Genomic DNA, 91787 nt, shown 5'->3' with positions numbered 1-91787 from the left:
CAGTCTGACGACAGGCGCGAACGGCCACGGGTCTTGCCCTCCCCCCTCTGCGGGGGAGGGAGATGCCCTTGTGTCCAGCCGTTGCGCGCGGCCGGATGGGGTGTGTGAATGCGCTAGCCCGTCATGGAGGGGGGACCCGCGCTTCCTTCTGCGGCCGCCGCCCTTCCCCCCAGAGGGGGGGGGGCGCGCGCCGCCCGTGCAGGACAGCGTAAGGTCTCGTCATGTCCCGGTGCCACCGGACCGGCAGGGTAGTCCTGTCCCCCGGCCCGGTCCTGGGCGAGTCTCCCGCTTCACGCTTCCCCGTCTGACCCCAGGCGCGAACGGCCTCGGGTCTTGCCCTCCCCCGCAGAGGGGGGAGGGAGATGCGCTTGTGTCCGGCCGTTGCCCGCGGCCGGATGCGATGTGTGCATCCGGTAGCCCGTACGGGAGAGGGGACCCGCGCTTCCTTCTGCGGCCGCAGCCCTTCCCCCCAGAGGGGGGAGGGAGAGCGCCGCTCATTCATATCAGCGTAAGATCCCGCCATGTCCCTGTTCGATCTGACCGGCAAGGTCGCCCTCGTCACCGGCTCGTCCCGGGGCATCGGGCGGGCGATCGCCCTGCGGATGGCCGAGCACGGCGCCCGGGTGGTGATCTCCTCGCGCAAGCGCGAGGCCTGCGACGCGGTGGTGGCCGAGATCGAGGCCACCCACGGCCCGGGCCGGGCGGTGGCGATCCCGGCCAGCATCTCGGTGAAGGACGAGCTGGAAGCCCTGGTCGAGGAGACCGGGAACCGTCTCGGGCCGGTCGACGTGCTGGTGTGCAATGCCGCCAGCAACCCCTATTACGGGCCGCTCGCCGACATCTCCGACGCGCAGTTCCGCAAGATCCTGGACAACAACGTCCTGTCGAACCACTGGCTGATCCAGAAGGTCGCCCCCGGCATGGTCGCGCGGCGGGACGGGGCGATCATCCTCGTCTCCTCGATCGGGGCGCTCAAAGGTTCGCCCGTGATCGGCGCCTACAACGTCTCGAAGGCCGCCGACCTCCAGCTCGCCCGCAACTATGCGGTGGAATACGGCCCGGCCAACGTCCGGGTGAACTGCCTCTGCCCGGGCCTGATCCGCACCGACTTCGCCCGGGCCTTGTGGGAGGATCCCGAGATGCTGGCGTCTACGACCTCCGCCGCGCCGCTGCGCCGGATCGGCGAGCCCGACGAGATCGCGGGCGCGGCGGTGTTCCTGGCGTCGGCGGCGGGCCGGTTCGTCACCGGTCAGGCGCTGGTGATCGACGGCGGGGTGACGATCGCCCGATGAGCGCCGATCCCCGCCTCCCCGCCGGCTGGCCGGCCCTGCCCTTCCGGGAGGCCGAGGCGCGGCTCACCGCCCCGGGCGCGCCCTTCGCGATCGCGACGATCGACATCCGCGGCGTGCCGACCCGGATCTGGGAGAAGGCCCCGCCGACGCTCCGCGACCTGTTCCGGATCGCTCAAGGCCATGGGGAGAAGACCTTCGTGGTCTACCGCGACGAGCGCGTGACCTTCACGGGCTTTTCCCGCGCCGCGACCAATCTGGCGCGGGCCCTCGCGGAGGCCGGCGTGCGCAAGGGCGACCGGGTCGCCCTCGCCCTGCGCAACCTGCCCGAATGGCCGGTCTGCTACTACGCCGCCCTGCTGGCCGGCGCCATCGCCACGCCGCTCAACGCGTGGTGGACCGGGCCCGAGCTCGCCTACGGGCTCCGGCATTCCGGGGCGCGGGTGCTCATCGCCGACGGCGAGCGCTTCGCCCGGATCGCCCCGCATCTGGCCGAATGCCCGGCCCTGGAGCGCGTCTACACCACCCGAATGGAGCCCGACCCCCGGGCGACGCCGCTGACCGACGTGATCGGCCCGGTGGCGGGTTGGGCCGCCCTCCCCGACGTCGCCGTGCCCGACGTCGCCCTCGACCCGGAGGACGATGCGACCCTGTTCTACACGTCGGGTACCACCGGCAAGCCGAAGGGGGCGGTCGGCACCCACCGGGCGGCCGCCACCACGGTGATGGCCTATCCCTACTCGGCGGCGCGCAGCTGCCTGCGCCGGGGCGAGACGCCCGTGAGGCCCGACCCAGCCGCGCCGCAGCGGGTGGCGCTGCTGGTGATCCCGCTGTTCCACGTCACCGGCTGCCACGCGAGCCTCGGGGCGGCCCTCTACGGTGGCCACCGCCTCGTGATGATGCACCGCTGGGACGCCAACGAGGCCCTCGACCTGATCGAGGCGGAGGGCTGCACCAGCGCGGGCGGGGTCCCGACCATCGCGTGGCAGCTCGCCACGGCGGCCCGGGAGGCGGGCCGGACGCTGCCGAGCCTCGACGCCGTGACCTATGGCGGCGCCCCTGCGGCCGGCGACCTCGTGCGGACCCTGGGCGAGGCCCTGCCGCAGGCCGTCCCCGGCACAGGCTGGGGCATGACCGAGACCTCGGCGACCTTCACCCACCATCAGGCCGAGGATTATCGGGCGCACCCCGATTCCTGCGGCCCGCCCCTGCCGGTCTGCGCGGTGCGGATCGTCGATCCCCTCGGGCGGGACCTGCCGCCGGGGAGCGTCGGCGAGCTCTGCGTGCAGGGGCCGAACGTCGTCCGCGGCTACTGGGACGATCCGAAGGCCACCGCCGAGACGTTCTCCGAAGGCTGGCTGCGCACGGGCGACCTCGCCCGCGCCGACGCTGAGGGTTTTCTGACGATCGTCGACCGGATCAAGGACATGCTGATCCGCGGCGGCGAGAACATCTACTGCTGCGAGGTCGAGAACGTCCTCTACGAACACCCGGACGTGGTCGACGCCGTGGTGCTGCCCGTGCCCCACCCGACGCTGGGCGAGGAGCCCGGCGCCATCGTGGCGCTGGCGGAAGGGGCGAGCGCCGGCCCGGAGGAGATCCGCGCCTTCGCGGCCACCCGGCTCGCGGCCTTCAAGGTGCCGGTGCGGGTGGTGGTCTGGGACGGGCTCCTCCCCCGCAACCCCGCCGGGAAGGTGCTGCGGGCGCCGCTGCGGAAGGTCTTCGCCGCGCCGTCGGATCAGAACGGCTCGCCCTCGTCGTCGGGGTGGTAGACGCGCAGCGACCGCCCGTCCGGGAACTGCACGGTCCGGCGGCGCACCACGAGGTAGCCGGCGGCCTCCGCGCTCCGCAGGCGCTCCAGGCGATCGTCCGCGTAGCCCGGGCCGTAAGCGGAGCCCGGCGCATATCCGTAGGACCGGTAGCGGGCGTAGCCCTCCGCGGGCGGCGGGGGCGGCGCCACGGCGACGAAGCGCGGATCGCGGGCCATCCGGGTCTGGGGCGCGGCGATCCGGACGCGGCGTGGCGCGGCGGCGACCCGCTTGGGCGAGGGAACGGCGGCGTGCGCGACCTTGCGCTCCGGCGCCCGGCGGGCCGCGACCGCCCTTCGCGCGGCCGGAGCCGATCGGGCCTCCTGCGAGGCAGCCGGGGTCGCGGCGGTTGGGGCTGCGGTAACCGGCGCCGCGGCCTTCCGATCCGCGGCCGGCCGCGTCTCGGTGCCCGACTTATGGGCCGGCGGGTCGGTCCAGGTCGAGCCCGCGGCCGGTTCGGCGGACGCGCCTCCGAGGCCGGCGAGCAGGAACAGGGCGACGAGGCTGGTTCGCGCACCGTGCGGCATGGTGCCCTCCTGGGATCGCGGCGCGCCGGACAGGCCCGCGGGGCGGCGCGACAATAGATCGAACCGCGATCCGGGGAAATCACGCCGATCCATTTCTGCGGGGATTGGCGAGACTCTGTCTCTATCGGTAACCCGTGGTCTCCGGAGACAGGCCCGCGCGCGAAAAGCCTGCGGCCGCGCGGTCGCGCCGGGGGGCGGAACCCCGGGCTCCGCGCGCGGTTGCCCCGCCATGTCCGCCTCCGCCGATGCGCCACCCGGCTCCCCACCCGGCCTGCGGGTGAGCGTCGATCTCAACCTCTGCCAGGCCTATGCCCAGTGCTGCTACGCGGCGCCGCGGCATTTCCGCATCGAGGGGCACGAGGCCCTCTATTACGATCCCGCCCCCGCCGCGCAGGACCGGGACGATATCGAGCGGGCGCGCGTCGCCTGCCCGGTCCAGGCCATCCGGGTCGAAGATCCGGAGCGGCGCGGCTGATGGCACGCACCTCCGAGCGGGCGGTGATCGTCGGCGCCGGCCTCGCGGCCCTGCGCGGCGCCGAGGCGATGCGGGCAGCCGGGTTTTCGGGTCCGCTGGCGGTGATCGGCGCCGAGCCGCATTATCCCTACGACCGGCCGCCGCTTTCCAAGCACGTCCTCGCCGGCGCGATCCCGGCGGACGCCACGACCCTGCCGGGCATCCACGGCCTGGACGCCGACTGGCATCTCGGCAACCCCGCAATCGGCCTCGACCGCGGGCGCCGGGCCGTGCTGCTCGCCGACGGGCGTGACCTCCCCTACGACCGCCTGCTGATCGCCACCGGCACCCGCGCCCGCCCGTGGCCGAACCCCCACGAGGGGCGCCTGGCGGGGGTCTTCACCCTCCGCGGCCGCGACGATGCCGCGGCCCTGCGCCGGGCCCTTGCGGCGGGGCCGCGCCGGGTGCTGGTGATCGGCGGCGGCTTCATCGGCTGCGAGGTCGCCAGCCTGTGCCGGAAGCTCGGCCTGCCGGTGACCCTGGTCGAGCCCGGCCCGACGCCGCTCGCCCGCGTTCTCGGCAGCACCGTCGGGGCGTTCATCGGGGCGATCCACGCGGGTCACGGCGTCGAGATCCGGTGCGGCGCCGAGGTCGAGTGGCTGGAGGATGCCGAGGGACGCCTGGTGCGCGCCCATCTCGTCGACGGCAGTCGCATCGACGCGGATGTCGCCGTCATCGCGCTGGGTGCCGTCCGCAACACCGAGTGGCTCGACGGGTCCGGGCTGTCGGCCGATCCCGGCGGGGTCGATTGCGACGCCTCCGGGCACGTCCACGACACGGACGGGCAGACCGACCCGCGCATCGCCGCCGCCGGCGACGTGGCGCGCTTCTCCCACCCGCTCTACGAGGGGCGGCGCGTCGCCCTGGAGCATTGGAGCCACGCGGCCGCCCAGGCCGTCCATGCCGGCCGGCTGCTCGCGGGCACGCCCCCCGGGGAGCCCTACGGCGCCCTGCCGACCTTCTGGTCGACGCAAGGGGACCTCGTGGTCAAGTCCGCTGGCCTGACCGAGGGCGCCGACGCGGTGGCGATCACCCAGGGCGACCCCGCCGCGGGCCGATTCATCGCCCTTTACGGCCGCGCCGGGCGCTGCATCGCGGCCCTGTCGGTGGATTCGGCCCGGTGGCTGCCGGCCCATGCCGAGATGGTGGCGGCCGGTGCGCCGTTCCCGCCCCACGGGGCCGCGGCCGACCGACCGAAGGCGATCAAGATCCTCGAGCCGGGCTTTTCCTGAGAGACCGCATGCCCGACGCCAGCCTCCTCGGTCAGGTCAAGGATTTCGCCAATCGGGCGAACCCCTACCCCGTCTACGCGAAGCTGCGGGAGACCCCCGTCTCGCGCCAGGACGACGGCACCGGGGACGGGACCTGGGTGGCAGCGACCCACGACACCATCGCGCGCCTGCTCCAGGATCCGCGGGTCAGCTCCGACACCCAGCCCCCGGCCGACCGGCCGCGCACCGGCAACCCGCTCACCGACCTGATCGTCAAGCCGCTCAAGGACTGGATGATGGACCGGCACCGGGTCTTCATCTTCCGGGATCCGCCGGACCACGATGCCCTGCGCGCGGCGGTGATGCACCAGTTCTCCCGGGAGCGCGTCCAGGCGATGCGCGCCCGCTCCGACCGGCTGGTGGCCGACCTGCTCGACGCGAAAAGCGGCGCCCGGGAGATAGACGCCGTCGACGACCTCGCCTACCCGCTGCCGGTTACGGTGATCTGCGAATTGTTCGGCGTGCCCCGGGAGGACGAGCCGAAGTTCCACGGATGGGCGACGCAGCTCGCCACCGCGCTGGAGCCCGACAGCCTGTCCGATACCGAGATCCGTGCCAAGAACAGCCGGACCTTCGACGCTATCGGCGGCTACATGGCCGACCTGATCAAGGACAAGCGCAAGCACCCGCGGGACGACATGCTCTCGGGCCTGGCCAACCACGCCACCCCCGAGGGCGCGAAGATGGGCGATTACGATCTGGTCGCCACCTCGATCCTGATGCTGGTGGCCGGCCACGAGACCACCGTGAACCTCATCACCAACGGCCTGCTCACCCTGCTGCGGCATCCGGACGAGCTGGAGCGCCTGCGGCAGGATCCGCTGCGCGCCCCGCGGGTGATCGAGGAGCTGATGCGCTACGAGCCGCCGGTGCAGTTCCGGACCCGCCGAACGCTGTCGGCCATCGACATCGCGGGGGTCACGATCCCCAAGGCCGCCGACCTCGTGCTGCTGCTCGCCTCCGGCAACCGCGACGCGGCCGTGTTCCCGGATCCCGACCGGTTCGATCCGGACCGCACTGGCACCCGCCATCTCGGCTTCGGCGGCAGCCTGCATTACTGCGTCGGCGCGCCGCTCGCCCGGTTCGAGGCCGAGGCGGCGCTCACCGCCCTCGCCGCCCGGCTGAAGGCGCCGCGCCTCATCGAGGACCCGCCGCCCTACCGGCCGGGCGCCGCCCTGCGCGGGCCGGAGCATCTGCGGGTGGCGATCGACGGGATCGCGTGAGCGGCGTCGCGCCGGCGCCGAGGCCGCGTCTCCGCCTGCTCAGGCGTCCCGCTTGCGGGGCCATCATCACGCCGTCCGCGTCTGAGGAGCGGGGGGACGCGCCTGTGGATCGCTGCCCTCAGACCGTGATCTCCACCGGCGTCCCGTCCGGCATGGCGACGATCGCCTCGTAGAAGCCGTCCCCGGTCCAGCGGGGTGGCGACACGAGGCATCCCCCGTCCGCACACCGTTCGGCCAACGCGTCCACCGCCGCGATGCAGCCCAGCGAGATGGCCACGTGCGCCCAGCCGACGTGGTCCGGACCCGGCCCGTCCTCGACCCAGGGTCCGGTCATCAGCTCGATATGCGCGCCCGGCCCGGGGAGCGTCACGAACCGCGACACGAATCCCGGCCGGCGCCGGCTGTGGTACGGCGCGCCGACCTCGGCACCGAAATACGCCCTCCAGAACGCGGCGGCCGCGTCGAGGTCCTGCGTCCACAGGGCCACGTGGGCGAAGCGCATCGATCGGTTCCTGGATGAGGCGGTGCCGAACCGGCCGGCTCCGCGGCCGGGTTGCTGGATTCGAACCGTGTCCGTTCGGGTCGACGCTGTCCACCACTCCAGGGTTGCGGTGCCGACCCGCCAGTTCGCGGAAACGCCGTCAGGCAGCCTTGACCGCGTCGAGGAAGGTCGACACCTCCTGCCCGAGCCGCGCGGAGTAGCGCGCCAGCTCCTGCGCGGCGCTCAGGACCTGGCCCGAGGCCCTCCCCGTCTCGCCCGCCGCCTTCCGCACGTCGTCGATATCTGCGCTCACCGCCTGCGTGCCCTGGGCCGCCTGCGAGACGTTCCGGACGATCTCGCTGGTCGCCGCCCCCTGCTCCTCCATGGCGGCGGCCACCCCGAGCGCCACCGTGCGCATCGCGTCGATCGTGCCGCCGATCGTCCGCATCGACTCGACCGCGTGCCGGGCCTCCCCCTGGATCGCCGCGATCTGGCCGGCGATGGTCTCGGTGGCCTTGGCGGTCTGCGCGGCCAGCGCCTTCACCTCGCCCGCCACCACGGCGAAGCCCTTGCCGGCCTCCCCGGCCCGGGCGGCCTCGATGGTCGCGTTGAGGGCCAGAAGGTTGGTCTGCCCGGCGATCCCGGCGATCAGCCCCATCACCTCGTTGATCTGTTCCGTCCCCCGGGACAGGACCTGCATCAGCGCGTTCGTGCGGGCCACATCCGTGCTGGCGCGGTCGGCCATCGTGGAGGATTGGGCGACGCGGGCGGCGATCTCCTGGATCGAGGCGGACATCTCCTCGCTGGCGGCCGCCACCGTCTGGACGTTGCTCGAGGTCTGCTCGGAGGCCGCGCTCACGCGCACGGATTGCTCGGTGGTGCGCGCGGCGGTGCGGGTCATCTCCCGGGCGGTGGCCTCCATCTCCACGGCGGCCGTGGCCAGCCCCTGCGTCAGGGCGCTCACCTGCGCGTCGAACCGGACGGTGACCTCGTCCAGCACCTGCGCCCGGCGCATCTTCGCGGCGTTCTCCACCACGGTCGCCGCGTCGGCGGCGCGCTTGGCGATCATCGCGTCCTTGAACACCTGCACGGCCCGGGCCATCGCGCCGACCTCGTCGCCGCGCTGCTGATCCCCGACCGCGACCGCGAGATCCCCGTCCGCGAGGCCGCGCATCGCCGCGGTCAGCCGGCCGATTGGGCGCGACAGGCTGTTGCCGATGAGCAGGAGCAGCGCCAGGACCGGAATCGCGAGGCCCGCCGACCAGAGCGCGATCGTGATCGCGCGGCCGCGGACGGCCTCCTGCACGTCGTCGCGATAAAGACCGGTGGCGACGATCCAGCCCCAGGGCTTGAACATCTGCACGCTCGCGACCTTCTCGACCGGCACCGTCCCGCCCGCCCGCGGCTTCAGGTAGTCCACGAAACCCGACCCGTCGCGCCGGGCGGTCTCGACCATCTCGGCGAAGTAGCGCTTGCCGCCGGGGATGTCGGTCTGATCCAGCACCTGCTTGCCGACATTCTTGGCGTTGAAGGCGTTGGCGATCAGCCGTCCGTCGGAGGCGAGGACGAAGAAATAGTCGTCGTTGCCGAAACGCAGGGCGCTGATCGCCCCCAGGGCCGCCTGCTGCGCGGCGTCGAGGGGCATCCGGCCCGAGGTGGCCAACCCCTCGTAATGGGCGAGCAGGCTCTGCGCCACATCGGTGAGCCGGCGCGTCATGAGCGCCCGATCCTCCAGGGCCGATGTCCGCGTGTCGACGAAGCTCAGGGCGCTCAGGGCGCCCATGGCCAGGACCATGAGGGCCATCACCGCCGCCAGCTTGTGGCGCAGCTTGAGCGTCGCGAGGCTCCGCCGCGGCGCGACGCGGTCGGCGGGGGGGCTGTCTGTCTGCGTGGAGGTCATCCGAGCACCGAACGGGACGGCAAGGGCCGCCGGAACGCCTGTCGCGCGCCGGTCCCGGGGGACGACGCACTGCACCATCGTAGGGTCGTCCGATAAGGTTAGTAAATGGCAAACAACGCCGGGCAACCTCAGCGATTGTTGCCTGAAGATCGTCCTATTGGCCTATCGCACAGATCGTACGGAAGCTTTTCGAAGATCCGCGCGCATGGCAGCGTTTGAATATTGAGCCCCTATCCCGGCGCGGCGACCGCCCCGCGGGACGCCGCTATCGACCGGTTTCAGACCTCGACCCGGTAATGGATCGGCTTGAAGCTGCCGTTGTTCGATTGCAGGGCCGAGCAGGCGGTCAAGCCGATGATCAGGTCGGTCTCGGCGACGAACACGATCCTGTCTCCGGCCCGACTCAAGGGCGGCGCGACGGTGAGCGCTCCGGTCGCCCCGTCGATCGGCACGTTCATGAAGCAGTTGAACGCGACCGGGATCGCGTCCGGCGCGATGCCGTAGGGGGCGAGCGCCGCCGCCAGATTGCCGAAGCAGCCGCGATGGGGGTCGGTGTCGCCGTAGATGATCCGGAACGTGTCGGCCGAACACGGAGTCAGCAGGAAATCGTGGCGCCCGACCGTGTCCTCGACGATGCGCAGGAGCACGTTCGAGCGGTTGGAATAGAGTGGGTCGCCGGTGGTGAGGTAGATCCGGCTGGCGTAATCGAGGGTCCGCCCGGAGGAGATCACCTCGCCCGTGTCGTGGCGGTTGTAGGCGACGAGGTCGGCCACCTGCTCGCCGCGGGGGTCGATCACCGTCAGGCGCTGCCCCCGGTCGAGGGTGAAGGCGACGCCGGAGCGCGGCTCGATCTGCTGAACGTCCGCCCGGTCCATGATGTCTCCGCTCCCGCCGCCCGTCTGCCGGCAACGCCGCTGGCGCTGCCGCGATCCGATGCATCAGCCGCCATTCGCCGGGAAGAGGCCGTCGAGCGACAGGGCCGGGGGATGCCACGCGTCCGTGGCTGCAGCGTCGGGCGCCGCGGGGCGGCCCTGCATCGGGCAGCGCCAATCGGCCCCGACCACGCGGCCGCTATACTGGCGGGCCTCCGAGGTTTCGCCGTGGCGCGCCAGCATCGGGTTGAGGCTGCCGGCCAGGGCCTCGTCGCGCTCCAGGATCGAGGCGCGCAGCTTCTCGTAGCGGCCCTCGGCGCGCAGCCGCTCGAATTGCGCGTGCAGATTGAAGACCAGCACGGGCGAGGAGAAGCACCGCGCCGGGCGGCTCGCGTTGGGGTGAAGGCCGACCACGAAAAACGCTTCGCCGCCGAAGCTCAGGGAGAAATGCGAGTTATCCGGATCGTCCGCCACCCGGGAATCGTGCGGCTGGCCGAGCCAGGCATCCTTGTCGGTGAGGGATTGCGCGCGCGCCCAGAGGTTGCGCTCGAAGCCCTCCTCCGAGAGGTCGCCCGGGCCCTCGAAGACGACGGCGAAGCTCTGGAACAGGTCCGGCTGCAGGCGGTAGCGCGCCACGAAGGCGAGCAGCGCCGGGTAGATCCGCATATCGTCCCAACCGGAGGTGATGTCCCGGGCTACCACGATCGTCATCCGGCCGCGCGACAGCGCCGACTTGGCGCCGACGCAGGGAAAGGGCGGGTTGCGGATGAACTCGCGGAAGGCCTCGGCACGGGGGTGCTCTCGGTCGTCGCGGGGAAACTGCATGCGGTCGGTGCTCATGTTCTGCGCAAGGCTGCCGCGGGAGAAGGCAGCCCATGTGCGGGACTCCGGCAACCCGACACCCGTGCAGTCGTTCCGGCCTGCGACAGGTCGTCCGTGGATAAGGTGAATCCATCCGCGGGGCGGAAAGGATTTTCCCGGGCGAGACAAGATCACCGATAGATCTGCGCCGCGCGATAAACATAGATCAAGTTGTGGAAGACTCGGTCATCCGGCTGCGAGGCGGAATTTTGCTGCCGCGTGCCGGGTCGAGATCGGGATCCCCCGAGACGGATTCGGGTCAGCGCCGTCCCGCCGCGCACGCGCCGCGATGCGCCGCCGCCGCAGCCCCGAACGCCTCGAACAGCGCCCGGTTGATCGGGTTCGTCGCCGGATCGTGCTCGGCATGCCACTGCACCCCGAGGGCGAACCCCGCCGCATCGCGGATCCGGATCGCCTCCACGGTCTCGTCCTCGGCGACGCCCTCGATCACCACCCGCGCCCCCGGCTCCAGGATGCCCTGGCCGTGTAGGGAATTCACCCGGATCGTCTCCCGCCCGATCAGCCGCGCGAAGGTGCCGCCGGGCGTCAGGCGGACCGCGTGGCGGTCGGCGAAGATCAACTCCAGATCCGGGTGGATCTCGCCATTCTCCAGGCGCGGCATCCGGTGGTTGAGCCGGCCGGGGAGCTCGCGGATCTCCGGATGCAGGCTGCCGCCGAAGGCCACGTTCATCTCCTGGAAGCCGCGGCAGATGCCGAACAGCGGCACGCCGCGGGCCACGCAGGCCTCGATCAGCGGCAGCGCCACGGCGTCGCGGGCCTCGTCGTAGGGTTCGTGCGCCGCGCAGGGCTCGGCCCCGAACCGGGTCGGGTGGACATTGGCGCGGCCGCCGGTCAGCAGGACGCCGTCCACCGTGTCGAGGAGGTCGCCGAGATCGGTGATCGCCGGGGCGGCGGCGAACATCAGCGGCAGGACGCCGGCCACCGTGGCCAGCGCCCGCATGTTGTTCTCGCCGACGATCTGCGCCGGGAACCGGTTGTCGAGCAGGCGCGCGTTGCCGATGACGCCGATCACGGGTCTCGCCATCGTTCCGGCTGCTCCTTCCCGGCCTGGCCGCGGGTCCTGTCCCGTGCGGCTGGCTCTACGACCCTGGCAAGGCCGGCGCCAGTCCCCGCGTTCAGAGCAGGCCGATGGCCTTCGCCTCCGCCCGCAGCGCCTCGGCGACCTGCGCGGGTGCCTCCTCGTGCGCCAGGTGACCCAGGCCCCGGATCAGCGCCACGCGGGCGTCGGGCAGGCGGTCGCGCACCGCGAAGGCGGTGTCCGGCAGGATCGCCCGGTCGTCGCCGCCGACGATCAGCAGGGTGCGGGTCGCGAGCCCCGGCAGCGCCCGGTGCAGGCCCGCGAGGTCCCAGTTCGCCATCATGCCCAACGCCCCCCGGACATGGCCGGCCCGGGCGAAGAGCCGCCGGTACAGCTCGACGCCCTGCGGGTCGAGGCGCGAGCCGGTCCCCTCGATCAGCCGCTTGGCCGCCGACCGGTCCGCCGTCCAGGCGAAGATCTTCGGGGTGAACGGGTTGAGGAACAGGAGCCGCGCCATGCTGGGGAACAGCAGGCTGGCCGCCCCGGGCAGCGGCGCCAGGGCACCGTTGAAGGCGGCCAGCAGCCGGGGCGCGATGGCGCCGTCGAGGCACATCCGCGCCAGCACCGCCGCACCGGCCGAGTGGCCCGCCGCCACCACCGGCGGTCGCCCGAGCGCCGCCACGAGGCCCGCCACCGCCCGGGCCATGCCGGGCAGCGACAGGTCGGCATCCGGCAGCGGATCGGTGAACCCGTGGCCCGGCAGGTCCGGGGCGGTCACGAAGAAATCCTCGGCCAGGAGCGGCGCGAGCCCGCGCCAGGAATGGGTCGCCGCCCCGGTTCCGTGCAGCAGCAGCAGGGCCGGCGCCTCGGGGCGGCCGAATTCCTGGACGTGCCAGCGCAGGCCCGCCGCCTCGACGAAGCGGCTCGCCGCCCGGTGCGGCCAGTCCCGGCCATCCACCGCCCAGTCCGGACGGTCCGCATCGCGGAGATTCAGCACCGGCCGCCATCCTGCATTGCACCAAAGCCAGCCCAGGTTCGGAGGCCTGCGCTATCGTGCTGTGTTGGAAGTATTTCGTAACATACTGTAAAAGCATGCAGAAACCGCATGCCACCGCTGCCGGAAACCGGATTGCTGCGTCGCAGCAAAAACGGCATCACGGATGCGAGAGCTGACCCTGCACAGCGCGCACCACTGGAACCGGCCATGATCGTCTTCACCTCCTCCACCGAGCACTTCGCCGCCTCGACCCCGGGCCGCTGGACGTTCCGCGGCCTGTTCCGCGAGATGCTGAACGCCTGGATGTCCCACAACCAGCGCGTGGCCGATATCGGCGCCGGCATCCATCTCTGACCAGAGTTCGACGGCGTTCGTTGAACCGGGCCATCGCGATGCTCAGAGTGCGGCCCGCACGGCCGCGCTGAGCCGCCCGGCATCGGCGCGCGGCAGGATCAGATAGCGGGCGGCCATGGCCTCGGCGACCGCGCGCGCGCCTTCGCCACGGGCGCCGGTATCGATCACCAGGGCCGGCAGCCCGGCCGCACGGAGCGCGCGGGCCGCCTGCAGGGCCTCGGCCCCGGCGCGGGCCCGTCCGCCCTCCCCCGATCGCGCGACGTTGGCGCGCCCATCCGTCAGCAGCACGATCACCGGGCGGCTGCCGGTCCGGCGCACCCCCAGTGCCACGCCGAGCGCCGCGTCGATCCCCGCCGCGAGCGGCGTCCCGCCCCCGCCCGGCAGCCCCGAGAGCCCGCGCTTCGCCCGGGTCAGGGAGCGGGTCGGCGGCAGGACCAGCTCCGCGCCGGTCCCGCGGAAGGCCACCAAAGCCACCCGGTCGCGCCGGACATAGGCCTCGGCCAGCAGCAGCTCGACCGCACCCTTGGCCTCGGCCAACCGCTCCAGGGCGGCCGAGCCGGAGGCGTCGACGCAGAACACCGTCGTGGTCTCGGTCCGCTGCCGCAGGATCCGGATCCGCAGGTCGTCCCGCCGCACCACGAGGCGGCGGGTCTCCTCCCCCCCGCGCCGCAGGGCCTGCCAGGGCGCAGCCGCCCGCAGGGTCGCGAGCAGATCGAGGCGCCCGCGCCGCGGGTCGCCCCGGCGGCTGCCGATCGGGCGGCCGGTCCGCGCCGCCGCGAATTGACCCGCCCGCCCGGCCTTCGCGGCCGAGAGACGCGCCCCCCCCGCCATCAGCTGATCGAGCAGCCCCGCCGGGATCGCGGCGCGCACCGCCTCGAGCACGCACGCGTCGGCCGGTTCGGCCTCGGCCGGCTCGGCCGCGTCCGGCGCGTCCCGGTCCTCCGCGGGGGGCGGGGGCGGCGCCTCCGCCTCCTCCGTCCGCGGCTCCTCGGGCGTGGGCAGGCGCGTGGCGCGCGGGGCCAGGACCAGGCGGGCCGCCGCGGTGATCTCCGCCGTGCCGACCGGGCGATCCGCCGCGAGCCATCGCGCCACGCGGGCTGCCAGGATCGGCCCGCGCAGGGAGTCGACACCGAGCGCCTCCGCCAGCCGGCACAGGGTGCCGAGCGGGTCGGGCTCCGCGGCCGCGTCGGGCTCGGCGTCGGCGGGGGCGGCGTCGCAATCGCCGATCCCGACGCCGCCGAGATCGATCCGGAAGGCGAGACGGTCGGCCAGGGCCTCGGCGACGGTCTCGTCCGCCTCGCCCTCGTCGAGGAGGATCAGGCCGAACCGTGCCGGCCGGTCCGACGCGGTGCCGGTGTCGAGGGCGGCGGCGAGCCGGGAGGCGGTGCCGGGCGGCAGGCGCTCGGCCATGGGCACGACGACGATCCCGCCATCGGCCTGCGCCAGCAGGCCGGCCCGGGTGATCGCGCGGCCGGCCGCCAGGGTCGCGGCGAGGTCGAGGCCGCCGAGCAGGCTGTCATCGCCGATCGCGGGCGGCAGGCGCCGCCAGGGTGTCCCGGGCGGGAGCGCGGCGCGCAGGGTTTCGAGCCAGCGCTCGCGGACCGGACCGGGCGGCGCTCGGACGACCGCACCGCCGAAGGCGGCCGGATCGGCGGCGAGCAGCAAGGCGGCACAATGAGCGTCGGTCCAAACGCCCGGCGCGCTCCCTCCCCCCTCTGTAGGGGAGGGTGCCCCCCGAAGGGGGTCGGGAGAGGGGAACCCGGCATCCGAAGGTGGCGCGGCCTTCAAGGAGGCCGCAGCCCTCTTCTGCACCGTTGCTCCCCTCTCCCGACCCTCGCTGACGCGAGGACCACCCTCCCCCGCAGAGGGGGGAGCCAGAGGCGGCGCGTGCCTCACGCAAACACCTCCGCCAGCGCCCGCTCCACCCGGGCGGTGGAGCCGGACTCTTCGAGCGGATTGCGGCGCAGGCGGTGGCGCAGGGCGGCCGGGGCGATGCGGCGGAGGTGGTCGTCGGTGACCGTCTCGGCGCCGTCGAGGGCGGCGAGCGCCCGGGCGGTGCGCATCAGGGTCAGCTCGCCGCGCAACCCGTCGGTGCCCAGCGCCAGGCAGAGCCGCGCCGCGCGCTCCAGGGCGGCATCCGGGACGCTCAGGGACGGCAGCCGCTCCCGCGCCAGCAGGATCTGTTTTTGGATTTTCCGCTCGTCGCCGGATCGTGCGGCGCAGAACCCCTCGGGGTCGCGCTCGTAGGCGTCGCGGGCACGCACCACGGCGATCCGGGTGGCGATGTCCTTCGGGGTCGCGACCTCGCAGGCCAGCCCGAACCTGTCGAGGAGCTGCGGGCGCAACTCCCCCTCCTCCGGGTTGCCGGAGCCCACCAGCACGAACCGCGCCGGGTGGCGCAGCGATAACCCCTCGCGCTCGACGGTGTTGACGCCGGAGGCCGCCACGTCAAGCAGCAGGTCCACGAGGTGGTCCTCCAGGAGATTCACTTCGTCAATATACAAAAAACCGCGGTTGGCCCGGGCGAGCAGCCCCGGCTCGAACGCCTTCACCCCGGCGCCGAGCGCCCGCTCCAGGTCGAGGGTGCCGACCACCCGGTCCTCGGTAGCCCCCAGCGGCAGGTCCACCACCGGCACCGGTTTCTTTTCGGACTTTTTCCGCGCGCCCGGCAGGCTCGCGCAGTGGGGGCAGCTCTCCGCTGGGCTGTCGGGATCGCAATTGTACGGGCAGCCGACCACCGCCCGCATCGGCGGCAGCAGGGCGGCGAGCGCCCGGATCGCCGTGGACTTGCCGGTGCCGCGGTCGCCGAAGACCAGCACGCCGCCGACCGCCGGGTCCACCGCGGCGATCAGCAGCGCCTGGCGCATCTCGTCCTGGGCGACGATGGCCGAGAAGGGGAAGGTGGGCACGCAGAACTCACACTGTGCCCCCTCTCCTCCCCCTTGCGGGGAGGAGCCGGAGGTGGGGGTGGCGCAGGATAGGTCGAAGCGGTGCCATCTGCACCACCCCCACCCCTACCCCTCCCCGCAAGGGGGAGGGAAGAGCGCCCTACTCCGCCGCCTTCTGCCGGAGCCCGATCCGCCCCCAGATCGTGGCGAGCGCCTCGACGAGATGCCCGATATCGGCATCCGTGTGCAGCGGCGACGGGGTGATCCGCAGGCGCTCGGTGCCCCGGGCGACGGTGGGGTAGTTGATCGGCTGCACGTAGATGCCGAACTCGTCGAGCAGGGTGTCGGAGATCCCCTTGCAGAGCACGGGATCGCAGACCATCACCGGCACGATGTGGCTGTCGTTGGGCATGGTCGGGATGTCGGCGGCCTCGAGCGCCTGCCGGACCTTCGCCACGCGCTCCTGATGCCGGGCGCGCTCGGCGCCGCTCGCCTTCAGGTGGCGGATCGAGGCCGCCGCGCCCGCCGCCACCGCGGGCGGCAGGGATGTCGTGAAGATGAAGCCCGAGGCGAAGCTGCGCACGAAATCGCAGAGCTTCTCCGAGGCCGTGATGTAGCCGCCATGCACCGCGAACGCCTTGCCCAGGGTGCCCTCGATCACGTCGAGCCGATGGGCGACGCCGTCGCGCTCCGAGATGCCGCCGCCCCGGGCCCCGTACAGGCCGACCGCGTGGACCTCGTCCAGGTAGGTCAGCGCCCCGTGGGCCTCGGCCACGTCGCAAATCTCGGCGATGGGGGCGATGTCGCCGTCCATCGAGTAGACCGACTCGAACGCCACCAGCTTCGGCCGTGCCGGGTCGATGAGCGCGAGCTTCCGGTTCAGGTCCTCCGGGTCGTTGTGGCGGAAGATGTGGCGCTCGGCCCGGGAGAAGCGGATGCCCTCGATCATCGAGGCGTGGTTCTCAGAATCTGAGAAGACCGCGCAGTTCGGCAGCCGCGAGGCCAGGGTCCCGAGTGCTGCCCAGTTCGACACGTAGCCGGAGGTGAACAGGAGCGCCGCCTCCTTGCCGTGGAGGTCGGCGAGCTCCTGCTCCAGGAGCACGTGGTAGTGGTTGGTCCCCGAGATGTTGCGGGTGCCGCCGGCGCCGGCGCCGCAGCGGTCGATCGCCTCGTGCATCGCCCCGGTGACGGTTGGGTGCTGGCCCATGCCGAGATAATCGTTGGAGCACCAGACCGTCACGGGCCGCGTGCCGCCGCCATGGTGGTGGGTGGCGTGGGGAAAGTTGCCGGCGTGCCGCTCGAGGTCGGTGAAGACCCGGTAGCGCCCCTCCCGGTGGAGACCGGCGATCTCGCCTTCGAAGAAGGTCTCGTAATCCATGTCGCCTCTCCCCGAATAAACCCTGCGGGTTGATCCCGCCTGTGACACCGGATTTCGCACGAGACCAATTCCAGATTGGTGGACATGCGTCGTCCGGCTGCGATCCCTCGACCTAAACGTGATCCGGCGGTCTCGCCGCTTCCCCGGACGCCCGGGCCGGCAGGCTCCAGCGCCACAGCTCCGCCGAGGGCAGCGGCAGCATCAGGAACCAGTGCTCCAGGGTGGCGAGCGCCGTCAGCGTCGCCAGGACCGTGAAGCCGATCAATTCGTGCTCCAGCAGGTCGGCGCCCAGGGCCGCGCGGCCCAGCAGCGCCGCCGCGAGGGTCCCGAGGCTGACCGAGACCGGGAACAGCAGGTTCATCGGCTTCCGGGACAGATAGCAGGCCAGGTAGCCGAGATGGTCCGGCAGGAACTCGGCGTGGAGGTTGCGCACGCCCAGGAACAGGTTGAGCCGCGCCGAGAGGTTCATCACCACCAGGGCGCCGTAAGTCCACAGGGCGAAGCGGTTGGGGCTGCCCCAGACCAGCGCCAGGATCGCCACGCCCCCGATCACGATGGCGAATTCGTGCCACAGGCTGGTGGCCAGCGCCGCCAGGAACCGGTCGAACCCCCGCAGACCCGGCGCGCAGGCGGCGGGTCGCGGGCCCGACAGGAAGCCCATGTAGTAGCTCATCTCCTGCCAGCCCCAGACGACCAGGGCCGCCGTGAAGGCCGTGTAGGCCCCCGTCCCGCTCGTGTCCCCGGCGCTGGCGCGGATCGCCACCAGGGCGGCGGCGAGCAGCAGGGTCGCCCCGGCCATGCTCCACGGATGCGTCCGCCGCGGGGCGTGATCGAGCAGCAGGATCAGCCCGGTGGAGAACCACCAGAGCAGCACCGCGTAGAGCATCGGGGTTGCGAAGGTCGCCATCCTACCAGACCGGCTGGAGGCGGATGTCGGCCGGCAGGGCGTTGGCCTTGACCGGCAGCAGGTAGAGCCGGACGAAGGTCGCGGCCGCCCGGAGGATCTGGATGCCGTGCAGGACCTTGCCCACGGGACCGCCCCGGGCCTTCGCCTCGGCGATCGCCCGGGAGCAGGCGAGCAGCCGGTCGAGCCCCGACTTGAACTTCGGGTTGTCGAGGTCGAGTTCCAGCGGGAACGTCTGCTTCGAGATCTCCGAGGTGATCCGGAACACCTTGAAATCGTAGTCGCTGGGATCGACCCCCAGCGCCTTGTGGAAGGCCGGGCGGTGATGGTCGCGCACGTACATCGTGGCGAAGACCGCGAGCAGGAAGAACCGGATCCAGAAGCGGTTCACGCCGCTCGTGAGCTTCGGGTTCGCCCGCATCAGCAGGGCGAAGGCCTCGCCGTGGCGGAACTCGTCGTTGCACCACAGCTCGAACCACTTGAAGATCGGGTGGATTCGCCGCTCCGGATGCCGCTCCAGCTCGCGGAAGATGGTGATGTAGCGGGCGTAGCCGATCTTCTCCGAGAGGTAGGTCGCGTAGAAGATGAATTTCGGCCGGAAGAACGTGTATTTTTTGGACTTGGTCAGGAATCCCAGGTCCACGCCGATGCCGAAATCCTTGAGCGTGTCGTTGATGAAGCCGGCGTGGCGCGCCTCGTCCCGGCTCATGAAGCCGAACAACTCTTTGATGTCTTTGTTCTTGGCGCGTTTTCTCATCTCGGCATAGAGCACGCAGCCCGAAAATTCCGCGGTGATCGAAGACACCAGAAAATCCAAAAACTCCTTCCGCAGCTCGGGCTCCATCTGCGACAGGTCGCAGTCGAACTCGGCGTTGCGGGTGAAGTGGCGCTTGTTCGGGTCGGCGCGCAGCTCGGCGATGAGCAGATCCCAGTCGCGCCGCACCGGCTCGACGTTCGTCCGGTCGAGCTCGACGAAATCCGTGGTGTAGAAGCGCGGGCTGAGGAACGTCGTCTCCTGCGCAGCCTTGGTCGATTCGTTGACCGGGGCCTTCGGGACGGGCTGGCCTGAGAGCGGTGCGACGGGTGCGTTCACAGCTTCCTCCGCTCGGAAAAGCTGACCTCGTAGAGTTCGGTCAGTTCGAGATGGGCGATGAGCTTGGTCCAGGCCCGCTCCAGCGGGCCGGCCCGGGTGACGGTGGCGGTGCGGCGCACGGTCAGCCGTTCGCCGTAGGGCACCGCGGTCGGCGCGTCGTGGACCTGGACTTCGTCGCCGGGCTCGATCTCGAATCCGGCATCCAGGGTGACGTGGGCGTGCAGGCTCTCGGGAGTCTGCTCGATCTCCACGGTGCAGGGCACGGTGACGGTGCGGCTGCCGAACAGGGCCATCAGCGCAGCTCCGTGACGGGGCCGGCCTGCCCGGGCAGCAGCCGCGCGAAGGCCCCGGCATTGGTCGGCCCGAAGGCCTCCAGCGGAACTTGACGGCCGGTGGCCTCGTCGGCCAGCGACAGGCGGCCATCATCGTAGCGGGTCAGGCTGAAGGGCTGGTCCGGGCCGAGGCCGCCGCGCTGGCGGGCCTGGGCGAGGCCGCGCAGCGTCCCGCGCAAAAAGCCGTCCTCGCCCGGGCGGATCCAGGCGACGATCTGCCGGTCGGCGACGTTGCGCAGGGCGATGGAGCCATCGACCTGATCCTCGGCGCGGAATTCGAGCCGCGCCACCGGCTTGGCGGGCGGCAGGGCGACGAGGCCGACCCCCTCGCTCCGGCCGATCAGGACCGCGAGCATGCTGAAGCCCATCAGCGCCCCGGCACCAATCATCAGCAGGGCCGGCGCCGGACCCGCCACGGGGCGTCCGGTGACGGCCCGTGCCGTGGCTCGGCCGGCGTTCTTCGCCTGCTCGCCCATTGCCCCCTCCCTACTCGGCCGCGACGAGGCGGCCGGGATTCTCGTCCACTCGGCCCATACGGGCGACCCGAACCGGAGGCGCGGTGCCGTCGGCATGGGCTTCGAGCGCCCGCGCCAGCAACGCCGCCACCGCCTCCGCACCCGGGACGGAGCGCAGCATGGGCTCCGTTCGGGTGAGATGCCAGGGCCGGGCATGCGGCCAGAGCTGAAGGTAGGCTATACGCGTACCCGGCCGCAACCGTAGAGGCAGATCGCCGCTGCCATCCGTGAAGGCGCGCAGGGCCGCGCCGTCGACCTGGGCGAAGGGCAGGTTGTGGGTCACCGGCAGGGCGATGCCGGTCTGCAGCACGATGCGGCGGTTGGTCACCGTGTAGAGCGTCGCCCGGTGGGTGAGCCACGCGAGCACCCAGAGCAGCACGACGGCGGCGCCGCCGGTCAGGAGGGTCGGTCCCAGCACCCTCAGCGCGGCCCCGGGCGAGCCGGCGGCGAGGCCGAAGGCCAGGGCGCAGGCGGTGAACCACGCGATCACCAGGCGGGCGTGGAACACCCGTACCAGCAGACCCGTGGTGGTGGGCGCCCCCTGCCACAGGATGCGCTCGCCCGCCGGGAGCGGGCCGGGCAGCCCCCGCAGGGTGCCCTCGGGGAGGAAATCGCCGCTCATATCAGGGGCTCCGCGCGGGCCGGGGTGGCGTAGAGCGTGCCGGCGCCGAAATACGAGACGATCCGCTCCTCCTCCAGGAAGGTGACGCTGTCGGGATCGCGGGTCGCGGGGATGTCGGCGAACTGGCTGGCCAGCAGCGCCTCGGTCTTCACCGTCTTGGTGAAGCCACCCGCCCGGCAGAAGGTGGTCGGCATCAGCCGGCGGCCGCCGGTCGTGAGTTCCACCTCGTAGTAGCGGATCAGCGATTCGCCGCGGTCCACCCAGACGTCGCTGACGACGCCCGCCACGCCGTTGTCGGTGCCGAACACGGTCATGCCGATCGGGTTCGGGCCGTCCTCGTGCACGACGAAGTTCGTCGCCACCCGCAGGGGTACGATCCGGATCTCGTTGTCCCAGGTCCTGTCGTGCACATCGTGCCGCAGCACCCAGGAACCGGGGCCGACGCCGGCCTGGAGGGAGGACTCCGTCCGCTCGTAGGGGGCGCCCGGCCAGGGCTCGACCTTGCGGGCGGGGATGCCGGTCTCGATGTCGTCGCGGCCATGCACCGCCTGGGGCGCGTAGGTGGTCTCCCCGCCCGGCAGGTGGAAGGCCTTGGAGCGCGGGATCAGGAACGGGTCCGTGGTCTTGCGCAGCCCGACCGCCTCGTTCTCCAGCGGGTAACCCTCCCGGCGGTCCTCGCGGCGCAACCAGAAGACCAGTCCCGCGAAGAACAGGAAAAAGGCGTAGAGCACGACCTGGGCGACGTCGACGTAACCCGTAAGTGCGCCGGTTGGCATGGCTGACCTCCCCGTCTCTCAGGCCGCTCGGCCGGCAAGCTCGCCGGCGATGCGGTCTCGAACCTCTGCACGCGCGTCCTCACGCACCAGCGGCCCGAGCGCGAGGAGCGCGGCGAACAGCAGGGCGATCTCGATGTGGTAGACGATCAGATAGCCGATGGCCGGCTCGTTCATGCCCTCGCCGAGCACCCCCGACTGGGCGATGGCGCCACCGACGTCGCGCACGAGGCCGCTCGCCGCGATCGAGAGCCCGGCGGCGGTCGCCTGGACGGCGCCCCAGGCGCCGAGCGCGAGCCCGGTATCCTCCGGGCCGGCGCGGTTCATCGAGGCGGTGAGCGTGCCGTGGGCGAACAGGCCGCCCCCGAGCCCGATCAGGCTGACGCCGGCCGCGAACAGGTCGGCCGAGGCCAGCGGCGCGGCGAAGACCACCGCCGAGAAGGCCAGGATGCCGATCCCGACGCCCACCGCCGAGACCCGGAACGGATCGCCGCCGCGCCCGAGCCAGCGGGCCGCGACCAGCAGACCGAGGCCGCCGCCGGCGGCGAGCAGCGCGGTCAGCGCCGTGGTGGCGCCCACCGACAGATGCAGGATCTGGCCGCCATAGGGCTCCAGCAGGATGTCCTGCATGGAGAAGCCTGCCGTGCCGAGCCCGATCGCCACGAGGCGCCGCCGGGCGGTGCCCTGCCCGGCATAGGCCTGCCAGGAGGCGCGGAAGTCGCGCTGCGGCGCCTCCCGGGTGCGGTGGGGATCGCGGGGCTCCTGCTTCCACAGGGCAAGCCCGTTGAGGATGATGGTGACCAGGGCCGCGCCCTGGATCACCTGGATCAGCCGCACCGGCGAGAAGTGGGCGAGGAACAGACCGAACAGCACGGCGCTCGCCATCATGCCGAACAGGAGCGCCGCGCAGAGCAGAGCGACCACCTTCGGCCGTGCATGCGCCGGGGCGAGGTCTGTGGCGAGCGCGAGGCCCACGGTCTGGGTGGTGTGCAGCCCGGCGCCGACCAGCAGGAAGGCCAGAGCCGCCGCCACGTCCCCGACCCAGAGCGGCCCGGTGGTGTCGCCCGACAGGATGAGCAGGGCGAAGGGCATGATCGCCAGCCCGCCGAACTGGAGCAGCGTGCCGAACCAGATGTAGGGCACCCGCCGCCAGCCCAGCACCGAGCGGTGCGTGTCCGACCGGAAGCCGACGAGCGCCCGCAACGGGGCGAAGATCAGCGGCAGCGCCAGCATCATGGCGACGATCCAGGCCGGCACGCCGAGCTCGACGATCATCACCCGGTTGAGCGTTCCGATCAGCAGCACCGCCGCCATGCCGACGGTGACCTGGAACAGGGCGAGCCGGAGCAGGCGCCCCAGCGGCAGCTCGACCGTGGCGGCATCCGCGAAGGGCAGGATCGCCGGGCCGAGGCGCATGAGGGCGCGGGTCAGCTTTTTCGAGGCGGCGGTCATGATCGCACCCCGGTCGCCGCCGCACCCCCTCCCCCCTCAGCGGGGGAGGGTGGCCCCTGCGTCAGCAGGGGTCGGGAGAGGGGAGCGACGGTTCCGAAAAGATCACGCTCGGAGCCCAAACCCGCAACGTCGCGCTGCCCCTCTCCCCCCCTGCTGCGCAGGGTCCCCTCCCCCGCAGAGGGGGGAGGGGAAGAGCGCGTCAGCGCGATCGCGTTCGACAGGTAGAAGCCGCTGTTGATCCGGTGACTCCCCGCCCAGGCGAAGCCGTCGAGCGCCCGTTCGGACGACATCCGCCGCCGCAATCCGCCTTCGGTCACCGGCACGATCGCGGGCGAGCGGTCGCCGCGGGGAAAGAACTTGCCGGCGGCGTGCATCACGGTCAGCAGGGCGGTGCGCGGCGCCACGGTGAACAGCACCGAGCCGTCCGTGCGCGCGCCCAGCACCGCCAGCGCCCGGGCGATGTCGGCGGCGCGGTAATGGATCAGTGAATCCATCGCCACCACGTGGTCGAAGCGGCCGAGCCCCGGGTCGAGCATGTCGCCGACGCGGAAGTCGATGCCGCCGGGGCCCGGGATCGCCGGCAGGCGCTCCCGGGCGAGGTCGACCAGGGTCGGCGAGACGTCGATGGCCACCACCTCGGCCCCGCGCCGCGCCGCCTCGACGCTCAGCGCCCCGGTGCCGCAGCCGGCGTCCAACAGGCGCAGGCCGGTCATGTCGGTCGGGAGCCACGAGAGCAGCGTCGCCCGCATGGCGTCCCGCCCGGCCCGCACCGTGGCGCGGATCCGGCTCACCGGCGCGTCGGAGGTCAGGCGCGACCACGCCTCGACCGCGGTGCGGTCGAAGTAGGTGGTCAGTTCACCCCGGCGGGATTCGTAGCTGGCGCTGGCCATCGGTCGGATCCCAACCTCAATCGAACCCGAGGAACTCGAACAGGTCGCGGTCCTTCATGGGGATCGCCTCGCAGGGCTCGCCCCCGGCCCAGAGCGTCTCGGCGAGCCGCATGTACTCGGCGGTCACGGCATCGAGTTCCGGGGAGGAATCCATCTCGAACAGGGTCGATTTCTTGAGCCGCGAGCGGCGAACCACGTCGAGATCGGGGAAGTGGGCGAGGCGCTTCAGGCCGACGGCGTCGTTGAACCGGTCGATCTCGTCGGTCTTGGCCGAGCGGTTGGCGATGACGCCGCCGAGCCGCACCGGGTAGTTCTTCGATTTGGCGTGGATCGCCGCCACGATCCGGTTCATCGCGAAGATCGAGTCGAAGTCGTTGGCGGTGACGATCAGCGCCCGGTCGGCGTGCTGGAGCGGCGAGGCGAAGCCACCGCAGACCACGTCGCCCAGGACGTCGAACACCACGACGTCGGTATCCTCCAGGAGGTGGTGCTCCTTGAGGAGCTTCACGGTCTGGCCGACCACGTAGCCGCCGCAGCCGGTCCCGGCGGGCGGCCCGCCGGCCTCGACGCACATGACGCCGTTATAGCCCTCGACCACGAAATCCTCGACGCGCAGCTCCTCCGAATGGAAGTTCACGGCCTCCAGGGCATCGATCACGGTCGGGGCGAGGCGCTTGGTCAGGGTGAAGGTCGAATCGTGCTTGGGGTCGCAGCCGATCTGCAGCACCCGCTTGCCGAGCTTGGAGAACGCCACCGACAGGTTCGACGAGGTGGTCGACTTGCCGATGCCGCCCTTGCCGTAGACCGCGAAGACCTTGGCGGTCTCGATTTTCAGGTCCGGATCGAGGGCGACCTGGAGGCTGCCTTCTTCCTTCCGGGCGATGACCGGATTGCGAATGGCGATGTTCATGCGGCGACTCCTATGGTGACGCCTTCGAGACGGTCTTCCAGCTCCTCTTCGGCCCGGTCGAGGGCGTCACGCGTCGCCGCGTCGGGAGTCCAGAAGCCGCGCTTGTGTGCCTCGATCAGCCGTTGGGCGACCTTGGCGGAGGCGGTGGGGTTGAGGGCCGCCATGCGTTCGCGCATGGCGGGGTCGAGCACGTAGGTCTCGGTGATCCGCTCGTAGATCCAGGGCTGGACCGCGTTGGCGGTGGCCGACCAGCCGACCGTGTTGGTCAGGTGGGTCTCGATCTGGCGCACGCCCTCGTAGCCGTGGCCGAGCAGGCCCTCGTACCATTTCGGGTTGAGCATGCGGGTGCGCGTCTCCAGCGCCACCTGCTCCTCCAGGGAGCGGACGCGCCCCTCCCCGCGGGTCTGGTCGCTGATGTAGATCGGCACCGCTTCGCCGCGGGCCTTCGCCACCGCCCGGCCCATGCCGCCGAGCCCGTCGAAGTAATGGTCGACCGAGGTGACGCCGACCTCGACCGAATCGAGGTTCTGGTAGGCCATATCGACGGAGGCCAGCACCGCCTGCATCAGGGCCCGCTGCGGCGCCGGCTTGCCCGAGCGGCCATAGGCGAAGCTCTTGCGGCGCGAGAAGGTCTCGCACAGCTCGGCATCGTCGTCCCAGCTGCCCGAATCGACCAAGTGGTTGACGTTGGCCCCGTAGGCGCCCTCGGCGTTGGAGAAGACCCGCAGAGCCGCCGTCTCCAGGTCGCAGCCCTGCTCGGCCTGGATCGCCAGGGCGTGCTTCCGGACGAAGTTTTTCTCGAGGGGCTCATCCGCGCTCGCCGCGAGGAAGGACGCCTCCGCGAGAAGCTTCGTCTGGAGCGGCAGCAGATCGCGAAAAATGCCCGAGAGGGTGACCACGGCGTCGATTCGCGGGCGACCGAGGGTTTCGAGCGGGATCAGCTCGGCGCCGCTGAGCCGGCCGTAGCCGTCGAAGCGCGGGGCGGCGCCGATCAGCGCGAGGGCCTGGGCGATCGGGCCACCCTCGCTCTTGAGGTTGTCGGTGCCCCACAGGACCAGGGCGACGCTCTCCGGGCAGGGTTTCCCGTCCGCCGCGAAGCGTTCGAGGATGCGGGCCACCTGCCGGGCGCCGTCCGCCACCGCGTAGGCGGAGGGCAGGCGGTAGGGATCGAAACCGTGGATGTTGCGCCCGGTCGGCAGGATCGCGGGGTTGCGCAGCAGGTCGCCGCCGGCCACGGGTGGGATGAAGCGGCCGTCGAGCGCCCGGATCAGCGCCGGAAGTTCGTGGTCCTGCGCGAGGAGGCGGTCGGTCTCGGCCAGCGCCGTGAAGGCCGCGCGGGTCTCGGGGTCGCCGGGCAGCCCGGAGGCCGCGAAGGCCGCCTCGACGCCCTCGCCCGCGACCAGCGCGGCGATGCCGGCCGGGTCCGGCCGCAGCCCGTGCGAGGCCTCGGCCAGGGCGAGCAGCAGGTCGCCCCGCTCCTCCGCCGGTACGCCTTGCCCAACCACGTGCAGGCCGTGCGGGATCAGGGTCTGCTCCAGCTCCTGCACGGCGGACCAGAGATCCGCGACCCGGGCGCCGAGATCGCCGGTCCAGGCCGGCTCTGCCGCTACGAGATCGACGGCCGCGCCCTGCTCCTGGATCAGCCGGGCGAGGCCCTCGCGCTCGACGGCTGCCTCGAGATCGAGCCCGCGCCAGCGCTCCATGGAGCTCTTCAGGTCGAGGAGCCCGCGATAGAGGCCGGCGGTGGCCAGGCTCGGGGTCAGGTAGCTCACCAGCGTCGCGGCCGAGCGGCGCTTAGCCAGCGTCCCCTCGGACGGGTTGTTGGCGGCGTAGAGGTAGACGTTGGGCAGGGCCCCGATCATCCGCTCCGGCCAGCAGGCCTCGGACAGGCCGGTCTGCTTGCCGGGCATGAATTCGAGCGCCCCGTGGGTGCCGAAATGCAGCACGGCGTCCGCGGAGAAATCCTCGCGCAGGTAGCGGTAGAAGGCCGAGAACGCGTGGGTCGGCGCGAAGCCGCGCTCGAACAGCAGCCGCATCGGGTCGCCCTCGTAGCCGAAGGCCGGCTGCACTCCGACGAAGACGTTGCCGAACTGGGCGCCGAGCACGAACAGGTCGGCGCCGTTGGTCTGGTGGCGGCCCGGGGCGGGGCCCCACTGGGCCTCGATCTCGGCGAGATATGTCTCGCGGCGGACATGGTCCTCGGCCCGGATGCGGGCGTGGACGTTGGCCTGGGTCCCGTAGCGCTTGGCGTTGCCCTCCAGGATCGCTTCGCGCAGGGCGTCGACGCTCTCCGGGACATCCACGGCATAGCCGTCCGCCGCCAGGCCCTTCAGGGTGTTGAGCAGCGAGGCGTAGACCGAGAGGAATGCCGCCGTGCCGGTCGCGCCGGCATTGGGCGGAAAGTTGAACAGCACCACGGCGACCCGGCGTTCGGCCTTCGGGGTCCGGCGCAGGGACACCAGCCGCGCCACGCGCTCGGCCAGCCGCGCGGCCCGCTCCGGGTGAACCCGCATATCCCGGGCATTGTCGCTGCCGGAGGCGGAGGAGCGGCCGCCGAACACCATCGGCGCGGTGGCGCCGTCGAGTTCGGGGATCGCCACCATCATGGTCGCCTCGACCGGCGACAGGCCGCGCTCGCCCGTCTCCCACTGTTCGAGGGTCTGGAATTCCAGCGCCTGGGCGGCGAGGTAGGGTACGTCGAGCCGGGCCAGCATCGCCTCGGCCGCCGCCGCGTCGTTGTAGGCGGGGCCGCCGACCAGCGAGAACCCGGTGAGGGACACGAGGGCGTCGATGCTGGCGCGCCCGTCCCGCATGAAGAAGGACTCCACCGCCGGGCGGTTGTCGAGGCCGCTGGCGAAGGCCGGCACCACGTCGAGGCCCTGCGCCTCCAGGGCCGCGATGACGCCGTCGTAATGGGCGGTGTTGCCGGCGAGCACGTAGCTGCGCATCACCAGCAGCCCGACGCGGCCCCGCGCGGCCGCCGAGCGCGGCAGGCGGGACGGATTCTGGCCGATCCGGCCGGGCAAGCGCGGGTGGTAGAGGCCGGTCTCGGGATAATCGAGCGGCGCGGGCGCGGCCGGCCCCTCGCGCCAGACGGCCCGCTCGCCGGCCGCGTAGCGGTGCACGAGGAAGCGCACCAGGGCGGCGACGTTCTCGTCGGAGCCGGCCAGCCAGTATTGCAGGGTCAGGAAATAGGCGCGCACGTCCTGGGCCGAGCCCGGGATGAAGCGCAGGATTTTCGGCAGCTTGCGCACGAGCGCCATCTGACGGCCGGCATTGCCCTGCTGGCCGGGCTTGCCGCGCAGCTTCTTGAGGAAGTCGAGGGCGCTGCGCTTGGTGCCGCTCATGTCGAAGCGGCCTAGCTTGGTCGTCTTCACCACCTCGCTCGCCGACATGCAGCCGACCATCGCGTCGCAGGCGTCGCGCCGGGCGGCGAGCGCCGGCAAGATCGCCCGGACATGCTCGTCCATGAACAGCATGGCCGAGAGCACGATGTCGGCCTGCGCGATGTCGCTGCGGCAGGCGTCGAGGGACGCGGGATCGGTGTCCCACTCGGCCGCGGCGTGGAAATCGAGCACCAGCCCCGGCATCTCGGCGCGCAGGCGCAGGCGCGCCCGCTCGACCGCGCTGGCCAGGTGGTTGTCGAGGGTGACGATGACGACGCGGATCGGCGGTCGACGCGTCGCGCCGGCCTCGCGTCCGGGGGGGAGCGCTCTAGCGGCCATAATGCGCCTTGGCGTCGTAGAGGGTTTCGAGGGTGATGAGCGGCAGCCGCCGCTCACGGGCGAACTTCTCCGTGTTGCTGCGCGCTTTGCCGCGCACGAAGAACGGGATTTTCCTCAGCTCTTTCTCGGCTTCGGGCGCCCAGGGAGCGGTCGTGATCACGACAGGCTCGTCCAGGAGGATCGGGGCGGGCGCCGACGGAGCGGCCGGTTCCGCGACCTCGGCGGCCGCCTCGGACGAGGCCGCCCGCGCGGTTCCGCCGAGATGCGAGGGCCCGACGCCGTCGTGGAATTCCGGGTCCTCCCGGAACATGCCGAGCAGGTGCTCCTCCAGGCCCATCATCAGCGGATGGACCAGGGTGTCGAACAGGACGTTGGCGCCCTCGAAACCCATCTGCGGGGCGTAGCGAGCCGGGAAATCCTGGACGTGGACCGGGGCGGAGATCACCGCGCAGGGGATGCCCAGCCGCTTGGCGACGTGGCGCTCCATCTGGGTGCCGAGGACGAGTTCCGGGGCGGCCGCGCGGATCGCGGCCTCGACGTCGAGGTAGTCGTCGGTGATCAGCGCCTCGATCCCGTGCTCGGCCGCCTCGGCGCGGATCTCCCGGGCGAATTCGCGGCTGTAGGTGCCGAGGCCGACCACCGTGAAGCCGAGTTCCTGGGCCGCCACCCGGGCGATGCCGAGGGCGTGGGTCGCATCCCCGAACACGAAGACGCGCTTGGCCGTGAGGTAGGTCGAGTCGACCGAGCGGCTGTACCAGGGCAGGCGTGAGCCGGGGCCGTCGAGGACAGGCGCCGGATCGACGCCGGCGAGGCCCGCCACCTCGGTGACGAAGCGGCGCGTTCCGCCGACGCCGAGCGGGATCGCCTGCGTGAACGGCTGCCCGAAGGCCTTCTTGAGGTATTCGGCGGCGGCCCGGGCGGTCTCCGGGTAGAGCACGACGTTGAAGTCGGCGTCCTTGAGCCGTCCGAGATCGGCGGGGGATGCGCCGAGCGGGGCCACGACGTTGACGTCGATGCCCAGCGCGTCGAGCAGCCGGCGGATCTCGATCAGGTCGTCCCGGTGGCGGAAGCCGAGGGCTGTCGGCCCGAGGAGGTTGCAGAGCGGGCGCCGGCCCGGCTCCCGCGGCTGGCGCGGGGCGGGTGCCCCGGCGAGCGCCCGCACCAGGCGGTAGAAGGTCTCGGAGGCGCCCCAGTTCTCCTTCTTCTGGTAGGCGGGCAGCTCCAGCGGGATCACCGGGATCGGCAGGTCGAGGGCCTTGGCCAGGCCGCCCGGATCGTCCTGGATCAATTCGGCGGTGCAGGAGGCGCCGACGATCATCGCCTGGGGCCGGAAGCGCGCGTAGGCGGCCGCCACCGAGGTCTTGAACAGCTCGGCCGTGTCGCGGCCGAGATCCTGGGCGCGGAAGGTCGTGTAGGTGACGGGCGGGCGGGCATCGCGCCGCTCGATCATCGTGAACAGCAGGTCCGCGTAGGTGTCGCCCTGCGGCGCATGCAGCACGTAGTGCAGCCCGGTCATCGCGGTGGCGACCCGCATGGCGCCGATATGGGGCGGACCCTCGTAGGTCCAGAGGGTGAGCTGCATGGCCCTACACCTCCAGCAGCGCGCGGCGCCGGAGCGGGCGCGCGAACAATTCGGCGAGGTCGCCGGCCTGCTCGTAGCCCTGCACGGGCGTGAACAGCAGCTCGATCGACCACTTCGTCGAGAGGCCCTCGGCCTCCAGCGGGTTGGCGAGGCCGAGGCCGCAGACCGTGAGGTCGGGACGGGCCGCCCGGCAGCGGTCCATCTGGTCGTCGAGGCTCTGGCCCTCGGTCACCCGGGTGCCGGCGGGGAGCCACGCGATCTCGGCGGCGAGATGGCCTTGGTGCAGGTAGGGGGTCCCGACCTCCACGAGCGCGGCGCCGAGTTCCCGGGCGAGGAACCGGGCGAGCGGCACTTCGAGCTGCGAATCGGGGAAGAAGAACACCCGCTTGCCGGCGAGTTTTTCGCGATGGGGCGCGAGCGCGGTCTCGGCCCGGGCGCGGCCGGCGGCGGTCGCCGCCGCGAATGTCTCGTCGGCGACTCCGAACGCGTCGGCTGCCGCCCGCAGCCAGCCGGTGGTGCCCTCGGCGCCGAGCGGGAACGGGGCGGCGAGCCGGTGCGCGCCGCGCTCGTCGAGGGCACGGGCGGTGTCGGCCAGGAACGGCTGGGCCAGCAGGTAGCGGGTGCCGCGCCCCACCGCCGGCATCGCACCGGCACGACGGGCCGGGAGGAAGCGGACATCCGCGATTCCCATCGCGGAGAAGATGCGGAGGAACTGGTCCTCGACCACGTCGGCGAGCGCGCCCACGATCAGCAGCGACGGCGCGGCCTCGGCCGGCGCCCGGGGCAGTTCCGGCACCAGGGCGGCGAGGCAGGCATCCTCGCCCTGCGTGAACGTCGTCTCGATGCCGGAGCCCGAGTAGTTCAGCACCCGCACCGGCGCGAGTCGCCCCGAGAGCCGCTGCGCCGCCCGGGACAGGTCGAGCTTGATCACCTCGGACGGGCAGGAGCCCACCAGGAACAGGAGCTTGATGTCCGGCCGGCGCTCGATGAGGCGGGTGACGACCCGGTCGAGCTCCTCGTTGGCGTCGGCGATTCCCGCGAGGTCGCGCTCGTCGATGATCGCGGTGGCGAATCGCGGCTCGGCGAAGATCATCACGCCGGCGGCCGACTGGATCAGGTGCGCGCAGGTCCGTGAGCCGACCACCAGGAAGAACGCGTCCTGGATCTTCCGGTGCAGCCAGACGATGCCGGTGAGCCCGCAGAACACCGCGCGCTGCCCGTGCTCCTGGTGCAGGTCGATGCCACCGCAGGCCTCGGCGTCCCGGGCGGTCTGGCGCGGCAGGGGCGCGTTCATGACAGCGCCTCCGCGAGGCGCGGCGCCCCGGTGCCCGTGCCCTGCAGGCGGGCGGCCCGCAGCTTCAGCACGAACTGGCCGGCATTCACCACGTAGGTGGCGTAGGCCGTGAGCGCGAGCATGAGCAGGGCCCGCTCACCGAGGGCGCCGGTGGCCAGCGCCGCGAGGTAGGCCGTGTGGAGCGCCAGCACCAGCATGCTGACCACGTCCTCCCAGAAGAAGGCCGGCGCGAACAGCCAGCGGTCGAACACCGCCTTCTCCCAGATCGAGCCGGTGATCATGATCGCGTAGAGCGCCAGGGTCTTGACCACGACGGAGATCTCGGCGGCGAGCGGGCTCTCGCCGGTGGCCAGGGTGCGCAGCACCAGGACGAGGCTCACCAGGAAGACCGCGAATTGCAGCGGGGCCAGCACGCCCTGAACCAGGGTCCAGGGCGTGGCGTCGCGCCGGCGCCGTTCGGCAGGCGTGTAGAGCGGTCGTGCCGGCCGGTCCTCGGGACCCATGCATCCGCCCCCTGTTTCTCGGCGGCGCCTGAGGCCCCGTCCCTGGCAGAGGCTAGGGCGTCGGGTCCGGAAGTGTCAAGTGCGCTTGACGCTCGCGGTGTATGACAGTGGGGCGAAAATTTTTCTTGGTCTAAGATGATTGCCAAGATCGCCAGGAAGCGTATCGTCTGGCTCGAGAGCAGACAGTCCGGTGACTTGGCACATCAGATCCGGGACTGAGGAAGTCGAAGACTAGACGGGCCCGCAGTCCCGCATCCGATGTGTGAGCGCAGCTGCCGGTTTTTCGAGCCGCGGCCGTTTCAAGGAGGGATGCCGATGGGGGACTGGAGGCATTTCGGAGCGCGCCTAGAACACGCGACATCCGGGCCGGGGTGCGGGTCCGTTGGCGATGTCGTCCCGGCATTCCGCGGCGTTTCCCGCGCCTGGTCCGCCCCCAAGCGAACCCTCAACCCCCTGCCGGACTCCCTCGCCCGGGTCGTGGAAGCCGAGATCCTGCCGCGGCTGATGCTGGCCCACCGCCCGGGCGCCGGGCGCCGGTCCCCAGTCGAGCGGACGCTGACACCGCAGGAGATCGCCGCGTTCAGCGCCCTCCTCCTGGCCCCCGGACCGGTGGATCTCGACGCCGAGGTCGACGCCCTGCTGGATGCCGGCCTGCCGCTGGCGCGGCTGCTCCTCGATCTGCTCGCCCCGGCGGCCCGGCATCTCGGGGCCCTGTGGGAGGAAGATGCCTGCGATTTCCTGGCCGTAACCGAGGCGCTCGGCCGGCTCCAGGCGATGTGCCGGCATCTCTGTTTGGAACTGGAGGACGAGGCGGTCTCCGTCTGCGGGCGCAGCGTGCTGCTGCTGCCCTGTCCCAGCGAGACCCATCGGTTCGGCCTCTCGATCGTCGCGAGCTTCTTCCGGGAGGCCGGCTGGGACGTGACCACGGCGGTGCCGGAGCCCGGACTCGATCCCCTCGACCTGCTCGCCACCGATTGGTTCGACGTGGTCGGCCTGTCGCTCTCGAGCGACGTGCTCCTGCCGGTCCTGGTCGCGACGGTGGCGGATGTGCGACGCGCCTCCCGCAACCCGGCGGTTCGTGTGCTGGTCGGCGGTCCCTATTTCGTGCGCCACGGCGGCGATGCGAGTATTGTCGGCGCCGATGCCTGCGCACTGGACGCGTGCCTCGCACCCGCCGCGGCGGAAGCTTTGCTGGACAGACAGGCCCTGGCCTGCTGAAAGGGCCCCAATCCACCTCATCACATCACGGTGATCGTGACGCTCCAGCCCCACCCCACCCCCCCAGGGCCGCTCGCGGCCCTGGACCAGGTGGCCGGCCACCTCGGCGGCGAGGCGGTCGGGCGCATCGTCGCGGCGTCTTCAGATCTGTCGCTTGTGATCGACGCCGAGGGCGTGATCCGCGACGCCTCGATCGGCGCCGATCTCGAAGCGGAGAACATCCCCGGCTGGCTGGGCCGGCGCTGGGTCGATATCGTGACCGCCGAGAGCCGGCCGAAGGTCGACGCCCTGCTGCGCGATGCCCGGCCCGAGGGCATCACCCGCTGGCGCCAGGTCAACCACCCCTCCCCCAGCGGCATCGATCTGCCGATCCGCTACGCCTCGATCCGCGCGTCGGAGGGTGGCCCGATCCTGGTGCTCGGGCGCGACATGCGGGCGGTGGCCGCGCTCCAGCGCCGCCTGATGGAGAGCCAGCAGGCTCTGGAGCGTGATTACGAGCGCCTGCGGTCCGTCGAGACCCGCTACCGGCTCCTGTTCCAGATCTCCGGCGAGCCGGTGCTGGTGGTCGATGCCGGCAACCGGCGGGTGGCGGAGGCCAACCCGGCGGCCGCGCGCCTGCTGGGTCGACCCGCCAAGCGCGTCGCCGGCCAGGACGTGATCGACCTGTTCGACGCCGTCAGCACGCGGGCGCTGGAGGCGCAGTTCGCCGCCCTGCGGGCGACCGGGCAGGCCGGGGAGGTCCGGGCCGCCCTGCCGCACGGGCGCGGCGAGGTCTCGGTCTCGGTCTCGCTGTTCCGGGGTGAGGGCGGCGCCAGCGCCCTGATGCGGCTCGTGGCCGATCCGGCCACCGTCGAGGCCGGCCCCGGCCAGGAGGCGCCCACCCGGGCGGTGATCGAGGCGATGCCCGAGGGCTTCGTGGTCACCGACTCGGCCCGCCGGATCCTCACCGCGAACGCCGCCTTCCTGGAGCTGATCCAGCTCGCCAGCGAGGGGCAGGTTCGCGGGCGCACCCTCGACCAATGGCTCGGCCGCGAGGAGACGGAGGCACAGGCCCTGTTCGCGACCCTGGTCGATCACGGCTCCGTGCGGCGCTTCGCGACCGTGATCCGCGGCGCCTACGGCGGCGTCGAGGACGTGGAGGTCGCGGCCGTCTCGGTGGCGGGCGCCCGCCCCTGCATGGGCTTCGCGATTCGGACGACCCCCCGCCGGATCCCCGAGGGGCGATTCTCCGGCGGGCGGGACGTGCCGCGCTCGGTGGAGCAGATGACCGAACTGGTCGGCCGGGTCTCGATGAAGACCCTGGTTCGCGAGACCACCGACCTGATCGAGAAGCTGTGCATCGAGGCGGCTCTGCGCATCACCCGGGACAACCGGGCCTCGGCGGCGGAGATGCTCGGGCTGAGCCGGCAGGGCCTCTACGCCAAGATGCGCCGCTACGGCGTCGGTGATCTCGATGGTCCGGTCGAGGCGGACTGATCGCCGGATACGGCCCTTCCGATTATCCCATCCCGAAGACGGGCATCCGGTGGTGCGGGGACGGATTGCCCCGATTCGCCGCCCGCGACACCACGCAGCCCGCATTCGGCCGTGGCCCCGGGATCGATCCGGATGCGCCGGCAGCGGCCCCCCACGGGCGGGGATCTCGGCGCGTCGCGGGCGCTCGGTACACCGGAACCGCGCGGGCTCTGCATATTGTATTTTGGCCCGGCGATGTATTCGACAGACAAACCAATCCGGCGATCCCGCGGTCTGTGTAAATCCAACTTGACACATGGTGGAGGGTCGCTAGCCTGACGCCATGGCCGCTACGCCCGCCCCGAGCGCAGTCATCGAGCTGCTGAAGCCGATCACGTGGTTCGCGCCGATGTGGGCGTTCGCCTGCGGGGTGATCTCGTCGGGGCAATCCACCCATGGGCAATGGCCGGTGATCGCCGCCGGGGTCCTCCTCGCCGGGCCGCTGGTCTGCGCCACCAGCCAGGCCGCCAACGACTGGTTCGACCGGCACGTCGACGCGATCAACGAGCCCGGGCGGCCGATTCCCTCCGGGCGGATCCCGGGGCGCTGGGGTCTCTATCTCGCCCTCGGTTGGACGCTGCTGTCCATGGCGGTGGCGGCCGCCCTGGGCCCCTGGATCCTCGGGGCGGCCCTGTTCGGGCTGGTCCTCGCCTGGATCTACTCCGCGCCGCCCCTGCGCCTGAAGAAGAACGGCTGGTGGGGCAACGCCGCGGTCGGGCTCTGCTACGAGGGGCTGCCCTGGTTCACCGGCGCCGCCGTGATGGCCGCCGCCCTGCCCGACCGGCGGGTGCTCGTCATCGCCCTGCTCTATTCGGCGGGCGCCCACGGCATCATGACGCTCAACGACTTCAAGTCGGTGGAGGGCGACCGGCGCATGGGCCTGCTCTCGCTGCCGGTTCAGATGGGTTCGGAGCGCGCCGCGCGCTTCGCCTGCCTGGTGATGGCCGTGCCGCAGGTCGTGGTGATCGCGCTGCTCGTCGGCTGGGCGCGGTATGGGCATGCCGGACTCGTGGCGGCGCTGCTCGTCGGCCAGCTCGCCCTGATGGTCCGGTTCCTGAAGGCCCCCCGGGAGCGGGCGGCCTGGTACAACGGCACCGGCACGACCCTCTACGTCCTCGGCATGCTGGTCGCGGCCTTCGCGCTGCGGCCGCTAGTGGGAGGGGCGTGATGGGTGAGCCCGGTTCGAGCGCGGGCCAGCGGACGCTGGGCTGGCCCCAGATCGTCCGCCTCGGTCTCGTCCAGACCGCTCTGGGCAGCGTCGTCGTGCTGATGACCGCCACCCTCAACCGGGTGATGGTGGTGGAACTCGCGCTCCCGGCCTTCGTCCCGGGCCTGCTCGTCGCCCTCCATTACGCCGTGCAGGTGCTGCGCCCGCGCTGGGGCTATGGCTCCGACCGGAGCGGCCGGCGCACTCCGTGGATCGTCGGCGGCATGGCGGCGCTCTGCCTCGGCGGGTTCGGCGCGGCCTGCGGTACCGCCCTCGCCGCTGAAAACCTCGCCCTCGGGCTGGCGCTCGCCGCCCTGTCCTTCCTGGCGGTCGGGATCGGGGTCGGGGCGGCGGGGACCTCGCTGCTCGTGCTGCTCGCGGGCGGCGTCGCGCCGGCGCGGCGCGGCGCGGCCGCCACCATCGTCTGGGTGATGATGATCGTCGGCTTCGCCGTCACGGCCCCGCTGGCGGGCCATTTCCTGGATCCGTTCTCCGGCCTGCGCCTGGTCGCGGTCTCCGGCACGGTCTCGCTCATCGCCTTCACGGTCGCCCTCCTGGCGGTGGCGGGCATCGAGCGGCGCCTGCCCGCCCGGGCGGCCGAGTCCGAGACGGCGCGACCGCCGTTTCGCGCGGTCCTGGCCCAGGTGCTCGCCGATCCCCTGGCCCGGACCTTCACGATCTTCGTGTTCGTCTCGATGCTGGCCTACAGCGGCCAGGAACTGATCCTGGAGCCCTATGCCGGCCTCGTCTTCGCCATGAGCCCCGGCGCCACCACCAAGCTCGCCGGGCTCCAGCACGGCGGGGTGCTGGCCGGGATGCTGCTGGTGGCCGGCGTGACCCTCGCGGCCCGGGGCACCCCCCTCGCCTCCCTGCGGCTCTGGATCGCCCTCGGCTGCGCCGGCTCGGCCGCCGCCCTGTTCGCGCTGGCGGCGGGTGGCGATGTGCTGCCGCTGCGGCCTTCGGTGTTCGCGTTGGGGGTCGCCAACGGCGCCTACGCGGTCGCCGCCATCGGCTCGATGATGGCTCTGGCCGGGCGCGGCGGCGAGCGCGAGCGCGGGACCCGAATGGGTGTCTGGGGCGCGGCGCAGGGCGTCGCCTTCGGGGCCGGCGGTTTTCTGGGGGCGGCCGCGGTGGATCTGGTGCGGCTGGTCACGGCCGAGCCGGTCCAGGCCTACGCCGCCGTCTTCGCCGCGGAGGGGGCGCTGTTCCTCGTCGCGGTGCTGCTGGCCCTGCGGCTCACGCCCGCCCGGACCCCGGGCCGGCGCACGATTCCACTCAATCCCCTCCTCGGCGTGAGGTGACGCGATGGCACGGTTGGATGATGGCGGTGAAGGCCGCGACGCCCTCCCTCCCCCCACTGCGGGCGGGGGTACCCTGCGAAGCAGGGGGGGAGAGGGGCGGCACGACGGAGTGGGTTTCGGCTCCCGGCTCGCCGTTTCCGGCACCGTCGCTCCCCTCCCCCGACCCGGCCTGACGGCCGGCCCACCCTCCCCCGCAGAGGGGGGAGGGAAAGCGCGTCGTGCCGATGCGTCCTACGACGTCGTCGTGGTCGGCGGCGGTCCCGCAGGCGCCACCGCGGCCACCGACCTCGCCCGGGCCGGCCACGCGGTCCTGCTCCTCGACAAGCCCGGCCGGATCAAGCCCTGCGGCGGCGCGATCCCGCCCCGGCTGATCCGCGACTTCGCGATCCCCGATTCGCTCCTCGTGGCGAAGATCCGGTCCGCCCGGATGGTGGCGCCGAGCGGCAAGGCCGTCGACATGCCGGTGGGCGAGGGTTTTGTCGGCATGGTCGACCGCGAGCAATTCGACCCCTGGTTGCGCACCCGCGCCGAGGAGGCCGGCGCCGACCTGCGTGCGGCCGCCTACGAAAAGATCAGCCGGCCGGATGACGGACCGGCGCTGGTCCATTTCAGCACCGGCGCCGGAGAAGCCCTCGTCCGCCACGCCGTCCGGGCGCGCCTGGTCATCGGCGCCGACGGCGCCTGTTCCCCCGTCGGCCGGGCCGAGGTGCCGGGCCACGCCAAGATGCGGCAGGTCTTCGCCTATCACGAGATTCTGCGGGTGCCGGAGGCCGGCGCCCCCGGGGCCGAATCGGTCGAGGCGACCCGCTGCGACGTCTATTACCAGGGCCGGCACTCGCCCGACTTCTACAGCTGGATCTTTCCGCACGGGGAGACGCTGAGCATCGGCACCGGCAGCGCGAAGAAGGGCTTCTCGCTGCGCTCCTCGATCCGGGCCCTGCGCGCCGCGACCGGGCTCGAGCACGCCGAAACCCTGCGCCGCGAGGGTGCGCCGCTGCCCCTCAAGCCCCTGAAGTGCTGGGACAACGGCCGCGACGTGCTGCTGGCGGGCGATGCCGCCGGCGTCGTGGCGCCGGCCTCCGGCGAGGGCATCTACTACGCGATGCTGGGCGGCCGCCTCTCCGCCGAGGCCGCCGCCGTCTTCCTGAAGACCGGTGACGTCAAGGCCCTCGCGCGGGCGCGGAAAAGCTTCATGAAGCTGCACGGGCGCGTGTTCTGGATCCTCGGGATGATGCAGTGGGTCTGGTACCGCAGCGATGGCCTGCGCGAGCGCTTCGTCTCGATCTGCCGGGACAAGGACGTGCAGCAGCTCACCTGGGACAGCTACATGAACAAGGAGCTGGTCCGGTCCAAGCCCGCCGCCCACGCGCGGATCTTCTTCAAGGACCTCGCCCACCTGTTCCGTTGGGTCTCCCCGTGAGCCTCATCGGGATCGGTTGGGGCCCGCCCGTCGTGGCGGCGCTCGCGGCTGTGCTGGTGGCGCTGGCCGGTGCCCTCGCGACCACCACGGACAGCTGGTACCGGCACCTGCGGTTCCCGGCCTGGAAGCCGCCGGACTGGGCGTTCGGGCCGGTCTGGACCGTGATCTTTCTGCTCACCGCCACGGCCGGGGTGATCGCCTGGAACGGCGATCCCGACTCGACGGACCGGCTCCTGCTGCTCGCCGCCTACGCGGTGAACGGGGCGCTCAACATCGCCTGGAGCGTGCTGTTCTTCAGGTTCCGCCGCCCGGACTGGGCGCTCGCCGAGGTCGCGGCCCTGTGGCTGTCGATCGCCGTGCTGGTGCTGGTCACCGGCCGCGTGAGCGTCGCAGCGGGGCTCATGAACCTGCCCTACCTCGCCTGGGTCAGCGTCGCCGCCTGCCTGAACCTGCGGATCGTGCGCCTGAATGCGCCGTTCCGGGGGGCCTGATGGAGGCCCTGTTCGCCTCCGGCCGGATAATCGACGGGATCCTGCTGCTCGTCGCCGGGGAGGCGATCCTCCTCGCGTGGCTGCGCCGCCGGGGCGGGCCGCCGCTGCCGGCGCTGCTCGCCAACCTCGCCTCCGGGGCCGCGCTGATGCTGGCCCTGCGGTCCGCCCTGGTGGCAGCGGGCTGGATCAACGTCGCCGGCTGGCTGCTCGCCGGGCTCGTCGCGCATCTCGCCGACCTCGGTCTGCGGTTCCGGGCGGCCACGGCACAACGCCGCAGGGCTCCGTCGTCCGGAACTCCCGCTTGAAGGGCCGCGTTCACGCGCGGCACACATTGAAATTCTTCCACGCTAGGGACGGAGACGCGGCATGCAGCGCACGAAAGCCCTCTCCTCCGGCCGGGTCTCGGCCCCGATCCTGGCGAGCCTGCTCCTGGCCGCTCCGGCCCTGGCGCAGGACGGCTCCGACCCGGTCGAGCGGGGAAAATACCTCGTCACCATGGGTGATTGCGCCGCCTGCCACACGGCGCCGGGCGGCAAGTTCCTCGCGGGCAATTACGCCCTGAACATGCCCTTCGGCGTGATCATGACCCCCAATCTCACCCCCGATAAGGAGACCGGCCTCGGCAACTGGAGCTACGAGGATTTCGACAAGGCGTTCCGGCACGGCTACAGCAAGAACGTCGGCTACCTATACCCGGCCTTCCCGTTCGGCTGGTTCACCAAGGTCACCGACGAGGATACCAAGGCGATCTGGGCCTATCTGCAATCGGTCCCGGCGGTGAACGAGAAGCGGCAGGAGAGCCAGATCCCGTTCCCGTTCAGCGTGCGTACTGCGCTGGTGACGTGGCGGACCGCCTTCTTCACCGAGGAGCGCTTCAAGCCGGATCCCAATGCCAGCGCCGAGGTGAACCGCGGCGCCTACCTGGTCGAGGGCCTCGGCCACTGCGCCATGTGTCACAACGAGAACAAGCTCGTGGGCAATACGAGCTTCGCGGGCCGCTTCGGCGGCGGCGTCATCGATGGTTGGTACGCCCCCAACATCACCCCGGACGGCCACCAGGGTATCGGTGCCTGGACCGACGAGCAGGTCGTGACCTACCTCAAGACCGGCACCGCCCCGGGCGACCGGCCCGGGGTCGCCGCCGGCCCGATGCGCCAGACCATCATGGAATCCCTCTCCAAGGTGAAGGAGGAGGACCTGAAGGCCATGGTGGCCTACCTGCGCACGGTTCCCGCCAAGCAGACCTACAAGCCGAAGGATCTCGCGGCGTTCGATACCGCCGGCGCTCCGGGCGCTTCGACCTACCTGACCTACTGCTCCTCCTGCCACCAGCCGGACGGCAAGGGCATCGAGGGCGCGGTTCCGGCGCTCGCCGGCAATACCTCGGTGATGTCCGAGGGGCCCGAGACGGTCCTGCGGGTGATCTATGGCGGCCTCGCCGCCCAGAGCGGGCTTGCACCGATGGTGGCGATCGGCCAGCAGATGACCGACGTCGAGGTGAAGAACGTCACCGACTACATCCGCAATTCCTGGGGCAACAAGGCGCCGCCGGTGACCGGGGACAAGGCCTCCGAAGCGCGGGCCGCCACCAAGACCATGCTGGCCGGCACCGCCCCCTGCGCGGAGATCGAGCAGGACACGCTCAAGACCGCCTTCGATCAGGTGGGCGTCCAGGACACCCTCAAGGGCGTGAAGCAGCAGGACTTCGTGCCGACGCTGGTCCGGCTGGTGCCGCAGATCAAGGCGGCCGCCGCCGGTGCCACGGACGACGACGTGGTCAACGCGCTGACCACGGCCTTCTGCAAGGTCGCCCACGACGACCCGCAATACGGCAAGCCCAGCTGGCCGGCCGTGATCGGTACCTTCTCCAACGTCGCCTACAGCCAGGTGAAGCACCCGGAGAAGCAGGCGGTGAACGTCCCGTCCGCGACGACGCCGCCGACCCGGAAGGATTGAGGCCGGGGCTCACGCCCGGCCTGCCCGGCGGCACTCGTTGGCAAAGGGCGGCAGGCCTCGGTGCGGCGCTCCAAGCGCGAGGCCCGGATCAACGGGTCGCGTGTTGTGACCGGCGCGGGGCGCCCGGGACGGAGCCCTGGCCGTTTTCCTCTCGGACCGCCGCCCGCTGGAACAGCACCTGCGTCGAACCTCGGAGATTCACCGGGGGGGGCAGTCCGGCGCATCGGTCGGGACCGCAACGATGCTCGATGATGGCCGGTCCGGGTTCCGGCGGCCCTCAGGGAAGCGTGCGCTCTGCCCAGTGCATGACAGGCACGGATGTGCCCCCCGTCGCAACCCTAGTCCATCCCAACCTGAGATATTTCTGGGATGATTTAGGGTGCATTGTCTTGTGTGATGCACGCCGCGTCGAAACAGCAGAGTGCAGCCAGAAATCTGTCCAGATCGATTGTGTTATTGCAAGACTACGATCTGAATTCAGGTCCCTGACGGTGACGACAAGGGTGGGAGACGCTTGACGACGGAAGGATATCTGCGCACTTAATCATGCCTCTGTGGTTCAAGATTCGGATAATTTATAAGAAAAAGATTTACAGCTGTACAGGTTACTTATCTAGGACCTGTAATGACGTATTTATATCAGGACGCGATTTGAGATACGGAGATTGGTTGTGCCTGAACGCAAGATTACCCTTGCGCTTCTGCGAACGATCGCCGAGGCGAATGGGACCGACATCGATTTCTTCGTGTTGCCGCCGCACATGACCGAATCGGCGGGCGGTTCTCCGTTGCGGCGGGGATATCGGCGCGCCGCGATGCTGCCGCGCTTGTTCAGGGCCTACTTCGCCCTGCCCGGCATGGAGAACCGGCTGCGGGCACTCCGGATGATCGAGGCGATGGCGGCACGCGCGCAGCGAAGGGGCGGCGACACGGGTCCGTGATCATGCGCTCCGGCGTGACGCTCGATGCGCAGTTCGAGGCCGGCCGCGCGGTCTGCGGGTCCCGCGGGAACGGACATCGCCGCGCGTCGTTTGAGCGTGGATCCCCCGAGACGTCCGATCCGGAGCGCCCGTGTCCAGCCTCGTCCGCATCCTGCTCGCGATCTTCATTCCGCCGATCGCGGTCCTCGTCACCACCGGCTTCGGCATCCAGTTCCTGCTGAACATCCTGCTCTGGATCCTCGGCTGGCTGCCCGGCACCGTCCACGCCCTCTGGCTGATGAACCGCGACCGGCCGTTGCTCTGAATTGCCAGCGGAGCGCCGTCCCGACCTGGCCGCCCGCAGCGGGGCGGCCATCGCGCCGGTTCGCGCGGATCAGGGCTTGGTCTTCTCCACCTTCGCCTTGTCGTCCTTCGGCTTGCCCTCCGGCTGAGTCTTGGCGAGGGCGATCTTCCCCTGACCCTTGGCGGGCGTCGCGTGCGCCTTCACGACGTGCTTGGGCGACACCGCGTCGGCCACCTTCGCCAGCTTGACCGGCTCGGGGACGAGCGTGGCGTCGACCGCCGGGGTCGGCGGGGTGGTCGGGGCCGCGCTGTTCTTGGCGAAGAGCGTGCCGAACAGTTTCTGGTAGCTGCTCGGATCACCGTCCGCGTCCGCCACGGCGATCCGCGCGGGCTTCTCGGGCAGGGCCGCGGTGGTGTCGACCTTGATCTCAGGCTCGGCTCGGTTCGCCATAAGGGTCGCGGCAACCGGCTTCGCCGGCCCCCTGCCGACCGCCCGGCCTGCTTTGGCCGCCTTGGCCGGTTCGGCGGCCGCCACCAGGGTCGGCTGCCCCTTGGGTTCGAACTCGATCTCCTGGGGGCCCGCCGCCAGGGTCTCCGGGCGGCTGACATCGCCGAGATTGTGCCGGCCGTATTCCTTGGCGTCGTAGGGCAGCACCGTCTCGGTGCCGCCGAGACTCGCGAAGGCGCTGGTGTTGGCCGGCGGGCGGAAGACCGGGTTCTGTCCACCGTCCTGGTAGACCACCCGCACCGCCGGCGTGCCCTTGGCGACCAATTCGGCGACCGTGCGCTCGTCGCGCTCGCTCTTCTCGGCAACCTGGGGTTCGACCTTCGGCTTGCACGAACCGGCCGCGGCATCCGCGCCGCCGAACACGTATTTGGTCCCGCACTGGCCGATCTTCGGCTCCTCGCGCAGGGCCTCGAAATAATCCGACCCCTCCTTGAGGTTGCGCCAGAACCCGATATTCGGGTCGTTGCGGAACTTGGCCATGTTCTCGGCCGTCATCCGGAACGGGTAGGACTGGAACTGGAAGCTGCGCTGGCCGCCGATGAACGCGTCGCGGGCGATGGCGTAGATCTCCGCGATGGTGGCGTCGGTCATGGCGAAGCAGCCCGCCGACGAGCAGGTGCCGTGCACCATCAGATACCGGCCGGAGCGGCCGTTGGCCCGGTCGACCGCATTCGGGAAGCCGGTATCGAACGAGAGGTAATACGCGGAATTCGGGTTCATCAGGCCCGGGGTGATCGTGTAGAAGCCCTCCGGCGCCTGCCGGTCGCCCTCGCGGACCTTCGGGCCGAGCTGGCCGGACCAGCGGCAGATCGGGTAGGTCTTGAGCAGGGCGTAGCGGCCGTCGCCGCCCCGCTTCCAGACCTCCATCTCCGCCTCCTTCTTGTAGGTGCGGATCAGGATCGGGTCGGACGGCTGCAGGCCCTTGGTCTGCATCAGGGCGAGCGTCTGAGGGTCGATCGGCGCGAGGCTGCGCGCGCTCGGGCCGTTGATGCCGGAACCGTCCTGGCAGCCGGCCAGCGCGAGGGCCAGCAGGGAAGCGGCCGCCAGCAGTCGCGCAGTCGCGAGACGCGCCGTCATGGGGAACCTCGTCGTCCTAGCCTGCGCCCGGCGGCCTTTTCATAGCCGACATCGGGCGCCACTCCCCAACCCAATAGGCTCGTTAAGCTTGCGCCTTTGTTACCGCAAGATCCTGTCTGCAACAGGGCACGGGACTCTTCGGTGGACGGCGGCGCCACCGAGCCTGCAGGGAAGGCGATCCGGGTCGGGCCACCAGCGACGAATCATTCCTGTTCTGAACGGCTTCGGGCTTGCCGCGACCCCGAGGCATCCAGCCGCTGTGTTGGTGAGGAGACGCACGCTGCAAGGACCAGCTTGCGCCCATTCGGCAAAATCGCCAGCTTTCCCTGACGCGCAAGCTTCTGCCGGAATCAGCGAGCGATGGGCATCGGTATCCGGATCGATCCAGGCATCACAGCGGCCGGAACCGGCTCGCGAAGAGGGAGGCGTGGCCCATGACGGCGCTCTCACTCGACACCTATGCCCTGGTCCGTCGGCTCAAGGCATCCGGTCTGTCCGAGGATCAGGCCGAGGCGATCACCAGTGCGATCCGCGAGAGTCGCGATGCCGATCTCGCGAACCTGGTCACCAAGACCGATCTGGCCGAGGCCAAGTTCGACATCATGAAGTGGGTGATCGGCTCGATCGGCTTCCAGACGATCGTCATCGTCGGCGCCATTGTCGCCCTGTCGCGCGCCACGCACTGACGGAACCGGGTTTCCAAAGGGCTCAGGCCTTTGGCGGGGTATCGGGGCGGAGCCCCGATGCATCGAGCTTCGCTCGACCCAGGGCTTTGCCCTGGGCCCGCAAAAGGTCCCGGACCCAGCCCTTTCAAGGTGTTTGGCGCAGCCATTCAAGCGAGACGCGACGCGCTCTCTGCCCCGCAAGGGGGCGGGGAAAGCGCCACTTTTTCAGAGCGTTGCCGTCAAGTGGAGACGTGTGAACCCGTCGGCGAAACGTCCCGAACGCGGCCCAATCCAAACATCTTGAAAGGGCTGGGTCCCGGACCTTTTGAATCCGAGACCTTCGCAGATGGTTCCAAGTCCTTGAGCGGGCGATATTATCCGCAGCTCGCCACTGCGGCGGCCCGCGCCCGTCCGTCCCGGCGCAGCCACAGCAGGAAAGCGAGCCCCAACGCCGCCATGGTGGCGCCCGCGAGCGGCACGGCCTCGTAGCCGAGCCCGGCATCGATCACGCCGCCGCCGACCGCCGCCCCGATGGCGTTGCCGAGGTTGAACGCGCCGATATTCATCGCCGAGGCCAGGTTCGGCGCCGCGCTGGCTTCATCCATGACCCGCATCTGGAGCGGGGGCACGATGGCGAAGCTCGCGATGCCCCAGAGGGCAATCAGCAGCGACGCCGACGCTTCCCCGTGCATGCCCCAGGCGAACAGCGCGAGGATGACGATTTGGGCCGCCAGGGATCCGAGGATGGTGCCGTCAACCGAGCGGTCGGCGAGGCGACCGCCCAGCCAATTGCCGGCCGTGAGGCCGATCCCGAAGAGCACCAGCATCGCTGTGACGAACAGGCTCGTCGCGCCGGTCTCGATCCGCAGGATCGGCACGATGTAGGTGAACAGCGTGAACATCGCGCTGAAGCCAACCATGGTGAGCGCCAGCGCGGCGAGCACCGGGCCGCGGACGAGCGCGCGCAACTCCGCCCGCAGGTCGTCCCGGGCCTCGACCTTCAACTCGGGCAACGCGAGGCGCAGCGCCACCATGGCGACCGCGCCGACGCCTGCGATGCCCCAGAACGCCGTGCGCCAGCCCAGAACCTCGCCGATCCAGGCGGCGAGCGGCACGCCGCCGATCGTCGCGATCGCGAGCCCGGAGAACATCGACGCCACCGCGGCGGCCCGGCGCTCCGGCGGCACGATCCCGGCGGCCACCACCGAGCCGATCCCGAAGAACGCCCCGTGGTTCAGCGCCGTGACGAGGCGGGCCACGACAAGCATGGCGTAGCTGTCCGAGACGGCAGCCAGAAGGTTGCCGAGGGTGAAGATCGCCATCAGCCCGACCAGCAGCCGGCGGCGGGGTATGCGCGCCGAGGCCAGGGTCATCAGCGGCGCGCCGACCAGCACCCCCAGCGCGTAGGCGCTGACCACGAGGCCGGCGGCGGGGATCGAGACGCCGAGATCCCCGGCGATGAGCGGCAGCATGCCCATCGGGGTGAATTCCGTAACGCCGATGCCGAAGGCGCCGACCGCCAGGGCCAGCAGGGGAGGATTGATCGCCATGAGGGGTCTCCGGGTGTTCCGGGACCGCAGGTGGCGGATTCGGCGTGCGGGGAGTAGTCCGTTGGCGGGACCAAGATCTGTGCGGTGGAGGCACGAATGCAGCGCGACAAGGCCGACCGCGCCGGGGACATGGCTGTATTCGTGGCGGTGGCGCAGGCCGGCAGCCTGTCGGCGGCGGCGCGCCGGCTCGGGCTGACGCCCTCGGCGGTGAGCCGGGTCGTCGCCCGGATCGAGGCGCGGCTCGGCGTGCAGCTCCTGGTCCGGACGACTCGGACGCTGCGCCTCACCGCCGAGGGCGAGACCTACGCGCGCGCGGCGAGGCGCATCCTGGCCGATCTCGACGAGACCGAGACCGCGCTCTCCGATCAGGGCTGCCCGCGCGGTCGGGTCCGGGTCAGCGCCGCCACCGCCCATGGGCGCCTGGTGATCGTGCCGCTGCTCGGGGACTTCGTGGTGCGCCATCCCGGGATCGTGGTCGAGATCGATCTCAGCGACGAAATCGTCGACGTGCTCGGCGGCCGGGCCGATATCGGCATCCGGTTCGGGCCCCTGGCCGACAGCCCGCTCACCGCCCGGCGGCTGGGCGAGACCGGCCGGACCGTGGTCGCCGCGCCGGCCTATCTCGACCGGGCCGGGATTCCGCACCGGCCCGCCGACCTCGCCGAGCACAATTGCCTTGACTTCACCTTCCGCCGGAGCGAGCCCGGCTGGCCGTTCCGCGATGACGGACACGACGTCATCCTGCCGGTGCGCGGCACCCTGGCCGCCAATAACGGCGAGACCCTGGTGCAGCTCGCGCTCGGCGGCGTCGGCATCACCCGGGTCGGAAATTTCCACATCGCCGACGACCTCGCCGCCGGCCGGCTGGTGCCCCTGCTGGAGCCGTTCAATCCGCAGGACCGCGAGGCGATCCACGCGGTGTTCGTGGGAGGCGCAGGCCTGCCGGCCCGGGTGCGGGTGCTGGTGGATTTTCTGGCGGAGCGGATGCGCGGGGGTTGAGCGGTGCGGCGACTGCTCAGCCGAACACCACCGGCAGGCGCCCTGCCTCCGCGCGGATGATCTCCACGAGCCGAGCGTCCTCGGCCGGGTCGGCGAGCCGCAGGCCGACCGGCTCCGAGGCGGTCTGGACCGTGAGCCAGCGCAAGGAGGGCCGCAGGTCCGCGGCCTCGACAACCGCCACCTCCGGATGTCCCGGCTCGAGCTGCAGGAAGGTCAGGTGGTTGCGGCTCGCGCGCCGCGCGAGCAGATCGTCGATCGCCTCGACCGTCGCCCGGGGCGTGTGCAGGTGGGTCATCATCCACAGGCGGTTGTCGGTTCCGGGGGTGTCGAGCGCCTGGCGCAGGCGGCGCACCCCCTCGGTCAGGAAGGCGTAATCCACCTCGCTCGCCGCCGGGTCGTGGTGGTTGAACACGCATTCGAGGCCGTGGCGCTCCCGGTAGAGCCGGTGCCGGCCGCGCCAGATGCCCGGTCCGCGCCGCTCCGGTTCCGGGATGCTCTCCAGCTGGCTCCGGTCGGTGAGCGCGGCAAAATCGTCCGCGAGGCAATCGAGGGCCATGCCGGGCATCGAGAACACCCAGTCGAGGGGCCCCGACCAGAGGCGCAGATCGAGCGTCTTGAGCACGTGCGCCATCTGGCAATTGCAGCCGAGCGATACGTGGTTGTAGCGCCCCGGCTCCCGGGCGTCGCGCCGGCCGAGCAGCCGCCCGAGGGCGCCGAGCAGGCCCCCCGTCGCGCCCGAGGTGCTCACAGGCTCCGGCCGATGGCGAGGAATTTCTCCGCGCGCTTGTCGCGGATCTCGGCCGGGCTCAGGCCGTCGAACGGGGCGAGCGCGTCGGCGACGGCGTCGCCCGCGGCGCCGATCGCCGCCTCGCGGTCGCGATGGGCCCCGCCGGTGGCCTCCGGGATGATCCCGTCGATGACACCGAGCCGCAGCAGGTCCTGGGCGGTGATCTTCATGGCGGTGGCGGCGTCGGCGGCCCGGCCCTGGTCGCGCCACAGGATTGAGGCGGCGCCCTCCGGGGAGATCACCCCGTAGATGGCGTGCTCCAGCATCAGCACCCGGTTGGCGGTGGCGAGCGCGATGGCGCCGCCCGAGCCGCCCTCCCCGATCACCACGGCGACGTTGGGTACGCCGAGCGCCAGGCACGCCTCGGTGGACCGGGCGATGGCCTCGGCCTGGCCGCGCTCCTCCGCCTCGATCCCCGGATAGGCGCCCGCGGTGTCGACAAAGGCGATCACCGGCAGGCCGAACCGGTCGGCGGTCTCCATCAGCCGGACCGCCTTGCGGTAGCCCTCGGGCCGGGCCATCCCGAAATTGTGGCGCAGCCGCGCCTCCGTGGTGGCGCCCTTCTCCTGGCCGAGCACCAGGACCGGGCGCCCGCGGAAGCGGCCGAAACCGCCCAGGATCGCCGCGTCCTCGCCGAAGCTGCGGTCGCCGGCCAGCGGGGTGAAGTCGGTGATCAGCCCGGCGCAGTAATCCACGAAGTGCGGCCGCTGCGGGTGGCGGGCCACCTGGGTCTTCTGCCAGGGCGTGAGGTTCGCGTAGATCTCGGCGAGCGCGTGGCCGGCCTTGGCCTCCAGCCGCCCGACCTCCTCGGAGATCGCGACCGCGCCGTCGCGCGCGCCGACCGCCCGCAATTCCTCGAGCTTGGCCTCCAGCTCGGCCACCGGCTTCTCGAAGTCCAAATAGGTGCGCGTCACCGCCATCGTGTCACAGGTCTTCCCGGGTCCGCCGCGCAGGGGGCGGCGGGCGCGAGGTGTTGGCGATGGCGGAGGTGGTGTCAACCGGCGTGTTGGCCGCGTCCGGACCGCCGGTCCTCCGCCGCCCCTGGATGGCTCGGCACGGCGTCCTGTGGCGCATGCCGACGTTGCGGCTCATCTTCCCGGCCGACCTGCGCCTGATCAGCCGAATCGCGCGGGCGACCTGTGGGTCTTCGCCCGGACCTGCGCGGGGCAACCTCACCTTACGCCGGTGAGTCCGCTCAGGCCGCCTGCGGCTCCACCCGGTTCCGTCCCGCCGCCTTGGCCCGGTAGAGGGCGAGGTCGGCGCGCCGCAGCATGTCGCCGGGATCCGTGTCCTCGGCGTGCCGCACGGCGACGCCGATCGAGACCGTCACGGCGATCGACCGGGTCGCCCGCTGCACCGGGAACGGCACGGCCTCGACCCGCTCGCGGATGCGCTCGGCGATGATCTGCGCCTCGGCGAGGCCCGCCTCCGGCAGGATCACCACCACCTCCTCGCCGCCGTAGCGGGCCACGACGTCGACGGGCCGCGTGTGCTGGCGGACCCGCTCGGCGAAGCCCCGCAGCACCTCGTCCCCGGCCTCGTGGCCGTAGCTGTCGTTGATGACCTTGAAATGGTCGATGTCGAGGATCAGCGCCGCCAGCGCCGGCCGCCGGGCGGACGCGTCGGCGAACAGGGCGCCGAGGTGGTTGTCGAGATAGCGCCGGTTGTGCAGGCCCGTGAGCGCATCGGTCACGGCCATCTGCAGGGAGGCCTGCATGGCCCCCCGGAGCGCGTCCGTGAAGCGCTTGCGCTTCACCTGGGTGCGGGCCCGGGCCATCAGCTCGTTGCGGTCGACCGGGCGCATCAGGAAATCGTGCACGCCGAAATCGAGCCCGCGCACCACCCGGGCGCGGTCATGCGCCTCCGCCAGCATGATCAGCGGCATCGCCCGGGTCCGGTCCAGCGACCGGAGCTGGCTGCACAGGCGCAGGCCATCGAACCCGTCGAGGTCGAGGCTCACCAGGGCGAGGTCGAACTGCCCCTCGGCCGCGATCCGCAGGGCCGCCTGCGGATCGGGCTCGACCGTGACGGCGTGGTGCTGGCGCAGGGCCCCGGCCAGGCGCTCGGCCGAGCCGGGGCGGTCCTCGATCAGCAGGATGCGGGCGTCGAGGCCGGTCTCGGCGGCGGCCAGCGCCAGGGGATCGCCGATCCCGAACTCGCGGGAGGCCAGGGCCCGCTGGCGCAACTCGTCGGTGACCGCCTTCAGCCGGATCAGGCTGCGCACCCGGGTGAACAGGGCGGTGTCGTCCACCGGCTTGGTCAGGAAATCGTCGGCGCCCGCGTCGAGGCCGCGCAGGCGGTCCGAGGGCTGGTCGAGGGCCGTCACCATCACCACCGGGATGTGGGCGGTGACCGGGTTGCTCTTGAGGTGGCGGCAGACCTCGAACCCGTCCAGGCCCGGCATCATCGCGTCGAGCAGGACGAGGTCGCACAGGCCCTTCTCGCAGATCGCGATGGCGTCGCGGCCGTTCATGGCGGCGAGCGTGTCGAAATATTCCAGCCCGAGCTTCGTCTCCAGAAGCTTCACGTTGGGGAACAGGTCGTCGACGATCAGGACGCGGGCCGACATGGTTCCTCGCTGACACGCGGCGGTGCGGCCCGGAGCCGGGCGGATCGGCGCGAGGCCGCGCATCGAGACAGACGGGCGAAGCCGTCATCCGGCTCGGCGCGGCCGGGTGACGACCTCAACGGCGCGCCCCTCCGGGATCACCGGGGCTCAAGATACGCGCGAACCGTTGCCAAAAACTTCGCGACCGAGATCGGCTTCGACAGGTAGGCCTCGCAGCCGCCCTCGCGGATCCGCTCCTCGTCGCCCTTCATGGCGAAGGCCGTGATGGCGATGACCGGGATCCCCTTGAGGTCGTCGTCCTCCTTGAGCCACTTGGTCACTTCGAGTCCCGAGACCTCCGGGAGCTGGATGTCCATCAGGATCAGATCGGGATGGTGGGCGCGCGCCAGCTCGATCGCCTCGATGCCGTGGGCGGTCTTCAGGGTCGCGTAGCCGTTCGCCTCAAGGAGGTCGTTGAACAGCTTCATGTTCAACTCGTTGTCCTCGACGATCAGCACCGTCTTCTTCATGATCCGTTGTCCCGGTGCGCGCCGATCATGATTAGCGGGCGGTGAAGCCCCTCCATCACCTTTGTAGCGTTCACATGTTGATGAATGGCAAACCTCTTCAAGGGGATGAGGCCGCCGAGCGGCTCGCCCTCGACGTTCTGCTGTGGATCACGGGGGAGGAAGACCGCCTCCTGCCGTTCCTGGCGGCGACCGGGCTCGACCTCGACACCGTGCGGGCAAGCGTCCGGGAGCCGAGCTTCCTGGTGGGCGTCCTCGACCACGTGATGGGCGACGAGAACGTCCTCCTCGCCTGCGCGGGGGCGCTGGGCGTCAAGCCGGAGCGGATCGCCGCGGCCTGGCACCGGCTGTCGCCGCGGCCCGACGACGAATGGGCGTGAGGCGCGTTTGCTCGTCCGGAGGCCGCTCTCTCCCGGGCGCAGGGAGACGCGCGGCGTCCGCTCGGACGGCGCTACTGTCGCCGCGCGGTCCCGGATCAGGTTCCGCTCCGCCGCACCTGTCCGGGATCGCGCGCGCCTCATTGGCGCGGGTGGGCCCTCAGGGCGTGCAGCCCTTCCCCGTCTCCTTGTCGCCCCGCCCCGCTGCGGCATCGATGTCCAGGGCGGTCATGTCGCCCAGAATGGCGAAGTCGCCGTAATCGAGCTTGAGGGCGCCGCTGACGCCGTTCTCGTAGAGGTCGAAGCCGAGGGTGTAGATCGGCGTGCGCTCCCCGGCGCCCTCGGTGTAGTAGCTCAGGCGCACCGGCCAGTGCGGCATGGCCGCGAGGGCGCCCGCGCGCAGGGGCTTGTCCCGGGCGGTGCCGGCGGCCGGCGCCGGACCCGTCTCCGTGTGGCCGATCACCGCGAAGGTGTCATAGATCTTCCTGCCGTCGTCGGAGCCGTCGAAGACCTTGACCGACAGGGTCGCCTGGCCCGCCCGCGCGGCCTCGATCAGGCGGCGCATGTGCTCGCTCGGGAACAGCACCGGCCCGTCCACGGTGAACGGCTTCGGGGCGCCCTTCAGCTTCACCGTGACCGAATCGCCCTGCTCGGAGGCGGTCCCGTCCACCGGGGCGGCGGGCTGGTTGTTGGTGAGCGTCGTCGTCTTGAACCGGAACTCGCGGCCCTGCCCGCCCTCGAAGGTGGTGCTGCGCATGTCGGACAGGCGCGCCCCGGTCTCGCCGGAGGACAGTTCCGTGACCTGCCGGGTCAGCATCGTGTAGCCGCGGCAGGCATCGCCGCGGAAGTCGATGACGATGCGGCCGCGGGCGCTCTCGACCGCGCGGCTGCCGCCGCCCTCGGCGAGCGACAGGTCGTAGACCGCCCGGTGGTTGGCGAGCACGATCCCGGGCGCGGGTGACGGGGTCGCCGGCTTGGCCTCCGGATCCGGCGCGGCGGGCGGGGCCGCCTGCGCGCCCCAGGCGGAGACGAGAAGGCCGGCCGTCAGGAGACGGGAGAGGCGCAGGCGCATGGATGACCTCGGTTCAGTCCGCCGCAGATAGCAGGCTTGCGGGATCGGGCAATCCTCGCGATCACCGGTAGCCCTCCGCCTGCAGGGTGAACAACTCGGCGTAGCGGCCGCCCCGCGCCATCAAAGCCGCGTGGCTGCCCTCCTCCAGCATCCGGCCGCCCTCCAGCACCAGGATGCGGTCGGCCATGCGCACGGTGGAGAAGCGGTGCGAGATCAGCACCGTCGTGCGGCCGGCCGAGAGGTCGCGGAACCGGGCGAAGACATCGTACTCGGCCCGGGCGTCGAGGGCGGCGGTCGGTTCGTCGAGGATCAGGATCTCCGCCTCGCGCATGTAGGCCCGGGACAGGGCGATCTTCTGCCACTCGCCCCCGGAGAGGTCGAGGCCCCCGGCGAAGCGCTTGCCCAGCGGCTGGGCGTAGCCCTCGGGCAGGCGCTCGATCACCGGGGCCGCGAGCCCCCGCGCGGCCGCCGCGGCGATCCGGTCCGCCTCTGCGGCGGCCTCGATCCGGCCGACCGCGACGTTCTCGCCGGCGGTGAGGTCGAAGCGGACGAAGTCCTGGAAGATCGCCCCGATCCGCCCCCGCAGGGCGTCGAGGTCGTAGGCGGCGAGGGGCAGCCCATCGAGGAGCACGCGGCCCTCGTGCGGATCGTAGAGACGGGTCATCAGCTTGACGATTGTGGTCTTGCCGGCGCCGTTGCCGCCGACCAGCGCCACGGTCTCGCCGGCCCGCACCGCGAAGGACAGGCCGCGCAGGGCCCAGGTCTCGGTGCCGGGATAGCGATAGCCGACATCCTCGAAGACCAGTCCCTCCCGGATCGGGCTCGGCACCGGCACGGGCTGCGCGGGCGAGCGGATCTGCGGCCGGATCGCGAAGAAGGAGAAGAAATCGTCGAGGTACTGTGCCTGTCCGGTGATCTGGGTGAAGCCGAGGAGCAGTCCCTCCAGGCCGCCGCGCAGGCGCTGGAAGGCGCCGGCCAGGAAGGCGAGATCGCCCACCGAGAACGCGCCCGCCACCGTCCGCCAGACGATCACCGCGTAGGCGGCGTAGTAGGCCAGCGTCCCCAGGCTCGCGAAGGCGAAGCCCCAGCCGGCCCGGGCGGCGGCGAGGCCGCGGTTGTCGGCGAGCAGCCGGCGCGCCAGCACCGCGTAGAGGCCGGTGATGTAGTCCGAGAGGCCGAAGAGCTTGATCTCCTTGGCGGTCTCGACGCTGGCACCGAGGTAGCGCAGATAGTCGATCCGTCGCCGCTCCGGGCTGCGGATCCAGGCGAGGCGGTAGCCGGCCTTGGTGAAGTGCCACTCGTTGAGGACCGCCGGCACCAGGGCGGCGGCGATCAGAACCACCAGCCAGGGCGTGAAGGCCGCCACCCCGGCCGCCAAGGTGGCGAGGGTGACGAGCGCCTGCAGCTGGCCGAACAGCGTGCCGACCAGGCCCGTGCGGCCGCTGACCTGTCGGCGCGCCCGCTCCAGCCGGTCCTGCTGGGCGCTGTCCTCGAACTGCGCGAGGTCGAGGGCGGCGGCATGCGTCATCAGCCGCAGGGAGGCCGCGTTGGCGTAGAGGTCGCCGATCAGGGTCTCGGTGAGGTTGGCGAGGCGTCCGGTGAGGTCCGAGGCCAGGGCAAGGCCGAACTCGGCCGCCACCAGCCCGGCGAGCCGCACCCGTCCGGGATCGGCCAGCCATGCGGCGAGGCCGCCCTCCGGCGCCGGGCGCGCGTGCTCGGCCACGATCCCGTCGAGGATCAGCTTGGCGAGGTACAGGCTCACCACCGGCAGGCAGGCCGCCACGAGGCGCAGGGACAGGCTCGCCGCGAGCAGGCGCGGGCTCGCCGCGGCGATCTCCCGGAACAGGGTGGGCAGGTAGCGCAGGGCACCGAAGCGCTCGCCGAGGCGCTCACCCGGGGGCGGAGTCCGCTCGGTCATCCCCGGCTGATTTCGCGCCGGACAGCGGAGCCCGGTTGGATGACCGGTAAGGACAGCGTAAATGATAACGTCATATAGTTTTAATCCTTGTCGAGTGGTGCGTGCTCAGCGGTCCTGCGATCCTCAGAATTTCGGTGTTACTCATCATTGCCGGTGTGCTCGCGGCGGTGGTGCAGTTCCTGCTGCCGAGCCCGGAGCCCGCTCCGATGACCGCGCCCGCGCCGATGGCCGAGTCGCCGGCCGTGCCGACGCCACCCCCGGCCCCGCCCGCGGCGGCCGAGCCCGCCCGGGAGCCGCCCGCCGCGCCCCGGACCGTCCCGATCCCCGCCGGTCCGAGCCGGTTACCGTCCGACGCCCTCGCCTTCCCCCCGGTGGATCCAGCCACGCCACCGGGCGTGCAAGCCCAGGCGCAGGAGACGGCGGGCCAGGCGGAGGTCGACCGGGCGGAGGACAGCGCCGGCCCCCGGGCCCTGGCGGTGGTCGACCTGAACACCGCCCCGGTGGCGGACCTGAACCGTCTGCGCGGCGGCGGGGCCATCGGCCGGGCGATCGCCGCCAAGCGCCCCTATGCGTCGGTGGATCAGCTTCTGTCGAAGCGTGTGCTCAGCCGGGCGCTCTACGACCGGATCAAGGATCAGGTGACGGTGCGGTGAGGCGGGGGCCGCCCGCGCCATCGAACGCGCGGGCGCAACGGTCGGGCGCCCATGACCCGCGCTTCGTTTCGAAGGCCGCGGGATAAGGGATCGAGATCGACCGCACGATCCTGGACGGATGAGACGCCGTCGAGCCGGCAGAACGCCGACGATTCGGCGGCCGGGATCCGGGCCGAGGGCCGAGCCGGTCCGCCCTCAGAGCTTCGTCCCGAAAATCTCCGCAACCTGCGGGATGTCTTTGTCTCCGCGGCCGCAGAGATTGATCACCATCAGGTGGTCGGTCGGGCGTTGCGGCGCCAGATCCAGCACCCGGGCCAGCGCGTGGGCGGGTTCCAGGGCCGGGATGATGCCCTCCAGCATCGAGCAGAGCTTGAACGCCGCGAGGGCTTCGGTATCCGTCGCCGAGACGTAGGTGACGCGCCCCGACTCGTGCAGCCACGCGTGCTCCGGGCCGATGCCGGGATAGTCGAGCCCGGCCGAGATCGAGTGCGCGTCGGAGATCTGCCCGTCAGCATCCATCAGCAGGTAGGTGCGGTTGCCGTGCAGCACCCCGGGCTTGCCGCCGGTGAGCGAGGCCGCGTGCAGGCCGGAATGGACCCCGTGGCCGGCCGCCTCGACCCCGAAGATCTCGACCTCGCGGTCGTCCAGGAACGGGTGGAACAACCCCATGGCGTTGGAGCCGCCGCCGATGCAGGCGACCAGCGAATCGGGGAGGCGGCCCTCCTGGGCGAGCATCTGTTCTCGGGTCTCGCGGCCGATCACCGACTGGAAGTCGCGGACCATCGCCGGATACGGGTGCGGGCCGGCGACCGTGCCGATGCAGTAGAACGTGTCGGCGACGTTGGTGACCCAGTCGCGCAGGGCCTCGTTCATCGCGTCCTTGAGGGTCCGGGTGCCGGATTCCACCGGGATCACCTCGGCGCCGAGCATCTTCATCCGGAAGACGTTGGGCGCCTGCCGGGCGACATCGACCGCGCCCATGTAGACCACGCACTTGAGGCCGAAGCGCGCGCAGAGCGTCGCGGTGGCGACGCCGTGCTGGCCGGCCCCGGTCTCGGCGATGATCCGCGGCTTGCCCATGCGGCGGGCCAGCAGGATCTGGCCCAGCACGTTGTTCACCTTGTGGGAGCCGGTATGGTTCAGCTCCTCGCGCTTGAAATAGACCTTGGCGCCCTGCCCCGCCGGCGCCTTGGCGCGCAGGTGCTCGGTCAGGCGCTCGGCGTAGTAGAGCGGGCTCGGCCGGCCAATATAGTGGGTGCCGTAGCTCGCCATGTCGGCGGCGAAGGCCGGGTCGATCTTCGCCGCCTCGTAGGCCGCCTCCAGCTCGAGGATCAGCGGCATCAGCGTCTCGGCAACGAACCGGCCGCCGAAGATGCCGAAGCGGCCGCGCTCGTCGGGGCCGGTGCGGAGGGAGTTGGGCTCGGGGGCGATGGTCACGGTACGGATCCTGCGCGCGAGGGCCGATGCTTTGCCGGGTGCCTAGACCCATGCGGGCGCGGCCGCAATGCGGCGTCCCGCCCGCGCGGGCTTCGGAAACGGGTCGGGCTGTCCCGAATCGATCCCGCGGCACGGCGATCCTACAGGATGGCGTCGATGCCCTTCCGGTTGGCGAGGGCGAGCAGCTTAAGCGACGGGCCGCCGGGCTTCTTCTCGCCCCGCTCCCATTTGCTGACGAGCGACGTGGTCACGTTGAGGGCCATGGCGAAGATCGCCTGGCTCATCTGCGCCGCCTCGCGGATGGCGCGAATCGCCTCCGGCTTGAGGTCCTCGACCGGCGTCAGGCACGATACGTCGAACCGGCGCATCGTCGCCTTGTCGATCGCCCCGGCGGCGTGAAGATCCTGGGCGATCCGGTGCGCCGACCGGAGCGCGTCACTGCGATAGGTCGTCTTCGGTTCGGTCATCATCGATCCGTCTCCAGCTCTGCGCGGCTGCGACCTGCAAGACGGCCGTGTCGCTGAGGCTGGCCAGGGGCCAAGCGCGGTCGCGGACCGCGTAACCCGTCCGATCTGAACAGCGAAAAGTCTGGTACAGCAAGGCACGCGTATCTTGCAGGAGGACAGTCATGGCTCTTCGCAACACGATCCGCCCGCTCGTCGGGGCGGCCCTCGGGCTCGGCCTCGCCGGGGCGCTGCTGCTGCCGCGCCTGGCCGCCTTCGCCGAGGAGGCGCCGCGGCGCCTGCCCGAGGCCGCGACCGTTTCAAGCGAGGCGCCCGGCCAGCGGGTCGCGGTGTTCGCGGGCGGCTGCTTCTGGGGCGTGCAGGGGGTGTTCCAGCACGTGCGCGGGGTCAGCCAGGCGGTCTCGGGCTATGCCGGGGGCACCCGCGCGGACGCCGATTACCGGACGGTGAGCGGCGGCGGTACCGCCCACGCCGAGGCGGTGGCGGTCACCTACGATCCGGCTTTGATCCGCTACGACGAGCTGTTGCGGATCTTCTTCTCGGTGGCCCTCGACCCGACCCAGGTCGACCGCCAGGGCCCCGATAGCGGGCGGCAATATCGCTCGGCGCTGTTCCCGCAGGATCCCGGGCAGGCGCGGGTGGCGCGGGCCTATATCGCCCAGCTCGACGCGGCCAAGGCCTATGCAAAGCCGATCGCCACCCGGATCGAGCCGGGGGCGGCCTTCTACCCGGCGGAAGGCTACCACCAGGACTTCATGGCCCAGCATCCGGGCCACCCCTACATCGCCGTCAACGACGCGCCGAAGCTCGACGCGCTGAAGCAGCTGTTTCCGGAGCGGACGACGCCGGAGCCGGTGCTGGTGAACCAGCCGCCGGCATAATCCCGACCTACGCCTCCGGCGGGCGCGGCCGGCCGAAATCGGGCGCGGCGGTCTCCTGGCCCTGGGCCACGATGCTGCGCCGGATCGCCCGGGTGCGGGTGAACATCGCGTGCAGCGCGTCGCCGTCGCCCCAGCGCACCGCCTTGGCGAGTGCCGACAGGTCCTCATTGAACCGGCCGAGCATCTCCAGCACCGCCTCGCGGTTGTTGAGGAAGATGTCGCGCCACATGGTCGGGTCCGAGGCGGCGATGCGGGTGAAGTCGCGGAATCCGCTCGCCGAGAACTTGATCACCTCGGATTGCGTTGCCTCTTCCAGGTCCGCGGCGGTGCCGACGATGTTGTAGGCGATCAGGTGCGGCAGGTGGCTGGTGATCGCCAGCACGTGGTCGTGGTGCTCGGCGCTCATGGTCTCGACATTGGCGCCCATGCCCGCCCACAGGGCCCGGACCCGCTCCACCGCGGCCGGATCCGTGCCCTTCGGGGGCGTGAGGATGCACCAGCGGTTCTGGAACAGGGTCGCGAAGCCGGCATCCGGCCCCGAGAACTCGGTCCCGGCGATCGGGTGGCCGGGCACTAGGGCGACGCCCTCGGGCAGGTGCGGCCGGATCGCCGCCACCACGGCGCCCTTGACCGAGCCGACATCCGACACGATCGCGCCGGGCTTCAGGTACGGCGCCATCTCGGCCGCCGCCGCCCCGATGGCGCCCACCGGCACGCACAGGATCACGAGATCGGTGCCGGCCGCGCCCTCCTGCGGGTCGCCTGTCACCAGGTCGGCGATGCCGAGCTCGGCCACCCGGGCGCGCACGGCCGCGTCGCGGTCGACGGCCACGATCGTGCGGGCGAGGCCGTAGCGCCGCGCCGCCCGGGCGATCGAGGATCCGATCAGGCCGAGCCCGACGATGGCGAGGCGGTCGACCGGGGGCTCGCCCACGGATGTCTCAGGCACGGGCGCCCCGCACGAAGTCGCCGAGCGCCGCGAGGAAGGCCGTGTTGGCTTCGGCGCCCGCCACCGTCACCCGCAGGGCGTCGGGCAGGCCGTAGGCGGTCACGCGCCGGGTGATCAGCCCGCGCTCCGTGAGGAACGCGTCGGCATCGGCGGCCGAGCGGCCGGGCGCGTCGGGGAAGTGGATCAGCACGAAGTTGGCGACGCTCGGCGTCACGGTCAGCCCGAGCGCCCGGGCGCCCTCGGTGAGCTTCGGCAGCCACTCGGCGTTGTGGGCGGCGGCCGCCGCCATATGCGCCTCGTCGGCGATGGCGGCCGAGCCCGCGGCGATCGCCGGGCCGGAGACGTTGAACGGCCCCCGGATCCGGTTGACCGCGTCCGCCACGTGGGCCGGCGCCACCATCCAGCCGATCCGGACGGCGGCGAGCCCGTGGATCTTCGAGAAGGTCCGGGTCATCACCACGTTCTCGGATTCCAGCGCGAGTTCGAGCCCGGCCGAGTAGTCGTTCGCCCGCACGTACTCGGCATAGGCGCCGTCGATCACCAGCAGCACGTGCGGCGGCAGGGCGGCATGCAGGCGGCGGATCTCGTCGAAGGGCAGGTAGGTGCCGGTCGGGTTGTTGGGGTTGGTGACATAGACGATCCGGGTCCGGTCCGTGACCCGGGCCAGGATCGCGTCGACGTCGACGGTGAGGTCCCGCTCGGGCGCCACCACGGGCTCGCCGCCCGAGGCCAGGATGGCGATCCGGTAGACCAGGAATCCGTGCTCGGAGTAGATCCCCTCGGTCCCCGGCCCGCAGAACGCGTAGGCGAGGAGGGACAGCAGCTCGTCCGAGCCCGCGCCGCAGACGATCCGCTCCGGGTCGAGCCCGTAGCGCCTGGCGATGGCGGTGCGCAGCACCGTGGCGCGCCCGTCCGGGTAGGTTTCCAGCTTGGCGGTGGCGGCGTGCAGTGCGGCGAGCGCTGCGGGGCTCGGTCCGAGCGGGGTCTCGTTGGACGAGAGCTTGTGGACCGTGCCGCCGCCGGGCCGCCCGCTCTTGCCGGGCACGTAGGTGTCGATCGCCAGGATACCGGGGCGCGGTTCCGGGCGGGCGGGTCGGGGGGCGGACATGGCGATGCGACTCGGATGCGCGGGCGTGCGGGGTCTCGCGCCCGTCTACAGCATTTCCTTTGCCGGTGAACCCGGCTCCGCGCCCGCAGGCCCGGCATGGTCCGGCCCGCCGTGGCGATCGTCGGGTCTCCGGCCGGCTCCCCCCTCGATGGGTTGCCGGATGCGCACGTCCGATGTTGGGATCATCGCCCGGTCGACGGGTGTGGCGGTCCAAAGCCCCCACGCGCCCGCCCCCGCAGAGGAGGGAGGGCGCCCGGGGGGCAGCCGTTGCTGGACACGGGTCGCCCCGCCGCGCGGATCGCTGCTGACGCCCCTACCGCCCCGCCTCCGCGCCGTCGCGCCGGAGCAGGAACACCCCCTGCGCCCCGAACAGGTTCCAGACCCACCAGGGCATCGAGAACCGCATTGGCCGGCCGCGGGCGTCGAGCGCCGTGGCGTGCTCGATCCGGGTGCCGATCAGGCGGCACAGCCCGACGAAGTCGCGGATCGTGCAATGGTGGATGTTGGGCGTCTCCCACCACGCATCCGGCATGATCTCGGTGACCGGCATGCGGCCGCGCAGGGCGAGTTCGGACCGGACCCGCCAGTGCCCGAAATTCGGGAACGAGATGATCACCTGCCGGCCGATCCGCAGCAGGTGCTCCAGCACCACCCGGGGATTGCGGGTCGCCTGGATGGTCTGGGACAGGACCACCACGTCGAAGGCGTCGTCCGGATAATTGGCGAGGTCGGTATCGGCATCGCCCTGGATCACCGGCAGGCCCCGGGCGAGGCAGGCGTTCACTCCCTCGCGGGACAATTCGATCCCGCGCCCGTCGATGCCGCGGCGGTCGCGCAGGAGCGCCAGCAGCGAACCGTCGCCGCAGCCGATGTCGAGGACCCGGGCCCCCGCCGGGACGAGGCCGAGCACCACGAGGTGATCGACCCGGGCGCCGTTGCCCTCGCCGGTATGTGGGAGGATGTCGGCACTCTCCCACGGGGTGCCGGGGACGATCTTGCCCAGGGCCGCCTGCCCCGACGCCGTCCTGCCGGGCACGCCGCTCACAGGCCGCGCGCCCGGGCGGCGGCGTCGATGAAGCCGCGGGCGGCGGAGAACATCGCCGGCTCGTCGAGCAGGAAGGCGTCGTGGCCCTTGTCGCTCTCGACCTCCACGAAGGCCACCGGCGCCGCGGCGGCGTTGAGCGCGTGCACGATCGCCCGGGAATCGCGGGTCGGAAACAGCCAGTCCGAGGTGAACGAGATCACGCAGAACCGGGTCTTCGTGCCCCGGAACGCGTTGGCGAGCACGCCGCCATGGTCCTCGGCGAGGTCGAAATAATCCATCGCCCGGGTGAGATAGAGATAGGCGTTGGCGTCGAACCGCTCGACGAAGCTCAGACCCTGGTGGCGCAGGTAGCTCTCGATCTGGAAGTCGGCGTTGAACGAGAAGGTCGGCGCCGAGCCACCCTGGAAGCGGCGGCCGAACTTCCGGTGCAGCGCCGGCTCGGAGAGATAGGTGATGTGCGCGCCCATCCGGGCGACGCCCAGCCCCTTGGCCGGCCGGGTCCCCGCCTCCAGGTAGCGCCCGTCCGCCCAGGCGGGATCGGCCATGATCGCCTGCCGCCCGACCTCGTGGAAGGCGATGTTCTGCGCGGAGTGGCGCGCGCCGGTGGCGATCGGCATCGCGGCGAAGACGCGCTCGGGATAGAGCGCCGCCCATTGCAGCACCTGCATCCCGCCCATCGAGCCGCCGATGCACAGGAACAGGTCCTGGACGCCCAGATGCTCCAGCAGCATGGCCTGGGCGCGGACCATGTCGCGGATCGTCACCAAGGGGAAGTTCAGCCCGTAGGGCCGTCCCGTCGCGGGATCGGTCGAGGCCGGCCCGGTGGAGCCCATGCAGGAGCCGATGACGTTCGAGCAGACGACGAAGTAGCGGTCCGTGTCGATCGGCTTGCCGGGGCCGACCAGCGTCTCCCACCAGCCCCCCTTCCCGGTGACCGGATGGGTGTGGGCGAAATACTGGTCGCCGGTGAGCGCGTGGCAGATCAGCACCGCGTTCGAGCGCGCGGCGTTGAGGGTGCCGGCGGTCTGGTAGGCAATCCGGAACGGCGCGAGCTCGACGCCGGCATCGGTCAGCAGCGGCCTGTCGGCGGCGAAGCACGCCACCGGGCTCTTCGGGTCGAGCGCCTGCGAGCGCTCGGATGCGCGCCGCGACGGCTCGTCGATCGGGTCCGGCCGCAGGGCCGTGTCCGGCTGGGTGTCCATGGCGGGTCTTGACGACCGTGTATCCGGGCCGATCCGAACCGGGTGAGCGCGGGGCCGCCTGACGCGCCGCACTCGCCCGATGCGGCCAGCGATGCCGGGAGGTAATGCGCCCGGCGCCGAGCGTCAACGCGCGGCGGGCCGCCGTGTCAGCGCGTGAGACTACGGCTCACGCCAGTGGCGCCGCCATCAGCGCCAGCCCGAGCGCCGGCAGGCCGAGTGCCAGGAGGGCACGGACGTCCAGCTGGTCGGCGCCGACCCCGGCCCACCAGTGCCGGCTCGCCGCGCTCTCGATCACGATCCCGGCCAACACGAGGGTGCAGCCGACAAGGGCCTGTATCGACACCATGACATCCTCACCCGACCTGCTGTCGGGCAACGCCCGGCGACCTGATTCCCGCTGGGCAATCCCATCCGAGGCCGGACGGTTCCTCAGCGGATCGCCGCCGCGCAGGCGACGAAGACCAGGGCTGCGCCGGCCGCGGTGATGCAGCCATTGGCCCAGGGCGCGGCCTCCACGCGGCGGAGGCGGCAATCCGCGGCGACGGAGGTGAGGATCCCGATCAGGAACAGGCTGCAGGGGATCAGGTCACCGGGCATTGTCGATCCATCCAGGAATACGCGGGGCGCGGCACGCCCGACGCGTCCTATCTGCGGGTTCAACAGGCCGAAACGTGGCGAGTGCCCCGCGGCATTTGCGCGTCGCCGTTTTGCCGCGGCGGCGGCAGATGGATCGTCGCCGTCAGAGCTTGGCCGGGGCTGGCGGCTGGTCGAAATCCTCCGGCCCCATATCCAGGAGGTCGTTCGGCGTCTTGGTCCGGTCGTAGGCCCGGCTGGCGGCGGCCTCGATCGCCGCCTGGTTTCCGGCGAACAGGTCGAGGGGCGCGCGTTCGGCCCCGCCCCCGAAGTGCTGGCGGAGCACGGAGATCGGCACGTCGATGCCGATCACCCGCTCGCCGTTGGTCATGGCGAAGCGGATCAGCGAGTTATCGGCGGGCAGGATATGGGCGCCGCCATCCAGGTAGCGTTCGAGGGGCATGGGCTGGCTTTCGAGTGCGACGATGCGTGACCGTCAACAGGTAGGGCGAGGCGGGCGGGCGCGTAGTCTCGACGACCCTAACCCTCCGGCCAGCGCAGCTCCGCCCGCAACCCGCCCAGCTCCGAGCGCCCGAAATCGAGCTGCGCCCCCGCGGCCTCGGCCACGTCCCGGGCGATGGCGATGCCGAAGCCGGTGCCCGGCCGGCTCTCGTCCCAGCGCTGGCCGCGGCCGATCCCGGCGATCGCCGCCGCGCTCATGCCGGGGCCGTCATCCGCCACGGCGAGGCGCCGCCATCCCGGGCCGGCCTCGCCGGTGATCCGGACCCGCCGGTGTGCCCATTTGCGGGCGTTGTCGAGGAGGTTGCCCAGCAGCTCCATCAGTTCCCCCTCCTCCCCCGGATAGGCGAGCGCCTCCGGCACGGCCACCGCCCAGTCGAGGGAACCGCCCTCCGGCAGCCGGCGCATGGTGGCCACGAGGCGCTCGGTCACCGGGGCGACCCGGCAGGTCCGCCGCCGCAGGTCCCCGCTCGCGGCGATCCGCGCCCGGGCCAGCGCCCGCTCCACCTGACCGCCCATCGCCCGGGCCTGCTCGGCGATCTCCGCCGAAAGCCCCGGCTCGGCCGGCCCGGTCCGGCGCGCCAGGGCGTCGAGCACCGCAAGCGGCGTCTTCAGGCCGTGGGCCATGTCGGCGGCCGCGTCCCGGGCGCGGACCAGGGCGCGCTCCTGCGCATCGAGCAGCTTGTTGAGGTCGGCGACCAGCGGCCGGACCTCGTCGGGGAAGTGCTCCGGCAGCCGCGTCCGCGCCCCGGTATGGATCGCCAGGAGATCCGTCTGCAGCACCCGGAACGGGGCGAGCGCCCGGTGCACGAACAGCCACATCGCCAGCGTCAGCACCACGAACAGCGCCGCCAGCGCCGGGACGAGCAGGCGCAGGAAGGTCGTCCGGCTGGCCGCGAGGCTGCGCCGGTCCTCCGCCACCACGACCCGCAGCCCGGTCTCGGCGCCCGGTGGCCCGATCTCCAGGGGCCGCACCACCGCGATGAGCCGGCCCCCGTCCGGGCCGGTGGCGTCGACGGTGGCGGCGGAAGCCCGTGCCTCGATCCGGCCGAGGTCGAGGCCCCGGTCCCAGAGGGAGCGCGACCGCAGGACCTGTGCGCCCGCCTCCACCTGCCAGTACAGGCCGCCATAGGGCGTGGCGAAGCGCGGGTCCGGTGGCTCGCGCGAGAGCGTCGGGTGCCCGTCTGCCGCGAGGCCGACCCGCCCGGCGATGAGCTTGGCAGTCCGGTCCAGCTCGTCGGCGGTGCGCGCGTCGAGCACCCGGTCGAGGATGAAGGTGAGCCCGATCCCGGCGAGCAGCAGCGCCAGCGCGATCAGCCCCGCCGCCGCGAGGCCGAGCCGGAGGCGGAGCGCGTTGCGCCTCACGGCGCGTCCGGGACGCGGTAGCCCTGGCCGCGGCGGGTCTCGATCACCCCCGGCCCGAGCTTGCGGCGCAGGCGCGTCAGGAGCGCCTCCAGGGCGTTCGCCTCGCGTTCCGTGCCGACCCCGTGGAGATGGTCCAGCACTTCGCCCGCCGGCACGACCTGCCCCTGCCGGTGCAGCAGGAAGGCCAGGAGCCGGTATTCGAGGGCGGTCAATTCCGCGGGGCGGCCGTCGACGCTGACCGCGCGGGTGCGGGTGTCGAGCTCCACCGCCCCGGTCCGGAGCACCGGCGAGGCGTGGCCGGCGGTGCGCCGCAGGATCGCCCGCAGGCGCGCGACCAGCTCCTCCATGCGGAACGGCTTGGCGAGGTAATCGTCGGCGCCGGCGTCGATGCCCTCGACGCGCTCGCGCCAGCCGTCCCGGGCGGTGAGGATCAGCACCGGCAGGGCCACATCGGCGGCGCGCAGCCGGCGGAGCACCCCGAGCCCGTCGAGGCGCGGCAGGCCGAGATCGAGCACCATGGCGTCGTAGGGCTCGGTCTCGGCGCGGAACCACGCCGCTTCGCCGTCGCCCACCACGTCGGCGACGTAGCCGGCACGCTCCAGCCCCTGGCGGATGTCGGCGGCGATGCGCGGCTCGTCCTCGACGATCAGGACGCGCATGGCCGGCCCCTCTCCTCAATCATCGTCGTCCGTGTCCAGGATCTTCAGGGAACCGGCATCGACCTTCACGGTCCGGCGCTTCCCGTCGGCGCCGAGGATGCGCAGCTTGTACAGCCAATGGCCGTCGTCGTGCTTCAGATCGACCGACACCACGTCGCCCGGCACGGCCGCCCGGGCGGCGCGCAGCACCTCGTCGAGGGGGCGGATCTCGCCCTTCTCCAGGGCACGGCGGGCGCGGTCGGCATCCTCGGAGGCGCGGGCCGGCAACCCGGCGCAGGCGAGGCCAGCGAGCAGGCAGACCAGGGCGGCGCGGCGCGGGTGCAAGGCGTTCATGCGGGGACGCGATAGGGCGCGGCGCCTGACGGGAGGCTGACAGGCGCCGTCAGGCTGGCGGGGCGGGACTTCGGCACAAGGGGGCCATACCCCTCCCGGAGACGTGAGACCATGTCGTTGATCCTCGGTGCCCTCCTCGCCTGCGCGGCCGGCCTCGCCGGCACCCTCCTCTGCCCGGACGACAAGGCCGGGCGCACGCGCCTACCCCTCCTCGCTGCCCTCCTGGCGGGCGGCCTCGCCTGGCACGGCCCCGTACAGGCCGGCGAGACGCTGCACGGTGTCGCCCAGGTGATCGACGGCGGGACCCTCCGGGTGGGCGCGCGCCCGGTCAGCCTGTTCGGCGTGGTCGCACCGGATGCCGACCAGACCTGCTCGGACGCCCAGGATCAGACCTACGCCTGCGGCCACGACGCGGCCCGGGCGCTGGCCGATCATATCGGCGGGGCCGCCCTCACCTGCGAGACGCGGGGCGCGGGGGCGCAGGACGGCGCGGTCGTGGCCCTCTGCCGGGTCGGCGGCGAGGATCTCGGAGCTTGGATGGTGGCGCGGGGGCTCGCCGTGCCCGACCGCGCCGCGCCGGACTATGCGGAGGCTGCCGACCGGGCCTGGGGCCGCCGCCTCGGCCTGTGGTCGGGGGTGTTCCAGGACCCGTCCGAGCGTCGCGGCCGGCACGCCGCCGCGGCGGGGCTCGGCCAGGCCGGGTGACGGTTCCCCCGAGCCTGCGGGAACGCTCCCGGGCACGTCCGGTTGGTCGGGAGAGCCCGGCCGACCGGGTCGCCTGAATCTCGGAGGTCCCGTGAACCGCGTGTCTCGCACCGTCCTGGTCGCTGGAATCCTCGTCACTGCCGCGGCGGCCGCGGAGGGTAAGGATGCGGAGCCCGCGTCCGGCGGACGGGGCGACGGCGGCGCCGCCACGACCAGCATGGGCGCCGGCGGTTTGACCGGGACCGGGGCCACGAAGGACGGCGCCCGCACCGGCACCGGCACCGGCACCGGGACCGGCGACGGCAAGGGGCAGACCGGCGGCCCGAAGGCCCCATCCGCCCCGGCACCCGGCACGACCCGCTGATCGGCCGCTCGGAGCGCCCGGGGGTGATGAAGCGATCCACGGCCGCGCTCCGAAGGGGGCGCGGGTCTGGCGGTCCCGGAGCCTTTCGCGTGCCCGCTACTGCGAGCGGCGCCCGAACGAGACCGCGTAGGCCTGGACCCGGGCGTCGATCAGCGGATCGTCCGAGACCTCGATGCCGTCGGTGAGGTTGTTCGGCATGAACAGCAGCGCCTTCTCGGCTTCGGCGCTGTCGGGCACTGCCTTCGACACGGTCAGCGTGCCGAGGTCGACGGTCTTGCGATCGTCGGGCCATGGCTTGGTCGCATCGTTGGTCGGGTCGCCCGGCTCAGCGAGCTGGGCCAGGACGCGGAACGCCGCCGGCTCCCTGGCGATGCGGGGCCCGATCTCCCCCATCAAAAAATTCGGGTCGCGCTTGGCCGCCTCCTCGGGGGGCAGGATCTCCTCGCCCTGAACCGGCTCGATCCGGAACCGGAACGGCCGACGCTTGCCGTCCTTGTCGACGAAGATGAAGGCGTTGACGCCGTTGTAGGTCTCCCGGGCGAGGCTCGACGGGGTCTTGGCGGTCGCCCCCGCCGTCGCGGCGGCCGGGTGGGCGGCGGCGAAGCGCTCCAGAGCGGTCGGATGCTCCGCCTTCGGGCCGCTCTCGGCCGCGGCCCTCAGGAGGTCGCGGAACTCCTCGCCGGTGGCGACCGGGAAGTATTTCAGCGCGTTGGTGACGACATCCATCTCGGCGCCGTCGCTGAGCTTGAACTTCAACGCCATCCCGTGTGGGTTGGCGTTGGCCGCGCCGTCCGGAATGGTCGGGACGCCGGTGGCGTCCGAGAAGCGGATCGTCACCGGCACCGCCGGGCCCGCGAACAGGGACGCCTTGCTGAGCCCGGCCGCCTCGGCCGATGGGGTGAAGCTGCCTTCGGCGACCACACCCTTGGCGTGGTTGGCGCGCGCGCCCGGATGCGTGCCGAACAGCGTGTTCATCGCGTCGACCGTCTGCTCGGCGGTGGAGGAGTCCTGGGCCAGGGCCGGCGCGGCCGCCGTGAGCGCGGTGCTCAAAAGGACGGCGTAACCCAATCTCGAACGCAGCATGAGGATCCTCTCGACAGCCACGGCCCGCCCGGGCCGGCCAACGGACCGGACCATCTTCTAGGGAGAGAATGGCCGAACGCACAACCGGACGCTTCGCCGTTGAGCCGCGCGGGTTACGTTTCGGCCGGCCACGTCCGCTCAAGCGGCGCCGGAGCCTGCTACCGCGCCCCGCGGTGGAGGTCGCCGTCGATCAGCAGGGCGCTGCGGCTGTCGAGCCGCGAGCGGTAGACCTGGAGATTCTCCATCACCCGCTGCACGTAGTTGCGCGTCTCCGTGAAGGGGATGCGCTCGACCCAGTCGATCACGTCGACGTCGCCCCTGCGCGGGTCGCCGTAGGCGTCGATCCACTTCTTCACGTTGCCGCCGCCGGCATTGTACGAGGCGAAGGCCAGCACGTAGGAGCCGCGCCAATCCTCCAGGAGCTCGCCGAGATGGGCCTGGCCGAGCTTGGCGCAGTAGGCGGGGTCGCTGGTCAGGCGGTCGACGTCGAAGGCGGCGGCGACCCGGCGGGCGGTGCGCTGGGCGGTGGCCGGCATCATCTGCATCAGGCCCCGGGCGCCGACACCCGACTGGGCGCGGGGATCGAACTGGCTCTCCTGCCGGGCGATGGCGTAGACCATGGCCCGCTCCACCTGCGGGACCGCCGTGAAGGTCTCGTAGTCGGGGATGCCGATGGTCGGGTAGGCGTGGGCGTCGAGGGGCAGGCCGCGCTGGACAGCCAGCTTGCCGATCGCCACCAGGGCGCGGGCGTCCTTCATGTCGGTGGCGAGGTCACCCAGCGCCTGGAGCTCGCGCGGGTCGGTGAGTTCCCGGGCGGCATCGATGTAGAGCGGCAGGGCCAGCTCCCGGATCCCGGCCTCGCCGAGCAGGCGCAGGGCCCGGATGTAGAGCCGGCCCTCGAAGGTCTGGCGCTCGGCCCCCTCCAGGTCCGCGGGCGCCCGCAGGGGCAGGCTGGTCTGGCCGAGCCGTGCGCGGGCCACCTGCCCATAATAGGCGATCGGCTGGAGGGCCGCCTTCTCGTAGAAGCGCTTCGCCGCGTCCGTCCGGCCGAGCGCGTCGGCCGCCCGGCCCTGCCAGTAGGCGGCCCGCGCCACCGAGACCGGGCTCTCCGCGATGGCCGTCACCCGCGCGAAGTGCTCGGCGGCGCGCGCCGGATCGCCGGCGAAGCGCAGGGCGATCCAGCCGGCGTGGAACTCGGCCTCGATCCGCTTCTCCGGCGTGCGCGCCGCCTGGGCGCTGGCGACCGTGTAGGCGGTTTTCGCATCACCGAGGTCGAGGAGCTTGCGCGCCACGATCCGGCGCTCGACCCACCACTCGTCGCCATCGACCAGCACGTCCGGGTTGCTCGGCGCTCCGGCGAGCACAGCGGCGGCCGCCTCGGGCTTGTCGGCCCGGCGGAAATACTGCGCCCGGGAGAAGGTGTAGGAGGCGTCGCCCCGGAGCGACGGCGGCACCGCGGCGAGCGCCGAAGCGGCCCCCGAGGACTTGTCCTCCACGGCCCGGCGGGCGCGCACGAGGCTGGCATAGGCGCCCCCCGCGTAGCCGGCCGCCCGGCCGGCGCTGTCCCAATCGTCCTTCAGGAGCGCCCGCTCCATCCGGTAGCGGTGATCGACCCGGGTGAGCACGTCCGGGAAGGCGTCGAGCACCTTGCCCTCCAGGGACCGCCCGAAGCTCTCGCTGCGCCAGAGGTCGCGGACCATGTCGGCGGCGTCGGCCTCGTAGCCCTCGGCGCGCAAAGCCAGCGCCAGGGCGAACTTGCCCGGCGCGCTCACCGGCTTCGCCGTGGCGAAGTAGGCGCTCACCGTGGCCGGGGGCTTCTTCTCGGAGAGCAGCGCCTCCTCGGCCCGGCGGCGCAGCAGCGGACCGGCCGGCCAGTCCGGGTTGGCCCGGGCGAAGGCGACGGTGCGGGCGAAGCCGATCCCGGCGCCGGCGCGGATCGCCACCCATTCGAGCAGCGCCCGGGCGGCGGGGTCGGTGAAGCCGTCGCGGATCCGGTCGCCGTCGGCGACCCGGCCCTTGCGGTAGAGGTCGATCGCCCCGCGCAGCAGCGTCGGGTCGGTCTCGCCCGAGATCTTCGGCCGCGCCGGGTCCGGCACCTCCGGCACCGGCGCGGCCGGGGTCACGGCGGCGTCGGGCAGCGGGAAGGCCACCGGCGCCTCCGGGTCGGCGGAGGCGTAGGCCGAGGCCGCCGCGGGCAGCGTCCGGGCGGGCTCCTCGCCCCGGTCGCCCAATTTCGTGTCGTTGGTCTCGTCGGTCCGGACAGCCGGGATCGGATCGAGCTTGAGGGCGTCGGCGGCCACCGGATCGGCGGCCTTCGCGGCCTCCGCGCCGCGGACCTGGGCGGTCGAGAGGGCGGCGTCGCTCGCGGGCGGTGCCGGCTGCGTCGCCGGCGCCTCCGCGTCGATCTGGCCCGCCAGCGCGACGCCGACGGTGAGCGCCGTGGCGACGAGCGCGGCGGCTCCGAGGGACGTGCGCTTCGAGACCGGATTCGAGGCCGCGGATCGGATCACGGGTCCCCCCTGCTGATCACCGGAGCGGGAAAGGCCGAGGATGGCGGCGAGACCATTAAGATCGCGTTAACCGTCGCCACGATCTGTTTGCGCCCCGTGGCGCGATTGCCTATGTCTGCCGGCCCGTGACCGTAAGGTGCGGACCCCGTGCGGCGCCGAGACCGCCGAAATCCCCGTCCAGACCCGTTGGGACGCCTGAGATGACCGAGATGACCGGGAGACGCCTGCGGGGCTCGCTCACCGCGCTTGTGACGCCGTTCCGCGACGGGGCCTTCGACGAGGCCGCCTTCCGCACGTTCGTGCGCTGGCAGATCGCGCAGGGCAGCCACGGCCTGGTGCCCACCGGCACCACCGGCGAGAGCCCGACCCTGACCCATGCCGAGCATGACCGGGTGGTCGAGGCCTGCATCGACGAGGCGGGCGGGCGCGTGCCCGTGGTGGCGGGCGCAGGCTCCAATTCCACCGCGGAGGCGGTCGAGCGGGCGCAACACGCCGAGCGCGCCGGGGCCGACGCCGTCCTGGTGGTGACACCCTACTACAACAAGCCGACGCAAGAGGGTCTCTACGCCCACTTCAAGGCCGTCAACGATGCGGTCGGCATTCCGATCATCATCTACAACATCCCGCCGCGCTCCGTCGTCGACATGAGCGTCGAGACGATGGCCCGCCTGTTCGAACTGAAGAACATCGCCGGCGTGAAGGACGCGACCGCCAAGATCGACCGCGTCAGCCAGCAGCGTCAGGCCATGGGGGAGAGCTTCATCCAGCTTTCGGGCGAAGATGCGACGGCGCTCGGCTACAATGCCCAGGGCGGCCACGGCTGCATCTCGGTGGTGGCGAACGTCGCACCCCGGCTGTGCGCCGATCTCCAGGAGGCGACGCTGTCGGGCGACTACGCCCGGGCGCTCACGATCCAGGACCGCCTGTTCCCGCTCCAGGCCGGCCTGTTCGCCGAGGCCAACCCGGCGCCGGTGAAGTACGCCCTCGCCCGCCTCGGCCACATCGCCGAGGAGTTGCGCCTGCCCATGGTGCCGGTCTCCGAGGCGACGCGCCGCATCGTGGACCACGCCCTGCGGCATGCCGGCCTTCTCGAAGGCTGAGGAGAGTCACGCACAATGGCCCCGAAACCGGAGCCCAGTCGGCGCATCGTCGCCGACAACCGCGCGGCGCGTTACCATTACACGATCGAGGACACCCTCGAGGCCGGCATCGCGTTGACCGGCACCGAGGTGAAGTCCCTGCGCGGCGGCAAGGCGACGATCGGCGAGGCCTATGCCGGCCCCTCCGGCGGCGACTTGATGCTGTTCAACGCCTATATCCCGGAATATCTGGAGGCGAACCGCTTCAACCACGAACCCAAGCGCCCGCGCCGGCTGCTGCTGCACCGCCGCCAGATCAACAAGCTGATCGGCGCGACCCAGCGCCAGGGCTACACGGTGGTGCCGCTGAAGATCTACTTCAACGACAAGGGCCGGGCGAAGATCGAGCTGGGGCTGGGCAGGGGCAAGCAGGCCCATGACAAGCGCGAGGCCGCCAAGGAGCGCGACTGGCAGCGCGACCGGGCGCGGCTGCTGCGGGACCGGGGGTGAGCTCAGGCGATCCGCCTCACGGCCGGGGTCGGCTCGCAGGGCGGGATCGCTTGAGGCGGGCGGTCTCCCCTTGCGCAGCCGTCAGGAGCGTGTCCCAATCGTCCGGCGGATTGCCCCGGTGCAGCATCTTGCGAAACACCGCGTAAGCGTCGGATCGGCTGCCATAGGCGCGGAGTGATCGGTCATCGTTCACCCAGGCCAACACGATCACGCGACGTCCGGCATCCTCCCGGTAGCGGAAGAACAGCCGGTATTGCTGGAGGAACTTCGCGCGGAACCAGTGACGATACTGGCTCCCGAGGGTGTCGCCCTGGCGGTATTCGGCCCGGGTCGGATCCTCGGGTACGACCTCGAACGCGACCTTCAAGACGGCGGCGAGCAGCTTCGCGGGTCGCCTGCTGGCATAGCCCAGTGGATCCCGCTCCCGGGATGCCACCACTTCGGAGACGAGACTTTCGAGCTGGTCGAGAAACAACGGGTGGGCATAGATGTCCCACCCGTTGAGCTGCAAGGGCCGGTCGCTCAACCCGCGTCGCTCGGAAGGGCCTCATCCAAGTCGACCGCGATGCCTTCGACTAGGGCGGCGGCGCGCCGGTAGATCTCCTCGGAGACCGGCTGGATGGCGTGCGGACGTGTTTCGAGATCCCGCGCAATCAAGGTCAGGAATGGCCCGAGGGCAGGATCCTCCTCGGCCGGCGGATCCGCCTTCGCGACGGTGATCGTGCCGTCTGCCAGGCGGCGGAACACGATATGCCCGGATTTGCCCAGTCCAAGCATCCGTCTTACTGCCACCGGCACGGTGGTCTGACCGCGCGCCGTGACCGTGGCGGGAATCTCCAGAACCTCAGCCGCCTTGCCCATTGCACGCTCCGATCTGACGCCCGAAATGGTAATGCATCTGCATTGCCGATCAAGCCAGCGGCCCTCCGCCGGAGGCCGCCGGGTGTGTCGCCTTGGCTGTGGTCCCGCGATGTCCCACATTGGTGGTCTCGCCCGTGCGGCGTTCTGGGCCTGCGAACGCGAGGAGCGCCCCATGTCATCCAGGCACGACACCCTGCCGACCGACCTCCCCGCGCCCGTCGATGACGGCGCGGCCGATCACCTGCGCGGGATGCGTTTGCCCGACGTGGCGCTCACCGCCACGGACGGGCGCACGGTCTCGCTGGCGCGGCTGCCGGGCCGCACCGTGGCCTACGCCTATCCGCGCACCGGCGAGCCGGGGAAGCCGGGTCTCACGCCCGACTGGGACGCGATCCCGGGCGCCCGGGGCTGCACGCCGCAGGCCTGCGACTTCCGCGACCATCACGCCGACCTGAAGGCCCGCGGCGTCGCCCAGGTCTACGGCCTCTCGACCCAGACAAGCGCCTATCAAAGGGAGGCGGCCGAACGGCTGCACCTGCCGTTCCCAATGCTCGCCGATCCCCACCGCGCCTTCGCAATGGCGGCGCGCCTGCCGGTCTTCGAGGCCGGAGGGCAGGTGCTGCTGCGCCGTCTCACCCTGGTGATCGACGACGGCGTGGTCAGCCAGCTGTTCTACCCGATCTTCCCGCCGGACCGAAGCGCCCGGCAGGTGATCGACTGGCTCGACGGCGCGAGCGCCTGAAGCGTCACTCCTCCTCGGCCTCGGGCTGGCGGATGCCGTAGCGGTTCTCGAGGCTCGGGCTCGGACGGCCCTCGCCGCGGTAGCGGCTCGGGGCGTCGCCGGCGGCCCGGGCCGGGCGCTCGCCCGGTTCGCGTCCGATCCGACCGGCGAGGCTCGCCAGATCGACGAATTCGTCCGCCTGCCGGCGCAACTCGTCCGAGATCATCGACGGCTGGGTCTGGATGGTGGAGATCACCGTCACCTTGACGCCGCGCCGCTGCATCGCCTCGACCAGCGAGCGGAAATCGCCGTCCCCGGAGAACAGGATCATGTGATCGATATGCGCGCTGAGTTCGAGGGCGTCGATCGCCAGCTCGATATCCATGTTGCCCTTATACTTCCGCCGCCCCATGGAATCCGTGAATTCCTTCACCGGCTTGGTCACCACGCGGTAGCCGTTGTAGTCGAGCCAATCGATCAGCGGCCGGATGGAGGAATACTCCTGATCCTCGATCATCGCAGTATAGTAGAATGCTCGGAGAAGGTTGTCCCGGGACTGAAATTCCTTGAGAAGCTTCTTGTAATCGATATCGAAGCCGAGGGCCTTAGTGGTCGCGTAGAGATTGGCGCCATCAATGAAGATCGCGCTGCGTTGGGATGCTGTCATGAACAGGTCGAGTCCTGAGGAAAAATACGGGAGGATAGAAAATCGCCTGATGAAACGGCCAGACTTCGCCCGCGGCCAGGGGCCGGGGTCGGGACGGCGCGATCGATCGTCGAGATAGTCTGCAATCCGGGGCGAAAAGCGCGGCCCTTGTCCGGTGACCGTCGCCCAGGCCGACGACCATTCCGTCGCAAACGCGTCCTTGTCAAGCAGAGCGAAAAGATCTTCGCTGGGAAGATGGCCGGTTCAGGGCAGAATGGCTGGAACAGGCCATCGTTACGGATCTTCCGAAAGTTTTGGGACGATTTGCCGAAGTTGATCCCATAAACCTGAGATCCGCCCCACCGGCCCGGGTCAGCCGTTCACGCGCTCGACACTGTTGACCGGACGCTTGCCGCGCAACTCAGCGATGATCGCGTTGAGGTGCTGGAGGTCCCAGACCGAGAGGTCGATGGTGATGTCGGTGAAGTCCTGCGTCCGTCGTTTCATCGAGATGTTGTCGATGTTGCCGTCGTGATCGGCGATGACCTGGGCGATCTGCGCGAACACCCCCGGCTCGTTGATCGACTTGAGTGCCAGCCGAGCGGGGAAGCGCTCGCCGCCGAGGGCCTCGGTGTCCCACCGGACGTCGAGCCAGCGCTCCGGTTCGTTGTCGAAGGCCGCGAGCGCCGCGGACTGGATCGGATAGACGGTGACGCCGATTCCGGGGGTCAGGATTCCGACGATCCGATCCCCCGGGACCGCGCCGCCGTTCGGCGCGAAGGTCACCGGCAGGTCGCCCGCAAGGCCGCGGATCGGGATCGCGTCGGTCCGGTCCTCGGCCTCGCCCTCCCTGCCCTCGGCGCCCGGGAAGGTCAGCCGCATCGTCTGATCGGCCGAGCGCACAAGCCGGCCGGCGCCGTTGACGGCACCCTGCGGCGTGGGCGGCCGGCGCTCGTCGCGGTGATCGGGATAAACGGCGCGGACCACGTCGCCCGAGAACATCTCGCCCCGTCCGACCGCGGCGAACACGTCCTCGGTGCTCGCCCGGGCCAGGCGCGGCAGGGCGCCGCGCAGCTTGTCCTCCGAGAAGGTCTTGGCGGCGCGTTCGAAGGCCCGGTCCAGGATCTGGCGGCCGAGCCCGGCATATTGCCGGCGCACGGCGGTTCGGGTCGCGCGCCGGATCGCCGCCCGGGCCTTGCCGGTCACCACCAGGGATTCCCAGGCGGCCGGGGGCGAGGCGCCGTCCGAGCGCATGATCTCCACCTCGTCGCCGTTGGCGAGTCCGTGCAGCAGCGGCGCCATCCGGCCGTTGATCTTGGCGCCGACCGCGGTGTTGCCGACATCGGTGTGGACCGCGTAGGCGAAATCGATGGGCGTCGCGCCCCGCGGCAGGGCGATCAGCCGGCCCTTCGGGGTGAAGCAGAACACCTGATCCTGGAACAGCTCCAGCTTGGTGTGCTCCAGAAACTCCTCCGGGCTGTCGCCCTCGGCGAGCAGCTCGATGGTCCGACGCAGCCACTGGTAGGCACCGCTCTCGGCGGCCAGCTTCGGGTGGACGCTGCCCTCGGTGCGTCCGAAGTCCTTGGCCGGGTCCTGGCCGAGATCCTTGTACTGGGCATGGGCGGCGATGCCGTACTCGGCGATCTCGTCCATGGCGCGGGTGCGGATCTGCAGCTCGACGCGCTGGCTCTTCGGCCCGATCACCGTGGTATGGATCGAGCGGTAATCGTTCTGCTTCGGCGTCGAGATGTAGTCCTTGTACCGCCCCGGGACCATCGGCCAGCTGGTATGGACGATGCCGAGCGCCGCGTAGCAGGACTGCACGGTGTCGACGACGACCCGGAAGCCGAAGATATCGGAGAGCTGCTCGAACGCCACCGACTTGCGCTCCATCTTCGACCAGATCGAGAACGGGCGCTTCTGCCGGCCGCTCACCTCCGCGGTGATGCCCTGGGCGGCGAGCTTGTCGGTCAGCACCTGCGCGATGGTCTCGACCACGCTCTCGGACTTGGCGGTGAGCCGCGCCAGCCGCTGCGTGATGGTGGCGTAGACCTCCGGCTCGATGTTGCGGAAGGCCAGGTCCTCCAGCTCCTCGCGCAGCTCCTGCATGCCCATGCGGCCGGAGAGGGGCGCGTAGATGTCGAGGGTCTCCTGGGCGATGCGGTGACGCTTGTCCTCCCGCATGTGCTGCAGGGTCCGCATGTTGTGCAGGCGGTCGGCGAGCTTGACCAGCAGGACGCGCACGTCGGCCGCCACCGCGAGCAGCAGCTTGCGGAAGTTCTCGCCTTGGGCGGCCTGCTTGGAGACGAGGTCGAGGCGCTTGAGCTTGGTCAGGCCATCGACCAGCGCGCCGATCTCGGGCCCGAACAGCCGGCGGATCTCCTCGAGCGTCGCCTCGGTATCCTCGACGGTGTCGTGCAGGACCGCGGCCACGATGGTGGCGTCGTCGAGGTGGAGGTCCGTGAGGATCGCCGCGACTTCGAGGGGATGGGCGAAGAACGGGTCGCCCGAGGCGCGCTTCTGCGTGCCGTGCGCCTGCATGGCGTACACGTAGGCACGGTTGAGCAGCGCCTCGTCGGCGGCGGGGTTGTAGCGCTTGACCCGCTCGACGAGTTCGTACTGCCGCATCATCCGCCGGGACGGGATCGGCTCCTGGGGGGCACGCGGGGTCGGGATCACGCGCGATTGTTCCGCAACCGCGGGGCCGGCGCCAGCCCCCCGAGCGGGAAAACCGCCCGGTGCGACCGCGGCATCCTCGGAACGAGAGAACCCGGCGTCTCCGCCGGGTCCGGTCTCGGTCAGGTCGTGCGTGTCGAGGCCCACGGGCCGGGGCTCACTCGCCCTCGTCGTCGGTCTCGACCGGCGGGGCGAGATTCTCGAGGCCGCGCAGGAGATCCTCCTCGCTCATCCGGTCGAACTGCACCGCCGCATCGTCGCTGGAGGATTGCGGCGCCACCGCGGCGGCGGCCGGCGAGCTCGACAGCAGCGGCACGGTCTCGGCCTCCGGCTCGTCGACCTCGACGTATTTCTGCAGCGAGTGGATCAGCTGCTCCTTGAGGTCGTCGGCGGTGATCGTCTCGTCGCCGATCTCGCGCAGGGCCACGACCGGGTTCTTGTCGCGGTCGCGGTCGATGGTCAGGGGAGCGCCGGCGGCCAGCAGGCGCGCCCGGTGGCTCGCCAGCAGCACGAGCTCGAACCGGTTCTCGACCTTCTCGATGCAATCTTCGACGGTGACGCGCGCCATGCGGGGCGGCTCCTTCTTGAGCGACGGTGATGTCGGGTATGGGCCCACCCTACACCGGATGCCGTTGTGCAACAAGCACAGCGGCTTGCGCAGGACGCGCGTCGCCAGCCCGCCCCGGGCGGGCCGGTCCCGGCCGCCGCGGCCCCATGGTGCGGCGCATTGTTGACACCCGGCGCCGCGGGTGCGAGTGCGCGCCCCATTCCAGAGTTTCGGCCGACACGGGCGGCGTTCGGCGCCGCCCGGCGCCAGCGATCAAGACGAGCCATGCGCGCACTCATCTTTCCCGGGCAGGGCAGCCAGGCGGTCGGCATGGCGCGGGACCTCGCCCAGGCCTTCCCCCAGGCGAAGGCCGTGCTCGACGAGGTCGATGCCGCGCTGAGCCAGAACCTGTCGCGGCTGATGTTCGAGGGGCCGGCGGAGGAACTGACCCTCACCGCCAACGCCCAGCCGGCCCTGATGGCGGCGAGCCTCGCGGTGTTGCGCGTGCTGGAGGCCGAGCGCGGCCTCGATCTCGAACGCGACGTCGCCTGCGTGGCCGGCCATTCGCTCGGCGAATACGCGGCGCTCGCGGCCGCCGGCAGCCTCACGGTGGCGGATGCGGCGCGGCTGCTGCGCCTGCGCGGCGCGGCCATGCAGGAGGCGGTGGCGCCGGGCGCGGGCGCCATGGCGGCGCTGATCGGCACCGATCTGGAGGCCGCCCGCGCCCTGGCCGAGGAGGCCGCCCGGGAGGCCGGCGGCGGCGCGGTCTGCGATGTCGCCAACGACAATGGCGGCGGCCAGGTGGTCCTGTCGGGCGACCGGCCGGCCGTGGAGCGCGCCATCGGCCTCGCCACGGGCCGCGGGATCAAGCGCGCGGTCATGCTCAATGTCTCGGCGCCGTTCCATTGCCGCCTGATGGCCCCCGCCGCCGAGGCCATGGCCCGGGCCCTCGCCGCCGTGACCCTGGCGGCCCCGCGCGTCACCCTCTACGCCAATGTCCGGGCGGCCCCGGTCTCGGAGCCGGAGGCGATCCGCGCGGCCCTGGTCGCGCAGGTCACCGGCACCGTGCGCTGGCGGGAGAGCGTCGCCGCCATGGCGGAGGCCGGCGTTGACCGGTTCCACGAACTCGGCGCCGGCAAGGTGCTCACCGGCCTCGTCAAGCGCATCGCCCCCCAGGCCTCGGCCACGGCGATCGGCACGCCCACGGACGTCGCCGCCTTCGCGCTCTGATCCCACAGGAGCCCCGCATGTTCGATCTCACCGGCCGAAAAGCCCTCGTCACCGGCGCCACCGGCGGCCTCGGCCAGGCGATCGCCCGGACGCTGCACGCCCAGGGCGCCACGGTGGCGCTCTCCGGCACGCGCCTGCCGGCGCTCGAGGCGCTGGCGGCCGAACTCGGCGAGCGGGCGAGCCCCGTGGCGGCCGACCTCGCCGACCGGGATTCGGTGGAGGGGCTGGTCCCGGCCGCCGAGGCGGCGATCGGCCCGCTGGACATCCTGATCAACAATGCCGGCATCACGCGGGACAACCTGTTCCTGCGGATGAAGGACGAGGAGTGGGAGCAGGTGCTCGCCGTGAACCTCACCGCCGCCTTCCGCCTGTCGCGGGCCGCCGTGAAGGGCATGATGCGCCGCCGCTCCGGGCGGATCGTCAATATCGGCTCGGTGGTCGGCTCGACCGGCAATCCCGGCCAGGGCAATTACGCCGCCGCCAAGGCCGGGCTCGTGGGCCTGACCAAGGCGCTGGCCGCCGAGGTCGCCACCCGCGGGATCACGGTCAACTGCGTCGCCCCCGGCTTCATCGCCTCGCCCATGACCGATGCCCTCACCGAGAAGCAGCGCGAGGGCATCCTCACCCGGGTGCCGGCCGGGCGCCTCGGCGAGGGGGCGGAGGTGGCGGCGGCCTGCCTCTACCTCGCCTCCGCGGAGGCGGGCTACGTCACCGGCCACACGCTGCACGTGAACGGCGGAATGGCGATGTACTAGACGATGGATACGGGTCGCGATCGCTGCCGAATCACCCCGGCCGACACGCAAGTGCCACACCGATGAAGGGTTTCTGAACGGCCCTCGCCTTGGCCGGAACCCTGTGCTACCACGCCCCGCGGCCGTACAGGGGGTTGACGGTTCAGCGAGTTTTCAGTCCAAGGCCCCCCGGCGGGGCCATCCCGGCTCAATGCGCCGGTTCACCTCGAAGCACGCGCGATCGGACACCGGCCCGTCAACAAGCCCGCAGGGGCGCGACGCGGCCACGGCACCACCCCGAGACGACTGACAGACCAAAAGGACGAGGACGGAAGACCGATGAGCGATATCGCTGAGCGCGTGAAGAAGATCGTCGTCGAGCACCTGGGCGTCGAGCCCGAGAAGGTGGTCGAGAGCGCCAACTTCATCGACGACCTCGGTGCCGACAGCCTCGACACGGTCGAGCTGGTGATGGCCTTCGAGGAAGAGTTCAACGTCGAGATCCCGGACGACGCGGCCGAGACGATCCAGACGGTCGGCGACGCCGTGAAGTTCCTGGAGAAGAACTCCGCCGCCTGACGGCGCCGGGGACCGGATTTCGCGCGGCGCGGGTGAGGCGAAACAGCCCCCGCGCCGTTACGCATTTCAAGGCTCGGAGTCGTGAAGGGTCCGCCGGGACCGATCCCGCCTCCGGAGGTGTTGGACGATGCGCGACCGCGGCGGCGACGGCGGGGCGGCGCTTCAGGACGGGACGAGTGCGATGCGGCGGGTGGTGGTCACGGGTCTGGGGATGGTCACGCCGCTCGGCAGCGGGGTCGAGCACACCTGGAGCCGCCTGATCGCGGGCGACAGCGGCGCCGGCCCGATCCGCGGCTTCGAATCCGCCGACCTGCCCTGCCGGATCGCCGCGCAGGTCGTGTTCGGCGACGGCACCGACGGCACCTTCAACCCCGACGCGGTGATGGAGCCCAAGGAGCAGCGCAAGGTCGATCCGTTCATCGTCTACGCCATGGCGGCGGCTGACGAGGCCCTGAAGGATGCCGGCTGGGCACCGAAGAGCCATGAGGACCAGTGCGCCACCGGCGTGCTGATCGGCTCCGGCATCGGCGGCATCGGTGGCATCTACGACGCCTCGGTGACCCTGCACGAGAAGGGCCCGCGCCGGATCTCGCCGTTCTTCATCCCGGGCCGGATCATCAACCTCGCCTCCGGCCAGGTCTCGATCGCCCACGGCCTCAAGGGCCCGAACAACGCCGTGGTCACGGCCTGCTCCACCGGCGCCCACGCCATCGGCGACGCGAGCCGGCTGATCGCGCTGGGCGACGCCGACGTGATGGTGGCGGGCGGCGCCGAATCGCCGGTCAACCGCCTCTCGATCGCGGGCTTCTCCGCCTGCCGGGCGCTGACCACGGGCTTCAACGACACGCCTGAAAAGGCCTCCCGCCCCTACGACCGCGACCGCGACGGCTTCCTCATGGGCGAGGGCGCCGGCATCGTGGTGCTGGAGGAATACGAGCACGCCAAGGCCCGCGGCGCGAAGATCTACGCCGAGGTGGTGGGCTACGGCCTCTCGGGCGACGCCTACCACATCACCTCCCCCTCCCCGGACGGCGACGGCGCCTTCCGCTGCATGAGCGCGGCGGTGAAGCGGGCCGGGATCTCGCCCGCCGAGATCGGCTACATCAACGCCCACGGCACCTCGACGCCCATGGGCGACGAGCTGGAGCTGAAGGCCGTGGAGCGGCTCCTGGGCGATGCCGCCGCGGGGGCGACCATGTCGTCGACCAAGAGCTCGGTCGGCCACCTGCTCGGCGCCGCCGGCTCGGTCGAGGCGATTTTTTCAATCCTCGTCCTGCGCGACGGCGTGATCCCGCCGACGCTCAACCTCGACAACCCCTCGGTCCAGACCAAGATCGACCTGGTGCCGTTCGAGGCGAAGCGGAAGCAGGTGGATGTCGTGCTGTCGAACTCGTTTGGGTTTGGGGGGACGAATGCGAGTTTGGTGATGCGGCGGGTCTAAAGCCTACTGCATAGCTGTATTTGTTGTTGGAGGGGCGGAAGCTAAAGTAGTCAGCATTGCTGAAATTACACTTCTAGCCATTCCGACAATCGTCAACGCTTCATCCAGTGATGGCGCAGCCTCTGGATGAATCAAAGGATTGCGGTGTAACTTGGCCATTTGTTCTAGAGTAGAAAGTATTCTTTCGTCGCCAACTTTTTTCTGACGCATCGTTGTAACGTATATGACGATGCTTCTTACCTTCGGGCGCGGTGAATTTCCTGTTACTGAAGAATAATAGCGCCGCAGAACACTCTCGGTAGCGCGAAAGACGTGAAAGCCACATGCTGTTGGCAGGTCGTAGGCCAACGCTTTACCCGCTTCATGTACGTCAAACATCGCTTCCGGAACTTTACCCCTCAATTCCGAGGGAAACATGGTCTCTGGTGCGTCAAGTAGAGATAACGTATCGTGACTCCCTTTTTGGGTTACAAAGAATGCTGGAGAGACACCGAGCTCAGCTTGAAGAGCAATCTTAAATTGTCCATACGCAGTCTTGACCTGATAAATATTAAACTCATTGACTAAAGTATCGTAATCTCTTGCGTCACGAGTTATTTCAGAAATGGTTGCAACCAACCCTTCTGCTGATTGACGACAGCTGCGGACAGAGTTTGCAAAAACGCTTGATCTAATAAAGCTTGATGTCGCATTTTCAGCTACAATAAGGGGCAATAGTATATCGCCAAGCTTTGTGCCGGGACCTTGCGGTAGGCGAGATAGGGCCTCAGTGCTTTCCGATAATTGAAGGATGTAAGGAAGCGAAATTCTGATCATTCGAAAATTGGCCGATCAAGTATATATTCTTGCTATATTTCATGCGAAAATGAGTCTTGTAAATGCTGTATGCTGAATTTCCAGGGACTTCACCACCCCCGCCGCTCCGCCTCCCCCGGCACCCGCCCCTGCGGCGTGAGCGCGTGCACCACCTCCGGCAGCGCCTGGGCCAGTTGCGAAAGCAGCGCATCACGGTCCAGCCCGGTCTGGCTCTGGAGGGTGTCAACCGTGTCGGGGCCGAGCGCCCGGGCGAGCTGGTCCGGGGCCACCGGGTGGTTGGCGCCGGATCCGATCCAGGACTCGATCACGTCGCCGAGGCCGCCCTGGCGGAAGCGGTCGACCAACCCGTCGAGGCCGCCGAGATCCCCCTGCCCCGCCGGGGCGGCGCGGCTCGGGGCCGGGGCGGCGCCCGGGCCGTCGAGCATGCCGGAGAGATCGGAAAAATCGCCGGGCGGCAGGGACGGGTCGACGGTCCCGCCCGGGTCGGTTTCGCGGCGCTGGCCGGCTTGGTCGAAGCCGCCGATATCGCCGGACGGGTCCGGGGCGCCGCGCCCGCCGCCATCGGCGGGGGGCCGGCCGGGATCGCCTTCATAGGGCCCGGCGCCGCCGGAGCGGTCGGCCCCCGGGCCCGGCTCACCCTGGCGGCCGTGGCCGAAGATGTCGCCGAAGCCGCCGCTCGCGCCCTTGGTCAGCAGCAGCATCAGCAGGGCCTTCACCAGGGGCGACATCCTCGCGGATCCCGGCTTCTGCCCGCCGAACACCTGACCGAGCACGCCGCCGATCGCCGATTCGAGCAAACCCATAGGCCCCTCCCCCGGGGCCCAGCCCGGGCCCGGGCGAACAACCCCGCAGGGTGGCCGCGGGTTGCGCGGGGACCGGTTCCCGGAGGCGGCCCTCAGCGCCGGACCGCGAGGTGCCGGCCCAGCGCCCCGAGGGCGCAGCCGGCGAGGTAGGGCGGCAGGATCAGGGCGGCGCCCTCCAGCCAGAGACCCGGCAGGCCGGGCACGAAGGCGGCGAGGGCCGCCGCCGCCACGAGCCCGGCGGCCACGAACAGGCCGAGCGGCACGGCGTACCGGTCCGGCCAGCCCGACAACGCACCGACCACGAGGCCGAGCGTCGCCGCCCCGGCGAGTCCGGGCCAGAATCCCACGAGCAGCAGCATCACGGCCGTCCGGCCTCCCTGCGGGCGCGGCGCCCAAGCGCATCGGGGCGCCCCCCGGCGCCCGGGGGCGGGGCGGAGCGAACGGGCCTCACGGCAGCAGCGCGAGGGTGACGGGACCGGCGGGGCCGTCCGGCCCGGCGCCGACCTGATCCGGGCGGGCGCCGGCCTGGAGCAGATATTCCACCACGGCCTGGGCGCGCAGCCGCGGCAGGTCCTGCGGCGGCTCCTCGGCGGCCTCCGCGGGTTTCTTCGGGGCCGGCTTGTTGCGTTTGGCAGCCTCGGTGCCGGACCCCTTGCCAGACCCGTTGCCAGGTCCTTTGGCGGCGTTCGCGGCGCCGGGCTTGGGGGCCGGCTTGGGGTCGGGCTTGGCGGTCGCCTCCGGCTTGGCCGCGCTGGCGATTCGGGTCGGCTCGGCGGCGCCCGGAGCCGCAGCGGCGCCCGGCGCGGGTTTCGCCGGGTCGGCGGGGCCCGAGACGGCGATGCGCAGGGCCGGACAGGCCTTGGCCAGGGCCGCCAGGGCGTCGAGGGTGGGATAGAAGGACGGGGCCGGCACGGGGCTGCCGACCGGGAAGCGCAGATCCGCCCCCGCGACCAGGGTGGCGAACTCCGTCCGGCAGGTCGCCGGATCGCGCCGTTCCGCCGGCTGCCGGGCCGAGACCGCGGCCTGCCCGGTCCAGCCGGGGGGCAGCGCCTCCGCGAGCCGGTCGGGCGCCCGGGCGGCGGCCTCGCGGTACAGGCTCTCCCCGGTCAGGCGCAGGGTCCGGTCGGAGACGCTCACCTCCCCGGCGGCGAGGCTTGCCACCAGGGGGGCCGCGGCCGCCAGCGCCGCGCCGAGATCCGGCGGCGCCCCGTCGGCGAGGCGTGTACGGTCGAGGATCGGCTCGCGGAACAGGCGCGGCCGCAGGGCGTCGAGCACCCGCTCCCGGGTGGCGGCATCTGGGACATGCCCGGTGAGCGTGACCGCCTCCGGCGTCCGGCGGATCGCCACCCGATAGGGCGAGAGCGGCCGGGCCATCAGCGAGACCGGCCCGGCCATCACGCCGGCGGGCCGAGCGTCGCGCATCAGCGCGGCGGCGTCGGGGATCGCCTGCCCGTCGATGGCGTCGCCGCTGACCGAGACCGCGCCGTCCGCGAAGGCGACACGGCCGGTCTGGATCAGCGCGGCGAGGCGAAACGCGAAGGCGATCAGGTTCCTCGGATCGATCGCCGGGTCCAGGCCCCGGGCGGTCACGAGCCGGTCGTCCACGGTCCCGCCGGGGGCTCCGGCGGCGATCTCCTGCGCGGCCTCCTCTGCGGCGCGCCCGGCGGCCGCGCGGTCCGCCGCGGAGGGCACGAAACCGTCGAGGACGATCCCGTGCGCGGTCTTCTCCACGGCGAAGCGGTACTGCGCCACCCGCGGTGGCAGGATCTCGATCCGACCGATGCTGAACCCCTCCGGCGGATCCGACAGGGCCGCCCGCAGCGCCTCGTAGGCCGGCACGTCCAGCGCCTCGCCGGACAGGCTGAGCACGGTGTCGCTGAGCGCCGCGCGCCCGCCGGCGGCCAGCCCGGAGAGCCGCGCCGCCAGGAAGGCCGCCGCGCCGGGGAAGTCCGGTGGCGCCCCCCGGGCGGCTCGGGCGGTGTCATCGAGACTGGTGCCGGGGCCCAGCGCCTCGGTGATCCGCGCCTCCAGGGCCCGCCGGCCGATCTCGGCCGGCCGGCTGCCCTCCAGGGCGACCCGGTTCGGCCGCAGGCGGATCGCCGCCCACTGGAACGGCGCGGCGGTCTCGACCAGGCCGAGCCCGGAGACGATCCGGCGGGGCCCGTCCAGGGCGGCGAGGCGGGACAGGATCGTCGCGCGGGCCGCTGCATCCGGCGCCTCGCCGGCCGCCGCGAGGTCGCGGCCCCGCGCCTCCAGCCGCAGCCAGGGCTCGCCGGTGGCAGTGGCGGTGCCGGCCGCCACCGGCGCAGAAGCGGCCTCGAGCCGCTCGGCGATCTGCGGGGCGGCGTAGAGGCTGGCGCTCGCCCAGACCAGCGCAAGCGCCGGCAGGCCGGCGAGCCAGCCGATGCGGCGCAAGCCTCGGGTGATGGGTTCGGGCAAGGGCACGGTCGTGAGCGGGTCGGATCCGGTGGCGAGACGACACCGCCTTTCCGGCAGCATGAAGGCCGCCCCGGCCCGACCCGCGACGCCGCGCCGCCGGAACCCCCCCGGATCGGTCCGGTTGGCCGAGGTACCCGTCATCCGGAGACCGTCATGCGGGCCATCGTCGCCGTCATCCTGCTCGCCGCGCTCGCCGCCCCGGCCTCGGCCCAGACCCTGTCGGCCACCGCCACGGCGCCCGCTTCGGCCTCCCTGGAGCCGATCACGGCGATCGCCAATCCCGGGCAGCTCAGCCTCGGCGGCACCTCCACCACCGGACCGTTCCCGACCCTCTCGGCCCAGTCCGGCGGGCTCCTGAATGCCGGTCAGCTCAGCCTCAGCGGCGCCGGTGGCGGCGGCGGCACCATCGCTGCCCCGTCCAGCGCAAGTTCCGGCGCCGGCCAGCTCGGCCTCGCCTCGGGCACGGGGATCACCGGCGGCGCCGGGGTCACGGGGTCGACCGGCGGCGGGACCACGACCGGCGCGTCCGGGACCCAGAGCGGCTTCGGCCTCGGGTCGATCTCGGGGAGCAGCCTGTCGTCGAGCTTCGGGACGACCGGCCTGGGGAGCGGCTCGACCTTCGCCACAGGCCTGAACACCGGTACCGGCCTGACCACGTCGCGGGTCTCCACATTCGGGTCGTCCACCTTCGGCAGCGGCGCGGGCTTCGCCACGGGCCTGGGCACCAACGCCACCACGGCGTCATCGCGCGCGGGGACGACCGGAAGCGGGACCACGAACGCCGCCGAGGCCGCCGCCCTCGGAAATGCGGCCTCCGGCCTCGGGACTTTCGGAACCACCAGCGCGACCGGCGCCGCCGCGAGCGTCAACGCCGCCGCGAACGTCAACGCCAGTGTGACGGCATCCAGCGCGTCCGGTACGGCCTCGGGCGGAGCCGGGATCGCCGCCGCTTCGGGCGCCGCGGCGGGCCGGGATCTCGACCTGGTCCAATCGGCACGCACGGCTCAGGCCGGCGGGGGAGCGTCCGGCGGCGCCGGCATCAGCGGCGCGGGTGCCGCCCCCGGCCGGGTCGGCGACCTCTGCAGCGGTCCGCTCGCGGAGGCTTGCCTCGGCGGGGCCAACGCCTACTGACCGGCCCGCCCCGGGAACCGCCGCTCCGGCGCGGCCGTTCATTCCGGACCGGCACCTGGGCCGGGACAGGAGACAGGGATGACCGTCATTCTGAGCCGCGTTTCGCTCGCGGCCGCTCTCGTTCTGGGTCTGTCGAGCGCGACCCTCGCGCGGGAAGCGGGCTCTCGTCCTCACGGGGCCGGGACCGCATCGGGCCTGCACGGGATCGGCTTCAACGAGCAGAGATTCGGCGCCAACCTGCGGACCGGCAGAGACCAGCCCTATACCTGGCCGGTGAGCGACCGCTACCGTCCGATCTCGCAGCCCTATTACGGCCGCGCCTACTGAGGGCGGCGCACCACCGGCCGGCGCGGATGCGCGCCGGTTCTCACCGGGATCGGGACCAGGAGGGTGCGTGATGGCTGTGCGGAGGCGGCTCGTCCTCGCGATCCTGCCGCTCGCATCCCTCGCGCGCCTGCCGGCCCAAGCCGGGGAGTTCGCTCAGGGGCCGCCGGCCCCGGGCATGGCCCTCACGCGTGCGGATCCCGGCATGGCGAACAGCGTTCCTGCGGGGCTGTCCGATCCGGCCGCGTCGCCGCTCTCGCCTCAGATCGATCCGGGCAATGGCCGGCGCCTCGGGGGGCCGGGCGGCGGGTTTCCGCCCCTCAAGGGACAGCTTCCGAACCAGCGCACCGGGTCACGGCACCAGCACGTGGTTCATGACATCTGCATCGGCTGTTGAACGCCGACGGCCGTCCTACTGCACGACCCGGGACAGGGTATTGGCCCGGATCCAGCGCGGCGAGAGGATGTCACCGGCTTCGGTGATGATCCAGGGCTGCGCATCCTCGGCCTCGATCGCCCGTGCGGCGACGGCGAGGGCCTCGCGCAGGGTCGCGAATGGCCGTCCCTGTGCCGATCGACCGGGCGCACGCTTCGGCCAGACCGTCAGTTCGGCACGTTTGTCGAGATCAGCGGGCGTCATGCTGTCGCTCCGGATGCTGCGCGGTTGAAACCCTCCTTAGCGCACCCGTGTGACGCGGATCTGGCGAACGTGTTGCCGATTCGTGTCGTCGCCACCACGGCGACGCAACCTGCAGATTTCACCCGACCAGCCGCTCGCAACGGGGCTCGGCTCAAATCTTATCTCGGCCGATCTCAATTTTTATTTGAGCAATGCGCGGAGGAAGTTTAATTCATTTGCGCTGAATGCATGGCGGGGTGGGCATTCGATTGTCGGGACCGCCTCTGACGAGACAGATATTCTTGCAGGACAATGCCGATCCTGCGTTATGTTGCAATGCGCCATCGTCATACCGCAGTGCACAAAAGTATGGTCTCTTAGGTCGTCGGTCGCCCCACGCGATCGACACGGAGACGCACCATGCGCACGATCTTCATCCTGGCGTCGGCCGCTCTCGCCTCGGCCGCCGTCTTCGCCGGCCCCGCCTCGGCCGAAGAGCCGTTGCACCTGACGCCGCCGCTCTACCGGGATCAGGCCCGGGGCGCCCAGCAGGCTCGCCCGATCACCGACCTGACGACAACGCCGCAGCCCGTGCGGGTGACGGCGAACCGCATGCGGACTGTTTCGACGGTGGAGCGGTCCATGGTCCAGGCCTCCGCCGCGCCTCTGCGCTGAGGCCCGGGAGCGGGGACGCGCCGCGGGGTTGCCTCCGCAACCGTCCGTGCGTGACTGCCTGACAGTGCACAAACGGCGCGCCGTTCATGGGCTGCCGCAGCGGGGGCCAGGCCCGATCCGTCGAGGCGTCCACGCCTGCTGATCCGGTTCGGTGCCCGGAGCCGTCGCCGCCATCTCGCACCCGTCGCGATATGGACCCAGCCGAGCGTATGGGACAGCCGTCGCCAGGAGCACGGCCCGTTCGGCCTGCCGGAGACCCAGCCGCAGAGCATCATCCGCCGAGCGGCCTATCTCTCCACGATCCTCCGTGACCACAGCCCGTCGCGCCGCGGCCGTCAGATCGCGGTCTCGCGACGGATGACGGCCTCCTCGCCGGTGCCCTTCTGCGACAGGCCGACATCCGGATCCTCATCCGTCATCGGCAGCGGCCTGTTCGAGGTTTCCCGCTCGCGCTCCTCGGGATCGGCCGGTGCCGGGTCGGGTGATCCGGGGCCGCTCTCCCGCGGCATGATCTCGTGAGCGTCCGTCATCCGAGGCCTCCCCGCCTCACGACAACGCGGCGACGCCCGCCCGGGTCCCGTACCCACAGGCATTCAAGACAGGATCGGGACCGCAGCCCTATATAGAGGTCAGGAGAGTGGGGAGAGCGTTGTGTTTACCGTCAAGGGGATCGACCCGTCCGGCCGCGTGATGACCTTCGCCTGCGGGACGGACGAGCAGGCCATGGAGAAGACCTGGGAACTGGCCCGGCGGGGGTTCCGCGAGATCATGGTCTCAGATCCGAAGGGCAAGGAGATGTCCGCTGCCGCCTTCGAACGGTCCCTGAACATCGACTGGGAATGAGGATCTTTCCCCGGCGTGGCCGTCAGTGCAACTCGTAGCAGTTGGTGATGACGCGCGGCGTGCGCGTCACGTCGTAGAGAATCGAGCACTGGACGAGATACGTCCTGTCCCGCTTGCGAAACAGGATCAGGGACGAGGGGTTGTCGAAGGTCCCGGTATAGCCTGCGATCTCCCACCCCTCCGCGTTCAGCCGCTCGATGCTGAGCGGCTGCTCGGCGGCCGCACCCGTCGACATCCAGCCCAGACAGGCAGCGAGGCGCAGACCCCCGCGGAGGGGAACACGGCGCATCGGATTCCGCCGGGCAGGGGCACGGGAAGTGTCTGACCCGCGTGGGGCGTCCGCATGCGCTCCCATCGGTCGGTGCGGCAGGCCTCTCACAGGCCCGGAACGTCGTCGATATCGGGGACTGATTCTCCGCTTGGCGGTGCCGGATCGTCCTCCGGGGCGGGCGGAAGCCGCGGGGGCGGCATCTCCCCGGTATTCGGCGGCATTGGCAGGCCCTGTGGCAGATCGGGATCGGGCAGCGCGTCGCCGTCAGGCGATCTCGGATCCGGCATGGTCCCTCCTCAGCCTTTCAAGCCGCCATCTCCACGGCGGTCGCAGGATAGGAACGGCCGACCGGCCCGTTGGTGCCGGGATGCGGCAGGGGCGACGGGGGCGCAGCCGGGGCGCCGTCAGGCCGTTTCCAGTTCGCGCCGCAGGTCCAGCTTCTCCGGACGCACCGGATCGGTCATCTCGGTGGCGGCCCCGATCTCCTCCCGCTTGCGCCAGACCGCCCGGCAGATGAGGATCTCGTTGCACGCATCGAGGCTGAGCACGAAGCGGTCGGGGACGATCTCCGCTTCCGGGAGGGCGATGCGAATACCCCCGGCAGACCGGTCGTAAACGATGCAGGGCAGGCTGCGGTGCTCGTCCACCGAGATACTGCCGATTTCATTCAGGAGCGTACGCGGAGCGCTGCGTCGTTCGAACATCGCGGCCTCATGAAAACTCAGGGGCCAAGATCGACGAAGCGCGTTCAGGAAGGCTCTTCGAAAAGCGTCGAATTGTCCGTTTCGACGCTCGACTGTGTAGAGCGGAATTTCCCCAAGGCTCGAAGGCGTCCGCGGACCGGACATACCACTATAGAATCGAGCGCTATCGTCCGGCGGGCGGCCTCTGCGATCCGGATTCGGCCCGGTACGGGCGTATCCCTACCCCGTGATCACCTCGACGAGGGTGGTCAGGAAGCCGAGGGCGACGGCGCCGATTCCGCTCATGAACGCCACGTCCCACCCGGCGAACTCTTTCGATCGGGGCGCGCGCATGAAGGCGAAGAGCGTCAGGGCGGCGCCGCACACGACGAGGGCGATGGCAATATAGACGGGTCGGGTCATGGCGCTTCCTCCTTCGCCGGTCCCGCGGCCCTTCAGGGCTCTTGTCCGGACGATGGAGACCAGCGTGATCAGTGTAGACTCATCCGTCGTCAAAACATGACAGACGAGGAGGCGGTGAACAAGAAGATAATCTGTTCTGCATTGCAGAACAGCGCGCCGGCCTAAGCTAAGATCTGATCTTCCGACGGGTCGCGGGCGGCGCGCGTCCTCTCGGCCGCCTCGGATGCGTGCTCAGTCGACGAAGACGCGAACGCCGTCCGTATTGAGGATGTCGCGCTGATCGGCACACCATTGGTCGGCGCCGACCGAGGCGATCTCGTCCGCGACGCGCCGGCCCTCGGCCGCGATGGCCGTCTCGGCCCGATGGTGTCCCATGGTCGTTTCGAGGGCTCGCCGCGCCGTCCGGGACAGGCCGTCCGACACGGCGTCATCCACAGAATAGAGTGTCCGGCAATACAGCACGATCCCGGCCTGCGCGCCGACGATCCGTACCAGGCCGTCAAGCGTCGCGGCGCGCTTGGACGCCGTCGCGTCCGTGGCGTCCTCGGCGGACACAGCGGGCAGTGGCGCGGCGGCGAGCAGGGCGGCGAGCAGCGCGCGTCTCATCCTCGGGCATTCCTTCTCGGTCCTGGACCGAACCGTCCATCTGGAACGTCACGGCGCCGAAGCGCTCAGGGGCGGCTGATCACTTTCTGGCGGCCATCAGGTCGTGGGCGAGCACCGTCAACTTGCCGATCAGGCTGCTGATATCCCCGCCCTTGCACGACCACTGCGTCCCGATCGCCTCGCCATCCGCCGAGACGGAGACGACCGCCACCGAGCGCAGCCGGCCTTCGCGGGCGAGCGCCAGCTGGTCCTGCAGGACGGCGATGATCGACGCGGTGTCCTCGTCGGCCACGGTGGGTGCGATATGCGCCGGGAATGGCACCACCGAACTCGATATCGTCTGCTCTCGCTTCATCGCACCGTATCCCTCGGTTCTCGTTCTCGGGATCCGGGGTGCGCAGACGCTTTGTGCAGAGTGTGGCAGCTTGTCCGTGACGAGCCATGTCGTCGAGGAGTGTTGCATCGCAGCAACGCTGGCCCCGGCAGCCGGCTCTCCGTTGCGTGACAGCTCCGGCCGCAGCCGTCAGGCCACGTCGGCCGGGTGGATGGGCCCCGTCGCGGCACCGTGGAGATGGTCGTCGACGGGGTTCCCTGGGCGCATCCGCCCTCAGGCGGCGCGGCGACCCTTGCGCTCGCGCTCGGCCATGGCGCCGGGCTGTCCGAGGCCGATCGCCTTGGCCAGGGCAGAGCGCTGCTCGGCGTAGCTCGGGGCGACCATCGGGTAATCGGCCGGCAGGCCGTAGCGGTCACGGTAGCCGCGCGGGTCGAGCCCGTGGCTGGTCAGGTGGCGCTTGAGCGTCTTGTAGGTCTTGCCGTCGATGAAGCTGACGATCCCGTCGGACCGGACCGACTTGCGGATCTGGGCCGCGCTCGGCCGGTCCGGATCGGCCTGATGGGCGGCTACGCCCGTCTCCGGACGCAGGG

The 91787-nt window shown here is 71.4% G+C and carries 97 protein-coding genes; 35 read left to right on the top strand and 62 right to left on the bottom strand.

The genetic code is table 11. The features are described 5' to 3' along the window. Positions 1-521 precede the first annotated feature (521 nt). Both MKK69_RS19355 and MKK69_RS19350 read left to right on the top strand, forming a co-directional pair. Positions 522-1292: an SDR family NAD(P)-dependent oxidoreductase gene (locus MKK69_RS19355; protein ID WP_243970515.1), complete on the top strand. Its 771-nt coding sequence runs from the start codon at positions 522-524 to the stop codon at positions 1290-1292. Continuing rightward, positions 1289-3061, top strand: coding sequence for a class I adenylate-forming enzyme family protein (locus tag MKK69_RS19350; RefSeq protein ID WP_243970513.1), 1773 nt, complete (start codon positions 1289-1291; stop codon positions 3059-3061). Before MKK69_RS19355 ends, MKK69_RS19350 begins: the two co-directional genes overlap by 4 nt. On the opposite strand, the gene MKK69_RS19345 is transcribed toward MKK69_RS19350, so the two are convergent. Then, a complete protein-coding gene (locus MKK69_RS19345) occupies positions 3028-3624 on the bottom strand; it encodes a hypothetical protein (protein ID WP_243970511.1) in 597 nt (198 codons plus the stop codon). The two genes, MKK69_RS19350 and MKK69_RS19345, sit on opposite strands and share 34 nt — an antisense overlap. Positions 3625-3853: 229 nt before the next feature. Between MKK69_RS19345 and MKK69_RS19340 the strand changes: the two genes are divergently transcribed. From MKK69_RS19340 to MKK69_RS19330, 3 genes are read left to right on the top strand one after another with little or no spacing between them, the layout of a single operon-like run. Then, entirely contained in the window at positions 3854-4099 is a 246-nt protein-coding gene (locus MKK69_RS19340; RefSeq protein WP_243970509.1) for a ferredoxin, read from the top strand. Then, positions 4099-5370: an NAD(P)/FAD-dependent oxidoreductase gene (locus MKK69_RS19335; RefSeq protein WP_243970507.1), complete on the top strand. Its 1272-nt coding sequence runs from the start codon at positions 4099-4101 to the stop codon at positions 5368-5370. Before MKK69_RS19340 ends, MKK69_RS19335 begins: the two co-directional genes overlap by 1 nt. An 8-nt stretch (positions 5371-5378) precedes the next feature. Then, entirely contained in the window at positions 5379-6632 is a 1254-nt protein-coding gene (locus MKK69_RS19330; RefSeq protein ID WP_243970506.1) for a cytochrome P450, read from the top strand. 118 nt (positions 6633-6750) lie between these two features. On the opposite strand, the gene MKK69_RS19325 is transcribed toward MKK69_RS19330, so the two are convergent. From MKK69_RS19325 to bchO, 6 genes are all read right to left on the bottom strand, one after another. After that, a complete protein-coding gene (locus MKK69_RS19325) occupies positions 6751-7134 on the bottom strand; it encodes a VOC family protein (RefSeq protein ID WP_243970504.1) in 384 nt (127 codons plus the stop codon). A gap of 139 nt (positions 7135-7273) precedes the next feature. Then, on the bottom strand, positions 7274-9013 hold the full coding sequence (locus MKK69_RS19320) for a methyl-accepting chemotaxis protein (RefSeq protein ID WP_243970501.1): 1740 nt from the start codon (positions 9011-9013) through the stop codon (positions 7274-7276). A 278-nt stretch (positions 9014-9291) separates the two neighbouring features. Then, the gene (locus MKK69_RS19315; protein WP_243970500.1) at positions 9292-9888 is read right to left on the bottom strand and encodes a DUF1989 domain-containing protein; all 597 of its coding nucleotides are present in this window, start codon (positions 9886-9888) and stop codon (positions 9292-9294) included. Positions 9889-9951: 63 nt separating this feature from the next. Next, the gene (gene gntA / locus MKK69_RS19310) at positions 9952-10710 is read right to left on the bottom strand and encodes a guanitoxin biosynthesis heme-dependent pre-guanitoxin N-hydroxylase GntA (RefSeq protein ID WP_243970497.1); all 759 of its coding nucleotides are present in this window, start codon (positions 10708-10710) and stop codon (positions 9952-9954) included. A gap of 295 nt (positions 10711-11005) precedes the next feature. Beyond that, a complete protein-coding gene (locus tag MKK69_RS19305; RefSeq protein WP_243970495.1) occupies positions 11006-11791 on the bottom strand; it encodes a gamma-glutamyl-gamma-aminobutyrate hydrolase family protein in 786 nt (261 codons plus the stop codon). A 91-nt stretch (positions 11792-11882) separates the two neighbouring features. Beyond that, positions 11883-12782, bottom strand: a complete 900-nt coding sequence (gene bchO / locus MKK69_RS19300) for an alpha/beta fold hydrolase BchO (protein ID WP_243970493.1) — start codon at positions 12780-12782, stop codon at positions 11883-11885. 207 nt (positions 12783-12989) lie between these two features. Between bchO and MKK69_RS19295 the strand changes: the two genes are divergently transcribed. Further along, the gene (locus tag MKK69_RS19295; RefSeq protein ID WP_243970491.1) at positions 12990-13136 is read left to right on the top strand and encodes a hypothetical protein; all 147 of its coding nucleotides are present in this window, start codon (positions 12990-12992) and stop codon (positions 13134-13136) included. Positions 13137-13178: 42 nt separating this feature from the next. Here the strand turns inward: MKK69_RS19295 and MKK69_RS19290 are convergent, their stop codons facing one another. The 16 genes from MKK69_RS19290 to bchF form a co-directional block, all read right to left on the bottom strand. After that, positions 13179-14801: a magnesium chelatase subunit D gene (locus MKK69_RS19290; RefSeq protein WP_243970489.1), complete on the bottom strand. Its 1623-nt coding sequence runs from the start codon at positions 14799-14801 to the stop codon at positions 13179-13181. Between the two features lie 227 nt (positions 14802-15028). Beyond that, positions 15029-16045, bottom strand: coding sequence for a magnesium chelatase ATPase subunit I (bchI, locus tag MKK69_RS19285; RefSeq protein ID WP_243970487.1), 1017 nt, complete (start codon positions 16043-16045; stop codon positions 15029-15031). A gap of 139 nt (positions 16046-16184) precedes the next feature. Then, the gene (gene hemA / locus MKK69_RS19280) at positions 16185-17402 is read right to left on the bottom strand and encodes a 5-aminolevulinate synthase (RefSeq protein ID WP_243970485.1); all 1218 of its coding nucleotides are present in this window, start codon (positions 17400-17402) and stop codon (positions 16185-16187) included. 112 nt (positions 17403-17514) lie between these two features. Beyond that, on the bottom strand, positions 17515-18309 hold the full coding sequence (gene puhE / locus MKK69_RS19275) for a putative photosynthetic complex assembly protein PuhE (RefSeq protein WP_243970483.1): 795 nt from the start codon (positions 18307-18309) through the stop codon (positions 17515-17517). A 1-nt stretch (position 18310) separates the two neighbouring features. After that, positions 18311-19399, bottom strand: a complete 1089-nt coding sequence (gene acsF, locus MKK69_RS19270) for a magnesium-protoporphyrin IX monomethyl ester (oxidative) cyclase (RefSeq protein ID WP_243970481.1) — start codon at positions 19397-19399, stop codon at positions 18311-18313. After that, positions 19396-19692, bottom strand: a complete 297-nt coding sequence (locus MKK69_RS19265; RefSeq protein WP_243970479.1) for a hypothetical protein — start codon at positions 19690-19692, stop codon at positions 19396-19398. The genes acsF and MKK69_RS19265 overlap by 4 nt, the downstream gene beginning before the upstream one ends. Beyond that, the gene (gene puhC / locus MKK69_RS19260) at positions 19692-20207 is read right to left on the bottom strand and encodes a photosynthetic complex assembly protein PuhC (RefSeq protein WP_243970477.1); all 516 of its coding nucleotides are present in this window, start codon (positions 20205-20207) and stop codon (positions 19692-19694) included. Before puhC ends, MKK69_RS19265 begins: the two co-directional genes overlap by 1 nt. A gap of 10 nt (positions 20208-20217) precedes the next feature. Continuing rightward, the gene (gene puhB / locus MKK69_RS19255; RefSeq protein WP_243970475.1) at positions 20218-20868 is read right to left on the bottom strand and encodes a photosynthetic complex putative assembly protein PuhB; all 651 of its coding nucleotides are present in this window, start codon (positions 20866-20868) and stop codon (positions 20218-20220) included. Next, positions 20865-21644: a photosynthetic reaction center subunit H gene (gene puhA, locus MKK69_RS19250; protein WP_243970473.1), complete on the bottom strand. Its 780-nt coding sequence runs from the start codon at positions 21642-21644 to the stop codon at positions 20865-20867. The genes puhB and puhA overlap by 4 nt, the downstream gene beginning before the upstream one ends. A gap of 18 nt (positions 21645-21662) precedes the next feature. After that, the gene (locus MKK69_RS19245; protein WP_243970472.1) at positions 21663-23093 is read right to left on the bottom strand and encodes a BCD family MFS transporter; all 1431 of its coding nucleotides are present in this window, start codon (positions 23091-23093) and stop codon (positions 21663-21665) included. Beyond that, positions 23090-23983, bottom strand: coding sequence for a magnesium protoporphyrin IX methyltransferase (bchM, locus tag MKK69_RS19240; protein ID WP_243970470.1), 894 nt, complete (start codon positions 23981-23983; stop codon positions 23090-23092). Before bchM ends, MKK69_RS19245 begins: the two co-directional genes overlap by 4 nt. 16 nt (positions 23984-23999) lie before the next feature. Continuing rightward, the gene (bchL, locus tag MKK69_RS19235) at positions 24000-24893 is read right to left on the bottom strand and encodes a ferredoxin:protochlorophyllide reductase (ATP-dependent) iron-sulfur ATP-binding protein (RefSeq protein WP_243970468.1); all 894 of its coding nucleotides are present in this window, start codon (positions 24891-24893) and stop codon (positions 24000-24002) included. Next, on the bottom strand, positions 24890-28618 hold the full coding sequence (locus MKK69_RS19230; RefSeq protein ID WP_243970467.1) for a magnesium chelatase subunit H: 3729 nt from the start codon (positions 28616-28618) through the stop codon (positions 24890-24892). Before MKK69_RS19230 ends, bchL begins: the two co-directional genes overlap by 4 nt. Further along, the gene (bchB, locus tag MKK69_RS19225) at positions 28608-30200 is read right to left on the bottom strand and encodes a ferredoxin:protochlorophyllide reductase (ATP-dependent) subunit B (protein ID WP_243970465.1); all 1593 of its coding nucleotides are present in this window, start codon (positions 30198-30200) and stop codon (positions 28608-28610) included. The genes MKK69_RS19230 and bchB overlap by 11 nt, the downstream gene beginning before the upstream one ends. Before the next feature lie 4 nt (positions 30201-30204). After that, positions 30205-31494: a ferredoxin:protochlorophyllide reductase (ATP-dependent) subunit N gene (locus MKK69_RS19220; RefSeq protein ID WP_243970463.1), complete on the bottom strand. Its 1290-nt coding sequence runs from the start codon at positions 31492-31494 to the stop codon at positions 30205-30207. Then, on the bottom strand, positions 31491-31997 hold the full coding sequence (gene bchF, locus MKK69_RS19215) for a 2-vinyl bacteriochlorophyllide hydratase (protein WP_243970461.1): 507 nt from the start codon (positions 31995-31997) through the stop codon (positions 31491-31493). The genes MKK69_RS19220 and bchF overlap by 4 nt, the downstream gene beginning before the upstream one ends. A 315-nt stretch (positions 31998-32312) precedes the next feature. On the opposite strand from bchF, the gene MKK69_RS19210 reads away from it, so the two are divergent. The 10 genes from MKK69_RS19210 to MKK69_RS19165 all read left to right on the top strand — a co-directional run bounded on the left by MKK69_RS19210 (position 32313) and on the right by MKK69_RS19165 (position 42350). Next, entirely contained in the window at positions 32313-33215 is a 903-nt protein-coding gene (locus MKK69_RS19210; protein WP_243970459.1) for a B12-binding domain-containing protein, read from the top strand. Between the two features lie 30 nt (positions 33216-33245). Further along, positions 33246-34691: a transcriptional regulator PpsR gene (ppsR, locus tag MKK69_RS19205; protein ID WP_243970457.1), complete on the top strand. Its 1446-nt coding sequence runs from the start codon at positions 33246-33248 to the stop codon at positions 34689-34691. Positions 34692-35013: 322 nt separating this feature from the next. Beyond that, a complete protein-coding gene (gene chlG, locus MKK69_RS19200; RefSeq protein WP_243970455.1) occupies positions 35014-35898 on the top strand; it encodes a chlorophyll synthase ChlG in 885 nt (294 codons plus the stop codon). Continuing rightward, positions 35898-37238, top strand: a complete 1341-nt coding sequence (locus tag MKK69_RS19195; protein WP_243970454.1) for a BCD family MFS transporter — start codon at positions 35898-35900, stop codon at positions 37236-37238. Before chlG ends, MKK69_RS19195 begins: the two co-directional genes overlap by 1 nt. Positions 37239-37482: 244 nt before the next feature. Continuing rightward, positions 37483-38658 carry a geranylgeranyl diphosphate reductase gene (locus MKK69_RS19190; RefSeq protein WP_243970452.1) on the top strand — a complete coding sequence of 392 codons (1176 nt, stop codon included), beginning with the start codon at positions 37483-37485 and terminating at the stop codon, positions 38656-38658. Next, a complete protein-coding gene (locus MKK69_RS19185; RefSeq protein ID WP_243970451.1) occupies positions 38655-39149 on the top strand; it encodes a TspO/MBR family protein in 495 nt (164 codons plus the stop codon). The genes MKK69_RS19190 and MKK69_RS19185 overlap by 4 nt, the downstream gene beginning before the upstream one ends. Beyond that, the gene (locus MKK69_RS19180) at positions 39149-39454 is read left to right on the top strand and encodes a hypothetical protein (RefSeq protein ID WP_243970449.1); all 306 of its coding nucleotides are present in this window, start codon (positions 39149-39151) and stop codon (positions 39452-39454) included. The genes MKK69_RS19185 and MKK69_RS19180 overlap by 1 nt, the downstream gene beginning before the upstream one ends. 61 nt (positions 39455-39515) lie before the next feature. After that, a complete protein-coding gene (locus MKK69_RS19175) occupies positions 39516-41105 on the top strand; it encodes a c-type cytochrome (RefSeq protein WP_243970447.1) in 1590 nt (529 codons plus the stop codon). A 671-nt stretch (positions 41106-41776) separates the two neighbouring features. After that, the gene (locus MKK69_RS19170; protein WP_243970445.1) at positions 41777-42046 is read left to right on the top strand and encodes a hypothetical protein; all 270 of its coding nucleotides are present in this window, start codon (positions 41777-41779) and stop codon (positions 42044-42046) included. A 130-nt stretch (positions 42047-42176) separates the two neighbouring features. Continuing rightward, positions 42177-42350 carry a YqaE/Pmp3 family membrane protein gene (locus tag MKK69_RS19165; RefSeq protein WP_243970443.1) on the top strand — a complete coding sequence of 58 codons (174 nt, stop codon included), beginning with the start codon at positions 42177-42179 and terminating at the stop codon, positions 42348-42350. Positions 42351-42419: 69 nt separating this feature from the next. Here MKK69_RS19165 and MKK69_RS19160 read toward each other — a convergent pair whose 3' ends face one another. Beyond that, positions 42420-43913, bottom strand: coding sequence for a murein L,D-transpeptidase (locus MKK69_RS19160; RefSeq protein WP_243970442.1), 1494 nt, complete (start codon positions 43911-43913; stop codon positions 42420-42422). 434 nt (positions 43914-44347) lie between these two features. Here MKK69_RS19160 and MKK69_RS19155 point away from each other — a divergent pair, with 434 nt between their 5' ends. Then, complete coding sequence (locus MKK69_RS19155; RefSeq protein ID WP_243943726.1) at positions 44348-44599, top strand: CCDC90 family protein; 252 nt, start codon at positions 44348-44350, stop codon at positions 44597-44599. 353 nt (positions 44600-44952) lie between these two features. Here the strand turns inward: MKK69_RS19155 and MKK69_RS19150 are convergent, their stop codons facing one another. Beyond that, the gene (locus MKK69_RS19150; protein WP_243970440.1) at positions 44953-46128 is read right to left on the bottom strand and encodes an MFS transporter; all 1176 of its coding nucleotides are present in this window, start codon (positions 46126-46128) and stop codon (positions 44953-44955) included. Positions 46129-46224: 96 nt separating this feature from the next. On the opposite strand from MKK69_RS19150, the gene MKK69_RS19145 reads away from it, so the two are divergent. Next, the gene (locus tag MKK69_RS19145) at positions 46225-47127 is read left to right on the top strand and encodes a LysR family transcriptional regulator (protein ID WP_243970438.1); all 903 of its coding nucleotides are present in this window, start codon (positions 46225-46227) and stop codon (positions 47125-47127) included. Positions 47128-47143: 16 nt separating this feature from the next. On the opposite strand, the gene MKK69_RS19140 is transcribed toward MKK69_RS19145, so the two are convergent. The 4 genes from MKK69_RS19140 to MKK69_RS19125 form a co-directional block, all read right to left on the bottom strand. Then, entirely contained in the window at positions 47144-47875 is a 732-nt protein-coding gene (locus tag MKK69_RS19140; protein ID WP_243970436.1) for a DUF1796 family putative cysteine peptidase, read from the bottom strand. Continuing rightward, positions 47872-48834 (bottom strand): acetyl-CoA carboxylase carboxyltransferase subunit alpha, encoded by a 963-nt coding sequence (locus MKK69_RS19135; RefSeq protein ID WP_243970435.1) that lies wholly within the window; start codon positions 48832-48834, stop codon positions 47872-47874. The genes MKK69_RS19140 and MKK69_RS19135 overlap by 4 nt, the downstream gene beginning before the upstream one ends. A gap of 275 nt (positions 48835-49109) precedes the next feature. Then, the gene (locus MKK69_RS19130) at positions 49110-50483 is read right to left on the bottom strand and encodes a PleD family two-component system response regulator (RefSeq protein WP_243970433.1); all 1374 of its coding nucleotides are present in this window, start codon (positions 50481-50483) and stop codon (positions 49110-49112) included. A gap of 137 nt (positions 50484-50620) precedes the next feature. Next, positions 50621-50992 carry a response regulator gene (locus MKK69_RS19125; protein ID WP_012318846.1) on the bottom strand — a complete coding sequence of 124 codons (372 nt, stop codon included), beginning with the start codon at positions 50990-50992 and terminating at the stop codon, positions 50621-50623. Positions 50993-51072: 80 nt separating this feature from the next. Between MKK69_RS19125 and MKK69_RS19120 the strand changes: the two genes are divergently transcribed. After that, positions 51073-51369, top strand: coding sequence for a DUF3572 domain-containing protein (locus MKK69_RS19120; RefSeq protein ID WP_243970431.1), 297 nt, complete (start codon positions 51073-51075; stop codon positions 51367-51369). Between the two features lie 157 nt (positions 51370-51526). Here MKK69_RS19120 and MKK69_RS19115 read toward each other — a convergent pair whose 3' ends face one another. Beyond that, complete coding sequence (locus MKK69_RS19115) at positions 51527-52438, bottom strand: cell envelope integrity EipB family protein (RefSeq protein WP_243970429.1); 912 nt, start codon at positions 52436-52438, stop codon at positions 51527-51529. A 61-nt stretch (positions 52439-52499) separates the two neighbouring features. After that, complete coding sequence (locus MKK69_RS19110) at positions 52500-54356, bottom strand: ABC transporter ATP-binding protein (protein WP_409564835.1); 1857 nt, start codon at positions 54354-54356, stop codon at positions 52500-52502. A gap of 134 nt (positions 54357-54490) precedes the next feature. Here MKK69_RS19110 and MKK69_RS19105 point away from each other — a divergent pair, with 134 nt between their 5' ends. After that, positions 54491-55009: a helix-hairpin-helix domain-containing protein gene (locus MKK69_RS19105; RefSeq protein ID WP_313900869.1), complete on the top strand. Its 519-nt coding sequence runs from the start codon at positions 54491-54493 to the stop codon at positions 55007-55009. Between the two features lie 195 nt (positions 55010-55204). On the opposite strand, the gene trpB is transcribed toward MKK69_RS19105, so the two are convergent. Continuing rightward, positions 55205-56446 (bottom strand): tryptophan synthase subunit beta, encoded by a 1242-nt coding sequence (trpB, locus tag MKK69_RS19100; protein WP_243970427.1) that lies wholly within the window; start codon positions 56444-56446, stop codon positions 55205-55207. Positions 56447-56586: 140 nt separating this feature from the next. Then, the gene (locus MKK69_RS19095) at positions 56587-56913 is read right to left on the bottom strand and encodes a helix-turn-helix domain-containing protein (protein ID WP_243970520.1); all 327 of its coding nucleotides are present in this window, start codon (positions 56911-56913) and stop codon (positions 56587-56589) included. Positions 56914-57074: 161 nt separating this feature from the next. On the opposite strand from MKK69_RS19095, the gene msrA reads away from it, so the two are divergent. Beyond that, a complete protein-coding gene (gene msrA, locus MKK69_RS19090; protein ID WP_243970425.1) occupies positions 57075-57791 on the top strand; it encodes a peptide-methionine (S)-S-oxide reductase MsrA in 717 nt (238 codons plus the stop codon). Between the two features lie 7 nt (positions 57792-57798). Here the strand turns inward: msrA and MKK69_RS19085 are convergent, their stop codons facing one another. From MKK69_RS19085 to MKK69_RS19040, 10 genes are all read right to left on the bottom strand, one after another. Further along, a complete protein-coding gene (locus tag MKK69_RS19085; protein ID WP_243970423.1) occupies positions 57799-58740 on the bottom strand; it encodes a prephenate/arogenate dehydrogenase family protein in 942 nt (313 codons plus the stop codon). Continuing rightward, positions 58733-59848, bottom strand: coding sequence for a pyridoxal phosphate-dependent aminotransferase (locus tag MKK69_RS19080; RefSeq protein ID WP_243970421.1), 1116 nt, complete (start codon positions 59846-59848; stop codon positions 58733-58735). The genes MKK69_RS19085 and MKK69_RS19080 overlap by 8 nt, the downstream gene beginning before the upstream one ends. A gap of 313 nt (positions 59849-60161) precedes the next feature. After that, positions 60162-60884, bottom strand: a complete 723-nt coding sequence (metW, locus tag MKK69_RS19075) for a methionine biosynthesis protein MetW (RefSeq protein ID WP_243970419.1) — start codon at positions 60882-60884, stop codon at positions 60162-60164. Positions 60885-60889: 5 nt separating this feature from the next. Continuing rightward, positions 60890-62095: a homoserine O-acetyltransferase gene (locus tag MKK69_RS19070; protein WP_243970417.1), complete on the bottom strand. Its 1206-nt coding sequence runs from the start codon at positions 62093-62095 to the stop codon at positions 60890-60892. A gap of 166 nt (positions 62096-62261) precedes the next feature. Further along, a complete protein-coding gene (locus MKK69_RS19065; RefSeq protein WP_243970415.1) occupies positions 62262-62441 on the bottom strand; it encodes a hypothetical protein in 180 nt (59 codons plus the stop codon). An 83-nt stretch (positions 62442-62524) separates the two neighbouring features. After that, positions 62525-62692, bottom strand: a complete 168-nt coding sequence (locus MKK69_RS19060) for a hypothetical protein (RefSeq protein WP_243970412.1) — start codon at positions 62690-62692, stop codon at positions 62525-62527. A gap of 142 nt (positions 62693-62834) precedes the next feature. Further along, a complete protein-coding gene (locus MKK69_RS19055) occupies positions 62835-63131 on the bottom strand; it encodes a DUF1488 family protein (protein WP_243970410.1) in 297 nt (98 codons plus the stop codon). 77 nt (positions 63132-63208) lie between these two features. After that, complete coding sequence (locus tag MKK69_RS19050; RefSeq protein ID WP_243970408.1) at positions 63209-64552, bottom strand: sensor histidine kinase; 1344 nt, start codon at positions 64550-64552, stop codon at positions 63209-63211. Then, positions 64549-65211 carry a response regulator transcription factor gene (locus MKK69_RS19045; protein ID WP_243970406.1) on the bottom strand — a complete coding sequence of 221 codons (663 nt, stop codon included), beginning with the start codon at positions 65209-65211 and terminating at the stop codon, positions 64549-64551. The genes MKK69_RS19050 and MKK69_RS19045 overlap by 4 nt, the downstream gene beginning before the upstream one ends. A 15-nt stretch (positions 65212-65226) precedes the next feature. Further along, entirely contained in the window at positions 65227-65544 is a 318-nt protein-coding gene (locus MKK69_RS19040; RefSeq protein ID WP_243970404.1) for a PepSY domain-containing protein, read from the bottom strand. A gap of 111 nt (positions 65545-65655) precedes the next feature. Between MKK69_RS19040 and MKK69_RS19035 the strand changes: the two genes are divergently transcribed. Together MKK69_RS19035 and MKK69_RS19030 are read left to right on the top strand one after the other, a co-directional pair. Next, entirely contained in the window at positions 65656-66249 is a 594-nt protein-coding gene (locus MKK69_RS19035; protein ID WP_243970402.1) for a thermonuclease family protein, read from the top strand. 91 nt (positions 66250-66340) lie between these two features. After that, positions 66341-66613, top strand: a complete 273-nt coding sequence (locus MKK69_RS19030) for a hypothetical protein (RefSeq protein ID WP_243970400.1) — start codon at positions 66341-66343, stop codon at positions 66611-66613. A gap of 96 nt (positions 66614-66709) precedes the next feature. Here MKK69_RS19030 and MKK69_RS19025 read toward each other — a convergent pair whose 3' ends face one another. Further along, positions 66710-67696 (bottom strand): catalase family peroxidase, encoded by a 987-nt coding sequence (locus MKK69_RS19025; RefSeq protein ID WP_243970398.1) that lies wholly within the window; start codon positions 67694-67696, stop codon positions 66710-66712. Between the two features lie 158 nt (positions 67697-67854). Next, positions 67855-70206 carry a lytic transglycosylase domain-containing protein gene (locus MKK69_RS19020; RefSeq protein ID WP_243970397.1) on the bottom strand — a complete coding sequence of 784 codons (2352 nt, stop codon included), beginning with the start codon at positions 70204-70206 and terminating at the stop codon, positions 67855-67857. Between the two features lie 200 nt (positions 70207-70406). On the opposite strand from MKK69_RS19020, the gene dapA reads away from it, so the two are divergent. After that, positions 70407-71306: a 4-hydroxy-tetrahydrodipicolinate synthase gene (dapA, locus tag MKK69_RS19015; RefSeq protein WP_243970395.1), complete on the top strand. Its 900-nt coding sequence runs from the start codon at positions 70407-70409 to the stop codon at positions 71304-71306. 15 nt (positions 71307-71321) lie between these two features. Continuing rightward, positions 71322-71795: an SsrA-binding protein SmpB gene (gene smpB, locus MKK69_RS19010; RefSeq protein ID WP_243970393.1), complete on the top strand. Its 474-nt coding sequence runs from the start codon at positions 71322-71324 to the stop codon at positions 71793-71795. Positions 71796-71811: 16 nt separating this feature from the next. On the opposite strand, the gene MKK69_RS19005 is transcribed toward smpB, so the two are convergent. Beyond that, positions 71812-72321, bottom strand: a complete 510-nt coding sequence (locus MKK69_RS19005; protein WP_243970391.1) for a type II toxin-antitoxin system YhaV family toxin — start codon at positions 72319-72321, stop codon at positions 71812-71814. After that, positions 72318-72656, bottom strand: a complete 339-nt coding sequence (locus MKK69_RS19000; RefSeq protein WP_243970389.1) for a type II toxin-antitoxin system PrlF family antitoxin — start codon at positions 72654-72656, stop codon at positions 72318-72320. Before MKK69_RS19000 ends, MKK69_RS19005 begins: the two co-directional genes overlap by 4 nt. A 172-nt stretch (positions 72657-72828) precedes the next feature. On the opposite strand from MKK69_RS19000, the gene MKK69_RS18995 reads away from it, so the two are divergent. Next, complete coding sequence (locus MKK69_RS18995) at positions 72829-73398, top strand: peroxiredoxin (RefSeq protein ID WP_243970387.1); 570 nt, start codon at positions 72829-72831, stop codon at positions 73396-73398. Positions 73399-73402: 4 nt separating this feature from the next. Here MKK69_RS18995 and MKK69_RS18990 read toward each other — a convergent pair whose 3' ends face one another. The 3 genes from MKK69_RS18990 to rpoZ form a co-directional block, all read right to left on the bottom strand. Then, positions 73403-74044 (bottom strand): NYN domain-containing protein, encoded by a 642-nt coding sequence (locus MKK69_RS18990; RefSeq protein WP_243970385.1) that lies wholly within the window; start codon positions 74042-74044, stop codon positions 73403-73405. A gap of 351 nt (positions 74045-74395) precedes the next feature. Continuing rightward, entirely contained in the window at positions 74396-76654 is a 2259-nt protein-coding gene (locus tag MKK69_RS18985) for a RelA/SpoT family protein (RefSeq protein ID WP_243970519.1), read from the bottom strand. A gap of 202 nt (positions 76655-76856) precedes the next feature. Next, positions 76857-77267 (bottom strand): DNA-directed RNA polymerase subunit omega, encoded by a 411-nt coding sequence (rpoZ, locus tag MKK69_RS18980; RefSeq protein ID WP_243970383.1) that lies wholly within the window; start codon positions 77265-77267, stop codon positions 76857-76859. 264 nt (positions 77268-77531) lie between these two features. Between rpoZ and fabD the strand changes: the two genes are divergently transcribed. From fabD to fabF, 4 genes are all read left to right on the top strand, one after another. Then, positions 77532-78476: an ACP S-malonyltransferase gene (gene fabD, locus MKK69_RS18975; protein ID WP_243970381.1), complete on the top strand. Its 945-nt coding sequence runs from the start codon at positions 77532-77534 to the stop codon at positions 78474-78476. A gap of 17 nt (positions 78477-78493) precedes the next feature. After that, the gene (fabG, locus tag MKK69_RS18970; protein WP_243970379.1) at positions 78494-79231 is read left to right on the top strand and encodes a 3-oxoacyl-[acyl-carrier-protein] reductase; all 738 of its coding nucleotides are present in this window, start codon (positions 78494-78496) and stop codon (positions 79229-79231) included. A 318-nt stretch (positions 79232-79549) separates the two neighbouring features. After that, complete coding sequence (locus tag MKK69_RS18965; protein WP_007559070.1) at positions 79550-79789, top strand: acyl carrier protein; 240 nt, start codon at positions 79550-79552, stop codon at positions 79787-79789. 181 nt (positions 79790-79970) lie between these two features. After that, the gene (gene fabF / locus MKK69_RS18960) at positions 79971-81230 is read left to right on the top strand and encodes a beta-ketoacyl-ACP synthase II (RefSeq protein ID WP_243970517.1); all 1260 of its coding nucleotides are present in this window, start codon (positions 79971-79973) and stop codon (positions 81228-81230) included. Positions 81231-81233: 3 nt separating this feature from the next. On the opposite strand, the gene MKK69_RS18955 is transcribed toward fabF, so the two are convergent. From MKK69_RS18955 to MKK69_RS18940, 4 genes are all read right to left on the bottom strand, one after another. Beyond that, positions 81234-82046, bottom strand: a complete 813-nt coding sequence (locus tag MKK69_RS18955) for a hypothetical protein (RefSeq protein WP_243970377.1) — start codon at positions 82044-82046, stop codon at positions 81234-81236. Between the two features lie 89 nt (positions 82047-82135). Next, entirely contained in the window at positions 82136-82849 is a 714-nt protein-coding gene (locus MKK69_RS18950) for a YidB family protein (protein ID WP_243970375.1), read from the bottom strand. Positions 82850-82941: 92 nt separating this feature from the next. After that, on the bottom strand, positions 82942-83208 hold the full coding sequence (locus MKK69_RS18945; RefSeq protein ID WP_279598495.1) for a hypothetical protein: 267 nt from the start codon (positions 83206-83208) through the stop codon (positions 82942-82944). Positions 83209-83296: 88 nt separating this feature from the next. After that, complete coding sequence (locus tag MKK69_RS18940) at positions 83297-85429, bottom strand: hypothetical protein (RefSeq protein WP_243970372.1); 2133 nt, start codon at positions 85427-85429, stop codon at positions 83297-83299. A gap of 12 nt (positions 85430-85441) precedes the next feature. On the opposite strand from MKK69_RS18940, the gene MKK69_RS18935 reads away from it, so the two are divergent. The 3 genes from MKK69_RS18935 (at position 85442) to MKK69_RS18925 (ending at position 87140) form a co-directional block, all read left to right on the top strand. After that, positions 85442-86419, top strand: a complete 978-nt coding sequence (locus tag MKK69_RS18935) for a hypothetical protein (RefSeq protein ID WP_243970370.1) — start codon at positions 85442-85444, stop codon at positions 86417-86419. A gap of 78 nt (positions 86420-86497) precedes the next feature. Further along, positions 86498-86746 (top strand): hypothetical protein, encoded by a 249-nt coding sequence (locus MKK69_RS18930; RefSeq protein WP_243970368.1) that lies wholly within the window; start codon positions 86498-86500, stop codon positions 86744-86746. A 70-nt stretch (positions 86747-86816) separates the two neighbouring features. Further along, complete coding sequence (locus tag MKK69_RS18925; protein WP_243970366.1) at positions 86817-87140, top strand: hypothetical protein; 324 nt, start codon at positions 86817-86819, stop codon at positions 87138-87140. A gap of 15 nt (positions 87141-87155) precedes the next feature. Here MKK69_RS18925 and MKK69_RS18920 read toward each other — a convergent pair whose 3' ends face one another. Beyond that, positions 87156-87383, bottom strand: a complete 228-nt coding sequence (locus MKK69_RS18920; RefSeq protein ID WP_243970364.1) for a hypothetical protein — start codon at positions 87381-87383, stop codon at positions 87156-87158. A 399-nt stretch (positions 87384-87782) separates the two neighbouring features. Here MKK69_RS18920 and MKK69_RS18915 point away from each other — a divergent pair, with 399 nt between their 5' ends. After that, positions 87783-88037 (top strand): hypothetical protein, encoded by a 255-nt coding sequence (locus tag MKK69_RS18915; RefSeq protein WP_243970362.1) that lies wholly within the window; start codon positions 87783-87785, stop codon positions 88035-88037. Positions 88038-88372: 335 nt separating this feature from the next. On the opposite strand, the gene MKK69_RS18910 is transcribed toward MKK69_RS18915, so the two are convergent. Further along, positions 88373-88567 carry a hypothetical protein gene (locus tag MKK69_RS18910; protein ID WP_243970360.1) on the bottom strand — a complete coding sequence of 65 codons (195 nt, stop codon included), beginning with the start codon at positions 88565-88567 and terminating at the stop codon, positions 88373-88375. Positions 88568-88688: 121 nt separating this feature from the next. Here MKK69_RS18910 and MKK69_RS18905 point away from each other — a divergent pair, with 121 nt between their 5' ends. Then, on the top strand, positions 88689-88880 hold the full coding sequence (locus MKK69_RS18905) for a hypothetical protein (protein ID WP_243970358.1): 192 nt from the start codon (positions 88689-88691) through the stop codon (positions 88878-88880). 22 nt (positions 88881-88902) lie between these two features. On the opposite strand, the gene MKK69_RS18900 is transcribed toward MKK69_RS18905, so the two are convergent. From MKK69_RS18900 to MKK69_RS18870, 6 genes are all read right to left on the bottom strand, one after another. Continuing rightward, entirely contained in the window at positions 88903-89169 is a 267-nt protein-coding gene (locus tag MKK69_RS18900) for a hypothetical protein (protein ID WP_243970356.1), read from the bottom strand. A gap of 386 nt (positions 89170-89555) precedes the next feature. After that, a complete protein-coding gene (locus tag MKK69_RS18890) occupies positions 89556-89855 on the bottom strand; it encodes a PilZ domain-containing protein (protein WP_243970354.1) in 300 nt (99 codons plus the stop codon). A 219-nt stretch (positions 89856-90074) separates the two neighbouring features. Continuing rightward, the gene (locus tag MKK69_RS18885; RefSeq protein ID WP_243970352.1) at positions 90075-90257 is read right to left on the bottom strand and encodes a hypothetical protein; all 183 of its coding nucleotides are present in this window, start codon (positions 90255-90257) and stop codon (positions 90075-90077) included. Positions 90258-90488: 231 nt separating this feature from the next. Further along, complete coding sequence (locus tag MKK69_RS18880) at positions 90489-90863, bottom strand: hypothetical protein (RefSeq protein ID WP_243970350.1); 375 nt, start codon at positions 90861-90863, stop codon at positions 90489-90491. Positions 90864-90942: 79 nt separating this feature from the next. After that, complete coding sequence (locus tag MKK69_RS18875; protein ID WP_243970347.1) at positions 90943-91218, bottom strand: hypothetical protein; 276 nt, start codon at positions 91216-91218, stop codon at positions 90943-90945. Positions 91219-91470: 252 nt separating this feature from the next. Beyond that, a partial coding sequence (locus MKK69_RS18870; protein WP_243970345.1) for a MucR family transcriptional regulator occupies positions 91471-91787 on the bottom strand: 317 nt, incomplete at its 5' end.

The sequence above is a fragment of the Methylobacterium sp. J-026 genome, from assembly GCF_022829585.1.
GTDB lineage: Bacteria > Pseudomonadota > Alphaproteobacteria > Rhizobiales > Beijerinckiaceae > Methylobacterium.
Note: the sequence above shows the minus strand (reverse complement) of the source record. Positions and strands in the feature narration are given on the sequence as shown.

Excerpts from the sequence above, each read along its gene's own strand:
- MKK69_RS19230 (WP_243970467.1), bottom strand. The coding sequence starts at position 28,618 with ATGGCCGCTAGAGCGCTCCCCCCCGGACGCGAGGCCGGCGCGACGCGT.
- fabD (WP_243970381.1), top strand. The coding sequence starts at position 77,532 with ATGCGCGCACTCATCTTTCCCGGGCAGGGCAGCCAGGCGGTCGGCATG.
- rpoZ (WP_243970383.1), bottom strand. The coding sequence starts at position 77,267 with ATGGCGCGCGTCACCGTCGAAGATTGCATCGAGAAGGTCGAGAACCGG.
- MKK69_RS19070 (WP_243970417.1), bottom strand. The coding sequence starts at position 62,095 with ATGGACACCCAGCCGGACACGGCCCTGCGGCCGGACCCGATCGACGAG.
- MKK69_RS19135 (WP_243970435.1), bottom strand. The coding sequence starts at position 48,834 with ATGGCGGTGACGCGCACCTATTTGGACTTCGAGAAGCCGGTGGCCGAG.
- MKK69_RS19180 (WP_243970449.1), top strand. The coding sequence starts at position 39,149 with ATGGAGGCCCTGTTCGCCTCCGGCCGGATAATCGACGGGATCCTGCTG.
- MKK69_RS18910 (WP_243970360.1), bottom strand. The coding sequence starts at position 88,567 with ATGACGGACGCTCACGAGATCATGCCGCGGGAGAGCGGCCCCGGATCA.
- MKK69_RS18945 (WP_279598495.1), bottom strand. The coding sequence starts at position 83,208 with ATGCTGCTGCTCGTGGGATTCTGGCCCGGACTCGCCGGGGCGGCGACG.
- MKK69_RS18985 (WP_243970519.1), bottom strand. The coding sequence starts at position 76,654 with ATGATGCGGCAGTACGAACTCGTCGAGCGGGTCAAGCGCTACAACCCC.
- MKK69_RS18930 (WP_243970368.1), top strand. The coding sequence starts at position 86,498 with ATGACCGTCATTCTGAGCCGCGTTTCGCTCGCGGCCGCTCTCGTTCTG.
- MKK69_RS19110 (WP_409564835.1), bottom strand. The coding sequence starts at position 54,356 with ATGACCGAGCGGACTCCGCCCCCGGGTGAGCGCCTCGGCGAGCGCTTC.
- MKK69_RS19095 (WP_243970520.1), bottom strand. The coding sequence starts at position 56,913 with ATGACCGAACCGAAGACGACCTATCGCAGTGACGCGCTCCGGTCGGCG.
- MKK69_RS19295 (WP_243970491.1), top strand. The coding sequence starts at position 12,990 with ATGATCGTCTTCACCTCCTCCACCGAGCACTTCGCCGCCTCGACCCCG.
- MKK69_RS19315 (WP_243970500.1), bottom strand. The coding sequence starts at position 9,888 with ATGGACCGGGCGGACGTTCAGCAGATCGAGCCGCGCTCCGGCGTCGCC.
- MKK69_RS18935 (WP_243970370.1), top strand. The coding sequence starts at position 85,442 with ATGCGGGCCATCGTCGCCGTCATCCTGCTCGCCGCGCTCGCCGCCCCG.
- MKK69_RS19305 (WP_243970495.1), bottom strand. The coding sequence starts at position 11,791 with ATGGCGAGACCCGTGATCGGCGTCATCGGCAACGCGCGCCTGCTCGAC.
- puhB (WP_243970475.1), bottom strand. The coding sequence starts at position 20,868 with ATGAGCGGCGATTTCCTCCCCGAGGGCACCCTGCGGGGGCTGCCCGGC.
- MKK69_RS19045 (WP_243970406.1), bottom strand. The coding sequence starts at position 65,211 with ATGCGCGTCCTGATCGTCGAGGACGAGCCGCGCATCGCCGCCGACATC.
- MKK69_RS18900 (WP_243970356.1), bottom strand. The coding sequence starts at position 89,169 with ATGCGCCGTGTTCCCCTCCGCGGGGGTCTGCGCCTCGCTGCCTGTCTG.
- bchL (WP_243970468.1), bottom strand. The coding sequence starts at position 24,893 with ATGAACATCGCCATTCGCAATCCGGTCATCGCCCGGAAGGAAGAAGGC.
- MKK69_RS19025 (WP_243970398.1), bottom strand. The coding sequence starts at position 67,696 with ATGCTGCGTTCGAGATTGGGTTACGCCGTCCTTTTGAGCACCGCGCTC.
- MKK69_RS19350 (WP_243970513.1), top strand. The coding sequence starts at position 1,289 with ATGAGCGCCGATCCCCGCCTCCCCGCCGGCTGGCCGGCCCTGCCCTTC.
- MKK69_RS19120 (WP_243970431.1), top strand. The coding sequence starts at position 51,073 with ATGAATGGCAAACCTCTTCAAGGGGATGAGGCCGCCGAGCGGCTCGCC.
- MKK69_RS19115 (WP_243970429.1), bottom strand. The coding sequence starts at position 52,438 with ATGCGCCTGCGCCTCTCCCGTCTCCTGACGGCCGGCCTTCTCGTCTCC.
- MKK69_RS18875 (WP_243970347.1), bottom strand. The coding sequence starts at position 91,218 with ATGAAGCGAGAGCAGACGATATCGAGTTCGGTGGTGCCATTCCCGGCG.
- msrA (WP_243970425.1), top strand. The coding sequence starts at position 57,075 with ATGGCTCTTCGCAACACGATCCGCCCGCTCGTCGGGGCGGCCCTCGGG.
- MKK69_RS18950 (WP_243970375.1), bottom strand. The coding sequence starts at position 82,849 with ATGGGTTTGCTCGAATCGGCGATCGGCGGCGTGCTCGGTCAGGTGTTC.
- MKK69_RS19060 (WP_243970412.1), bottom strand. The coding sequence starts at position 62,692 with ATGCCCGGTGACCTGATCCCCTGCAGCCTGTTCCTGATCGGGATCCTC.
- MKK69_RS19145 (WP_243970438.1), top strand. The coding sequence starts at position 46,225 with ATGCAGCGCGACAAGGCCGACCGCGCCGGGGACATGGCTGTATTCGTG.
- MKK69_RS19330 (WP_243970506.1), top strand. The coding sequence starts at position 5,379 with ATGCCCGACGCCAGCCTCCTCGGTCAGGTCAAGGATTTCGCCAATCGG.
- MKK69_RS18885 (WP_243970352.1), bottom strand. The coding sequence starts at position 90,257 with ATGACCCGACCCGTCTATATTGCCATCGCCCTCGTCGTGTGCGGCGCC.
- MKK69_RS19335 (WP_243970507.1), top strand. The coding sequence starts at position 4,099 with ATGGCACGCACCTCCGAGCGGGCGGTGATCGTCGGCGCCGGCCTCGCG.
- MKK69_RS19040 (WP_243970404.1), bottom strand. The coding sequence starts at position 65,544 with ATGAACGCCTTGCACCCGCGCCGCGCCGCCCTGGTCTGCCTGCTCGCT.
- MKK69_RS19345 (WP_243970511.1), bottom strand. The coding sequence starts at position 3,624 with ATGCCGCACGGTGCGCGAACCAGCCTCGTCGCCCTGTTCCTGCTCGCC.
- MKK69_RS19000 (WP_243970389.1), bottom strand. The coding sequence starts at position 72,656 with ATGGGCAAGGCGGCTGAGGTTCTGGAGATTCCCGCCACGGTCACGGCG.
- MKK69_RS18955 (WP_243970377.1), bottom strand. The coding sequence starts at position 82,046 with ATGATCAGAATTTCGCTTCCTTACATCCTTCAATTATCGGAAAGCACT.
- MKK69_RS19245 (WP_243970472.1), bottom strand. The coding sequence starts at position 23,093 with ATGACCGCCGCCTCGAAAAAGCTGACCCGCGCCCTCATGCGCCTCGGC.
- MKK69_RS18920 (WP_243970364.1), bottom strand. The coding sequence starts at position 87,383 with ATGACGCCCGCTGATCTCGACAAACGTGCCGAACTGACGGTCTGGCCG.
- MKK69_RS18995 (WP_243970387.1), top strand. The coding sequence starts at position 72,829 with ATGTCATCCAGGCACGACACCCTGCCGACCGACCTCCCCGCGCCCGTC.
- bchB (WP_243970465.1), bottom strand. The coding sequence starts at position 30,200 with ATGCAGCTCACCCTCTGGACCTACGAGGGTCCGCCCCATATCGGCGCC.
- chlG (WP_243970455.1), top strand. The coding sequence starts at position 35,014 with ATGGCCGCTACGCCCGCCCCGAGCGCAGTCATCGAGCTGCTGAAGCCG.
- dapA (WP_243970395.1), top strand. The coding sequence starts at position 70,407 with ATGACCGAGATGACCGGGAGACGCCTGCGGGGCTCGCTCACCGCGCTT.
- MKK69_RS19195 (WP_243970454.1), top strand. The coding sequence starts at position 35,898 with ATGGGTGAGCCCGGTTCGAGCGCGGGCCAGCGGACGCTGGGCTGGCCC.
- bchF (WP_243970461.1), bottom strand. The coding sequence starts at position 31,997 with ATGGGTCCCGAGGACCGGCCGGCACGACCGCTCTACACGCCTGCCGAA.
- puhC (WP_243970477.1), bottom strand. The coding sequence starts at position 20,207 with ATGGGCGAGCAGGCGAAGAACGCCGGCCGAGCCACGGCACGGGCCGTC.
- MKK69_RS19080 (WP_243970421.1), bottom strand. The coding sequence starts at position 59,848 with ATGTCCGCCCCCCGACCCGCCCGCCCGGAACCGCGCCCCGGTATCCTG.
- fabF (WP_243970517.1), top strand. The coding sequence starts at position 79,971 with ATGCGGCGGGTGGTGGTCACGGGTCTGGGGATGGTCACGCCGCTCGGC.
- MKK69_RS19220 (WP_243970463.1), bottom strand. The coding sequence starts at position 31,494 with ATGAACGCGCCCCTGCCGCGCCAGACCGCCCGGGACGCCGAGGCCTGC.
- MKK69_RS19155 (WP_243943726.1), top strand. The coding sequence starts at position 44,348 with ATGACGGCGCTCTCACTCGACACCTATGCCCTGGTCCGTCGGCTCAAG.
- hemA (WP_243970485.1), bottom strand. The coding sequence starts at position 17,402 with ATGGATTACGAGACCTTCTTCGAAGGCGAGATCGCCGGTCTCCACCGG.
- MKK69_RS19055 (WP_243970410.1), bottom strand. The coding sequence starts at position 63,131 with ATGCCCCTCGAACGCTACCTGGATGGCGGCGCCCATATCCTGCCCGCC.
- puhE (WP_243970483.1), bottom strand. The coding sequence starts at position 18,309 with ATGGCGACCTTCGCAACCCCGATGCTCTACGCGGTGCTGCTCTGGTGG.
- MKK69_RS19210 (WP_243970459.1), top strand. The coding sequence starts at position 32,313 with ATGGGGGACTGGAGGCATTTCGGAGCGCGCCTAGAACACGCGACATCC.
- MKK69_RS19175 (WP_243970447.1), top strand. The coding sequence starts at position 39,516 with ATGCAGCGCACGAAAGCCCTCTCCTCCGGCCGGGTCTCGGCCCCGATC.
- MKK69_RS19125 (WP_012318846.1), bottom strand. The coding sequence starts at position 50,992 with ATGAAGAAGACGGTGCTGATCGTCGAGGACAACGAGTTGAACATGAAG.
- MKK69_RS19340 (WP_243970509.1), top strand. The coding sequence starts at position 3,854 with ATGTCCGCCTCCGCCGATGCGCCACCCGGCTCCCCACCCGGCCTGCGG.
- MKK69_RS18925 (WP_243970366.1), top strand. The coding sequence starts at position 86,817 with ATGGCTGTGCGGAGGCGGCTCGTCCTCGCGATCCTGCCGCTCGCATCC.
- MKK69_RS18890 (WP_243970354.1), bottom strand. The coding sequence starts at position 89,855 with ATGTTCGAACGACGCAGCGCTCCGCGTACGCTCCTGAATGAAATCGGC.
- MKK69_RS19035 (WP_243970402.1), top strand. The coding sequence starts at position 65,656 with ATGTCGTTGATCCTCGGTGCCCTCCTCGCCTGCGCGGCCGGCCTCGCC.
- MKK69_RS19065 (WP_243970415.1), bottom strand. The coding sequence starts at position 62,441 with ATGGTGTCGATACAGGCCCTTGTCGGCTGCACCCTCGTGTTGGCCGGG.
- MKK69_RS18915 (WP_243970362.1), top strand. The coding sequence starts at position 87,783 with ATGCGCACGATCTTCATCCTGGCGTCGGCCGCTCTCGCCTCGGCCGCC.
- puhA (WP_243970473.1), bottom strand. The coding sequence starts at position 21,644 with ATGCCAACCGGCGCACTTACGGGTTACGTCGACGTCGCCCAGGTCGTG.
- gntA (WP_243970497.1), bottom strand. The coding sequence starts at position 10,710 with ATGCAGTTTCCCCGCGACGACCGAGAGCACCCCCGTGCCGAGGCCTTC.
- MKK69_RS18965 (WP_007559070.1), top strand. The coding sequence starts at position 79,550 with ATGAGCGATATCGCTGAGCGCGTGAAGAAGATCGTCGTCGAGCACCTG.
- MKK69_RS19320 (WP_243970501.1), bottom strand. The coding sequence starts at position 9,013 with ATGACCTCCACGCAGACAGACAGCCCCCCCGCCGACCGCGTCGCGCCG.
- bchM (WP_243970470.1), bottom strand. The coding sequence starts at position 23,983 with ATGGCCAGCGCCAGCTACGAATCCCGCCGGGGTGAACTGACCACCTAC.
- smpB (WP_243970393.1), top strand. The coding sequence starts at position 71,322 with ATGGCCCCGAAACCGGAGCCCAGTCGGCGCATCGTCGCCGACAACCGC.
- MKK69_RS19265 (WP_243970479.1), bottom strand. The coding sequence starts at position 19,692 with ATGGCCCTGTTCGGCAGCCGCACCGTCACCGTGCCCTGCACCGTGGAG.
- MKK69_RS19150 (WP_243970440.1), bottom strand. The coding sequence starts at position 46,128 with ATGGCGATCAATCCTCCCCTGCTGGCCCTGGCGGTCGGCGCCTTCGGC.
- MKK69_RS19325 (WP_243970504.1), bottom strand. The coding sequence starts at position 7,134 with ATGCGCTTCGCCCACGTGGCCCTGTGGACGCAGGACCTCGACGCGGCC.
- MKK69_RS19130 (WP_243970433.1), bottom strand. The coding sequence starts at position 50,483 with ATGTCGGCCCGCGTCCTGATCGTCGACGACCTGTTCCCCAACGTGAAG.
- MKK69_RS18880 (WP_243970350.1), bottom strand. The coding sequence starts at position 90,863 with ATGAGACGCGCGCTGCTCGCCGCCCTGCTCGCCGCCGCGCCACTGCCC.
- MKK69_RS18940 (WP_243970372.1), bottom strand. The coding sequence starts at position 85,429 with ATGACGGGTACCTCGGCCAACCGGACCGATCCGGGGGGGTTCCGGCGG.
- fabG (WP_243970379.1), top strand. The coding sequence starts at position 78,494 with ATGTTCGATCTCACCGGCCGAAAAGCCCTCGTCACCGGCGCCACCGGC.
- MKK69_RS18990 (WP_243970385.1), bottom strand. The coding sequence starts at position 74,044 with ATGACAGCATCCCAACGCAGCGCGATCTTCATTGATGGCGCCAATCTC.
- MKK69_RS19355 (WP_243970515.1), top strand. The coding sequence starts at position 522 with ATGTCCCTGTTCGATCTGACCGGCAAGGTCGCCCTCGTCACCGGCTCG.
- MKK69_RS19160 (WP_243970442.1), bottom strand. The coding sequence starts at position 43,913 with ATGACGGCGCGTCTCGCGACTGCGCGACTGCTGGCGGCCGCTTCCCTG.